Genomic DNA, 115,343 nt, shown 5'->3' on the forward strand with positions numbered 1-115,343 from the left:
AAAGTCTATAATTTACTGCAACTTTTAACCGCTGGTGGAATTTAGTCTTGCACTGGAATTTACTTTTTCAAGTCAGCTCTGCCTGCTACCCCTGCTTTTATATATTCCGATCCGTTTAACCGGAATCAAAACTCGATATAGGGTACACTGGAATGAAAACGGACGTCCGGCTTCCCGCCGGTCGTCCGTTATGTTAAATATTCATCTAAAAAAATGTATACTTTACAGCATCCCTTAATACATGCCCTTACGGGCGGGGTCGCAGCTTTCGCTGCTCTAAAAGGTATAAAATTCATGTCCACCGTAAGCCTGCAGCCATTGCAGATTATTGTCAAACCAGCTCATATTGGTGGGATCCGCAAAGGATCTCGCTGAAAAAAACAATGCGCCCTGCGAATAATCCTCTCCCTCCAAAGCTCTGTTCACAGCCTCAATCGTACTTTCTGTGACCGTCACTTTGGCAAGCCTTCCATCAATCGTGGGTGAGAATTGAGCCGTTCTTCCATTCTTCTGGAACACGACTTCGGTTACCGTATCCGGGAACCTGGGATGATTCACCCGGTTGATAATGACATCTGCCACCAGGATCTTTCCTTTGATATCTGAACCTGTTGCTTCCGCCTCTACGATTTTAAGTAAGTTCTCGTAATCGTCGCCGTTAAGTGGGATGACCTTCCGGCTCTTAGCTGCCTCCTCGGCAGTCTGCGTAACTACGTCTGCTGCTGATCTGGGTACTACCTGTGCGGTCTGTGAAGCCGCCGTATTACTCCCTGATTCCTCATCTTGTGGTGTCTCTATTAAAACCTGCGCTTTTGCTTCCGTAACACTTTCTTCTTCCAGCCCTTCCTCCAAAGAGGTATCCGCCTCGGCAATTCCTGTCGTAATAGCTTTGTTTTTACCGGCTGCGGCAAAGCTGCCAGAGTGGAATGCGACCATAGCCAAAATGATGGTACCTGCGGTAATTATAGCGCAGGTACGGTAGCATTTCTTGGGTATTCCCTTTAAGAATCCCCAGACTCTGTGAAGAAACGAGTGTAAAGTCCGCATTTTTACGCCCCCTTCTATTCAATTTCTCATTCTGAAGCTTTCCTCCTTATCTCCCTCAAAAACCAGATTTGCGTCACGACATGTTTTGAATTATAAAAAATACACGTTTTAATGTCAATAATAATTTCCAAAATTTGGTAATTACGTCCAGAAAGTAATTTTGGTCTATTTATTTCATGTAATTCCTTATAAATAATTACATTAATTTTTTTAAATTTTTATAAAACATAACTGTAATATTCCCAGCACATTATTAAGATCCTGTAAACTATTTTTCACACATTTTTAATATTTTATTCAATTTTTCAAAAAAAGCTACTGGGAATTATAGAAAAACTGTTTTATTTGCTTTCATTCGCATGCCTGTATTCCAGATAATCCAAAAAGCGGCTGACCGCTTGCGGCACAGATTTCTTATCTCTCATGGCAAGTCCGACCTTACGATAGGCCGGTATTTCCAATTCTTTAGCAATAATATGGTAAGGATTCCTGTGTAATATTAATTCCGGCAAAATACTGATCCCGAGACCGGATTCCACCATAGACATAATGGCATAGTCATCCCATGTGGTAAAATATACATTGGGTTTGATGCCGCACTGTTCAAAAATTTCAGATATTTCGGCCTTTCCGCCTTTTTCCAAAAGCAGAAAGGGGTACTCACACAGCGACTGGACAGGAAAATGTTCCGCTTCCGCCAGCGGGTGGTCCTGGGGTAATATAACCAGTAACCGATCCTGTTCCAAAAAGATCGTATCCAGATCCAATTGCGTGGGAAGCCGCAAAAAACCGCAATCCACACGCCCTTGTATAATCCAGTTTTCAATTTCCGAATAATCCCCCAGCAGGAGCTCGTAGTCAATATTGGGATAACATTTTTGAAACTCCCCTATTATATTAGGAAGCCAGTGGGTGGCCACACTGGAAAATGTTCCGATTCTTATGATTCCGGATTGGAGTCCATGCAGCTCGTCAATCTGTGTCCGCAGCCTGTAATATTCATTGCAGATGCTTTGCGCGTATGGAAGGAGTGTAAGACCGCCGGAGGTAAGATGAACCCCGGATCGTCCCCGTTCCAGCAATAAAATGTTCCATTCCCTCTCCAGATCATTTACCATACGGCTTATGCCGGATTGTGAATAATTCAGCACTTCGGCCGCTTTTGTAAAACTCCCGTACTCATATGTTTTCACAAAGGCCAAGTATTTCTGTATATTCATATCCATAATTTTTGTTTTCTCCCCTATCCATCTGCTTTTCTCATGATAATTATGCCAAACATGCGTTTTTGTAATTATAGAGAATATGTTACACTACTAGCAGGTGATTTTCAATACAAAGAAAATTTTACCAAAGAGAGGAAGCGCAAGAAGGCATGTACGATGAACCGGTATGGATTTTAGAAAGAATGGGGATGGAATAAGATGGGATTATATAAAAACAGGATTGTAGTCAAAGTAGGGACATCGACGTTAACAAATGAAATGGGGAAAAGTGATTTTCGTTCCTTTGACCGGCTGGCCTGTGTGTTATCAGATATCCAAAATCTAGGCTATGAGGTGATTCTCGTTTCCTCAGGGGCCATCGCCGTGGGTACCAGTAAATTACAAATGAAAAAAAGGCCTGACAGTATGCGTTTAAAGCAGGCTGCTGCCGCCGTAGGCCAGTGCAGCATATGTTTTCTGTATGACAAATTTTTCAACGATTATGACAAAACCATCGCGCAGATATTGTTGAACGCCGAGGATATGGAACATGAGGAAAAGAAAGAAAATCTGATCAATACGTTTAATGCACTGCTGGAAATGGATATCATTCCCATCGTAAATGAAAATGATTCTGTCAGTTACACGGAGATCGAATCAAAGGACCGGCTGTTCGGCGATAACGATATGCTCTCCGCTGTGGTGGCCGTGCTGTGTAAAGCGCATAAACTGATCATTTTATCCGACATAGACGGCTTCTACGACAGTGACCCCCGGCTTCATCCGAACGCCCGATTGATCGAAAAAATAGAACAGATCGATGAGAGCGTCCAATCACTGGCCGGAGGTGCCGGGTCCAGGCGCGGAACAGGCGGTATGAAAACAAAACTGCAGGCGGCCAAACTTGCCACATCACAGGGAATTGATACCATCATAACAAATGGGAAAAATCCGGCTGCCTTGTATGATATTGTAAAAGGTGAAAAGGCAGGCACGCTTTTCACCGGAAAACGGTAAATTATATCTGTTTACTCCTACGGTATATGTATTTCTTCCTATTTATAAGGAAACCGTAATCGACAAAATCCCTCTTTCCGGCAAATGGCCGGAAAAAGGGATTCTATCATTATAACACCTTTGCTATTTAAAGCTCGTCCACCAGATAACCGGCGATATTATTCGCATGGTCTGAGATCCGTTCCAGATTGCTGATAATATCCAGGAATACCACTCCTGATTTTGCCTGACATTCTCCGGTTGAGAGACGCTCGATGTGCTTGCTGCGCAGCTCCTCTTCCAGATCATCGACATCTTCTTCATATTGAACGACTTTACGGACATATTCCATGCTCTCTTCGCTCCGCGCCTTAAGCGCGCTGGCCAAACTGTCCAGCACGATTTTCATCAGGTCCTTCATCTCTGTCTGCGCGGTATCTGAGAACAGGATATCATTATCCTTCTTAAAACCAGCCAACTCGGCAATATTTTCCGCGTGGTCACCCACCCGTTCCATATCGCTGATCGTATAAAACAAATCATTGACCACCTGATGCTGGTCCTCAGTCAAAGACAGATTGCTGATTTTCACCAGATATTCCGTAATGATTTTTTCCATATTATTGATGGATGCCTCTGTCTTAAACACCTGCTGCGCCTTCTCCGTATCGTTATTCAAAGCGGAGTCAAAGGCCAGGTTTACATTTTCATAAACCACATCACCCATGTGGATGACCTCAGCCAGCACATTTTCAACCGCAAAAGACGGTGTTTCGAAAATACGGGGATCCAGATGACGGAGCACGGCCTCGTCTTCCCCCTCTGTTACCGCAAGGGCGTCTGTCTTTTCCTTGATGATTAAACCTGAAAGCTTGACCAGATAATTCGCAAACGGGAACAGCAGTACCGTGTTCGTCACATTGAATACAGTATGGAATATCGATATCTGCACACTGTTAATCGTTCCCGCTGCAAAGCTCGGCCTCAGGGAAAACAGTGTGAACATAATAATGCCGAACAGCACGGCTCCGATCACATTAAACAGCAGATGGATAACGGCCGCCCGCTTAGCTGTCTTATTCGCACCGGCACTGGAGAGCAGTGCCGTAACGCAGGTACCGATGTTCTGTCCCAGCGTAATGTAAACCGCAGAATTCCAGGTAACCACACCGTTCAGCGCCAATGTCTGAAGAATACCGACCGATGCGGAAGAACTCTGAATAATCGCGGTTACCAGCGCGCCGGCCAAAATACCAAATACCGGATTGCTGCCCAATGTCTTGAATATCGTGGCGAAAATCGGCGCATCCTTGTACGGCGTGATCGCGCCCGACATAAAACTCAGGCCAATAAATAAAACTCCAAAACCGACAGCGATCTCTCCGATCTCCCTTTTTTTCTCCCCTTTTGTGAATATCATCATAAAAGCCCCGATACCGATGATCAACGGAGCTATGAATTCAGGCTTAAAGAATGCTCCCCACTCACTCATGGATACGATCCAGGCCGTAACCGTGGTACCGATATTCGCGCCCATGATAACGCCGACTGCCTGCGTCAGATTCAAAATACTGGCGTTTACAAAACCAACCACCATAACCGTCGTGGCGGAACTGCTCTGGATGATGGCCGTTACCAAAGCACCCACTATTACAGCCAAAATACGGTTGTTAGTCAGGAAACCCATCAACTGTTTCATTTTGTTACCGGCAGACTTCTGGAGACCGTCGGCCATAACATTCATACCATACAGGAACATACCTAAACCGCCGACAAACCGAAACAGCATCTCTATGTCTTCAAACGACATATTCCCTGATCCCTCCTATTTTTATAATATGCACATACATTTTAATTTTACTAAAGATGAATGTTATACGCAAGGCTAACTTTTTAAAATTACAAATTTTTGTCAAAGGATGAAAAAAATACTAGTGTAATGACGAAATTTCTCCATATACTATTCTCGTAACAAACAACACAAAAAACAGATCACCAACAAAACTAAATTGAAGATCTGTAATTCAAGGAGGAATTTATTATGTCAAATCGTTCTTCTAATCATGCAGTAGTACCGGAAGCTAAAGGAGCTTTAGACAGATTCAAATACGAAGTAGCCAGCGAACTTGGTGTTCCTTTGACTGATGGTTATAATGGTAACCTGACTTCCAAACAGAACGGTAGTGTCGGCGGTTATATGGTAAAGAAAATGATCGAGGCACAGGAAAGACAGATGGCAGGGAAATAAATCGTCGCCTGAAGTCAATCTCTGAAATGAAAATCTGACTTAGAGGGTTTGCTGTATGCGTTACGCTGCGGTAGGCCCTCTATTATCATTTTTGGATAAGTTTATTTACGAAAGGCGTGGAGGGGACTTCTTGGGTCTTTACATGGATATCTTCCCGGTGCCCCGATTTATGTATTGAGTCAGGCGTCTCTGAAGTGGAGCGTGTTCCGGAGCGGACAGGGATTCATCTTCTTCGATCAGCGCGGCAACGGCTTCGTTGGCTTGCTGGAGCACATTCACGTCGGTGAAGACGTCTCCGATGCGGAATTCCAGGAGGCCGCTTTGGCGGATGCCGAAGAGGTCGCCGGGGCCTCTTAGTTTCAGGTCTTCGCTGGCGATATGGAAGCCGTCGTTGGACTGATTTAGTATGTTTAAGCGTTTCATCGTCTGGGGCTGGTCGTTACCGCTGACGAAGATACAGTAGGACTGATGGGCGCCCCTGCCTACTCTGCCCCGGAGCTGATGCAGCTGGGCCAGGCCGAAGCGCTCGGCGTTTTCTACCATCATGACTGTGGCGTTTGGAACGTTAACCCCTACTTCTACTACGGTAGTGGAGACCAGGACCTGGATCTCACCGGTTGCAAAGCGCTCCATGATGCTGTTTTTCTCGGCAGCCTTCATTTTTCCGTGGAGATATTCAATCGCGATGTCCGGGAGGAAATCACGGAGACGGCGGGTGTAATCGATGACATTTTCCGCTTCGATGGATTCGCTCTCTTCCACCATGGGACAGATAATGTAAGCCTGCCTGCCTGCCCTGATTTCCCGGGATATGAAATCATAGGCTTTGGGACGGTAGCCGGTACCCACGACACAGTTCTTGATGGGGCGTCGGGCAGCCGGAAGCTCATTGATCACGGAGATGTCCAGATCTCCGTAAATGATGAGAGCCAGGGTCCGGGGAATCGGGGTAGCGCTCATGACCAGGACATGAGGCTCTCTTCCCTTGTTTGAGAGAGTCTCTCTTTGCCGGACACCAAAACGGTGCTGTTCATCTGTGACTACCAGGGCCAGATCCCGGTAATTAACTTTTTCCTGTATGAGAGCGTGGGTTCCGATGATGATGTCTGCTTCTCCGCTTTCGATCTGGCTGTAGACTTCCCTCTTTTCTTTTGCCGTCATGGAACCGGTCAGGAGAACCGGACGGTAGGACAGCTGGTTGTCTGCGAAAAGACTGTTAATAGATTCATAGTGCTGGCGGGCCAAAACCTCCGTGGGTACCATCAGCGCTCCCTGATAACCGTTACCAGCCGCCAGCATCAGAGCCAGGACAGCGATGATGGTTTTACCGGAGCCTACATCTCCCTGAATCAGGCGGCCCATTACTTTATGGCCTGTCATGTCGCTCTCTATCTCCTGCCAGACTTTTTTCTGTGCTCCGGTAAGGGCGTATGGCAGGCCGGTAATGAGCTGTTCGGTCTGGGATATTCGTTTTATATCAAAAGCGTTGACGGATTCAACCGCCTCCTCCCTCATCCTGCGAAGGGCTAATATAAATAGAAAGAATTCTTCAAACACCAGCCGGTGTCTGGCCTGAACCAGAGTTTCCTGATCGGTTGGAAAATGGATGTTCTGAATGGAATAATTATATTCTGCCAGATTAAATTCCCTTCGGATAGTTGCCGGCAGGAATTCGGCGTAGACGATCCCTGACTTAAGCGCCTGATTTACCGCGCGCACGATGGCCGAATTGCTAAGGCCTGCTGTCAGGGCATACTGGGGCCGCATCGTACCTGCGATCTCCATATAGGCGGCTACGGTGAACAGCTCCGGCTGATCCATGGTCAGATGGCCCTCTTTGCTGACGACACGGCCCCGCAGGATGTATCTGGAACCCTGCAGAAGCTGTCTGCTTAAAAAAGGCATATTGAACCAGGTTACCTGCAAGACGCCGCTGGGGTCAGTGACCCGCACGGTTAATATCTGAAGATTTTTGACTTTTTTCTGCTGTACTCTGCCGTTTATGGCTACGGATACTGCCTGTACCTTTTCAGGGACCAGCGAAGCGACCGGAACAGGCTCCTCATAGATATCATAGGCTCTCGGGTAGTATTCCAGCAGATCTCCCACGGATAGTACGTCTATTTTCCTGAATAACTGGGCAGTTTTGGGCCCAACGCCTTTTAATTCCTCTACACTGCTTTCTCTTTCCATTTAAATTCTCCAGGTGGATGCTTTTTGTTATGATTTTCACATGTTTTTTTTATGTTTTACTTATAATTTTGTTATGCTTCTTATATATAAATATATATAAAACAGGGGCGAACAGATGCTTTTTCTCTCATCTTTTACGCCCCTGTACATTTATTATTATATATCCATACACAACCTGACATATTTTAATATCTGATCTATTAAATGCCACAGCTGCCATCTGCTGCTTCATCCGGCTGCCCGGATCGTTATGACAGCCTCTCCAGCAGATTATTCTACGGATATTACATAGTAATAGATCGGCTGGCCGCCGGAATGCACTTCGATATCGTAATCCGGATACGCATCTTCCAGCTGGGCCGCCAGAGCCTCTGCTGTCTCCTCACTGATGTCCTCGCCATAGTATACGCTGATCAGTTCTGTATCTTCATCGGTCAGTTTTGAGATCATATCAATGGTAACATCCTGAATATCTTTCCCTACAGACAGGATCTCGTGATCTCCGATTCCCATAATGTCGCCTTCACTTATCTCTTTTTCATCGATATGGGTGTCACGGACCGCATAGGTTACCTGACCAGTTTTTACTTTTTTGATCTCTTCCAGCATCTGGGCTTCATTGTCCGCAGGGGATTTCTCCGGTACCATGTTGATGACCGCGGTGATTCCCTGGGGAATAGTCTTGGTCGGAACGACAATGATATCTTTGTCCTTGCATAGGGCCTTGGCCTGATTGGCTGCCAGAATGATGTTTTTATTGTTCGGAAGAATGAAGATATGTTCTGCGTTTACCTTATCGATAGCCTGCAGCATATCCTCGGTGCTGGGATTCATCGTCTGACCGCCTTCGATCAGATAGTCCACACCCAGTTCCCTGAATATCTCTCCGATGCCGTCTCCAATCGAAACAGATATAAATCCGATCTCTTTCTTCGGCATCTCCTTCTCTTGTTCTTCTTTTTGCCGGGCCGCCACTTTTTCCGCATCTTTGATGAGTTTTTCCTGGTGCTCTTCCCGCATATTGTCTATCTTCATACTCGTGAGAGAACCGTACGTCAACGCCTTCTGGATCGCCAGACCCGGATCATTGGTATGTACGTGAACCTTCACGATACCATCATCCGACACGGCGACTATGGAATCCCCGATCGATTCCAGATAGGATTTGAATTCCCTCTCCGTCTCATGATCATAATGTTTTTCCAACATGATGATAAATTCAGTACAGTAACCGAATTTGATATCCGCTTCCGCCTGGGATGTAATCTTAGTCAAACCTTTGGATCCGGCTGCGGCATCTATGGTGTAATCGATCTCCTTGCCCAGGAAGCCGTCAAATGCACCTTTTAACACCTCGACCAGTCCCTGGCCGCCGGAATCCACCACACCGGCCTCTTTCAGGACAGGCAGCATATCCGGTGTCCTGGATAACACATAATCAGCGTGTTTGATAATTTCTTCAAAAAAGACACTCAGATCGTCCGTGGTACCAACCAATTCGGTCGCTTTATCCGCGGCGCCCTTGGCTACCGTAAGGATCGTTCCCTCCTTGGGCTTCATAACCGCCTTATATGCCGTTTCTACGGCTTTTTGCATGGCATTGGCCAGAATCATCATATCCAGCGTTTCGTAGTCTCGGATCCCCTTAGTAAATCCTCTGAACAGCTGGGACAGGATAACCCCGGAATTCCCCCGGGCTCCGCGCAGGGATCCGGAAGAGATCGCCTTCGCCACGGCACTCATGTTACAGGTATCCAGATTCGAGACCTCTCGCGCGGCCGACATGATCGTCAGCGTCATATTCGTACCTGTGTCACCGTCCGGTACCGGAAAGACATTCAATTCATTAATCCATTCTTTTTTCGCTTCCAGATTCTTTGCGCCGGCCAGAAACATCCGGGCCAGTATCTTCGCATCTATCGTATTTGTAACCACAACAAGTTCCTCCTTAAATTAATCTATCACTCGTACGCCTTCTACGAAGATATTGATTTTTTCGATTTCCAGGCCGGTGAATTCTTCTACTTTGTATTTCACCGTGCTGATCAGATTATCCGCCACCGCGGAAATACTGACCCCGTAAGAGACAATGACATGGAAGTCCAGGGTGATTTTATTATCGTTCATTACTACATTTATGCCATGGGTCAGACTCTCTCTTTTCAACAGACGAACCAGGCCATCTTTCATATTCACAGCGGCCATACCGACAATGCCGAAGCATTCTATGGCATTGGCACCCGCATATTTGGCAATGACATCCGTATCAATAATTACTTCGCCCAATTGCGTATTCATATATCCTTTCATAGTAGTACCTCCACACTTATTTTCTGGCAGCCAGACACACTTCTCTAGCTTATCGTTCATATTATACCCTGTTTCTATGAAAAAAGAAATCCCAATCTACTTATTTTTCATACTTTTTTTATTTTTCGCTTGCCAAACACGACTCTATCTGTTAAACTTATTAATGTTGCAAGTCGAAGTTTGACTTATTTTTCGGTGTTAGGAGGTGCAATTATGGCAAAATGCGATATCTGTGAAAAAGGCGCTCACTTCGGGCACAATGTGAGTCATTCCAATAGAAAAACGAACAAAATGTGGAAATCCAACGTGAAACGCGTGAAAGTAAACGTAAACGGAGCAGCAAGAAAAATGTATGTGTGTACTTCTTGCCTGAAATCCGGACGAGTAGAAAGAGCTTAAGATTGTAATGAAGGGCCGCTTGATGAGCGGTCTTTTTTTTGCTTTACTATTATTTAAGCTGCTCAGCTGCAGAAGAGGTTATAGCCCAGGATCAGAAACAGGGCTACCAGGAGAAGCCCTAACAGTCTGCTGGCTAACAGGAGCATGACAAGCATGCCGATTCCCATCCAAAATAATATGAAACCGATCATTCTTCTCATATCCCACCAACTTCTCTCCTGCATTTGCTTTATTATATGCAGAAGCCACTCATTTCACCACTCACTCTCCGGATAAACATGAGAAAACACCGCTGCTTCAGGGAAATTTTCCTCTTGGAAAGGGATATCATCGACGGCGGTGTTTTTTCATTTATTATATTTTTATGTGTAAAGATATTTTTTTGCTTAATCCATCTCTGTGTAAGCGGAGATGTCTTCGTCGTCTAAGGAATCCGAGCCGGACTCGTCAGAGGAATCCTTGCCGGAGGTAAATTTGTTGACAAAATCGGGTACCATATCCAGGATCTTGGTCAGGCTGTCCTGGTTTTTTACGTTTACTAACTTTGTGGTTCCGTTGGAAATGACGAGAACCGCACTGGGTGCAATCTTACCACCCATTCCGCCTCCGCCGTTGTTCTTTTTGTCCTCCGCGAATGCTCCGGCCGCTACACCGAAGGTCACGTCTACCAGGGGGAGTATGATGGTGTCGCCTACGTGGATCGCGTCACCTACCACCGTTTTTGTTGTGATAAAATTGTCCATTCCTTTAAAAAGTGACTCCATTGTGCTGTTGAAACTATTGTCTGCCATTTTTTTATACCTCCTTTGATCTGAATCGAGTAATGGTCATACGGATATTTTTATCCCGGTAAAGCCTGAATACAGACAGCAGCAGGACAATCATCCGCACTCTGCCTTTCAGATAAAGCTCTCCTTCCAGAACCGCCTGCTCAAAGTCCGGAAGTATCTTTATATTATCCCGGTACAGGCTGTAAAAAATACTGATTGCACCTAACGCAATACCGGTGTTCGCCGGATCCCCCAGGCCAAAATGTAGATAGCCTTTCATTTTCTGCGGCCGGATGTGCTTTAGGATTTTCCACAGTTCTCCTTTTCCGGCGGTTAATGCTGCTTTTGTCTCTTCCTCTTTTAATACTTTTCTGTAGTAACCGATATTCTCTTTTACGTTCCTAATTTTACCACAGATTTCCAGGATTGTATATTTGATCTTTCGGAACAGGGCCTTTAGGTTTGGAACGATATTCTTTATTGTCTGGATCAGACGTTTGAACCAATTCCTTTTCTTTTTTCTGGTCCGCTTTGGATTCCCGGAAGGCTCCTGTATCTGCCCGGTATTGTCTCCCTCTGATTCTCCCAGTTTCTCTGATTCTTTTTCGATTCTATGCGGCACATGTTCATCTCCAGGCGCTCCGGAATCAAACGGCAGTCCTGGAACATCTGAACGCTTCGCCTGGGTATCCTGAATATCCGGTAACGCGGTGCCGGTTTCTTGCCTTTTGTCCTTCTGCTTCCTGGCCTTTTTCTTTCTGGTCTTTTTCTTTCTTGGCGGCTTGTCCTCTTTTGCTTCCAGACGAATCGGAATGCCAAAGATCCGGACCTTAATGGCCGCTTCACCGTCCTCATAGAGAATCTTACCGCTGACCACATGCAGGAACCAGTGGATATGGCCCATTGCCGTTATTTCCCCATTTTTTTCCACCCTGCCGCGGTACCGCACGGGGACCAGCAGAACCGAAAGCGCAAGCAGCAGGAGAAGTCCAACAATGCAAGCCAGCAGAATACCTATAATTTTAAGTATTACCAAAATAATATGTAGCATAACCTCACACCTGCCACTTTGTCATCTCTTTATTTTTTGTCTCCGTTGTATATAATCCCGGACTTTAAAGTCCCCTGTTTCCTGGTATACCTGGAGCAATATGCGGGCGGCGGTCTCCACCGCCTCCTCATATCCCCTGGCTATCCCTACGATAAAGGGCCTCTGCTTTCGGAAAGCCGGCTGCAGCATCAGGGAACTGTGAAAAATATCCAGCAAATCCACCCCATTGGAAGCCAGCGTGATCAGATAGATATCCGTCATTCCAGCACCGTGTTTAATTTTCCAGATGATTCTGTTTTTCTTTTTTTCCGCCAGTTCTCCTACGTAGAGATCTCTGTACCAAATCATACATTATCCTTTCCGTATCTGTTGCTGCTATTTTAAACGCTTTTCCAAAGCATCTACCACTTCTTTTAGCACCTTTACCCTGGCATAGTATTTGTCATTGCCTTCCACGATAATCCAGGGCGCGTAGGTTGTGGATGTCCGGATCAGCATCTCGTCCACCGCTTTTTCATAGAGATCCCATTTTTCCCGGTTTCTCCAGTCCTCTTCCGTGATCTTCCACTGCTTGGCAGGATTCCCCTGCCGTTCCTTGAACCTGCGTTCCTGCTCATCCTTATCAATATGCATCCAGAATTTCAGTACAATGGCTCCGGCGTTATACAGGTTCTCTTCGAACTGATTGATTTCTTTGTATGCTCTCTGCCATTCTTCCGTCGTACAGAAGCCTTCAATTCTCTCAACCATCACCCGGCCGTACCAGGTTCTGTCATAGATGGCGATATGTCCGGCCTTGGGCACGGACTGCCAGAACCTCCACAGATAATGATGGGCGTTTTCGATATCATTGGGCGCTGCTGTCGGATTCACCATATAACCGCGGGGATCCATATGACTGGTCAGGCGTTTGATCGCCCCGCCTTTTCCACCGGCATCCCAGCCTTCAAATGCCAGCACGACCGGAATTCTTTTTTTATAAAGAGCGCTGTGTAACAGACCGATCTTTTTCTGCAGCGCATCCAGTTTTTCCTTGTACTCCTCTTTACTATAAGAAAGGGAAAGATCCACCTGGCTTAACATGGAGGATTTCAGGATCGCCGCCGGTTTTCCATTGACCGACGCAGTTTCTGTCAGTCCGGCATCCTTGTCCGGCATCTGATCCGCCCTTTTTTTATTCTCCAGCGCTTCTTTTAGACATTCTACCACAACAGTTATAATTTTAACAGTGGCAAATTCCCGGTCCATAGCTTCGATGATATTCCACGGCGCATAGTCGGTATCTGTTTTCTGCAGCATTTCTTCATTCATCTGCAGATATTTTTTATAATGTTTGTTTCTCTTTAAATCCCCCTTGGACACTCTCCAGGCAGTCTCCTTGGAATCCAGCAGCCGTTCAAACCGTTTCTTTTGCTCTTTTTGCGTAATATACAGGAAGAATTTCAGGATCGCGGTACCGCCTTCGCTTAACATCTCCTCAAAATTATTAATTTCCTGGTAGGCCTTCTCCAGTTCCTCTTCGGGAGTAATACCATCAAACCGGTCAATCAGAACCTTCCGGTACCAGCTTCTGTCAAAAATGGCAATTCTGCCTTTCTCGGGAGTCTTTGTCCAGAATCGCCACAGAAACGGCCTTAGTTTTTCTTCCTCCGATTCCCCATTTATCGCATACACATGGAATCCCCTGGGATCCAGGCTCTGTATCAGCTGATTGATCAACGTCCCCTTGCCGGCCGCGCCCAGCCCCTCAAACACAATCATAACCGGGATTTTTTCATTTTTACACTCCCGCTGAAGTTCGGAGAGTTCCGCGGTTAACCCCTCCATCGCTTCCTTATACTCTTTTTTTCCCATCTTTTTCGTCAAATCAATCTTCTCCAACATAGGCCCTTCTCCTTTTCTCATCTATGATTATGACCACTATATCTATTATTTTACCAAAATAAACCAAATAATCATAGAACTTCATAAATAATTAATGGTTTTAAGGGTGAATTCCTGCTGGTTTGGGTATCAGAGTTTCTAAGTGCCGGTTTGGAAAGGCCCTCTAACCAGCCAAGCCGGGAGCAGCCGGATTCTGTGTAAGTGCATATCGCCATGCGTTTACACAGAATCCGGCTGCTCCCGGCTTGGCTGGCTGGATAACCGTTCCAAACCAGAGAAGACGTTCTGGGCCAGGTTCTCCCCATGATCAGGGTCACCTTGCCCCACAACCCTATCTATTACATAATCTCAATCAACTCTCTGCGGCAGTCCGAAAAAGATTCAGCTCCGTCCCGGGTTACCAGGAAGCCGTCCTCAAAACGGACTCCCATTTTGTTCTCATCGTCGCCTAAATAGACGCAGGTACAAAAGGTCATACCTTCCTCCAGCAGAAAATCGGAGTTGGACTCGATCCAGGGATATTCCCCTTCCATTAATCCGGTTCCATGACAGGGACCGTACAGAATATGCTGCTCCTGGCCCAACTCTTTGATGGCCTCGTAATGGGCGTCGTTCACCGCTTTCGCATTGATTCCCGCGCGGACTGTGGAAAGAATCGCCTTTTGACCGGCCAGACTGGCTTCTATCAGCTGTTTTTGGGCTTCGGTGGCTTTTCCCATAACTACAGCTCTGCCTATCGTCGACGCGTACCCCTGATAGCGGGCTCCGATCTGGATGTGGACCAGATCACCGGGCTTAATGATTCTGCCCCGGCAGCGGCCGATCGCCAGATTTGAGCCTTCACCGGCCAGAACCCAGCAGGGATAGGCTTCTCCTTCCGCGCCTTCTTCGAACATGACGCTTACCGCGATTCCGCGCACCTGCTCCTCCGTCATTCCAACGCGGATGCTGTCCAGTACCTTTATCATGGCACACTGCGTAATCCGGTAGGCCTCTTTCATACAGGCTATCTCTGCCGGAGATTTGACCGCGCGCAGCTTGGATACCAGAAGGTCTGCCTTGACCAGTTCGGGATTTTCCATCTGTTGTAAAGCTTCATAAAGCGCCAGATATACTACATGGGAGATCAGGCAGCCGCCTACGATACCGATCCGTTTCGGGTTTTTCCCATCCATGGCTTCCTTCATTACCTCTGTCATCGTACACAAGACAGCTCCCGGGTATTCCGGTTCCGACGATTCCCGAAAAGCCAGCACTTTTCTGATCTTTGCGATATGTGAAACCGATCCTGCGAAGGTCTCACTCTCCGGGCCGATAATCAGAATCGCTTCCCCCTCTGCCGGAATCAATACACCTGCAACTTCAAAGCTGGGCCAATAATTGCTATAATACCGGATATACTGAGGCTCCGCTTCGTTTCCATAAGCGAATATCAGATCCAGTCCTTCCTCCGCCATGGCTAATTGTGTCTTCTTAATGCGTTCTTCAAATTCCTGATGATCAATTGTGGGTTTCATTTTTTCCTCCATTACGCGTATGTTTACTTCCATCTTAAGCGGCCTCCATATGATATGGGATGTTACGCACACTCTTATTTCACATCCGGTTATCCGCATACGCTTCCCTTGAAAAAGAGAATCCAGTTAATAGTAAAAAATTATGTACTCGAGTATATATCCATCATAATATACTCGAGTACATTTTTCAATACATATTCTCAAAAAATTCTAAAATTTATACTGATTATCCTCATTAGAATCTATTTTAGAATCTCTCTTTCAGATATTTACACGATCTTAGCCTCTAAAACCTTATTTCCAACTGTTTTACCCTGAATACGGTTCAGAAGCATCCGAAACGAAAGTTCCGCCATATCCGGAGGTGGTATCACATTGATAATCTTCTCCCCCATAAACGAAGAACCATTGAACGAATAGAATCCACCATAGCCAATATTTCGGAAATCATCCCCCATCGCCTTCATAACACCGAATAGAATTTCATTTGTAGTGGAGACAATGGAATCAAACCGGATCCTTCCGTCCCTGCGAATTCTGCTGATCCATTCATAAGCGTCCATTTCATTATACCAGTCATAAAACACATTATCCTGGATAAAAACCAGTCCATGATCCTTAAGAGCCCTCTGAAATCCTTCCAATCGGCACTGAACCGTATAATCCTGCTCCGATGTCCCCACGAACAGAGGTGAAACAAAGCCTTTCTCCAGGATTCGGCCCGTCAGATCATAAGAAACCTTCATGTCATCCACAGTCACTGTGGGAAACTGGGCATTTTTAACGATCCGGTCAAAGGCCACCACCTTGTAGGCATTTTCATCGATAACCGAATCCGTATAGGACACGCAGGCAATGATCACTCCGTCCACGCGACGGCTTTTCAGCATTTCCAGTATCCTGCGTTCCTTATCTACCCGCTCCTCCGTCACGCAGACGATCAGACCATAATTACTTTCAAAAGCCAGCCGTTCAATTTTCCTAATTATCTCAATATAAAAAGTACTGGAAATGTCAGGGATAACCAGCGCAATCATATGGGCAGTTCCTGTTTTCAGTGACTGTGCCAGATTATTCACCACATATCCCATTTCCTCCGCCTTATTCCGAACCAGTTCGATCGTTTCCTTCCGATAGCTGTACTGGTCCAGTTTATTATTCAGAATATTAGATACCGTACACCTGGACAGGTTCAGTTCCCTGGCAATGTCCTTCATCGATACCATAAGCACCCTCCCTGATAAAGACCTTATCTTACGAATTTATCATCAATCTTCTGCTTTCCATATTAACATAAATTCAAACGGAGTGCATAGTTCTTTTGAGTTTAATCAGCCGGAACCTTTTCCGCTGTTTGTGGGAATAGGCCCGAAAAGCGGTTGTAAAGCAGGCGGAAGAACCGAAAAGGGCCCGGAACACTGTCCAGACCCGCTTTTCGGCTTTGCATTCTCAGCCGGGATATCCCAAAGTAGCCATGTAAGCCATATTATCCTGATTAATATCAAGACGGCCGTACTGCACAACCACATCCACATCACTTCTGATATTCAGCGAATACTGCCTGCCGATTCCCAGTTCCAGTTCCCCGAACACCGTCTGATCATTCGTGCGGAATGCTTTCACCCGTCTGCCCGGCACCACAAAAGGAATCCCCAGCACCGGATCCCGGTCGGAAAAATATACATCGATCTCCACATGCGCTTCCTCATCATTGCAATTCAAAACCATAATACATTCGTGTCCCTCATAATCATCCGCTCCGCCTTTTTCAACGGGAGGTCTGTATCCATCTACAATAAACCATGATTTATTACCGTTCATATTCATTTCCTCTCTTACGGTATATTTATTTTGTTTATACTTAATCGCTTACAAAACGAAGCTCAGACTTTCTTATAACTTCCACCGCGCCATGCGTCGATCAGCACAGCCGCCAGCAGAATCGTCCCTTTAATAATCTGCTGCCAGAAGCTGGAAATACTCAGCATGGTCAGTCCATTGGAGATTGTTGTGAGCAGCAGCACCCCGACCAGGGTACCCCAGACATTACCTTTACCACCATTGATAGAAGTCCCGCCAAGTACACAGGCAGAAATTATGGTCATCTCATAGGTATCACCCGCGGTGGGAAGTCCGGCGCCGGACTGGGCCGCCATCAGGATTCCAGACAGGCCGGCGAATACCCCGTTCAGGACATAGACGCTTAAGATGGTCCGGTCTGTATTGATTCCGGCCAGGTAACCGGCTCTCTGGTTAGATCCTGTCGCGTACAATTTTCTTCCGTAAGCTGTATATTTCGACAGATAAAACATGCCCAGGTAAACGATAGCCATGATGATCAGGATAAATGGGACCGGCCCCACATAGCCTCTGCCCAGCCAGTTGAATTTGGCATTGCTGACCACGATGGATATTCCGTTGTTGGTCAGATACGCGATACCGCGGATAATGGACATGGTCGCCATGGTCGCGATCATCGGCACGATTTTTCCTTTGGATACCAGCAGGCCGTTGATCGTGCCTACCGCCGCTCCTGCCAGCAGTGCGATCAATACCGCAACCACGATCGGGACACCCGCTTTTAATAACAGAGCGCTGATCATTCCCGTCAGTCCCATAACCGCGCCGACTGAAATATCAATACAACCGCAAATCAAAACCAGCGTGGTGGCAGCTGCGGTAATTCCCATGATTGCTGAGTAAATACCTATATTAATAAAGTTTTTTCCCGAGAAAAAATTGGGTGACAGAATGGAAAAGATAATACACAGTCCGATATATGCGATACAGATCGTGATTTCGCTTCCCCCGCCTTTTTTGATTCGTTCTCTGATCGTTAAGCTCTTCTCCATCTTAGATTCCTCCCACTGCCAGTTTCATCAGATTTTCCTGCGTTGCTTCTTCTCTGGGTACTTCTCCCGTCACTTTTCCCTCACTCATGACCAGGATCCTGTCCGCCATGGACAGAGTCTCCTGCAGTTCGGAGGAAATCATGATTATCCCGATTCCCTGCCGGCACAGATCTTCCATGAGGCTGTAGATCTCCGCCTTCGCTCCCACATCGATACCACGGGTCGGATCGTTGAGGATCAGGATATCCGGAGCGGTCTGGAGCCATCGGGCGATCACTACCTTCTGTTGGTTCCCGCCGCTTAAATTATCCACCCGCGTTTCCGGGGAAGGAGTCCGGATTCCCAGTTTTTCTACCCAGGTATCCGCCATATTTTTTTCCGCTTTTTGGTCTACTTTAAAATGTTTTTGCAGGCTGTTTATCACCGCTATGCTGATGTTAAACCGCACGGAGTCGGACAGCATAAGCCCTTCCACCTTCCGTTCATTAGGGACATAGGCAATCTTATTATGAATAGCGTCTTTGGGTGACCGGTTTTTAATAGAATTTCCCAGGATTTCAATGGAACCATTTCTTAAGTAAAGGTCCCCGAACAGTCCTCTCACGACACTGGTCCTTCCTGCTCCCATCAATCCGAATAAACCCAGGATTTCTCCACGGTGCAGGTTGAAACTGACATCTTTTGCTTTTCCACAAGTCAGGTGATCCACTTTCAGAATGCATTCCCCAGGACTTTGCTTCACATGCGGATACATGCTGTCAAGGGTACGCCCCACCATTTCCCTTACGATAGTCTCTTCATCGGTCTTAGCGGTCACAAAATCAGACACGCTCTTTCCGTCCCTCATCACCTGAATCCGGTCCGACAGGGCGAAGATTTCATCCATCCGGTGGGAAATATAGATGATACTGATCCCCTTTTTCGCCAGGTTCTGTACGATCTTTAGCAGCTGTTCTGTCTCTACCCGGTTTAAGGCGGACGTCGGTTCATCCATAACCAGAACCTTCATGTTCCGGCTCATCGCTTTTGCGATCTCCACCAGCTGCTGCTGCGCTGCGGTCAGCGTGCTGATTTTGGCTGTCACATCGATCTCATCGGTAATCTGGCGGATGACTTCATCTGCTTTTTTGTATGCTTCTTTCCAGTCGATCGGACTGTACTTTCCCTTTTTCTTCGGCATGGCATTTACCAGGATATTTTCCGCCACTGATAAAGTCCCGTAATTGTCCAGTTCCTGGTAGATGATACTGATCCCCATATCAATGGCTTCATTTGGGGTATATCCTTCGATCACTTTTCCGTCGTACTCGATTACACCTTCATCCTTGGTATACGCACCCGACAGAATTTTCAGCAGGGTGGATTTACCTGCGCCGTTCTCCCCGACCAGGGCCAGCACTTCCCCTCTTTTCAGGGAAATCGTAACCTGGTCCAGGGCCAGCACACCGGGAAAGCGTTTCGTGATGCCCTGCATTTTCAGGATGGTTTCACTCATGTTTTATGCTTCCCCCTTTTATCTGTCCAGCCATCTGGCCGGATTATGAATTAACATCTGGTCAATCTGCGCTCTTGTCACTCCTACCTCATCCAGCATGGGAATGATGTGCTGCAGGATATGGTCATAGCCCCAGCCGCCGTATCTGTGAAGAAGGGATTTCAGACACAGATCCGTGGACAAGAGCATCTGTTTTTCATAGCCCCGGTCCATGATCTTTTTCACCAGAAGCGCACGCTCCCAGTCATTGACGAAGCGGCCTGACCCGGGTTTTACATCCCACCGGTCCGTGAACATTTCTTTTCCCCAGTTGTCGAACTCAATATAAACTCCCATATCCAATAATTGGAATATGTAATCTTCCCGGTTCTCCACATCACTGTGGCAGATAACGATGTTCTCCGGATCGATCCCATGCTCCTTCACGATATCCATGGCCGCAATTCCCTGGGTCGACCAGGGATTAATGTGGATCATCAGAGGAGCACCTGTTCTCACCTGGGCGCGGCACGCCCCGATCAGGGATTTCTCCTCAAAAGGAAACAGTATATGACTAACCCCGATCTCTCCGATAAAACCGGCCCGTATTCCGCTGTGGCCGATCTCCACTTCAATCTCCCGTACAATCTGTTCTTCGATCTGCTCAATACTCATGGCAAGTGTCTCTTCCTGCTGCGCACCTTCCACATAAAAACCGGCTCCTGCTATCACATTCAGACCGGTTTTTGCGGCTGCCCTGGCCAGAAGCTGCGGATCACGGCCCAATCCCACCGTACTGGCATCCACAATGGTCTGCCCTCCGGCACTTTTAAACGCCAGGATCTCTTCCAGCTGGGTTTCCTCATCCATCATACGGACATTGTCCAGCACGGCGAAGGGATTTCTCTTCAAAACCCCGAGGGATTCCATCGTCACCGGCTTATAAGCCAGGTTTTTCATTCCGATCTCTTCGGGCGGTACAAAAAACACACTCATGTCTATATAGATATGTTCATGGGGCGCGCAGATCCCCAGCTCGCCTGCCTCTTTTTTTCCTAAAACGGTCATTACTGCCATGTTCTTTCCCCCGTTCTTTTATGAATCAGAGCGGGCACCCGATGCAGCCATCTTTTCTGCGACCGGGTGCCCGGCTGTCTACGATGTCATTACTGTTTTTTAGCTATGAGCGCTTAGCGGCTGCTTTTTGGCAGCTGTCACTGAGCCCATTCTGCCTGGGGATACCATTCCTCGATATTGTTCATGTCAATGTAGAGATGATCCATCAGCAGGCTTTCCGGTGCGGGTGTTTTTCCCTGAACCAGTTCGATACAGCCCGGTACGATATATTCGCCGTATCTCTCAAGGAAGTAGGAAACTCCGCCTCTCCAGCAGTTGGGTTTTCCGGCGTTTTCCTGGGCATAGATATTTTCACGGGTGGAAACCGACACACCATGGTTTACGATAAATACATCATCTTCCCTGCCCGCTGCCTGCACGGCGGCAAACGCTCCCTGTGCACCAATATCATTGATGGAGCCGATTACGATATGGGTCTTGTCCGGATTTGCCGTCAGGAAATCCGCGCACAGCTGCTGTGCCAGGATCGCGTCGTCTTTCATGGATACGGTTGTAGTCATAGCTTTGAGATCATCTACCGAATAATCGGTCTTGTTAGCGATACCATCCAGGATGCTGTCCATTCTGGTCTGAACCACTTCACCAGCCTCAGGAGTGTGCTCAAATAATACAGCATCTACTTTACCCTCCCAGTTCTTGTTGACCAGATCACCCAGTGCTTCTCCACACAACTGACCAGCCATTACGTTGTTCGCTCCCATATAAGGGGCGTCGCCTACCGGAATATCAACTGCCATGACCGGAATCCCCGCGTTCTGGCATTTTTCATAAATGGTATCATTCACGGCTGCATCAAGATTAAACTCTACAAGTACATCGATTCCCTGAAGAATCAGGTTATCCACATTCTCAACTGCTTTCGCGCCGTCTCCCGCGTTATCCACGCGGATCACTTTGATCGTGATTCCAAGTTCTTCCCCTTTTTCCTTGGCAACCTTCTCGATATTATCCCCTACCGGAATCAAATGTTCCTGTGATTCATCCAGTCCGGCATAACCGATGGTAAAATCTTTTAACTCACCGGATGCAGCGCCGGAATCGGTAGCGGCAGGCGCTTCCGCCGGTTTCTGCGTCTCCTGAGCGGACGCATCCGGTGTGGCCGTATCCCCGCCGGACGGTTCTGCTGCCTTCTCCTGGCATCCTGCACACATAGTCAACACCAACATGATCGACAATAAAACACTCACTACTTTTTTCATACCTATTTCCTCCTTTAAAATTAGATGTACGTGTTGCCATTTCCAATTGCCAATACTTGTATCTGGTGATGCCGGACCCTCTTACCTCCTTTCCCGAGAATCCCCCTCTGATAATTATATATCTTTATGTACTCGAGTATATATTACATTATAATATACTCGAGTACATTTTTCAATAGAATCCCTCTTTTTCTGCAAATAAATTTTATTTTTATGTCGTTTCTCCGATCCAAAAACTTGGAGGCAAAACTACTTTCGCATTTTTTTGTTTTTTTTCAATCGCGTCGATCAGAATTGCCGCGGACATTTTCCCCATCAGATATCTGGGCTGGGCCACCGTTGTGAGATACGGATGTACCATTCTGCACAAATCCAGACCGTCATGTCCCACTACCGCCATATCGTCCGGTATACGCATTCCCCTCTCCTGCAGCTCATTGATGATGGAAAGCGCCATAATATCATTTTCGCAGTAAAGGGCGGTTGGCGGTTCAGGGGCCGACAGGATCTTATCCATAGTCTTTTTCGCAAACCAGGGAACCAGGTTCGACAGTCCGTTTCCCTGGTATTGATACCGTTCAGACAGACCTGCCTCCTTCATTGCTTCCCGAAATCCCTGCGTGCGCTGCTTCCATATATTATATTGGAAGGTGTCCTCGTAGGCGATCTTCTCCGTTTTCGGATATCTCAGGGTTCCGTGCATACAGCCGATGCGGGTATGCCCCTTCTTTATCAGGTGCTCTGCCGCCAGACGCGCGCCCTGCACATTGTCCGTATTGACGCAGTTCACCTCCGGCAGTTCCACCTCATTATCCAGCAGAACGCAGTGTACTCCTGACGCCTCCAGTTCCTGCACCTGCTTTTTCGTAATATTCAGATGATGCAGCACCACACCGTCAATGCACCGCTCCTGCAGCATATTGATATAATCGGATACCCGGCTGGCAGAATGAGCGTCGCACATCAGCGTCGTATATCCATTTTCAAATGCCACCGCTTCAAATCCCTTATTGACCAGATTATGGAATGGGTCCGAGATATTGACCATCACATAAGCGATCGTGCGGCTTTTTCTGGTCACCAGGCTTTTGGCGATCATATTGGGTTTAAACTTCAGCTCGTCGATTGCCATATTTATGCGCAGCCTGGTCTCTTCCTTCACATACCCGCTGTTATTGATCACTCGTGATACGGTCATACGGGATACTTTCGCCTTCTTAGCGACATCATCAATGGTTGCCATATGGGAATTACACCTCTTATCAGATATCTGTTATTTTCCGCTGTTTTTCAGCCACTCTTCGTAATACACACGCATGGATGGGAACAGGGATTCCGCACCGTCTCCGGTAATGACAAAGCCCTCCTCGATCCGGTTCGAACCTCCGGGAAGGCCAAAGAGACTGATGTCCGTGTTCACCGTCATTCCCTCCCTGAAAACATCCTCTGTTTTTTCATCCGGATAGGGACTTTCCGCTTCCGCGCACCCGATGCCATGCAGCGGAGGATACACATCATATTCGGACAATCCGGCGTCCCGGAAATAATTCCGCACCGCGCAGACAAAATCTTTCATCGGCACCCCGGCTTTCAGATAAGGCAGTCCGGCCGCGGCCGCATGAATCAGGACATCCAGCACATATCTGGTCTCTTCGCTATAGTTTCCAACCGCGAAAGGCAGTTCACAGGTAGCCACATAGCCCTCATACTGAACGGCCATTGCGCACATCAGCATATCTCCGTCCTCGATCACCTTATTCTCCGCCCGTCCCACGATTCTGGCGGACCGTTCACCGGAACCGAACACGGTAAAGATAATCGCTTCCGCCCCTTCTTTTCTGGCTGTCCCTTCCGCGATACCGGCCGCATACCGTTCTGTCTTGCCGACCAGATCAGCATCCATCATTGCCCGGAAACCTGCTTCCGCGATTCTGGCAGCCTCCCGCAGGCAGGCGATCTCATTCTCTGATTTCGTCTTCCTCAGATCAAACAGAATCTCATTGCTGTCCACAACCTGGCAGCCAAATGCCTCTCTGATATTATGTAAAAGTGCTTCCGACATCGCGTCCATACCCGCGATTCCAAGTCTCGAAAGACCGGTTCTGCTTCTGAGCTCCGCGGCCAGGCTCTTAAAGCTCGTAAACTTCGCCAGTGGATATTCAATCTCATCCGGCACCGTGACACACAGAAAATCCGGTACCAGCCTCACATCCGGCCATACGCTCATCTCCCTGGCCACCTGCTCCCCTTCCGGAGCGCACAGGACAATCGGTTCTCCTTCTATAGTAATCAGGAGCGCACCCCGTTCAAAGATCGGCCAGTAATTAGAAACATAGCGAAGATTTTCTTTTCGATATTCATCTCCATATACTAATATAACATCCAGCTTCTCTTTTGTCATATACTCTTTTATCTGGTCAATACGTTGCTGAAACTCCTCTTTCGGTATACAAATTTTCTGCATTTTCGCTCTCCTTTTCAGTCTGTTCTTCTAGCACCCACACCCAAATCCTCTATTCGAAAACGCCCTCTCCTCCCTTCCTCAATTCCTATTCAAAAACAGGATGTTTTTACTATGTTACCGCTAACACATTTTCTCAAAAAACACTCCCCAAGGAGTCCTCTGTATACATTATTTAAGCCACATGTTACCGCTAACATATTATAAAACAATAATATCCTATTTAAAAAATGATGTCAAGTCTAACTTACTATCATTTTGCCTATCATTTTATTAATATGAATTCTAAAACCTCATGGACTTATATCCCCGCGTTCCTTAGTTATATCAAAGAAATCCGGCCAGGGAGCTTCCGCTCCCGGCCGGATGAATAAACAACGCACTAGAAATACTTTCTGCTGCCCCAGAGGTTGCTTTTCTTCAAATCCAGATATTCATTATACGCCTTTTCCAGAATTTGCTTCTCATTTGTGAACTTCAGCAGATGATAGGCCTCGTGGAATTTATAATAGCCCGAATCTACGAAGTATTCCTCCCGCTGCGGCTTGCTGTAATAGCTGTCCGCCATCATCAGATACCAGTGAACATCTTTTTCCACCGTATCCTCCGGAACGCTAAAGGAATATTGACTTTTACCTATATACTTGATGATCTGCGCATTGACCCCTGTTTCTTCAAGCACTTCCCTTGCGGCTGTATCCTTGAATTCTTCACCCTGTTCAACCGTTCCTTTTGGTAAAACCCAGCCTTCGTATTTATTCTTATAATTCTTATATAAGACTAAAATCTTTCCCCGAAATATAACCACACCGCCGCAGCTTGTTGCTTCAATCATTGCAATTCCTCCTGCCCGTAAGGTGTGTCAAACTGACTGTTTTTTAGTATACCTCTTTTACGGTTTATTTGCAACCCATTGTTGTAAATTGGAGGATGAGGCGCTAGACGTCAGGCACCAGGCGCCAGACTGTCCTCATATGGGTATATCAGACTCGGCAGGAATTTATTTATGCCTGCGTTACAAGGCCCCTCCCTCAAAAAAAACTAATCCCTAAACTTGATCTGCTTGGACACAGCCAGAGCCAGTCCCATCTCAGCCATAAGGAACAAGATCGAAGTCCCCCCATAGCTGATAAACGGCAGGGAAATCCCTGTAGTGGGAATCAGGTTGATCACGACCGCGATATTTAACACCACCTGGATCGCGATATGGGAAAATATGCCGGTCACCAGAAGAGAACCGTACAGATCCGGCGCGTTTCTGGCTATGAAGAGCAGGCGGTACAGGAGCAGAATAAATAACAGGGTTACAAGCGCCGCTCCAAAAATCCCCAGTTCCTCACAGATAATAGAAAAAATCATATCGTTCTGAACTTCCGGTATGTAAAATTTCTGGGCGGAATTACCCAGGCCTTTTCCGAAAAAACCCCCGTTCCCGATGGCGTACAGTCCCTGCATCGTCTGATATGCCCAGTCATTGGCATGGGTTTCCGGATCCAGCCAGGCCAGGATACGTTTGATACGAAACGGTGTGGAATCATCCATATAGGCGGAAAAATCAATGTGCTGCTTCAGATAGTTGATTCCGAATACAATGCCGCCAAACCCCAGTATTCCAAGACCCACGAAAGGAATCGTCCTGGGGTGGACGATGAATAACAGGATTGCCGTGATTCCTATGACAATGATCGCGGAGCTTAAATTATCTGTCAAAACATAGAGCATTAAAGCTGCCAGTACGCCTACCCCCATGATCAGAATGGAACCCTTGATTTTCTTGACTCCGTTTCCGATCTTCACAATCAGGTAGGGAATAAAAAGGATAATAGCGATCTTCACAACCTCCGCCGGCTGTAAACGAAGATTCCCGCGGCCAATCCAGCGGGTCGCTCCCTTTGCCTCGATCCCTAACGGTGTCAGGACCAGAAGTACCATAATCAATGAGACGATATATCCAAAAAAAGCGAATTTGATCCAAATATGATAGTCGATGTTGGCAATGATCAACATGACAACAAGGCTTGCGAGGCTGATCAGACCCTGCTTGCGAAACCAATACATTCCATCCCCATACTGAAGCTGCGCCGCATAGGAACTGGCGGAATACAGCATAATCAGACCAAAGCACACAAGGAATATGACCACCGCGAGCAGATTATAATCGAAATACCTTTCCCGGTTATTCTTAAAACCATATTTTCTAGCCATTCAAATTCTCCATTTCGTTATCCTTGGTACAAGCTCTAATAAATTATTATTATAGACTAACGAAGAGCAATTTTCAACAGCTCGACAAAAGTATCTGTATTTTCCTGGGCCAGTACTTCCCGGACCAGAGTCGTCCGGTCTGTGATGATATTATCCACCCCTATACTATTCATACGCATCATATTTCCCTCGGCGTTTACGGTCCAGGCATGCACCTGTTTTCCGGCCTCATGAGCGCTTCTCACCATGGATTCCGTCACATAAATATACTTCACGCTGAGCAGATCCGCGTATTCCAGCCTGGATACATCCCCATAGGCCACGGACATGATATAGCCTGTGGTTATTCCCGGATTCAGCTCCTTTACCTGTCTCAGGAAATGATAATCCATGGAGGTGACGATACACTGATCTTCCATATGATATTCCCCGATTAACCCGATTACCTTGGGTACGATATCCTCGTTATGGCCATTGGATTTGATCTCAATATTCAGGTTCAGCTTTCCCTTGCAGTAATCCAGCACTTCCCTCAGCGTGGGGATCGGCTCACCTGAGAATTCTTTTCGAAACCAGCCGCCGGCGTCCAGATTCCGGATCTCATCATAGTTCACTTCCCAGATCTTTTTATTTAACCCGGCCGTTCGCTTCAGGCTGCTGTCATGCAGAAGGATCAGCTGCCCGTCTTTCGTCTCCTGGATATCGATCTCCGCATAATCCGCCAGTTCTTCCACCGCGTTCATAAGGGCGGACATCGTATTTTCAGGAGCCGTCCTGGCCCCTCCCCGGTGTGCGGTCACCTGGGTGGATACGAAGATATCATCGGCCAGCACCACCCGCTGGCTGATCAGATACCATCCGTAGACCAACTCCAGAGCTGCGACGCACATACCAATCAACATGGCCACTCTCTTTCGGCCAAATTTCCGGAACAGCCTGCTCTTCCCATAGTCCGGCAATCGATCCGGCAGACTGCCGCGCTCCCGCGTGGTCTCCCGGTACATCGTGTAGATCAATACCAGATTACACACGGTGCCCACCACACCTGCCACATATCCCATACCAACCTGGATCCAATCCTCGATCTTCAACAGGACACCCAGTGCTATAGCTGCATCCTTAGTGAAATGCACAAAAACAGCCGCCAGAAAAGTAAACAGAAAATAGAACGCAGATAGGACCACAATCAAAGCAATATTCCAGACCAGCAAACTGCCCAAAAACCTTCCGTAATGCCGTCCCGTAATGCTCCGGCTTTCCCGGAACCCGTCCTTCACCCGTCCCCGTTTCATGACAGCCGCCGGCACCGCCAGAAAAAGCTTCGTACACAGCAGCAATAAGGCCACAAACAAGATGATCCAAACGGCAGGATATTTAAATTCACTGATCAGTATCTGAATAGCATAATTCAATATCTTTATATTGAAAAACTGTCTTACCAGATAATGCATAGTCAGAAACGGCATAAGCGTCAGAATACCCGGCAGCCACATCAGGGGATTCCTCCCGATAAAGATCTCCATCTGACGGCTTCCAATCAAAATAATATCCGTAACCGTGGCCTTGACCTTTCTCTCCGAATAATGGAAACAGCCCAGCAATACCGACACCTCAAACAGAAGCAGAAATAACATCACAATCACATAGACGCTGAACAGCAGAATAGTGAGCGGATTCTTAATAAAGTCCAGAAAATTCTCCGCTGTCAGATAACTATACCCTTGTCTTTCCAGCGAAAGCAAAATCCCCTGTCGCAGCAGATAGAGCAGAGTTGCCGAAATAGCTATATGCAGACCCACTTCAAACAACAGCAGGCTTTTCATATTAAAATTCAGAATCTCTCTTGCTTTTTTAAAACAGGTCCGCATGGCAGTAACCTCTTATTTCGCATATTATGATATAGGATTCCCGGAGAACCGGGATGTATTAGTGTTTTTTTATGAAAGGCCGGGGCGGCCTGGTGCAAGGATATGCAAACAGAGGAGAGGAAAGCGGCAGGCCCCTGCCGTTTTCCTCTCCTCCCGGCCCCACTATAATATCACTTTTATGTTCCTAACACTTCAACTCTGAGCTATGCCTCGGCATTTTTTTTGCCTACCTTTATATATAGCACAATCATTACGGCGAACAGGGCAGCCATTGCGCTGAGCAACCCGATCCATCCGTTCTGGGTAAAGCCGGCAAACAGGAAGCCTAACAGACAGCAGGCAGCAACTGTAAGCGCGTACGGAATCTGCGTGGATACGTGGTCGATATGTTTACACTGGGCACCCGCAGATGCCAGGATCGTCGTATCGGAGATCGGGGAGATATGGTCGCCGCATACTGCACCGGAAAGTACCGCCGCTACACTGACTACCAGCATGGAACTCTCACTTCCGAAGATCGCCACTGCGATAGGGATCAGGATACCAAAGGTTCCCCATGAGGTTCCGGTTGCGAAGGCAAGTCCCAGTGCAATCAGGAAGAACGCTGCCGGAAGAATCATTCCGATCATTGCGCTGCCGCCTACTACACTGCTGACATAGCCGCCGATGTTCAGATAGTCCTCACTGCATATCCCGGATAAGGACCATGCCAGACACAGGATCATAACCGCCGGTGTCATGGCCTTGAAGCCCTGTACAAAACTGTCGCAGAACTCCCGGAAGTTGATGATTTTCCGGGGCAGATATAAGAGAAAGGTAAAGATCAGTGCGAAGAAAGAACCGATAACAAGGCTCTGCGCGGAAGAACAGTTCGCAAACGCATCGATGAGCCCGGCGCCTTCAAAGAAACCGCCTGTATAGATCATCGCTGTGATGCAGGCCACGATCAGGACCGCGATCGGCAGGATCAGGTCCAGAACCTTTCCTTTGCCGACGATCTCCAGATCTTCCTGTGCTCCTTCTTCGGCATCCAGCTTACCATCTAACGCTTTTTCATAGGAAGCCATTTTACCGAAATCCATCTTTGTAAAGATAATGAAAAGCATGAACGCGATCGTTAAAAGCGCATACAGGTTATACGGAATCGTTTTGATAAACAAAGAAAAACCGTCGATGTTACTGCCCTCGGGGAGGGATGATCCCACTGCCGCCGCCCAACTGGAAATGGGTGCGATGATACAGATCGGCGCCGCCGTCGCATCGATGATATAGGCAAGCTTGGCCCGGGTGATTTTGTATTTGTCGGTCACCGGACGCATAACCGTTCCTACGGTCAGGCAGTTAAAATAATCGTCTACAAAGATCAGCGCTCCAAGAACTGTGGTGGCCAGCAGCGCGCCCTTCTTGGTTTTGATTGATTTGATCGCCCAGTTCCCGTAGGATCTGGACGCCCCTGATTTGGTAATCAGCGCTACCAGGATTCCCAGCAGAACCAGGAAGATTAGAATGTAGGCGTTTCCACCGATCTTATCGGACATGACCACAAATGTGGTCTCCACCGCTTTCACCGGATTTCCTCCTGCGAAGAGCAGGGCGCCGGATAAAATACCCAGCATTAAAGACATGTAAACCTCTTTTGTGATCAAAGCCAGAACGATGGCAATAATTGGCGGGAGCAAAGCCCAGAATGTAGCTGACATAACACTATCCCCTATCTCATGTATTTTTTTCTCCTTGATTGCGGATAAACCCGAAGGCATAGCCGCCTGCGGGTTTATCAACAATATTCGAGTTTGTTACTTTATCAGTTTACATTGAAATAGCAGTTTACGCAACTGTATTGTCGTCTTTACTCGAAAATTGTACATTTTGCACAAAATATTTTTTTAAATCGTTGGGGCCGTCCAGAACTTCCCGCCCTACATAGAGGGATCGGTCCTGCCTTGTTTTTACGGACCATTTCACCAGCGAGATTTTTCCTCCTGTCAGCTCCAGCGCCGTGATGCATCTGGGGTGTACACAGCTTCCGTCGTTAAAATACAGGGGTTCCCCGAATTTTGGCAGCACCGGACGGTGGGTATGGCCGGCCACCAGCATATTCCCGCTTTTCTGCGTCCAGTGTACGAGTCTGCGCTCGGTCTTATTCTTTTTCCTGTAGTTTTTGGCAGCGCTGGTAGGATCGTTGACTCCAGCTGTTTCCACCGGTTTCCAGACATAGCGTACCAAGAATCTGGCCGCCTTCCACAGGACATCATTCAGCCAGTCTCCCTGATGACCGTGAGCAAGCAGAATTTTATCCTTTGTGGGCTCATATTGGAGTACCAGCCCCTCCATTACCTGAATGTCCGGGAATAGCGGCGCCAGGCACTGCTGGTCAGTACACCGGTACTGGGAGCAGGTCCGGCCCACATACCGGGGAGACTGTTTGACCCGGTCGTGGTTCCCGTACAGCATAAAAAAACGGTGTTCATAGTAAAATTTTGACATCAGCCAGAATACATTGCTGTGAATATCGATGATCTGTGTCAAATCACGGCATTCCCACAGTTCATCCCCGTCTCCCAGTTCAATATAAATATATCCCTGCTCATAATAGTAGCGCAGGGCTGCGAAATACAAATTTTGGTTTTTCAGGAAATTATCCCCCCAATTGCCTATCCCCCTGTGACAATCACTCATCAGCACTATTCTTGAATGGTCATCAAAAGGAAGGACCGGAGATTTTTCCCAAAGTCTTGACAATTTTGTTGCTGTGGACATTTTTGTTCACTCCTGTCCGTTCCGTTATGGTCCTCCGTCTGTCATGGTGCTCTTTGTTCTATCTATTCACCGTTCTGATAAAACCGGATGTTAGCGAACTCCCGGTAGCGCTCTCTGCTCTGTCCCAGCCGGATCACCGTGCGGAATACATTCGGCAGGAATTCTCTTAGATAGCACAATTTATCTGGCGTCCAGCCAAAGTTTCTGGTGAGATACCGGTATATCCGGACATACAGACGGTTATGCCGCTGTGTGATATGGGCTCCCTCCACCGTCCTGGTCACAGGCTGGCGTGTATGGGGCTGACGGAATTTGACAAACATGGTCCGGTATCCGGCCACGATCTCCGATTGCGTATAACCGGCCTCAAAAAGCGCTTCCTGGAACGCTTCGCACATTCCGGCATCCGGAAATGTGATCTTGATATCCATAGTCAATTCCGAGGGTTCCGAGAACATCCCCAGTTTAAACGCGGACAGCCACCAGTGCAGCCCTTTCCGATAGCAGAGTACCTCCCCCCTACGTTTCAGGTAATAGGCGATATACAGCCGGTCTTCATCGGATACGCTTTTGTAAAAGGTCCCCTGGAATTCTCCCGGTACAAAGACATCATCCTCCTGTGTACAGAAAATTCCCACTTCCGCTCCGGTGCACATGCCGTACTGGCCCTTCCAGAATTCGATCAGCCACCGTTTATCCCCATATGTAAACGTGATAGGCTCGCAGTCATATTCCATTCCTGCCATGTAAGCAGCTTCGTCGTAGATCTTACAGTACCCCGCTTCCCGCTGCCACGCATCCATCCTCCCGTAGAAGATATCCTGGTTATAGTCGTAGGCAAAACCCGCTCCCAGAAGCTCCCTGTCTAATTCTCTTAGTTTCTCATCTGATCCCCGCTCTCTGATCTTCCTGAGAAGCTTTCGCCTGCGGACCACACAGAGCATCCACAGAGCCGCAAGAACCACCAGTCCCCCAAACACGTACCAAAATTCTCTCGGCATATTTTCACCCTTTTCATACACTCACTTCTTATTATCATATGATAAAAACCGTATTTTGCTACCCGCTCCTGCCATCTCCTCTAAAAAATAACAAAGATGTCCCAAAAACACAGTCTGTTCTTACGGCCCGATCCGGTTTCACAGCAGGGACGGAAGCTGCTAAGCCGGAATTCATAAGAGCAGTCTGTGCTTTTGGGACACCTTTCCCATCACCACAAACCTAATTCATTTCTATTCTGTTATTTTATGTCCACAATCACTTTTTTCCTATACTCCTTCGGACTCATGCCGGTGGAAGCTTTGAATACCCTGCTGAAATAATGCTGATCCGTATATCCGACCATATTACAGACATGGTTGACACTGAGATTCGGTTTTTCCTTCATGATCTTCTGCGCGGCGCCAATCCGCTTCTCCGTCAGATATTTTATCATGGAGACTCCTTTCATTTCCCGGAACAGCCTGGAGACATAGGTATAGTTATAATTAAATTTCTCCGCCACTTCCTCCACACTGTTAATGACCATGAAATTCTTATCCACATATTCCATGACCTCCTCCCTGGCTTTCTGGGACGTACTCCTATCCAGTCTGTCCTGAAGATAAAACGTGACGCTCTCTGAAAATGCGTTCTGTATCTCCCGTGACTCGCCTGCGATGCTTAATGTGGTATAAAATTTTTCCTTCACTTTTGCGGCGGCAGCCTGGTCCTCCACATGCAGACTGCTCTCCAGCATTTTATAAATATCATGAACGATCTTTACCAGCTGCTTTTGTGTACAGCCGCATTCCAATACATAGGACATAATATTCATCAGTTCTTCCAGAAGGATGTTATAATTGTCCATCTTAAACAGAACTTTTATATTATTCTGGAGGCGGAGGCTGGCAGCGTCATATAATTCCATCTCTGCTGGCACGGATTCCATATTTTCCAGAACAAAGACCTGTTCCTCGGCAGGCACTACCCAGGTTTCCAGAAGATTTCTGATCCGGTGGGTATAATTCCAGATATCCTCCCGCTTTACTTGTTTTTCGCGATAACACAGATTAAACTTCATTCCGGGATGCCGGGTATGGATTCTCGCGCTCAGAACGGAAACGATTTCCTCCATATCCAATTGCTGCCCAATGGGAGTGGTCAGGACTATATTTTTAAAATTGCAGGGATTCCCGTCTGCGATCATCCACTCCGGCGACTCTGACGGAAGGTCTTCCAGAATCTCTTCCCACTTCACTCCGCCCCCGCCGTCCAGGGATGCCGTATAAAACTCGCCCAGCGATTCGCTGGCTCCGGAACAACACAGATTGTAAAAGCAGATTCCCAGAACATAATACCCATTTTTGCCGGCTGTCGGTTCCTGTGCTGCTGTCTGCATGGAGTTACGCCCTGACATCCGCACCTGGGGAAAGGATCTCCTTCTGGATTCCTCTAATTTTGCCCGGATCTCCTCTATTACTTCCAAAAGGTCCTCCTCAACCAGCGGCTTGACAAGATAATAGGAAACGCCATAGCGCATGGCCTGCCTTGCAAAAGAAAAATCGCTGTACCCGCTCAGCAGCACGACATGGATGTCAGGAGCTTTTTTCCGCAGTTCCCGCGCCAATTCGATCCCGTCCATTTTTGGCATCTTGATATCACTGAATATCACATGGGGATGGTACTTTTCTACCAGCTCCAGTGCTTTTTCTCCATCATTGGCTGTCGCTATGACCTCACAGTCCTCTACCGTTCTCTCAATCTTCGAAACGATACTGGATAGAATCCTCTGCTCGTCCTCCGCAACGACAATTCTAAGTCTTGCCATGTCAGCTTCATCCCCCTGCCTTTTTCTGGCTGCATTCCTTTATAGACTTTCACTATTACATACCGTCCAGGCCGCTTAATCTGCCCCCGCACTCGATCCGGCCCCCGATTACAATCCGGCTGCCTTCCTCCCCATCAGACCGGTTCCCGATCCAAAACAGCATGTCATCACCGTAGAACATATAAAGTCTGGCATATATATTCGCAAGACCCATGCCGTCAATCTGCATCGTGGAGAATTCATGATGCTCCACCAGTTCCCGGCAGTGATCCATGATTTCCCGGATCCTGTCCTCCGAAAAGCCTACCCCGTTGTCCTCAATGCTAATCCGGAACCGGTTATCTTCGATCTCACCCGAGATCTGGATCGCGCAGTCCAGCCGGTCGCTGTATTTCAAACTGTTTTCCACCAGGGGCTGAACCACCAGCTTCGGGACGATAATCTGCATCATAGGCAATGGAATATCATAATGCACCACGGTCTCCGGAAACCGCTCTTTCATAATGTCCACGTAATCCCGGACGTGTCTGAATTCCTTTGAGAGCTTCACCCCATGCGCATCCTCACTGGAAATATAACGCAGCATATGCATCAAATGGCCGCATACCGTCGCCACTTCATAGTCCTGCTTTTCCTCAGCCATGGCCGATATGGTCATCAGGGTATTATATAGAAAATGGGGCTGCATCTGCGCCTGCAGCGCCAGCATGGTTGACTGTAATTCATAGGCCCGCAGGCTGATGGCCTCATCCATAGAGGTCCGTAATTTCTTCTGCATCAGGACGATCGTATCGGATAATATATTCAGCTCTTTTATATCGGTTTTCACCGGCTCATAGGTAATCCAGTGATCCCCGTCAAAATCCACTTTTTCAATTTTACCGCTCATAATCTTCACCGGATCGGTAATACGAACAGATATCCGGTATGTAATCATCAGGGAGCCAAACAGCAGCAGCAGAAAACCGATAAATACGATGATCAGATAGCTGATGACAGGCCGGTAAACTTTTGCTGTGCTGATACTTCCCACAATATATACACTGGAATTCATCACTGGCTGAATCTGTACCTCTATTCCGTTTTTCTTATATTTTTCTTTTACGACCAGCCCATTTTCCCTCCGGACTTTAATATCGGTCTGGTCCTCCCCGTATAAAACACTGCCGTCTGCTGTGTAAACCGTGATATTCATATCCTCGCTGCGAACGATATTATCCATCATATCCTTAAAACGGGTATACGGCACTTCGATATCCAGGATGGCGCTGGGAGCATAACTGGGCATGTTTTTGTTCATATCCCTCTGCAGGGATATCACGGGGACCAGGTCATTTTTATAATAGGGATTCTGCGTATTGATCTCTTTTAATATATCACTTTCATTCATTTTACAGATTTTAAGGTTTCCCAGCCCGATCGGCGTGAACTCGTGCATGTCCCGATTCTCCCGCTCACTGATAAAATAATTGCTGCCCATCCAGATATATTTATTATCTTTCATCTGAACCGCGACCCGGTAATCTTTCACGATCATTTTATAGCCAAGGAGATAGAGCTTGGTAAAGTAATCATTCACCGGTTCTCCCGCATTATAAGCATTGGGCAGATCTTCGGTTACTATCTTTTTAAATTCCTCCGAATTGCACAAATTGTTGGAAAAGGTGCGCATCTGCTCAAAAAAACTGTCGACTTCCTTAACAACCGTGTCATAAGCTGTCCTTTGTGCCAATTCTACTTTATCATTTACGTCTTTACCTATGTATATCATCAGGCTGATTATAACCAGCGAGAAAAAAAGGCTGATCATAACTGCAAAGGAACGAAATAATCTTGAAGAAATGGAAGAACCGTTCATAACTTTATCTCCTGGTTAAATGTATCCGTTTCCTATATGATACATTAATCTATACGCATTTACCAGTCACTTAAAATAGCAGTACTTTATTATCCTCTAATCAGCCCTTCACAGCTCCTGCGACCATTCCGGATATAATATATTTCTGGCCGCATATATAAACTGCCAGTACCGGCACGATCGCATACAGGATTGTCACACTGACCAGATTCCAGCTGGCCGTGAAAGTCCCGTAGAAATTATAGACCTGCTGCACCACAACTGCCTTGTCCGGATCCGGCAGCATATACAGCGGGATCGTGAATTCATTCCAGCAGTTCAGAAAGTTAATCATAATTACCGTGACCGTAACCGGTTTCAGCATCGGGAAGATCACCTGGAAAAAGATCCGAAGCGCGCCGGCGCCGTCCACGATGGCAGCCTCATCCAGCTCTTTCGGGATAGAATTTAAAAATCCATAAAACAGGAACACACTTAACGGCAAAATCAAGGCAGTGTATACAAGAACCACACCCAGCTGCGTGTTATATATGCCTAAAATCCGGGTTACCTTTACCACGGTTACCATGCTGATCGGAAACATCAGGCCCAGGGCAAAATAGGTATAGATCGCCAGATTCCCTTTTGTTTTCCTGCGGGCCAGTACATAGGCGCACATGGATGCGCACAGAACGCTGATCAGCACAGGGAATACACTTACAATCAGGCTGTTGACGTAAGAGCGCAGGATATTCCCCACCCTCCACACCTCACCGAAATTCTCCCAGTGAAATTCCGACGGCGGCGCAATACTCATATTGATCGCCTCGCTGCTTGTTTTCAGGGCGTTAAACAGGATTACAACAATCGGTATCAGGATCAGGAGAGACAAAACCCAAGCGAATATTTCCTTGCCGATATTCCAGATCGTGCGTTTATTTGTCACCATAAGTCTTCCCTCCTCTAAGAATCAAAATCTTTGTTGGTCAGCTTCAGCGCGATCAGGCCGAATGCCGCCGTAATGATAAACATCACCACACCGTAGGCAGATGACATGCCGTACATCCTCTTGCCGAACTCCTTGAATACCATCGTGTTGATCAATTCCGTGGAGCCGTTGGGGCCGCCGCCGGTCAGCACATAGACGATGTCGAAGGCTTTCAGTCCCTGGGAAAGATTCAGCAGCAGGTTAATGGAAATCGAGGGGAGCATCCGCGGCAGGGTAATAAAGCGAAGTTTCTGGTAAGCGGTGGCGCCGTCTATGGAAGCCGCCTCGTAGAAGGACTGGTCGATCAGCTGCAGCCCCGCCAGATAGATCACCATGTTAAAACCGGTCTGCCGCCATACTTCCACGAACATGACGGAGCCGAATGCAGACCCGGCGGTTGTAAGCCACGGCTTAACCAGGTTCTCAAGCCCGACGGCACCCAGAAGCTGGTTGAAAAATCCGCTGGTCATTAACAGGGAGCCGAAGATCAGTCCGATGATCAGCGGGGAGAGCATACTGGGCATAAAGTATACCGCCCTCAGCGCATGGCGGCTCTTCAATCCTTCATTAAACAACAGGGCCAGCGTAAAACCGATCACATTTTTAAGTACCGTTGTGACCAGCCCGAATTCTATGGTCCGCGTGATCACAGAGGTCAGCTCGGGATTGGAAAATATTTTTTTAAAATTATCGAGCCCGATAAAATGTGCCACTTCCCCGGTGATCTTAATCGCATTCCAGTCCGTCAGGGAATAATAAAAGTTCAGCGCCACCGGAAAGATAAACAACAGGGAATATAGGACAATGGCCGGAATACTGAATCCCCAGTGATATATTTTTTTATTTATCAAGGTAATCACTCCATAATCAGGAGAGGCGGCAGGTTCTTACACTTGCCGCCCCAACACTGCTATTTTTAGTTTGTTGCGGCCGCGTCAAACATGGTAGCGCGGTATGTATCCATATTTTCCAGGAACTGATCCGGGGTCGTTGTTCCGGCTGCAAAGCCCTGGAAATATTTGTAAAGATCGGGATCCCAGTACAGCATGTCGTTCATAATTCTTACCGCAGGTTCTTCCTTGCTTCTCTCCAGCGCTTCGTTAGTCGCATTGGTGGGTTTTACTGTGGTTACGCCCTTGAACGCGGCGGTTACGAGATCGGTACGGGCCGCATAGTAGGTATCCAGGTTTTCAGGCTTTGCCAGGAATTCCAGATAAGCCTTGCACGCGTCTACGTTCTGGCTGTATTTGTTGACGTATTTGGAGATACCGCCGCCGTTTGCGTTTATCGAATCCGTTCCGGCTACCGGCAGAGGGAACATGCCCCAATCGTCTTTACAGCCATTGGCAGCCAGTTCCGCGGGATATGCAGTATAAGTTACCATCATAACCGTGTCACGGTTCTGCAGTGAAGTATAGCTGCCGAACCAGTCTTCCGACTGACCGTCGTTGGTATAATATTTCGGTTTTCCGTCCGTGCCCTTTGCGCTCAGGAAGTCCGCGATCTGGGTTAAGCCTTCTTTCGCTGATTTCAGGGAAGCGATCTTATTGTCCTTGGACTCGTTCAGCCATTCCGACGCACTCGGAGATACTTCGCGGTTAAACACATTTGTCATGGAATAGAACCAAGACTGGGTATGCCATACACCGTTGATGGGTTCGTATAGCGGGGTCTTTCCCAAATCCTTGATCGAATCACACAGCGCTACGAATTCATCCCAGGTCTCTGCAGGTTTCAGATTGTTTTCATCAAAAAACGTCTTATTGTAGAGAACGCCTTCATAGTCTACTCCCCAGGTGCTGAACCCGTACAGCTTGTCTTCATAGGTATTCGCTGTCACGGCCCAGTCCTCCATGTTGGCCGCCCAGGGCTCATTGGATAGATCCAGTGCCATATCGGGAACTCCTAAAGATACCATGGGCTTCCCAGCATCATACATAAAGATATCCACCACATCGCTGCCATCCGCCAGGGAGGTTCCCAGCAGAGTGCTATATCCGTTATCAGGGGTCACCAGAAGTTTTACTTCGATACCGGTTTCCTCCTTGAACTTTTCGATCAGTTCACGGTCAATATCCTTGATCCAGTTTTGAGAAGCCATCATTGTGATGGTGCTGCCTGCAGCGGCTCCTTTTGAATCCTCCTGCCTGTCGGCAGGTTTTGCTGTGGCTTCGGGTGCGGATGACTCTGCCGGTGCGGCTGCCGGAGCCTCTGCCTCTTTGCTTCCATTGCCGCAGCCGGCGGTTCCCATAATCATCGCCGCGGAGAGCGCAACAGATACCATTTTTACAAACCTTTTTTTCATTGAATTACCTCCTGTTATTTTAGATATTTCTTATAGAAAACTAGCTTTCTTTATCTATAATTATACTCAAATAGCACAAAAACTCCATGGATAGATTCTACGCAGTTTGTGTACTTTTTTTACATTCCATAATCATTATCATTATCTTAATCATGTGAGGATTAAGAGGACGGCCGTGAAAACGGCGTGGCCAAAGCCACGCCGTTCACTCATACAACCTATACAGTATTTAGGAGCCGCCGTCTGATGAATAATTTCATGATCCGACAACGATAGAGCATTTTTAATGTACCACTCGGTCAGCTGTTTCAAGCATACGCTTTCAGCATTTTCTTCTCCTCCGGTACAGAATCTGGGCCGAAACTGCCCCGATCGCCAGCAGTACCAGCAGTATCCACACAAAGGTGTTCGCGCTGTCTCCCGTGGATGCACCTTTTGCGGTACTCGCAGAATCATCGGAACTCTGTCCGCCGCCGCCCGAACCGTTGGAATCATCGGACGGGTTGGACGTCTTGTCCTTGAGCCCCCGGATGGCTGTTTCAAGTGTAGCTTTCGCAGCATCCACCTCCTGCCGTGTGGCCTCTGTCTTATTAAGGACAGCCAGCGCAGCGTCACGGGCGGTTACAAACTGGTTCCAGCTCTCCTCCGTATAGTTCCCCTGCTTTTTATCTTTATGCTGGTCATAGAGAGCTTTTAATAGTGTTTTGTCCACAGCGGTCTGTGCGATCTGGAGCTTGTCGATGGCTTCTGAGAGTGCTTTGTGCGCATCGTCCACGCTCTTCTGGGTCGCCTTCTTATCGTTCAGTACCAAGAGTGCTTTTTCAAGCTTATCCCGGAACAGATTCCAGCTCTCTCCGGTATAGGAACCCTGCTTTTTGTCCTTATTATCATCATAAAGCTTCTGAAGTTTCGATTTATCTACGACAGCGGGTTCTTCCTTTTCTGTCAGTGCGTCGATCGCGGCCTGCAGCCTGCCCACTTCCACATTGAGCTCATCAGCCGTGGTAATCCGGTCTACTGCCTCTTCCGCCTGCCTGATGGCTGCCTGCAGCGCGTTGTAGGTGTCATCCGTATGATTGCCTTTTTGGATGGCTTTCGCCTGGGCGATCAAGTCGGTCAGTGCGGATTTATCAAATTCAGCCGGTTTGTTTTTCTCATAGAGTTCTTTCACTTTTTGGTCAGATATGGAGGTACTGTAGAACAGGATCTCATCCATCATGCCCTTGAAGCTGTTCATGGCCTCACCGCCTGCATTATTCCGGCATCCGCCGATCCACATCATATAAGGGCTCTGACTCTGGTCCACACCCGCTTTGGTATCAAACGCAACTGGTTCGCCGTTTAAGTACAGGACGAATTTATCTCCATCTCTGACGACAGCAAAGTGGTTCCACTGATTCGCAGTGACTTTCTTATCACCACTCGCTAATTCCACGACGATCTCCGTCTCAGAGTCATGGCCGGGATAGGACCCATCCCCATTGTTCGCGGCGAATTTAAGCTCTCCTTTTTCCACCGTGAGATTATAGCGCCAGCCGTCATAGGTATCCCGCATCTGAGAGACCAGGGACTGAATCCGGTTCGTATCTTCCGGCTTAAACCAGCCGCTGATGGAATATTTGTTCAGATCTTTGACAATCTCACCCACATCCACATAGTTGTTCCTACCGTCGAAGCACAGACCATTTCCGGATACGCCGGGCTTGCGTTCCACGGTGTCACCGGCGATAGCTCCGTTTACTCCATAGATGGAATCCACAGCGGTCTTTCCGCTCTCTTCTTCAAACTTAAATTCTCTTAAAGGTCCATAAGTTACTTTCGTCTGTGCAGGGGTAATGACATTGCCTGACAGATCTTTTACATTTTTAATAGTAATCACGGTTTCCACAAACGGTTCCAGTGGATTCGCAAGGGTCAGCATGACGGTCCGGTTGTCATTGAGCAGTTCAGCTTTGGCCACGGTATTCGCGGATGCGTTTGTCCTGCCGGCAGCACTGGTGATGGTATAGTTATTGCCATCATTTGCCGTTTCCCTGGTCACGGATTCGTTAAATTCCACCTGCACCTGGGTGCTGGAAACAGGTATGGAATTCTGGATGACCGGGCCTGCCGTATCCGGTACCGTGCTCACCTTCACAGCCGATTTCTCCCCGTTCACGGTGTTATGCACGGCGGCGACCTCAAAGTCATAATCTTTTTCGGATTCCAGCGTTTTGTCTGTATACTGATTCGTAAAGGTCTTACCGATGTATTCCCCGTTCCGGTAAATATGATATTCTTTTACATTCATTCCGTCCATCTGTACCGCGTCCCAGGTCAGCGTAACCTCACTGGAAGAGATGGCACTGATCGCCAGATTCTTTGGTGCCGGGATCGATACATCAGCCACATCAGACGGCACCTGTTCCGGATCATAGATCGTAAGCCAGGTGTAAGTACTGGGTTCCATGGTCAATTCAATCTCGATATCGCCGTTGGAGTCAATGGTGTATTCTTTCCCGTTCATATCACCGATGCACACAAAGGCTTTTTTATCCGTTGGAACCGCATTTACCTCGGGAATCTCAGGTACCGAAGGTGTCTTGTCCTGATAATTGGCCCCCATATGTCCGATGGGGCCGGAGGTGCGTGTCGGAGGTGTCAGCCGGTAATGGGAGCCTTCCATGGGCGCAGGCGCGGATGTGCGGTCGGTAAGTCCCGTAAAGTACAGCGGAATCTTGACCTTCTGCGTCACGGTCCCGCCGGTCTGGTTAAAGAAAGCTGCCAGTCCCTTCTGCTCATACTCCGGGGACGCATGGACAAAGCCGTCGATCGCCGTGGTGTTCATACTCTCGATGTCGACCGGTACAGGCGGCGCGATATGTATGATATCAGCCCCTAGGATATCGCGGTACTTGTTGTAGAATCTCCCCCAGGTTTCGATCACATTTTCCGACGGACTGAACTTACCGTCATCTTCCTGATACAGCCCGTTTCCTCCGCGGTAGGAACCTATGACACCGCTCATCATGTTCATGCCCACCATAAAGTCGTAGGATTCTATTCGTTCGTTATAAGGCCAGAAGGAGGAATCACCGCCGCCCCCATAAGGTGAGAGAGGTACCAGAGTCCAGCCCATGGCCGGTGTCTTTTCAAAGGTCCCGTAATAGGACATCTGTCTGCCATAGATCAGCTGCGCCGCATGCGGAACGTTAAAGCCCGGCTCAGCATATCCCATAACCGCCATATTGGCACCCGCCAGGAAATTCCAGTCGGGGGAATTGATGTATACGTTGCGCGCCCGAAGCTCCCGGTAGAAGTCACGGATCGCGTATTCCCACTGTTTGACTACGGAGTCCTCCGCGCCCTCATGGCCGGAATGATCCGAATGGGTACAGATCGCGCCGGGGAACGGCCCATCCACTTCCAGACAGTCAAAATCAGTAGCGTCAATAAATTTCAGTGTGTTTTCCAGTGTATTGTGAGCTTCCGGCCCGTTCATACACCGCATGGTACCCCAGGTGCCGTCCTCATTGGATTCGCTTTGATCCCCTCTGGCCGCCTGCATGACATAGGCCCCCAGAAGAATATTCTTTGAGTGGGCATATTCTGTCAGCGCTTTGAATTTATCGATATTTCCCTGGGAGATATCTTCCACGTTGGCTCCGGATCCAAAGGACATCAGAACCATGTTGAAGCCCGCATTGGCCGCCTGGTCAATGCCCCATCTCACCGTATCCGGGTTGGAGCTGATCAGATGATAGATGAGCGGTGCGTCCAGCGTCTGCGGGAACAGGACGCGGTACATTTTTTTGACCTCCAGAGTCTGCCACTCGAAATAACTGCTGCTGTGGAACAGTTCATACAGCTGATGGGATTCGAAGGTCTCCCCGTTTTTCAAGCGGTAATTCGGCCCGAAGTTTTCAAAGTCGTATTTTCCCATCTTGGCACTGTTGTTCTCAGCATCCACCGCATAGCTGCTGATAATCAGACCATTGGCATCATCCACATCTTCCCACTGTTTGAAGATATACTGTCCGTTGTTTCTGTCATGGTTGTCATTGCCCATGTTCATGTTGGAGTCCATATAGAGGGCATCCTGCAGGCTTCTGGGCGCAGGCAGCACCTCTGTGGACATGCGGTGAACCACCACATCATTTTCTCCGGTGTTGGTCACATTGACAACCTTGCTCATGGCCGGAAGTCCGTCATAGATCTCATAGCGGACCTGCACCTTCACACCCGCAAACTTCGCATCTGCAGTGTCGGGCGCCGTGAAATTGACGACGAGAGCCTTGCCCTTGGCCGGCCACGGCGTGTTTTTCATGGACGGAGGCGAGATTCTTTCGTCGAATTCCCAATGGAATGGTTCTTTCGTACTGTCTTCGATCTGATAATTCTCGTATTGGAACGTGGGGATGGTTTCATCTGTACCGCCCACATCGAACAGGGTATCGGACGCCGTATCCTTATCCACATACTGATCATTCAGCGCCATCCGGATGTCTGCCTGGAGATTTCCTTTGTCCAGCATGCTGATACCGGTATAAAGGTTCTGATAGTCAACAGTCAGAAAGTTTTGGTTTATGTCAAACACTCGTTTTACAAGTCCGTTGGATATCGTAACCTTTCCATCCTGCTCCTGAATGTCGGACGGGGTGCTGACTTTACCCGCCGCCCAGTATTCCATGCCGCTCTCCGAAGCTCCGCCTTCCAGGTCCTGGGCCACCGAATAGGTGTATTCCGCTGCCAGGTTTGCAATTCCTTTTTCATTGACAACAGCACCGGCCAGAATTTTATAGGTGTAGGAACCGCCCGGAACCAGTTTTTCCGTGGATTTTACCACCAGCGTTTCCATCCCGTCGACCGTGTCATCCTGTTCCTCCAAAGCCGACTCTGCAGCCACAGGGTTTCCTTCCCCATCATAGATCTGAACCGGCTCCGTTCCCGTGGACAGTCCCATATTATAAGAGATCTGTATCCTTCCTTCCGGGCTGATCAAAGAGCCTTCCTTCGGGTTGACTGCACTCACTTCCGGCGGAAGCTTATCCTTAATGCCCACGGTGGCCTCTTCCACCTGCTCCTGCGTCAGGGCTTTATCGTAGATCCTGACGTCATCCAATCTTCCCTTAAATGCGTGTCCGTTGAATATCCCGGTGCCATCCGCATTATAACCGCATCCAATCAGCATATTTACCGGATTCGTACTCAGGTCTGTGGTGGCGCCTCCTCCTGTGCTGATCAGCTGGCCGTTAATGTAAAGGCAGGTCTTCTGTTTGTTGCCGGTAACCGTAATATTTGTCCAGTCACCAAAAGTAAATGTGCCTGCTGGAGCCCCTACACCGGCGCCGTCCAGTGAGCAGTCTATGGTTCCCTCCCTGCCGCTGTCTCCTCTTATCGCAATGTAGAAGGAATGCTCTCCAACCGTTGTCCGGTCCCGTCCAAATATCTTATTCAGATTATTCGCCGCGCCTTTTTCCAGGAAAGCCCAAGCAGAAAAGGTGTACTCTGTAGTGACCGCCGGATTGCCCACGTCTGCATAAGCGGTCTGGCCGTCAAACCGGATGGATTTGTCAAAGATACCGAAATCATCTACCTCGCAGGTACCATAGATCGGATATTCCGCGTTATCCATGTCATTGATAATGACTTTTTTTCCGCTGTTTTCACCGCTGCCGTCAATTATTTCATCCATGGCGAACTTGTACAGGGGATCCGGCAATGTGACATCGCCTCCGCCTCCCTCTCCTGTGCCGGATACATCAGCCAAATCTTTGATTTCATCCGCGGAAAGGGATCGGTTATAGAGTTTCAGGTCATCCATCAGCCCCTTGAACATATGCGGCTGGAACGGTCCGTCTCCCTGCTCATTCCAGCAGGTGCCGACCAGAAGCCCCAGATCCCATTCATCCACAGGACCGGGTGTCTGTGTGACTGCCGCGGCTTCCCCGTTGATATACAGCGTCTGTGCCGTTCCATCATTGGTCACAGCCACGTGCTGCCAGGAACCAAGTGCGACAGTCCCGGCACCGGTCTCGGTGTAACCGGGGCATTCGGCTTCCAGCTTTCCATTGTTCCGGATGCGCAGGCCCAGCTCTTTCTCATCCGGTACTGCGGTGCGTGCCCTTCCGGTGATCCGGCTGAGTCCATTGGGACTGGAATCAATATTTACCCATGCGGCGACCGTGAGCTGTCCGGTGGTAAACTGGTAATCCTGCCCCAGATTGATGTAATTTGTACTTCCGTCAAGCCTTAAGGCCTGTCCGTGTCCCTCTTTGCCTTCCTCCAGCACGGCAGGGTTCCCCTCCACCTGATATGCCTGATTATCCGCTTTGTTGATAATGGCTCCATCATTCATGGAATCCATATCCAGATCAACTAATGGGCCGTCATTCAGACTGGCTGGGGCGATTCCTCCCGGATCAGCCGGTGATTCTTCTGCTGCCGCCGACATGGACATACCGCTGCATGATATACAGACAGCCAGCAGAACTGCTAACAACTTTCTACACTTCTTCAACACAAATGCCCTCCTCTTTTTATTTTCTCCATTATAGCAAGTACATCCTCTAAAATATTTAGACTAATTTTTCACATTTTGTGGATAATTTTTACAGGGCAGAGGGGGAAGCTTGAGAATATTAGAAATTTTGTACAGCAACAGCTCAAAAATGGTTATTGAAGCAATAAAAGCACCAAAAAAGCAGCAACGCCGAATATTCTTCAGCGCCGCTGCTTTTCATCTCTTATTATTTGCAGCAATTCATATTGTCAAATGCTGGGTTAACCGCATAGAAATTCTTGGAGTCCAGATGCTCCTGCACGATTCTCAGGGATTCACCGAATCTCTGGAAATGTACAATTTCCCGCTCTCTCAGGAAGCGGATGGGTTCCACAATTTCCGGATCTTTGATCAGGCGAAGAATGTTATCATAGGTGGTTCGGGCTTTCTGCTCTGGCACGACCTTGTAAGTACAACATATACAAAAATATAGAGGGTAAAGCAGATATTCCGCCTTTCCAGTGTATCAATTCAGACGTTCAGAAATGAGCGTCTATTTTTTTACCCTAAAACCAGAAAGGACGTGATACCACGAAGAAATCACCACCGCCGGAGCGTTCCCCTCCGCTTCCAGACCAGAACCCAAAAACAACTATCAAACACAACATTCAGAAAGGACAGGTACATCTATATGGAATTAAAATTCGTTATCCCCAACATGGAAAAAACATTCGGCAACTTGGAGTTTGCCGGAGAAGACAAAACAGAACAGAGAAGAATCAACGGACGCATGGCGGTACTCTCTCGCAGCTTCAACCTTTATTCAGACGTACAGAGGGCGGATGATATTGTGGTTATCCTCCCTGCCGAAGCCGGAGAGAAACATTTTGACTTTGAAGAACGTGTAAAGCTCGTCAATCCCCGTATCACCGCAGAGGGCTATAAAATCGGCACAAGGGGCTTTACCAACTACATTTTGCACGCTGACGATATGGTAAAAGCATAAGGAAAAGGAGGACATCAGACTATGAGATTAGCAAACGGAATCGTGATTGACAAGGAAGCAACATTCGGGGCATTGAAATATTCTGCCCTCCGCCGTGAGGTTCACCTCCAGAATGAAGACGGCTCGGTATCAGAAGAAATCAAGGAGCGTACCTATGACTTAAAATCCAGAGGACAGGGGCGTATGATTCAGGTTTCTATCCCTGCCAGCGTGCCATTAAAGGAGTTCGATTACAACGCAGAGGTGGAACTTATCAATCCAGTGGCAGATACCGTGGCAACGGCTACCTTTCAGGGAGCAGAGGTGGACTGGTACATCAAGGCTGATGATATTGTTCTGAAAAAAGGTGCTGCCATGAATCCGCAATCACCAAAGAAAGAACCGCCAACAGAAAAATAAGTATGGACGCAATTACTGGATATGAAGAATACGAACAGGACTTCCGGCTGGTTTCTCTGCCGGAATACTGCTGGATGGCAGGTCAGCTTCTTATCGAAGCCCTAGAAGATTATCAGCCGCCGGAAAATCTGGCAGTTTATATGCCGGAATGTCTGTGCAGGGAGTTGTCCGGCTATACTTTTTTATTTCAAGCCCATATGGAAGACAACAAGAAAGGATATTCGCTGCTTTATATGGGCTATTTTTAATCACGGAAAGGAGGATTGTTCCCATGAAACAGCTTTTCCCCCGTGGAAAACGTATCCGCCCCACGGATAAAGACCTTGTGTTCCATACTGCCCTTGCCGCCCTGTTCCCTGTCTTCCTGCTGGTTGTCCTGCTGTTTCATATCCGGCAGATTGCCGGAACCAACTGGCAGGAAGTGTCCCTTTCCCAGATAGCACAGGACATAAATATCCCTTACCTGTTATTCAGCATGGGCGTGGCAGGGCTGGTGTGTCTTACAGCAGTTCTTCTGTTCTGGCGATACCGCAGGGACGAAGTAAAGCAGCTCATCCACCGCCAAAAGCTGGCAAGGATGGTGTTGGAAAACAAGTGGTATGAATCGGAGCAGAGAAAGGAAGACGCTTTTTTCAAGGACTTGTCTTCCAGCCGTTCCAAAGAAACCATCACTTATTTTCCCAAAATCTACTACCGGATGAAACAGGGCTTGCTCCATATCCGTGTGGAAATCACCTTGGGGAAATATCAGGAGCAGCTCTTACACTTGGAGAAAAAGCTGGAAAGCGGCTTGTACTGTGAGCTGACGGATAAGGAATTAAAGGATTCCTATGTGGAGTACACCCTGCTTTATGATACCATTGCCAACCGTATTTCCATTGAGGATGTACAGGCAAAGGACGGCAGGCTCCGGCTTATGGAAAATGTCTGGTGGGAGTATGACAAGCTCCCCCATATGCTCATTGCCGGAGGAACCGGCGGCGGAAAGACCTACTTTATCCTGACCCTCATTGAAGCCCTGCTCCGCACCAACGCCGTCCTGTTCGTATTAGACCCGAAGAACGCCGACCTTGCAGATTTACAGGCGGTTATGCCGGATGTGTACTACAAAAAGGAAGATATGCTCGCCTGCATTGACCGTTTCTATGAAGAAATGATGAAACGCAGCGAAGACATGAAGCTCATGGAGAATTACCGGACAGGGGAAAACTACGCTTACTTGGGGCTTCCGGCAAATTTCCTTATCTTTGATGAATATGTGGCATTTATGGAAATGCTCGGCACAAAAGAAAATGCCGCTGTCCTCAACAAATTAAAACAAATCGTTATGCTTGGGCGGCAGGCTGGCTTCTTCCTGATTCTCGCCTGCCAGCGTCCGGACGCAAAGTATCTGGGGGACGGAATCCGTGACCAGTTCAATTTCCGTGTGGCTCTGGGGCGGATGTCGGAAATGGGCTATGGAATGATGTTCGGGGAAACCACAAAGGATTTCTTCCTAAAGCAGATAAAAGGGCGTGGCTATGTGGATGTGGGAACCAGTGTTATCTCAGAGTTTTACACGCCCCTTGTGCCAAAAGGACACGATTTCCTCAAAGAAATAAAAAAGCTCATAGACAGCAGGCAGGGAGTGCAGGCGGCGTGCGAAGCGAAAGCCGCAGAAACGGACTGACCTGCTGTGGCTGGTGTGCCGCAAGGCACGCCAGCATGAACCCCTCGTATCTAACAGAGGGGTACAAATCGACAGGCAATAACCAAACAACAGGGCAGAATCCCACGGTACACAAGGGATTTTCCCATATCCGGCGTATGTCAACAAGGCTCTGAAAGTTGACATACGCTTTTTTAGACAGGAGGGATTTTCACTGAATGAAGAAACATGGGTACGGAACATCAAAGAGAAACGGGAAAGTTACGGTATCTCACAACAGAAACTTGCCCTAGCTGCCGGAATCACCCGTCCGTACCTGAGCGATATTGAAACGGGCAAGGCTCACCCATCCGAAGCATTACAGGAAGCCATCACGGAAGCTCTGGAACGCTTTAACCCAGACGCTCCCCTTGAAATGCTCTTTGACTATGTGCGGATTCGCTTTCCCACTACAGATGTGAAGCATATCGTGGAAGACGTGCTGCGGCTAAAGCTGCCTTACTTTATCCATGAAGACTACGGCTTCTACTCTTACACGGAGCATTACTATCTTGGGGATATTTTCGTTTTGGTATCGCCGGAACTGGAAAAAGGGGTGCTGCTGGAACTGAAAGGGCGTGGCTGCCGCCAGTTTGAAAGCTATCTGCTGGCACAGGAACGGAGCTGGTATGAATTTTTCATGGACGTTCTCATGGAGGACGGCGTGATGAAGCGGCTTGACCTCGCTATCAATGACAAAACGGGAATCCTGAACATTCCCCATCTGACAGAGAAGTGCCGGAATGAGGAATGTATCTCGGTCTTCCGCAGCTTCAAAAGCTACCGCAGCGGCGAACTGGTACGGCGTGAGGAAAAAGAATGTATGGGGAACACCCTGTATATCGGTTCCCTCCAAAGTGAGGTGTACTTCTGCATTTACGAAAAGGACTATGAGCAGTACAAAAAGCATGATATTCCCATTGCGGACGCAGAGGTAAAGAACCGCTTTGAAATCCGGCTGAAAAATGAGCGTGCCTTTTACGCCATCCGTGACCTGTTAGAACATGACAATCCAGAACGGACAGCTTTTCAAATCATCAACCGCTATATCCGGTTCGTGGACAGGGACGATACGAAGCCCCGTTCTGACTGGCGTATCAATGAGGAATGGGCGTGGTTTATGGGGGAACACAGGGGAAGTCTGAAACTGACAACGAAACCGGAACCCTATTCCTTTGAACGCACCCTGCACTGGCTCTCCCATCAGGTAGCCCCCACGTTAAAGCTGGCTCTCCGTCTGGATAAGATGAACCACACCCAGATTGTCCATGACATCATCACCCATGCAAAGCTGACGGAGAAGCACGAAAAAATCCTGAAGCAGCAAGCCGCCGCTGCAAAGGAGGTGGTGCTTTAACGGTGGCAATTTTGGAACCTAAGAACTCTTACAGGAAAGAAAGGAGCTTTTATGAATTTCGGACAGAATCTTTACAACTGGTTTTTATCCAACGCCCAGTCCCTTGTGCTGCTGGCAATCGTGGTGATTGGACTGTACCTCGGATTTAAGAGGGAATTTTCCAAACTTATCGGCTTTTTAGTAGTGTCCCTTGTAGCGGTTGGTCTGGTCTTCAATGCGGACGGTGTAAAGGACATCTTACTGGAACTGTTTAATAAGATTATCGGTGCATAGGAAAAAACATATTACACTTCCGTTATGGAGCAAGCTCTGATTGCTTCATGGCGGAAGTCCACTAGGGGCTTGGGGAGCGTAACTCCCCAAACAACCTGACAGAGAAAGGACGTGATACTGATTGAGGAAATGAAAATCTACATCCTGAACACCACAAGGTTTTACCATGAGGATTTTGAGGAATATCCGGGGGCATGGTTTTCCTGCCCCGTGGATTTTGAAGAAATCAGGGAACGTCTTGGGGTTCAGAGTGAGGAAGAAATCGAAATTGAAGACTATGAGCTGCCGTTTCCATTGGAGGGCAACACAAGGCTCTGGGAAATCAACGCCCTTTGCCGGATGGTACAGGAAATGCAGGGAACGCCTCTCTATTATGAAATGGATGTGGTACAAAAGCGGTGGTTTTCCAGCTTTACGGAATTTATCGACCACAAAGACCAGATACGCTGCTATCCGGTGCAGGACGGAGAATCCCTCGCCCATTATCTGGTGCAGGAGATTCAGGTATTCGGAGAAATACACCCAGACTTAATGAACCATATCGACTACGCTGCCATTGGTCGGGAGCTGGAAACCAGCGAAAACTACCTGTTTACGGACAATGGTATCTTTTATTACCGCTAAAAGGAGGTGAAGGAACTTGGAAGAAATGCGGATTTACATTGCCAACTTAGGAAAATACAATGAGGGCGAACTGGTAGGGGCATGGTTCACGCCGCCTGTGGATTTTGAGGAAGTCACGGAACGTATCGGCTTGAATGATGAATATGAGGAATATGCCATCCATGATTATGAGCTGCCCTTTGCGATTGACGAATATACCCCCATTGAGGAAGTCAACCGCCTGTGTGAAATGGTGGAGGACTTACCGGAATATATTCAGGAGGAACTATCAGAGCTGCAATCCTACTTTGGCAGTATCGAAGAACTCTGTGAGCATGAAGACGATATTATCTGCCATTCCGGCTGTGACGATATGGCGGATGTGGCTCGCTACTATCTGGAAGAAACCGGACAGCTTGGGGAACTTCCGGCACACTTACAAAACTATATCGACTATGCCGCCTATGGGCGTGACATGGAATTGGAGGGAACCTTTGTTGTCACGAACCACGGCGTATATGAAATCTTACGGTAGACCCGTCTGTATCTCCTTTGGGAAATGCAGGCGGATTTTTTATTCAGGGGCGGCTTTGGCTGCCCCCATCTTTTAGAAAGGACGGACAACATGAAAAAAATACGAAGCTATACCAGTATCTGGTCGGTGGAAAAGGTACTCTATTCCATCAATGATTTTAAGCTGCCATTCCCCATCACGTTCACACAGATGGCGTGGTTCGTGGTATCGGTGTTTGCAGTTATGCTCTTGGGGAACCTCCCTCCCCTTTCGTTCATTGACGGGGCATTTTTAAAATACTTCGGCGTACCCTTTGCCCTCACTTGGTTCATGTGCCAGAAGACCTTTGACGGGAAGAAGCCTTACGGCTTCCTGAAATCCGTACTGGCATATCTGGTACGCCCGAAACTGACCTATGCAGGAAAGCCCGTGAAGCTGGAAAAGGAATATCCGGCACAGCCCATCACGGCAGTAAGGAGTGATATTTATGGCATATCCGATTAAATATATCGAAAATAACCTTGTGTTCAACCATGACGGGGAGTGCTTCGCTTACTATGAGCTGCTTCCCTACAACTATTCCTTTTTAAGCCCTGAACAGAAATATCAGGTACACGATTCGTTCCGGCAGCTTATCGCCCAGAACAGGGACGGAAAGATTCATGCCCTGCAAATCAGCACCGAATCCAGCATACGGGCGGCACAGGAACGCTCCAAACAGGAAGTGACGGGCAAGTTAAAGGATGTTGCCTGTGCAAAGATTGACGCACAGACCGAAGCCCTGATTTCCATGATAGGGGAAAATCAGGTAGACTATCGCTTTTTTATCGGCTTCAAGCTGCTTGTCAATGAGCAGGAAGTCACCATGAAACAGTTCCGCAGGGAAGCAAAGACCGCCGTTTCCAATTTCCTCCATGAAGTCAACCACAAACTCATGGGGGATTTTGTTTCCATGAGCAATGAAGAAATCTGGCGGTTTCAGAAGATGGAAAAGCTGCTGGAAAGTAAAATCTCACGCCGCTTCAAAGTCCGGCGGCTTAACAAGGACGATTTTGGCTATCTGATTGAGCATTTATACGGGCAGACCGGAACCGCCTACGAAGATTATGAGTATTATCTTCCGAAGAAACGGTTTCAGGAGGAAACGCTGGTGAAATACTATGACCTCATCAAACCCACCCGTTGTCTGATAGAGGAAAACCAGCGGTATCTGAAAATCGAACAGGAAGACGGGACAGTTTATGCCGCCTACTTTACCATCAACAGCATTGTAGGGGAACTGGACTTCCCATCCTCGGAAATCTTTTACTATCAGCAGCAGCAATTCACTTTTCCCATTGATACCTCTATGAATGTGGAGATTGTGACAAACCGGAAAGCCCTCTCCACGGTGCGGAACAAGAAAAAAGAGCTGAAAGATTTGGACAACCACGCATGGCAGAATGACAGTGAAACCAGTACAAACGTGGTGGACGCTTTAGACAGCGTAAATGAGCTGGAATCCACCTTAGACCAGAGCAAGGAATCCATGTATAAGCTGTCCTATGTGGTGCGTGTGACAGCTCCCGACTTGGAAGAACTGAAACGCCGCTGCAATGAGGTGAAAGATTTTTATGACGATTTGAACGTGAAGCTGGTTCGCCCCTTTGGGGATATGCTGGGGCTGCATGGGGAATTTCTCCCTGCCAGCAAACGGTATCTGAACGATTACATCCAGTATGTCACCAGTGACTTCCTCGCTGGTCTTGGTTTCGGAGCAACCCAGATGTTGGGGGAACCAGAGGGTATTTATATCGGGTACAGCCTTGATACAGGAAGAAATGTGTACTTAAAACCTGCCCTTGCCAGTCAAGGGGTAAAAGGCTCTGTTACCAACGCCCTTGCTGCCGCTTTTGTCGGCTCCCTCGGCGGTGGAAAATCATTCAGCAACAACATGATTGTCTATTATTCCGTACTATTTGGGGCACAGGCTCTCATTGTTGACCCGAAAGCGGAACGGGGACGCTGGAAAGAAACCCTGCCGGAAATCGCCCATGAAATCAATATCGTAAACCTGACCTCAGAGGAACAGAACAGGGGCTTACTTGACCCCTATGTGATTATGGAGAACCCAAAGGATTCCGAATCACTGGCAATCGACATCCTGACCTTTTTAACCGGCATTTCCAGCCGTGACGGGGAAAAGTTCCCTGTTCTTCGGAAAGCCATCCGTGCAGTGACAAACAGTGAGGAACGGGGACTTTTCAAAGTGATTGAGGAACTTCGGGCGGAGGGAACCACCATCAGCACCAGCATAGCCGACCATATCGAATCCTTTACGGACTATGACTTTGCACACCTGCTCTTTTCGGATGGGGATGTCACACAGTCCATCAGCCTTGAAAAGCAGCTCAATATCATTCAGGTGGCGGATTTGGTGCTGCCGGATAAAGAAACCTCGTTTGAAGAATACACCACAATGGAGCTGCTTTCCGTGGCAATGCTCATTGTAATCAGCACCTTTGCCCTCGACTTTATCCACACCGACCGCAGCGTGTTTAAGATTGTGGATTTGGATGAAGCATGGAGCTTCTTACAGGTGGCACAGGGCAAGACCCTCTCTATGAAGCTGGTTCGTGCCGGACGTGCCATGAACGCAGGCGTTTACTTTGTCACCCAGAACACGGACGATTTGCTGGATGAAAAGCTGAAAAACAATCTGGGCTTGAAGTTTGCGTTCCGTTCCACAGACATCAACGAAATCAAGAAGACCCTCGCCTTTTTTGGGGTGGATTCCGAAGATGAAAACAACCAGAAGCGGCTCCGTGACTTGGAAAACGGGCAGTGCCTTATCAGTGATTTGTACGGGCGTGTGGGAGTGATACAGTTCCATCCTATCTTTGAAGACCTGTTCCATGCCTTTGATACCAGACCGCCCATGAGAAAAGAGGTGGATTGATGGTGATACATAGAACTTCCAACGGGCAGCAACTCCCTGTTCCCTATTCAGCAAAAAAGGGCTTGTCTTGGAAAATAGCAGGAAAATTGATTGGCAGGGTGCTTCTGGCACTCCTGCTCATCCTCCTGTTGCTTGCAGTCTTCGGCACAGCCGCCCACGCTGCCGGACTGGTGGATGATACGGTGGACGCTGCCAACGAATACAGCAAATACCCTCTGGACAACTACCAGCTTGATTTTTATGTGGACAGCGGATGGGACTGGCTCCCGTGGAACTGGCTGGACGGTATCGGAAAACAGGTGATGTACGGGCTGTATGCCATCACAAATTTTATCTGGACAATCAGCCTGTACCTTTCCAACGCCACAGGGTATCTGATTCAGGAAGCCTACTCGTTGGACTTCATTTCCTCTACGGCGGATTCCATTGGGAAAAATATGCAGACCTTGGCAGGCGTTACCACAGGCGGCTTGTCCTCGGAGGGATTTTATATCGGGTTCCTGCTGATTCTCATTCTGGTGGTGGGGATTTACGTTGCCTACACAGGGCTTATCAAACGGGAAACCACAAAAGCCATCCATGCCGTTGTGAATTTCGTGGTGGTGTTCGTGCTGTCCGCTGCCTTTATCGCCTATGCTCCTGATTATATCGGGAAAATCAATGAATTTTCCGCAGACATCAGCAATGCCAGCCTGACCCTTGGCACAAAGATTGTGCTGCCAAACTCGGAAAGCCAGGGAAAAGACAGTGTGGATTTGATACGGGACAGCCTGTTTTCCATTCAGGTCAAACAGCCGTGGCTCCTGCTGCAATACGGCAACTCGGATGTGGAAAGTATTGGGGCTGACCGTGTGGAACACCTGCTCTCAACCAGTCCAGACGAAAACAACGGGCAGGACAGGGAAGAAATCGTGGTGGAGGAAATCGAAGACAGGGAAAATACCAACCTTACCATCACAAAGACCATCAACCGCTTGGGAACCGTCTTCTTCCTGTTCATGTTCAATATCGGTATCTCCGTTTTTGTATTCCTGCTCACGGGGATAATGATTTTTTCACAGGTGCTTTTTATCATCTACGCCATGTTCCTGCCTGTGAGCTTCCTCCTTAGCATGGTTCCCTCTTTTGAGGGGATGTCCAAACGTGCCATTACAAAACTGTTCAATACCATCCTTACCAGAGCCGGAATCACCCTGATTATCACGGTAGCGTTCAGCATTTCCACCATGCTCTACAACCTGTCTGGGGAATATCCGTTCTTCCTGACGGCGTTCTTGCAGATAGTGACCTTTGCCGGAATTTATTTTAAGCTGGGGGATTTGATGGGGATGTTCTCCTTACAGAGCGGCGATTCCCAAAGTATGGGGAGCCGTATCATGCGAAGACCCCGTATGCTCATGCACGCCCATATGCACCGTTTACAGCATAAGTTAGGGCGTTCTGTGGCAGCTCTTGGGGCTGGAACGGCTGCATACCACGCAGGGAAACAAGCTAGCCCAGACCAGAGAAATGCTTCCAACTTCGGTACTTCCAAAAATACACAGGCAGACCACACCCGACCAAACGGACGGGCAGCACCAGAAAAGGAATCTGCATGGAAACGGGCTGGCTCTGCTGTGGGTGCGGTGGCAGATACCAAAGATAAGATAGCCGATACTGCCGGACAGCTTCGGGAGCAGGCAAAGGATTTGCCTGTCAATGCAAAGTACGCCCTTTACCACGGGAAAACACAGGTATCAGAGGGAGTACGGGATTTTACTTCCAGCGTGACCCAGACCCGAACTGCCAGAGCCGAACAGCGGAACGCACAGGCAGAAAGCCGCAGACAGACCATTGCAGAACGCAGGGCGGAACTGGAACAGGCAAAACAGCCGCAACAGACAGCTTCCGAATCCCCCAAAGGGGCGGCTCCCGTCCATGAACGCCCTGTTACTGCAAAGCAGCCGGAAGATTTCCGACATCATGCAGATACCACTCATACAGGAAAACCAGCCATGCAGCCGGTTTCCCCATCCATCAGGGAACGGGGACAGGTTCCTTATGGGGGAACTGTGGCAGAACGGGCTTCGGTTCCGGTAGTAAAGGCAGCTTCCATCCACCATGAACAGATACCGTCTGCAAGGACAGAACGCCAGATACTCCCTCCGGCTTCCCCAGACAAACCAGAGGAAAGACAAAAGGCAAATACGGCTCCTGTGATACCGGAAAGAAAACGGGCTGCCCCTGCGGTAAAAGAATCGAACTTTACCATCCGGCGTACCACCGCCAGAAAGGAGTGGACAAAAACGGTAACAGCGGCTGCCAAACAAAAGAAAGGGGAGAAACCATGAAGTTAAGACACCTTTTCTTTGCCTGTTCCGGCGTGTTCGTGATGATGTTCTCCCTGCTCCTTTTGGTGGTGATTGTCTTCTCGGATGAGGAAGACGGCGGAAGCGGCGGAAACCTTATCTATGGGGGCGTGAGCGTATCACAGGAAGTCCTCGCCCATAAGCCTATGCTGGAAAAGTATGCAAGGGAATATGGCATAGAGGAATACTTAAATGTGCTGCTCGCCATCATTCAGGTGGAATCCGGCGGCACGCTGGAAGACGTTATGCAGTCCTCGGAATCTCTGGGGCTTCCCCCGAACTCCCTTAGTACAGAGGAATCCATCAAACAGGGCTGCAAGTATTTCTCGGAACTGCTCGCAGCGGCAGAAACAAAGGGCTGTGACTTAAACAGCGTGATTCAATCCTATAATTACGGCGGCGGTTTCCTAGACTATGTGGCAGGACACGGAAAAAAATACACCTTTGAACTGGCAGAAAGCTTCGCAAGGGACAAATCCGGCGGAAAGAAAGTCACCTACACCAACCCTGTTGCGGTAGAGAAAAACGGGGGCTGGCGGTATTCCTATGGAAATATGTTCTATGTCCTCTTGGTATCGCAATACCTGACCGTGGCACAGTTTGATGATGAAACGGTACAGGCTATCATGGAGGAAGCCTTAAAGTATGAGGGATGGACATATGTGTATGGGGGCGATTCCCCCTCCACTTCCTTTGACTGTTCGGGACTGGTGCAGTGGTGCTATGGCAAGGCAGGAATCGCCCTGCCACGGACAGCACAGGAACAGTACAATGTGACGCAGCACATCCCCCTGTCCGAAGCAAAAGCAGGGGATTTGGTCTTTTTCCACTCCACCTACAACGCCGGAACCTACATCACCCATGTGGGGCTGTATGTGGGAAATAACCGGATGTACCATGCCGGAAATCCCATTGGTTACGCAGACCTGACAGGCTCCTACTGGCAACAGCACCTTGCCGGAGCCGGACGAATCAAACAATAAGAAAGGATGAACCGATATGATTCAGATTAGAAAAGAGGATAACCAGAAAAAGCAGAAAGAAAAGAAACTGAAAGTTTACAAAGTCAATACCCACAAAAAAACCGTGATTGCCCTGTGGGTGCTGCTGGCAATGAGCTTCCTGTTTGCCGTCTATAAGAATTTCACGGCGATAGACATTCATACTGTCCATGAAACCAAAGTGATTGAGGAAACCATCCTCGACACTCACAAGATAGAAAACTTTGTGGAGAATTTCGCAGAAGTCTACTATTCATGGGAACAGTCTGCCGCTTCCATTGATAACCGGACAAACGCTTTAAAAGGGTATCTCACCGGAGAACTGCAAGCCGTGAATGTAGATACTGTCCGAAAGGACATCCCCGTATCGTCTGCCCTCACCGACTTCCAGATATGGGAAATCACAGAAGAAAAGGAGCAGCATTATCAAGTAACCTATACGGTGGAACAGCGTATCACAGAGGGAGAATCCAGTAAAACCGTCCGTTCCGCCTATCAGGTGACCGTCTATGTGGACAGTTCTGGGAACCTGACGATTATCCAGAACCCAACCATTACCAGCGTTCCCGTAAAATCCGGCTACACTCCAAAAGCGGTACAAAGTGACGGTACGGTGGATTCCATCACCACGGAGGAAATCAACGAATTTCTCACTACCTTTTTCAAGCTGTACCCTACGGCAACCGCAAAGGAGCTGACCTATTATGTGAATGAGGGCGTGCTGAACCCTGTGGGGAAAGAATATATCTTCTCGGAACTGGTAAATCCTGTCTACAACCGAAACGGAAATCAGGTGACAGCTTCCCTTGCAGTAAAATATCTGGATAACCAGACCATGACAACACAGGTATCGCAGTTTTACCTTGTGCTGGAAAAGAACGGGGAAAACTGGAAAATTGTGAAATAGTTATAGAGAAACGTGCATTTCTCATTTGGAGATTTGCACGTTTCTCTTACAAAGTATTTAAAAGAAATTTTCGTTTAATCTTTATATTTTTGATTAGCTCCCAGCAGTAGTGTATCAATTGCTTCGGATAATTCTTTTCTTACTTTATCAGGATTTGAAAAGGCATATCTTAATTGTAATGTTGTATAACCATGAAGCATACCTGTTACCATGCTCAAAATTTCAGTGGTCTTATCTGGATTAAAGCCACATGAGCAAATAAGTGTTTTAAGTAAAGATAGATAATCATTAAAAATGATTGCTGTTTCCTCTGTTCCATTCCAACTAGCCCATTGAATTATTTCATACACACCGGGATGTTCAATCATATAATTAAGATATTCAACTGCCACTAATTTTAACGCTGAATCCCCTGTCTTACCGATTGCTGCACGAATCATTTTTTCATTCATAGTACGCATACCACTATGTGCTATCTCCCTAAGAAGTTCATCCAAACTTCCTATATGATTATATAAGGAGGGGGTACGAATCCCTAAATTTTCAGCAATAGCTTTCAAAGAAACATTATGAAGTCCATTTCTATCAGCCATATCAGACGCTGTTTTTATAACTTCGGCTCTTGTAACTCGCATATTCATTTTCCTCTTTCTTCACATCATTTACCTCATTTTAAGTAATTAAATTAGCGAAGTCAATAATTAGGTTAGAAAAAAAGAACTTTTATATTGACAAATTGTCTTATAATATTTAATATTACTAATATAATTAGTTTTAATACTACTATAATTAGTTTATGAAAGGAACTACAAATATGTGTACAAGATTTGTGTATAATGGGAAAGAAACCATTGTTGGGTTCAATTTTGATATTGACCTTTCTGAATGGGAACATACCGTAATTGCTGAAAAAGACCGTTTTTTTTTAGGGATAAAAATGTCCGATAATAAGTATCACTCTTTTCACGGAATCAATAGAAATGGGAATGTTGGCACATTGTTGTATGTACATGGAAATGACAATGCACAATTTTGCGGTAATGAATCATGCTATACAATAGCTGATTTGACAGAAAATTTTATAAAAGGCAACCTCTCTTTTGATGATTCATTGGAAATAGTGAAAAAAAAGAAAATTACTTATGCTCCTGACACTACTATGCAGGCTATGTTTTCAGATAGAACTGGGCGTGTTCTCATTATTGAACCGGGGATTGGGTATCGTTTGGAAAAAGAAAAATATTCCTTAATAACAAATTACTCCATTTTAAAACCAGAATTGACTAATCCATATGTTTTATCTGGGGATAACAGATATGAAAAGGCAAAGGATTTACTGCAAGGATATGGAGAAAACTTCTCTATTTCCAACGCCTTTGATGTACTTAGGTCAGTACGTCAGGAAGGACTTTGGGCAACCAGAGTTTCTTTTGTATATTCCGTTACTAAAAATAAGGTATATTATGTGTTGAACAATGATTTCAAAAATATTGCAGAGTATCAATTCTAATATCACTGCAATTATAAGCAAAAGTGGAGGATTTACATTTCCCACACTTCCTTAGATTTGACAATACCATCTGCCTATTGCAATTTTTATTTACTTTTCCATCAATATTTCAAACAACAATTTCTACTTCGACAATCAAGTTAATTTATGTTGTTTAACCTCTATTTCCTTTGTCTACTAAGACATTTAATTATTTACCATACATCTGTGATAATTTTTAATTTGCCTATTGACTTTAACGTTACGTCATAGTATATGATAAAACCAAAAGGAGGAACTAGAATTATGAAAATATCCGCTATCCGTTCTGACAAAGTTTATTCAAAAATTATGAATGCACCGTTAGACAAAAAAAATGACATTTATAGATATGAACTTATGAAGCCTTTTGAAAAAAAGTGGGCTTGTTATAGTGTTCCTATGAAAGCTCTAACGCCTAATGGATATGATGTAATTATGGCAAGCGAAATGCTTGGACATATCGCCCCAACCGCTGTTGACCAAAAGCAACAAAATAATATTAAGCTAATTTCTGATAATACACTCTGGGAAAAATGTGAGTTATCCATTCAGCAGTCGTTGAATTGCTTTGTTGAACACGGTGTTAATCTACCCATTAAAGAATATGCGTTTACAATTTTACTTGCAAATGCTAAAAATCCTTACATTATTTTAAATGATGGTTACTGTGGTGATGGTGGTATTCCAGGATATATTTTTTCTTGGTTACTACCTAATGAATACACTTTATCACATCTTCATGTAGCATTAGCACATGAAACTAATCACAACGTACGATTTCAATTTATTAAATGGAAGAATGACATCACTCTTGGTGAAATGATAGTCAATGAGGGATTGGCAGAAAACTTTGCAACATTTCTGTATGGTGAAGATAAAGCAGGTCCTTGGGTAACAAAAACTGATATAGAAACCTTAAATGAATATATTAAGCCTATTATTCGGGACGGTTTAAATGTTCAAGGATTAGAAAATCTGAATGCATACCTTTATGGTGATGAAATGGCAGCATTACAAAACTATCCTCAGGTCGGATTACCCTATTGTTCCGGATATGCGTGTGGCTATCACTTGATTAAACACTACTTGCAAAAGACTGGAAAAAACATTGTCGAAGCAACTCTATTACCTGCAAAAGAAATTTTAAATGCTACGGAGGATTTTTGGAATGAATGAAAAAGCTAAAACAGTCCATGAAGTTGCTAAATTAACAGGTATTACTGCTCGAACACTACATTATTATGATGAAATTGGTTTATTAAAACCATCTATTATAACCGAAGCAAAATACCGTCAGTATACAGACGACGATTTAACTAGGCTTCAGGAAATTTTGTTTTTTAGAGAAGTTGGATTCGCCCTAAAAGAAATTAAGGAACTGCTGGATTCACCTCATTATGTTCGTTCAGAAGCATTAGAGCGTCATGTACTGATTTTGGAAGCTCAGAAAGAACGAATAGAAGCTTTGATTTCACTTGTAAAAGACACAATCAACGGAAATAAAGAAATTAAATTTTCTGCATTTTCAAATGCAAAAATACTTGAGTTACAATCGCAATTTCAAGAAGAAGTATTAGAACAATGGGGAAATACTGAAAGTTTCAGAGAATACAAGACTATGTTTTCTTCCCATTCAAAGCAAATACAAGAGAAAGAAATAGAATCTTTTTATTCAATGGCTCGCAATATTTTTGAAAAACTAGCTATGTATGAAAATAGTCCTGCGGAAAGTTCAGAAGTACAAGCAATAGTACATGAATGGCAACAATATATTTCTGAACACTTTTATGAATGTAATAAACAAATTTTATCTAATTTGGGAGTTCTCTATATTACAGATGAAAGATTTACCACTTTTATAAATAGATTTAGTAGTGGAAATCTTGCAGCTTTTTTTAATGAAGCAATACAAATTTTTTGCAGAGGTTCAGAATGAATATGATGGAGTGGGTTATTTGTCCTATATGCAACAATAAAACAAGGATTAAAATACGAAAAGATACACAGCTAAAAAACTTTCCGTTGTATTGTCCAAAATGTAAAAAAGAAAGTTTGATATGCGTAAATAACTTCAAAATAGAAATTATCAAAGAGCCAGACGCCTAGACGCAGAGCCGATAATTTATAAGCTATATAGCTTATAGACTATCGGCTCATTTTAATTTCAATCTTATTCTTGCAGGCAATAGAAGTTATTTATCTTCCATTTCCTTGTATTTGACAATACCATCTGCAACGCTTTCCATGATAACAAGGTCTGCGTCTGTAAAATTGTCAATTTTGCTTTCAAGCTGTCTTCGTCTGCTGCTTTTTGCCAGACTATCAGAGGATAAAAAGAACTCATCCACTGATACATTCAGCAGAGATACAAGGTCGTACAGCACCTGTAAACTTGGGTGCTGCCCTTTATTCTCAATATTGGTTAAATAGCGTGGGTCAATTTCAATCATTGCTCCCACCTGTTCACGGGTCAAACCCTGTTTTTTGCGGGCTTCTTTTATGGCAAGCCCAAACGCCCTGAAATCATATTTATCTTCTTTTTTACGCATAATACACCACCTCTGTACATTTTACTGTTCCTGTTGTAATAGCGACAGGTATAGAAAAACGTATTACATAGTTGTACAGTTCCTATTATGCGTATCAAAGATAAAACTATGCTGCCGAAACGGAAATAAAAAAAACCGTTATTTGGCAGCATACTTTCCCTGCGTCAAAATCACATCATCTTTTCCAGACGACGGTTTAACAAAAGCCGCCGTCTTTTTTTGCATGAAATATAGATGATTTTTAAAGTCTACTACTTTATACAGACAGCGGCTTACAGGAGGAAGCCGCTATGCAAAATATTTTCTTAAATATATCTACATTCGGTAAACCGTTAAAAAAAGCCATCCACCTACGCTAGAAAAGTCTGACCTGCAATATGGTTTTTTACAATACATAGTAAGAACTATCGAAGCACACAAGCAGAAATATCGTCTGTTTGCGTGCTTTTTTAGTTGGAAGAAAAAGTTTTTAAATTTTTCTTCTCAAAACGCAACTGCACCCCCTGTCCTGTCGGGACTAAGAGCGAAAAGGGGGAAAGAAGCAGAAATTCCTATCAACTCGCTCCCTTTCAAGGCTGGAAAGGGGGTGAGCAATGATGAAGCCATCTGAATTTCAGACAACCATAGAGAACCAGTTTGATTATATCTGTAAAGTCGCTATGGAGGATGAACGCAAAGACTATCTCAAAGCGTTGTCCAGACAGTGTAAACGGGAAACCCTGTTCTGTGATATGGACGATTACACCGTCAATCTGTTTTCTTCCGAAGACACCTATCCCTCCCATTTCCATACTTTTGAAATGGATGGATTTACTGTCCGCATTGAAAACAGCCTATTAGCAGAAGCATTAGAAAATCTGGATGGAAAGAAACGTGACGTTATCCTGAGATATTATTTCCTCGGATTTGACGATACGGAAATTTCAAAAATTCTGGAAGTCAACCGTTCTACCATCCAGAGAAGAAGACACGCCGGACTGGAATTTATCAAAAAATTTATGGAGGAAGAAGCATGACAGCAAAGCACCCTATGATTCCGTTTCCTGTGATTGTCAGGGCTGCGGACGGCGATATTGAAGCAGTCAACCAGATTGTACGCCATTACAGCGGTTTTATTGCCAGCCGTTCCATGCGTCCCATGAAAGACGAATATGGCAATACCCACATGGTTGTAGATGAAACCCTACGCCGCCGGATGGAAACACGTCTGATTGCAAAGATTTTATCTTTTGAAATCAGGGAACCAAAGTAAAAATAACGCTCTCCTGTGGAAGCATGGACAAGCCCATGCTTCCCAGACAGAGCTTGCCAGTCTATTAAAGTGCATTATCACCAGTGCATTTTAACAGGCTGACAAAGCCAGATTGTTCCTTGAAAAAGAAAGCGTCTAATCAACGCAGCATAAAGCAGCCGAATACGTTTCGATAGAAAGAGAGCCGTTGGGCTGGCACGCCGTAACCCACCAAAGGAGGGATGAAACCGGATAGCGATTCCTGCCAGCGTTCCATAAGCAGCTTACCGCAATAGCTGCCGCCATGACCTTTCTATCGTGATAATGATACTTCCGTACAGCCTTAGTCCGTGTGATGATGTAGCACCGCTGGCAAAGGGTACGGCTGGATGAGAACCATGCAGGGGTGAGATTCCCATGAGCTTTAGCGGAAGCTGTTCGGTTTGCTAAGGATGATTCTTTCATAATGAACAAGCATTTTTGCATAGTCTGTAAACATAGTAAAGACTGTGAGGTGGAATTATGCCAAAAGAAGCAGAAATTTCCTGCAAAAATGTATTTAAGTGTGAAGATAAGTCGGCATTAAAAAAAGAGTTCAATCAGAAATGGATAGAACTCATCAATCAATTAGAAAAATCCAAAGGACAGGTATTACCTGTAAAATGATAGACAAACATTTCTCAACACGGTATAATAAGTGTAGGTGGAATGTTTGTTTTATCTTCTCTTTAAGGGAGATAAAATATGATGAACACAAAGTCAAAAGTTGCTATTTATTGCCGCTTATCAGAAGAAGATAGAAACAAACAACATGAAACTGATGATAGTAACAGTATTCAAAATCAAAAATCCATGCTGATTCAATATGTATTGGAACAAGGTTGGGAAGTCTACAATATATACAGTGATGACGATTATACTGGTTCAGATAGACGAAGACCAGAATTTAACAAACTGTTAAATGACGCTGAACACCGAAAATTTGATATTATCCTCTGTAAAACACAATCCAGATTTACCAGAGAGTTAGAGTTGGTGGAAAAATACATACATGGATTGTTTCCTATTTGGGGGATTCGTTTTATCAGTATTGTAGATAATGCAGATACCGCTAATAAAGGAAACAAAAAATCAAGACAAATCAATGGTCTGGTTAATGAGTGGTATTTAGAGGATATGTCAGAAAACATCCGCAGCGTATTGACTGACCGCCGGAAGAATGGATTTCATATTGGTGCATTTGCTCTTTATGGTTATAAAAAAGACCCCGAACAAAAGGGACACCTGATTATTGACGAAGAAGCTGCTGCTGTTGTCAGAGAAGTTTTTACTTTATTTTCACAGGGATATGGCAAAACAGCGATTGCCCGTATGCTGAATGACCGTGGGATTCCAAACCCTACGGAATATAAACGGCTTCATGGTTTACGCTATAAGCAGCCTACCAGAAAAAATAGTACCTTATGGAAATATTTTGCTATTTCCGATATGCTGACAAATGAAATTTATATCGGAAATATGGTTCAAGGAAAATACGGCAGTGTTTCGTATAAGACAAAACAAAATAAGCCCAGACCTAAAGAGGAATGGTACAGAGTAGAGGGAACACACGAACCGATTATTGACCGTGAACTTTGGGATAGAGTACAATCTATGGTAGCTGAAAAAGCAAAACCATTTACAGTAGGAACCATAGGGCTGTTTGCCAGAAAAGCTCGCTGCATGAACTGTGGCTATACCATGCGTTCTAATAAGCAGACAGATGGAAGACATTATTTACAATGTTCAAATCGCCATGTTGCAAAGGACGCTTGCATAGGCTCATTTATTTCTGTGAAGAAGTTGGAGCAGGCAGTTATTTCTGAACTGAACAAGTTATCACAAGAATATCTTGATAAAGATGAATTGGAACAGAACGTGGAATTTCACTCCAACGTAAAGGAGAAAAAAACTGCTTTAGAAACACAACTTGCTACTTATCAAAAAAAGATTGAAGAAGACGCAAAGGTAATCAGAGAACTTTATCTTGATAAAGTAAAAGGGATTCTTTCCGAAAATGATTTCCTGAATTTGTCAAAAGACTTCACAAATGACAGAGAACGGCTTGAAAAGCTGGTGATTGAAACGCAAAAACAGCTTGATGTAATTGAGAGAAAAATCCAGACAGGCGATAATCGCCGCCAGCTTATTGAGCAATACACAAATCTTGAACATTTAGACAGAGAAACCGTTGAAACTCTAATTGATTATATATTAGTAGGAAAACGGATTCCAGGGACAAGAAATGTCCCGATTGAAATACATTGGAATTTCTAAGTTCTGTAAAATCTGGTGTCTGGCACACCAGATTATATAGAACTTCTACTTAACACTTCTATGTTGCACTTATGCAGTTGCACCATCTGCCGCCATGTCTTCGAACAGATCGGTGATCGGATCCCCTTTGGATTGGAACACTTCGGCGGTAAAGGGTACGCCGCCTGCCGACTGAGGCCACAGGCCTAATGTGTGGTCCACATAATATTTATCAAAACCGGAAGCTTTGATTTCTTCTATAGATAGATTTCTGGTCAGCTGGTAGACGATCGCACTGATCATCTCCATATGGGCCAGCTCTTCCGTCCCGATATCCGTCAGCACGCCGGTCACTTCTTTATAAGGCATCGTGTACCGTTGGGACAGATAGCGCATGGATGCGGCCAGCTCTCCATCCGGGCCGCCGAACTGGCTGATAATCACCTGAGCCATCTGAGGATTCGTCTGGGTGATTTTTACAGGGTGCTGCAATCTCTTCTCATATCTCCACATTTAGTAGCATCCTCCTTCCTGCCAGGGCCACGGCTGATTGATCCATTCCCAGGACCTGCTGCATCCGGTCGCGGTATCTACTGTCAACGGTCCGTATAACCGGGCATATTCTTCCAGCGCGTCATTTCTCATCCTGCTGTAATCGTTAAAATATGCCAGCGCATCCTGATCACAGGGATGGGTGTCCAGATAAAGCAGGACATCGTCCACGGCAAAGCTTACCATATCTATATAATGTAAGAGTTTCTCACGGCTTTGTACGTTCGTATTCATCCTCTGCCACCTCTCATTCCACACCAGGGTTTGTCTAGCGACGGGAATATGGTCCCGGTCATCAATGCTTTGTGTACGTCATAGGTCTCTTCCCATCTGGTCCAGGGCACGTAGGCCATCCCGACAGGATATTTGTCATTTTTGTCCATGCCGCAGTCAGGGCGGTGCACCGGCTGCATGGGCATCTGATATCTCGAACGTTCCCGATTATTTGAAACAGGAACGGCAGCTCTAGCGGTAACGCAATCCGGCTGTCTGCAATCTGCCATTTTATAGCTCCTCTCTAAATATTATTTCCATTATTATGGTATGAAAATATTTAGGAATTGCCACTTATAATTCATTTCTTATTTTCAATCACCAGGACTTCGGATGAGTCCGCCACGATGATCCGGGAACAGACAGCCGGAAAATATCCCGTCTCCACCACGCCCGGATAACTGTGCAGCAGATCGGACAGCTTCCGGTAACCGGCCGGGGACGGACTGTGGATATCCAGAATATAATTCCCGTTGTCCGTACGGAATGTCTGCCCGTTTTCAACGCGAAGAATCGGTGCGTAACCAAGCCCATGGATTTTCTCAGACAACAGGTGCCACCCAAATGGCAGGACTTCCACCGGCAGCGGAAACGCTCCAAGTCGTGAGACCTGCTTTCTGTGATCCATGATCCAGATCACCTGCTCCGAATAGTATGCCGTGATCTTTTCACGGGTTAATGCCCCGCCGCCTCCTTTTACCGCTTCAAAATTTGGATCGATCTCATCCACTCCGTCAATGGTCAGATCTACACGGGAAACCTCATTGATATCTGCCAGAGGAATTCCGAATTCTTCCGCCAGCTTCTCCGAAGACCGGGAGGTGGCTACCGCCTGTAACCGCATACCCGCCTTGACCAGTTCCCCTGCCCGTCTGATCAGGTAATATGCGGTGGACCCGGTTCCCAGGCCCAGGACCATATTGTCCCGGATGTACTCTGCCGCTTTCAGGGCGGCAGCCTGCTTTTGTTCCTGTTGAATGCGCATTATAGTTCCTCCACGATCCATTGATGTCCTTCCGCTTCCAGAAGCCCATCCGAGGCTTCCGGGCCATTGGTGCCGGACGGATAGGTATAGATTGGCTGTCCCGTCTGCCGGTACGCACTGCGCAGCTGATCGATATAATTCCAGCTGGTCTCGATCTGGTCCCACTGGGAAAACCAGGAGCGCTCGCCTCTTAAGCAGGCACCCAGCAGCCGTTCGTAGGCCTCCGGAGTATTGATCCTGTTTTCCAGCGAACAGCTTTGGCAGAAATCCATTTTGGCCTGGGAGATCTCATCGGTGTCTCCGGGTTTTTTGATATTGAACTGAAGATGTACCCCTTCCTCCGGCTGGATTTTCACTGCCAGAATATCCGGTTCAATGCCGGGCTCCGGCCGTTTAAATACGACCGTCACTTCCATCTCTCTACGCCCCAGTTTCTTACCTGTCCGGATGTAAAACGGTGTCCCTTTCCAACGGTCATTGTCGATGAACACTTTCAGGGCCGCATAAGTCTCCGTAATCGATTCTGGCGACACACCGGGTTCCTGCAGGTACCCCTCATATTGGGCCAGCACCAGCTGCCGGCCGATCTGATCCGCGCTGACCGGACGCAGAGCTTTTAGCACCCGGATCTGCTCTTCATGCATCCCCTCGGGGGACAGATCCTTGGGCCGCTCCATGGCGACAATAGAAAGGATCTGGAAGAGATGGTTCTGCATCATATCCTTCATAGCTCCGCTGGTATCATAGTAGCCGGCTCTGGTCTCCACTCCTACGTTTTCCATAGCTGAGATCTGAATATTATCAATATATTCTGCATTCCATATATTCTTGAAGATCGGATTCGTGAACCGGATCGTCTGGATATTCCGAATCATTTCCTTGCCCAGATAATGGTCGATCCGATAGATATGATCCGGTTCGAAGAATGCTTCCAGCTTATCATTTAACTCTTCCGCCGCTTTCAGGCTCTCCCCGAACGGTTTTTCCAGAATCACCTTCCCTTTTTCCGCCCCCGTCACACGTCCCAGGCCTTGGGCGATCACCGGAAAAAACCTGGGCGCCACGGCAAAATAGAATATATGCGAATCGATCCGGATTTCCCGATAAAAAGCATCCAACGCATCATAGGCAGCCTCCTGCGTGAAATCCATCTGATAATAGCGGATTCCCAGGATAAACTGCCGGAACGCCTCCTCCCGGAATACAATTCTGGAAAAACGGCGAACCCACTCTCTGGCTGCTTCACAGTATGTCTGGGTGGTATAATCCCTGCGGCCGATAATAATAATCCGCTCTGCCGGCAGTCTGCCGGAGGCGCTCATGTTATACAGGGCAGGCAGCAGCTTCCGAAACGTCAGATCACCGGTGCCTCCAAAGATAGTCAGCGCTTGTTTCATAATTTCCTCCAATCGTGCATGTTTTCAGCACATATAGGTATGGGTGAACATTCTTTTCGTTCAACCGTTCCTCCAATCGTGCATGTTTTCAGCACATATAGGTATGGGTGAACGTTCTTTTCGTTCAACCGTTCCGCAATCCTCTTCCTATTTTCCCCAGTCATGGTGGAAACTGCCCTCCTGATCGGTACGCAGATAGGTGTGCGCGCCGAAGCAGTCTCTCTGGGCCTGAATCAGGTTCGCCCCCACGTGTGCCCCCCGGAACGCGTCCAGATACGCCAGCGCATTGGTCATAGCCGGCAGCGGCAGACCGGCTTTGATTCCCTGCGTTACGATTTCGCGCAGGCTGTTTTGATTTTTCTCAATTCCCTTCCGGAAAAACTCATTGAACAAAAGGTTCTCAAGGTTCGGATTCTCCTGAAACGCAGCTGTTATATCATTCAGAAACACTGCCTGGATGATACAGCCGGCACGGAAGATAGACGCGATCCTGCCAAGTTCCAGGTTCCACTCATACTGGTTCGAAGCATCTTTCAGAAGTGAAAAGCCCTGGGCATAGGCAATGATTTTAGCGGCATAGAGTCCCTCCCGCACCATCCGGATAAATTCCAGAGGATCGCCCGCGGCTTTGATATCCGGCCCCTTCAGCAGCCGAAGCGCTTTTTCCCGTTCCTGAAGCCGATTGGACATCACTCTGGCGTTACAGGCAGCTGTGATCATCGATACGTCGATCCCCTGCTTCAGGGATTCGATACTGGTCCACCGGCCGGTGCCTTTCTGCGCTGCGCTGTCCAGAATATAATCCACCAGTTCACCGGTGGTACAGTCGTCGGGCTCCTTTAAGATATCAGCCGTAATACCGATTAGATAGCTCTTCAGCTCGCCCGACTGCCACTCCCCGAAAATCTCGGACAGCCGCAGATTGTCAAATCCCCCGATATATTTTAACAGCAGATAGGCTTCGGCGATTAACTGCATATCGGCATATTCAATTCCATTGTGGACCATTTTCACATAATGACCGGCACCATCCGGTCCGATATAGGTACAGCAGGGTTCTCCTTCCGCCTTTGCCGAGATGTCGCTTAAAACCGGCCCAATCTCGCTGTACACGTTTGCATCACCTCCAGGCATAATGGACGGTCCAAATCTGGCCCCTTCCTCTCCGCCTGAGATGCCAACCCCAAAATAACAGATTCCCTGTTTCTTAAGCAGTTCAAAGCGTCTTCTGGTATCCTCGAAAAAAGAATTCCCGCCGTCCATCAGGATATCCCCCTCCTGAAGCAGAGGCGCCAGATTCCCAATCACTGCGTCCACAGGAGCTCCCGCTTTGATCATCATGATGATTTTCCGGGGTCTGCTAAGTGCACCTGCCAGTTCTTCCAGGCTGTAAAATGCCCGGATCCCCTCATGGGGATATTCCTTAATCATCGCGTCGGTTAACTCTTTTGACCGGTTATACACGGCTACCCGGTATCCATGATCCGCCATGTTCAGCGCCAGGCTCCTTCCCATCACAGAAAGTCCGATTACCGCAATATCATATTTATCCATCTATCTTCCTCCATGTTATCCGTCTATTTTCCTTCATATGATTCCTCTGCTTTCCTGCTTTCAGGATCAAATACAATGCTGACAGCCTCATCAAGCGTCACTGCATCACAGATTTCCTTAATCCTTCCAGTCCGGCCACCCAGCCTGAAACAGATCAGGTTGTTAGAGAACCGATTTGCCACCAGAAGGAACTTTCCTCCCGGTACAATCGCAAAATCTCTGGGATGCCTGCCGCCGCAGGACACAAACTGAACCGCTTCCGGGAGTTCATCTTCCAGCGAGAACACGCTTAATAGATCCGAACCGCGGGTAGAAACATACAGGAAACGCTCATCCGGTGATATCCGAAGCGCTGCCGTATCATCTTCCCTGGTCCCCTTTTCCGGCAGAACCGAACGGGAATCCAGCTGATAAAATCCTGCGTTTTCATCCACACGGAACGTATACAATTCGTTGCTTCGTTCTGTCACCAGATAAAACCTGGTGTGGTCCCGGTTAAAGATCCCGTGTCTTGGTCCGCTTCCGGCTGGAAAACTTATTTCTCCCGCCGGCTCATAATTCCGGGAGCCATCAAAGATCCGTATCTTATCAAGCTCCAGACAGGGCACCAGCAAATACTGGCCGTGCAGGATAACCTGGTGGCAGCCGGCAGCCGGCGCGATCCGGATTCTTTTGAGCAGACGAAGGCCTTTACCGGACTTATCCTGCTCTTTACCGGGCTTATCCTGCGCTTCATAAACCATAACCGTACCCTCATGGTAATTAGCCGTATAAATCCGTGGTCCGTCCTGTATCACATAACATGCCGTCTGCTCTTCACAAAATACCTCCGCTGCCGGATCCTTTGCTGACAGATCTACCAGGCAGATCCCTGCCCGCTTATGGCGTTCCACCGGTGCGGCGATTTTCCCCTTCTGCAAAGATACATATTTGGCATTCGGAGCAGGATAATACAGTTTTGGTTCTGTCAATGCTCCCGTCTCCCCATCAATAGTAAATCGGTAGATACCGAAACTCTGTGCAGATTCATAAGTTCCAGCGTATCCCGTTAAAATACCCATATTACTCTTTCCTCCATTGTGCGTTTTCCGCACCTATCGCTATGGTGAACCTCAGACTGTTTCACCGTCCTCTTTCGTAACAAAACCACATTGCAATTCTTGTTCATTACCTGGCTTAAATGTAATTATATCAATTACAGTTTGTATTTGCAATAAGTATTTCTAATATTTTATTGCATTCCGTTTAAAATATTCACAGATCTGGTTCCCGCAGCAAAAAGACAGGACCGTCAGAGGATAATCGCCGTACTTTCACCGGTATACTACCGGTGAAGGTGCTTATCCTCTGACAATCCTGTCCGTCTGGCTGAAAACGCCCGCTATTTATTCACATTTAAATTTGTAAACCGTAGTGGTGTGGTAGCATTCCCCAGCCTTCACCACCGGCGAAGGAAACTCCGGCTTATTCACGGCATCCGGGTAATATTGGGTTTCAAAGCAGACACCGGCACGTCTTGCATAAGAGCAGCCGCCTTTCCCAATCTCTCCCTTCAGGAAATTCCCGCTGTAAAACTGGACACCAGGCAGATCGGTATACATTTCCATCACGATCCCGCTCTTCTCGGATTTTAATACTGCGAACGGCCGTCCGCTGCCAGGATGGGCCAGCACCCAGTTGTGATCATAACCGCCGGCCATCGTCAGCTGTTCAAAGTCGCTGTCGATCTCGTCCCGAATCCGCTTAGCCACACGGAAATCCATGGGAGTAAGGTCCACCGGCGCGATCTCCCCGGTAGGTATCAGCTCTGCGTCCGCTGGTGTATATGCATCCGCATCCATCCAGAGAATCTGATCCACAGCGTCTCCTGAATCATGGCCGTTCAGATTAAAATAGCTGTGATTCGTCATATTGAAAATGGTATCTTTATCCGAAACCGCATGATAAGATATTTTCACCTCATTGTCAGCGGTCAGCGTATAGGTCACCGTAACATCCGCTGTTCCGGGAAATCCCTGATCCCCATCCGGGCTGTGCAGGCTAAAGATAACAGCTGGTTCTGCATCGGTACCGCTCATCTTCGCATCCCACATCCGCTCATAGTAGCGGTTGAATCCGCTGTGTAAATTATTTCCATTATCATTTTGCTCTAATTTCCAGACAATCCCGTTCAGTTCAAAAGCCGCTTTCCCGATCCGGTTGGCATTTCTTCCAACGACAGCTCCCAGTCCCGGATCGTTGTGCCGATATCCTTCCGGCCCCTCATACCCCAGCACCACATCCAACATCTTTCCATCCCGATCCGGCATCAAAAGTGAATACAAAACCGCACCATAATCACATACGGTCAATTTACATCCGTTACTGTTCTCCATCGTATAAAGTGTCGCTTCCGAATCCTGAAATTTACTAGTCGTTATCCCCATAACTGCATGCTCTCCTTTTGTAAAATTATTTCGTCTTTCATCGTACTATGAAACTCTCCAAAAATCAATGGGCACATAAAAAGCACATAGGAAGAGTTCTGGCTGAGGGGATACTTAGATTAGGGTCGGGAGGAGAGGGGGGCGGCCAAACCTGGGGGCACGGGCAGCAAATCTCGCGGGGCCATATCGCTTCGACCGGATCTAAGAACGGGTAACTCCGATGAAGGGAGAACCTCTTATTGGCAGGGCCCGGAACAAACTCGCCAAAAGACGGCTCGGACAGTGTTCCAGGCCCTGCGAAGTTCTCCCATCATCTGCGTAACCCGTTCTAAGATCCGGTCTCAAGCGATATGGCCCCGCGAGATTTGCTGCCCGTGCCCCCAGGTTTGGCCGCCCCCCTCTCCTCCCTGCACTATATATGCCTTTTCCCATGGTCAGATAGGCCGGGGTACCTGTAATTTTTTCTTTCATTTACTAAAGCGGAATTCGGACAGGATTTGAACGGGTGCATACAGCGTAAGATCGCCCCAGAGGTGCCTCTGGTCTTTCCAGGCGGAATTAGAGCAGGCGCGGACTGGTGCGAGGACAGACACTGGGGGAGGGGCCAAACCAGGATGCACCCCACCAGGTGTCCGCTCGGTACGAACTTGCCCTATGGGGCCCGGCAGGGGAGCGGTGTCTGTGATCTCCTATCTCACATAAGGCGCCCATGTGAAATCTTAATGAAATCGGATCGGCAGATTTGTGGCGAAAGACTGCGTTCCGTGCAGACTTTCGGTGGCTGCTGAACCGCGAATGCATCAAGCATTCACGGTGAATCGGCCACGTACCGCAAACTTGCTGATCCGATTTCATTTAGATTTCACCGGGTAACAGCCTTAAGTGAGATAGGAGATCACAGACACCGCTCTCCTGCCGGGCCCCATAGGGCAAGTTCGTACCGAGCGGTCACCTGGAGGGGTGCATCCTGGTTTGGCCCCTCCCCCAGTGTCTGTCCTCGCACCAGTCCGCGCCGTCCCTCAGTAAACCTATTTTCCCTGAATATACCCCTGAGCCTTCAGCAGCTCCGCGCAAAGTACCGCACCGCCTGCTGCACCGCGGACCGTGTTATGGGAAAGGCCCACGAACTTGTAATCATAGACGGTGTCTTCGCGCAGGCGCCCTACGGAGATACCCATGCCGTTCTCGAAGTTGACATCCATCTTAACCTGAGGGCGGTTATCTTCTTCAAGGTACTGTATGAACTGCTTCGGCGCACTGGGCAGGTTCAGTTCCTGAGGAAGACCCTTGAAGTTTACTAAACGGTCGATCAGTTCTTCTTTTGCCGGTTTCTTGTCAAAGGATACGAATACAGCAGCGGTGTGTCCGTCCAGTACAGGCACACGGATACACTGGCAGGTGATGACGGGACTCTGTGCTTTGACGATCTCTCCATCCTCGATGCTGCCCCACAGACGTAAGGGTTCCTGCTCGCTCTTTTCTTCTTCCCCTCCAATATAGGGGATAATATTTTCAATCATTTCCGGCCAGTCTTTGAAGGTCTTGCCGGCGCCGGAGATTGCCTGATAGGTGGTGGCTACCACGATGGTGGGAACGAATTCTCTCCATGCTGTCAATACGGGAGCATAGCTCTGGATGGAGCAGTTTGGTTTTACCGCCACAAATCCTCTCTTGGTGCCCAGACGCTGTCTCTGGAACTTGATTACCTCAAAGTGTTCCGGATTGATTTCCGGTATTACCATAGGTACGTCCGGAGTCCACCGGTGCGCGCTGTTATTGGACACCACCGGAGTCTCTGTTTTCGCATACGCTTCCTCGATGGCTTTTATTTCCTCTTTCGTCATATCGACAGCGCTGAATACAAAGTCAACGCCGGCTGCCACTTTTTCAACCTCATTGACATTCATAACCACCAGATTCTTAACCGCTTCCGGCATCGGTGTCTGCATCTTCCAACGGTCACCTACCGCATCCTCATATGTCTTTCCTGCGGACCGGGGGCTTGCGGCGATCGTAACCACTTCAAACCACGGATGATTTTCCAATAATGATATAAATCGCTGTCCTACCATACCGGTACCGCCCAGGATACCTACTCTTAATTTCTGACTCATCTTCTCATTCTCCTCATTATATCTTTTTATATGTAAGAGTTCCGCTGTGGGAACTCTTCATCTGCGGCTCTTTGTTTTTGTACCGCGTACATTTGTCTTTATTGGAAATATACTACTCCAATTCCGTAAAAAAAGCAACTGAATTCCCTAATTTCAGCATTTTTCCGGGAAAGGATTCCATTCCTTGCTGAGGTATTGTTTATTTTGTTCAATCACCTGCTCCATTACGCTTTTTCCCGGCGCTCCCAGCGTGGTCCGCTTATTCACACAGGTTTCCAGGCTGATGGCGTCATAAATATCTTCTTCAAACACCGGACTGATCGTCTTGAATTCCTCCAGTGTCATGTCATCCAGGGCTTTGTTCTGTTCGATACAATACAGCACCAGGCGTCCCACGATCCCGTGGGCGTCACGGAACGGCACGCCGTGATTTACCAGATAATCCGCGGCGTCTGTGGCGTTAGTGAAACCATTTTTTGCGCTGTTTTCCATCACGTCTTTCCGGAACTTCATGGTAGACAGCATACCGGTAAACAGCCGGATACATTTTTTAACCGTGTCCAGGGCATCAAAGGTCCATTCCTTGTCCTCCTGCATGTCCTTGTTGTAAGCTAACGGCAGGCCTTTCATGGTCGTAAGTAACGCCATCAGCGCGCCATAGACCCTGCCTGTCTTACCGCGGACCAGTTCCGCGATATCCGGGTTCTTCTTCTGGGGCATGATACTGCTACCCGTGCTGAACGCGTCATCGATCTCCACGAACTGATACTCATTGGAATTCCAGATAATAATTTCTTCGGAGAAGCGGCTCAGATGCATCATAATAATCGAGCAGGCGGACAATAGTTCCAGTACATAATCCCGATCCGAGACAGAATCCATGCTGTTTTGCGTCGGTCCATAAAATCCCATCAGCTCCGCCGTCCTGTTCCGGTCCAGCGGATAGGTAGTCCCTGCCAGTGCGCCGGCGCCCAGCGGGCAGTAATTCATGCGCTTGAACACATCCTGCAGACGCTCCCGGTCTCTCTTAAACATCTCGAGATATGCTCCCAGGTGATGCGAAAGCGTTACCGGTTGTGCCTTTTGCAGATGCGTGAATCCCGGCATATAGGTCTCGGTATTTTCTTCCATAATATGGAGCAGAACCTCTAATAACTCCTTGACCAGGGATTCTATTTCCAGCACACCCACACGGACATACAGTTTCATGTCCAATGCGACCTGATCGTTACGGCTGCGGCCTGTATGAAGTTTCTTTCCCACCTGGCCGATCCGGTCGATCAGATTCGCCTCCACAAAACTATGGATATCCTCGTATTCTTCGGTTATCAGAAGTTTTCCGGATTCCACGTCTTCCCGGATTCCTTTCAGCCCCTCCACGATCTGCTTCATTTCTTCTTCCGTCAGCATTCCCTGCTGCGCCATCATGATCACATGGGCGACGCTGCCCTCTATATCCTGCTTATAAAAGCGCTGGTCAAAGGTAATGGATGCATTGAAATCATAAACCAACTGGTCCGTCTGCTTCGTGAAACGGCCTCCCCATAACTGTGCCATAATATTCTCTTTCCTTTCGTATCTTTGCTAATTTTATTTATCATTTATTTAAATATAACTTATCCTTTTGGCCGTCCATAATTGTTTCACGCCAATATTCACGGGCGTCATCCGATTATCTCGTTCAGGAACGAAGAACCGTCTATTTTCTGTGGTACTCCGAAATAGTCCACTACCGTAGCTCCGATGTCCGCGAAAGTGGCCCTCGTTCCCAGATCCGCTCCTTTTCTGATCCGTGTTCCAGCAATTACAAGCGGCGTATACTCTCTGGAGTGATCGGTAGATGGCGTGGAGGGGTCACAGCCATGGTCAGCCGTGATCATTAAGATGTCTTCCTCTCTTAACCTCTCCAGCAGTTCGGGCAGCCTCTTATCGAAATAGGTAAGGGCTTTCGCGTAGCCATCCACGTCATTTCTATGGCCGTAGAGCATATCGTAATCCACCAGATTCGTGAAGCACAATCCCTCAAAATCCCGATCCATATAATCCAATGTCTTATCGATTCCATCCTCATTGCTGACCGTCCTCACAAAATCCGTCACCCCATCCGATGCGAAAATATCCACGATCTTGCCCACGCTTAACACATCAAAGCCAGCTTCAGACAGTTGAGTAAGCATCGTAGCCTTGGGAGGGAGCAGTGAGAAGTCATGGCGGTTGCTGGTACGCTTAAAATCCGGGAATGCCCCAACGAAAGGCCTGGCGATCACCCGGCCGACTCCATGTTCACCCACCAGGAGCTCCCTGGCTATCTCACAGTCCCGGTACAGCTCTTCGATGGGCACTACTTCCTCATGCGCCGCCACCTGGAATACGCTGTCCGCCGAGGTATAAACGATCAAATCACCCGTTTTCACATGCTGCTCCCCATAATCCCGAATGACATCCGTACCGGAATACGGTTTGTTACAGAGCCAGCCCCGTCCTGTCCGGCGGGAGAATTCATCCAGCAGTTCTTTCGGGAATCCATCTGGATAGGTGGGCATCGGTTTGTCCGATATCAGGCCCGCGATCTCCCAATGGCCGATGGTGGTGTCCTTACCCTTGGAGGCTTCCGATAGTCTGCACCAGGCGCCTTCCGGATGCTCTTCCCTCGGTCCGCAGTCCACATGATCAATGTTAAACAGACCTAATTTTGCCATATTCGGCATATCAAAATACGAGCTTGTGGAGCACGCCTTCAGCGTGTTACTGCCCTTATCGCCGTACTCCGCGGCATCCGGCAGTTCACCGATTCCTACACTATCCAGTACAATCAGAAATACTCTTTTCATCTTCATTCTCCATTCTTTTATTGAATTAGGGACATGTCCATTTCGGTTTGGGACATGTCCATTTCGGTTTAAGCATCCCTTTACCAAGAGGTGATATGCATCTTACTTACACGCGAATATTGCAATTACATCTTACCTGTCTGACAGATCGTTCTGCGCTTTGACTATCAATATAATAAACAGCCCTGCGGTAATTCCTTATAAGAAACTAGTATAAGACCCCCTAAATCTTATATGAATTATATCTATCAGCATCACCAAAATTGCTGTTATTCATTATAGCACAGATGATTCACTGACAAAAGTAGTAAAAACATATATAAAGTCAGATGCATGATCAGTCCCACGATATATTAACTTATTACTGTGCAGTATCCTGACTTGTCTCACAGCTTCTATATCCAATAAAATCGATATGGACATGTCCCAAACTGAAATGGACATGTCCCTCTTAAATAGAAATCAAACGGGTCCGGGGAGCTTTTGGCCCCTCAGACCCTGATCGATAATGACGTATCGAAAAAAAATTTTATTCATGAAGAGGAATTCTAAGAGAATGTATGTATTCCTGTTATTCCGTGGCATTCATGGTAGTAATGACTATATTTTCAGCGGGAACATCCGTCTTTCTTTTCACGATGTCTTCGATCTGTGCTCTTTGGGCATCGGAGACCTCAGCCGCATTCACGATGACATCTGCCCCGTTCTCCGTAACGCTGACTACCACATCCGTGAAGCCCTTGGCTTCCAAAAGCATCTCTGCCGAAGTTTCTTTTTCTGCGATGTCGGTCATAGCGATCATGTTATCAATGGCCGTCTGCTTCTGCTCTTCCGTGATATTCGTGTTGTTGATGACTTCCAACAAGGTTTCTTTGTTTTTTGCCCGAAGCTGTTCTTTATCCAGCTTGGCCTGAGCCGCGAAACCTACGTTAGAGGAGTTGGCAAGCACCGCTTCGCCGGGAGTCTCGCTGCCGGTGCTGGCGACCTCATCAGAGGAAACAGCGGCGCCGTTGTCCAGATCCACATCCAGGCTCTCGATATCGCCGGATGAAGCCTGCTCTGCAGGCTGTGTCCCATCCGTGCTGGCCTGGGAGAGAATATCCTCGTCGGAAATGTCCGACAGTTCGTTTTCGGCCACATTGGTACTGCTGGTGGCCTCTGCGTCTTCCTTGCCCAGCTTGTTTCCCGAATAATTCAGATAGCCTGCGATCGCTATCATGATCGCCAATGCCGTTATAATCACCGAATTCTTTTTAAATATATTTTTCACTTTTCTGCCTCCATTCTTGTTATTTTTTAAGCTTTCATTTTTTCCTCCATTCGTGCGGTCGCCACACGCACAAACAGGTAGATGTGAAAATTTATTTTCACACTTATTCATGGCTATCCCGTCATTTCATTTTCATTACTTTAATTTTATGTGCCTCTACATGAAATAATGCCTCAACTGCATCGGTTATGTTCTGAACAACTCTCGCATCTCCCCCGCCTTCCGCTATAATTATGACCCCCTCAATTTCCGGACCCAGTTCTTTTATAACATAAGGTGTCTGGGTGCCGCTGCCCTCCTGCGCGTATATTGTCGTTTCCTGCGTGTTCGTCTCCTTGGTTTCCCGGGTTCCTCCTTCGCTGTCTGTCTCCGTCACCACATTACCGGTGGTATTCTGGTCTTTCTCAATGATCTTTTCCCCTTTTGACTTGAGGGTGATCATCACATCCACCTTACCAACGCCCTCCACCTGGCCCAGCGCCTTTTTGAGTTTCTGCTCCAGCTCTGTCTCATCGGAATTCGAGGAAACCGCTGCGGCCTGCTGGACCGACGGCTGTTCTTTTTCTTCCTGCGTCTTGCTTTTCTTATCCGTGGGAAGTGCGATAATCACCAGAAGCACTCCTACCAGTAAAATGATCAGCAGCTGATCCTTTTTTAAATTTTTGATATTCAGCTTTCCCATTTTCATAGGCTACCTCTGTATACTAATATTTATATTACTAGCGGAAATATTATAGAAGCGTTCCAAATCATTTTTTATGTTAATTTCTTCCATACTTTCGGGCTGATAATCTTCCTTTTTCTCTGTTCCGATACGGACAGGTTCGATATAAATCCCCTCCGCCTGTTTTTGGGAATATGCAGCCGTAATATGGATCTGACGGATACTGCCGTAATCCTCACTGCTCTCATCCTCCTCCATCACGACCTGAACGTCCACCGGATACAATCCGTCCTGTTCCACCACTTCCCCGATTTCTTTCGCCACCTCCTCCTCATATCCGGAAAACAGCCTGCTTTTCTGCGCATATTCGAAAGTTTCCGCCTGATCGTCCAGCTCATTTAATTCCTGCTCAAAGCTGCTGGTCAAAAATGTAAAATCCATCGTGCGGTTTAATTTTAACAGGCTGGTGATCGGTGAAAGAACCAGTAATACCAGTACCATACCGGTGAAAAGCTTCACATATTTTTTATAATTATTGTTGGGAAGTACATTCATAACCGCGGTGATCAGGATCAGATAGAACGCGATATTTTTTACCCACTGATAAATCTGTTCGATCAACATTTCCTCCAATCGTGCGTTTTCTCGCACATATAGGTATGGGTGAATTTTTTTGTTCACCCGGTCTTTCTTTTTCAACCGGTCAGGCTGGAAGCGCTCACCACCGCGATCGTAACCATAAACAGAACTGCCGCGGTAAATATCGCCTTCATGGACAGCTTGGCTCCCTCCCCTACACAGCTGATACAGCCCAGCATCCGTTTGTCCGACACCGGCTGGACTACCGCCGCCACCAGTTTATAGAGAAATGTGTAAATAGCCAGCTTCAGCACCGGGACCAGGCAGATCAGCAGCAGAATAATCATGGCCGCCACCCCGATACTGTTCTTAATCAATACGGAGGACCCGATGATCACTTCGGTTACCGCGTTGATCGTCCCTCCCACCCCCGGGATAATACCCGCCGTCTTATTCAGCACCGATACCCGGAAAGCATCCACCGCAGGGGCGATCAGGCTTTGAATGACCGAAAACCCGATCACCAGCGCCAACAGTGATTTTAATATCCATTCCACCACACTGCGGATCAAAGAAGCCAGTCTGGAGAGAAAGTCTTCTTTCGATAGGTTATTGACCAGGACCAGGATGACATAGATGTGGATCATAGGCAGGATAATATTTAGCAGGATCCAGTTTACCAGATACACCAGACCCAGGGTAAATCCATAGAATGCGGTAGCCGTGGTTCCCCCGCTGGCAACAGCCACGGTCAGAAAATACGCGGGGATCAGCGCCCTCATAAAATCCAGAATTCCTCCGATCGCGCCTGTGGTCAGTTTCGTGATCGTCTCAAAGGAGGTGATCAGGATGGCCAGGAGCAGCAGATATATAATGTAAAAACTGACCTCTGCAATCTGTTGATTTTCGAATACATTGGCAAAATTCATGAATATGGCGGATGCGGTCACCAGAATCAGAATCTGCACCAGCATCCTGCGGTTATTGCCAAATTCCTGCTCGATTCTGCCAAAGACCAGATCCTTGACCAGATCCAGACTGAATTTTGCGTCTCCATCCAGTACCTTCCGGACGGTTCCCTCAAAATCCACATCGGAATCCCCCAGTACCTCATCCAGCGTCTGCTGGATATCCCCGAACTCTACCTCATCTAACAGGGAAGTATCCATCTGTTGGGAATCGGCCTGTAACGAATCTGTCTGGGAGGCTTCCGTCTGGGAGGCATAGGCACAGATACCGCCGGAGAAGAAGGCCAGGAAAAAGGCTGTCCAAAAAATAATTCTGCTTATTTTCACTCTTCCCATCCTTTCAGGCTGCCAGGAAGCCGTTAATGGTCTCCAGAAGAGCCAGAAGGATCGGCATGCTGACCGCCAGGATCGCCAGTTTACTGAACACCTCGATCTGGCTGGCTATGGTAGCATGACCAGCATCCTTGCAGATCGCGGAAGAGAATTCAGAGATATAGGTAATTCCGATAATTTTCACCAGCGTACTGATATAAGCGCTGTGGACGGAAATAAAACTCTGTATGGTCTGTATTGCCTGAATAATGATCTCCAGACGTCTGGCCGCGTAGAAGAAGATGACCAGGCTGGTAGCTATACTTATGTAAACGGAATACTCCGGCTTTGTCCCCTTTAACTGAACCGCCAATAAAATCCCCACAATACCAAGAATACCGATTCTCAGCATATCCATACGCTCTCACCGCCTTTACAACATGAATAAGTCCTTAATCGTCTGAAACAAATCAAAAATATATGGCAGGATCCAGAATAATACAAGAATCAGTCCCGCCAGGCTGGTCAGGAAAGCATGCTCCTCCCGTCCGCTGTGTTTTAACACCTGGCTTAATACGGAAACCAGTATTCCTACCGCCGCTATTTTAAATATGAGATTAACGCTCATGCTTACCTCCAGCGGCGCATTTACTGCGCCTTTTATTCAGGGATGCGTGAACCGCTTTTCGTTCACACTTACCTCCAGCGGCGCATTTACTGCGCCTTTTTTTGTTCACGCTTGCCTTCTCACACTTTTACAGGATCAGGATTGCGATAAAAATGCCGCCCATGACGCCCAGACAATGATATATTCTGGATTTTGACCCGAAAACTTTTTCTGCCGCATGAATTTCATTTTCCAGCTGTTCGGTATATAAGCCCAGCGTACCCAGCTGCATCTCATGATCCAGATATCCGATATTTTCCCCCATATGCCGCAGGCTCTCCAGATCCGCCTTGGTCAGGCGGGTCTCCTTTAAGTCCTCCCGGATGCGCCTGTCCCATATCTCCTGAAATGTCTCTCCCTCGCAGTGATCCATATCCTGTGCCACTCCGGCGAAGAAATCCTGAAAGGGTTCCCGGATCCGCCTGCCGATACTGGCAAATGCCTCCGGCAGCGGAGCCTTTACATATTTGATCTCCCCCTGCAGCATCAGCATCAGCTTCCTCAAATAATGCAGCTGGTCGATCCGAAGCTTCAGATCACGGCTCACGGAAAATCCTAGGCCCGTGGAGGCCGTCACCACCAGCAGAACACCGATCATCTTTAACATCCCGCACACCCCTTCCTCAAAAGGCTGTCGCCCTTCGCATCAAAGATGTCCTGTACCGTCCCTACCTTTTTCCCGTTACACAATATGATATAGCGGTCAAAGGTGTGTTCCGCCACCAGCTTTTCCAGCAGCGGCTTCTGCAGAATATCCTGAAGGGAACTGCCGTGGACTGTGGCGATCAGCTTACATCCGCAGTGGATCACAGACTCAATGGCGTGGGCATCCTGGTAATCCCCGATCTCATCCACCGCGATCACCTGGGGGGCCATGGAGCGGATCAGCATCATCATGCCCTCCGCTTTCGGGCAGCAGTCCATTACGTCAGTGCGGATCCCCAGATCATTGCCGGGAACGCCCAAATACGAGCCCCCGATCTCAGATCTCTCATCCACCACTCCGACGGTTTGTCCTGCAAATGAGCCTTGTCCGTCGGAAATCTGCCGGATCATATCCCGCAGCAGGGTTGTCTTGCCGCACCTGGGCGGCGAGATGATCAGGGTGTGGCAGATCTGATTACCGTTCCTTATATAAGGAAGAACCGGATCGGCGCATCCTTTTATCTGATGGGAGACCCGGATATTGAGAAATGATATGTATTTCAGGCTTTTCACCCTGTCCCCCTCCACGATGGTCTTTCCTGCGATTCCCACCCGGTGGCCGCCCTGGATCGTGATAAACCCCTGTTTCACCTCATCTTCGAAGGCATACAGGGAATAGTTGCCCACATATTCCAGGGTCTCCTGCACGTCCTGTTTGTCCACAATTACGGCCTGCACTTTGTCACTGCCAAGCGAGGGGGTCTCACTCACGAAATATTCGCGGCCTCTGTAGATGATCAAGAGGGGACCGTTGACGCGCAGCCTGATCTCCTGGAGGTCCTCGAAATTAAGGGGAAGCTGTTCCAGAAGGATCCGTATTCTCTTTGCCAATACTTTCATCAGTTCGCTTTTCTTGTCCATCTCTTCACCTCTTAGAACAATATATGTGGGATGTCCAAAAAAATGCACGGATTTGAAAAATTTCTTTTTGGAACACGAGGGAGAAAAAACCGGGAAGGCCGCATTTTTTTTAAGACTGCGTTCCCATAATAGCATCTACCGCTAAACCCTCTGCCGCTTCTTTTCCCGTCATCGTTTGTTTCATCTGTACCTTCCAGGTTTCCTATCCATGCATATCTTCTGGACGGTTACCGCCCTCCATAAACTTCCAAAATATAACATACAAAGCCATATCTTCCGTAAAAAAGAAAAACCTGAAAAAGCTCAATACTACGCTTTTTCAGGTTTCCTATTATACCCGGAATTCACTCATACTATAAATTATAAACTACTTATAATAAATAATGGCTGCCGCCACTTACAGGGTTCCAGTCTTATTCCAAAAATGTCCGGACAACAAAAATTGTTTATATCCCTGACGCAAAATCTGTATACCACCGCTTGCGGTGGAAGTGTTCCCCTTCGTATTTACGAAGTCCAAAGCTGAATTTGAGGCTTTCGGTTCTTCGAAGAAGTTTCAGAACGATTTCATTTTCCCCTTTGGCCAGGCGTATGATCTCGTAGTTATTGGTGGGGGTCCACAGGCGCGTCTCGTCTTGCTCCATGACCAGTTCCTGGTTGATCCACAGGCGGTATCCGTCATTGTTGCCGATCACTACCCACAGCTCCCGGTCCTCGGGTGATATAAGGGTCTGTCTTAAATAGACCGCCCCCTGTCCCTGGAAGGTAAAGGTCTCATCCAGGGGGAGCAGATCCTCATAAGCGTTGATCCACACCGTGTCTTCTTCTTGGAATGCTTTCCTGAAGTTTTGTTCATCCACATAAGCTTTGTCCAGATAGGCCGCGTTGTTAACCATGCACTCTAATGTCGGCAGGTTACAGCCTTCTCCGTGGGGGGAGGGCTGTCCCGGCCGGTCCTGCTTTTCCAAAGCCTCGAAATATGGCCCAACAGCCTGCCATACCATGGCTCCTGCGATCCCGAACTCGTTTACGGTTTCCGCGTATTCGATCTGCAGCAGGTTTTTATTGTTGATCTGTTTTACCCGACCGGTGGTCTTTATCTGGATCGGGACGCTTTTGCTTTCCCCAGCATTCAGGGATACCGGCTGCCGGTTGCCCGAGATTTCCCAATTCTCAGGTAATCCGCTGACTGTGACAGTACCATTGACGCTATGATCGCACGGATTGTGCAGGGTAATATCGCATGTGCACTGATCCATCCGTCCGATCGCCGGCTGGGATGTATAGTTTACTTCGATCTGAATCCCCGGGTTATCTCCTCTGCCCGTCGGTTCCGGTATGTTCACATCATCAGGAATGCCGGAAATATCAGCGGCTTTGGCCAGGATTCCAACGGCACAGGTCTCTTTCGCCAGCGCAGCGATGGAATTGTTATCCCGTTCTACGGCGATCCCGATCACGAAATTGTCCGTCGCCATGGCTTTGAGTGCCGGATCGATGCCGGCGGCACCAACGGTAATGCCCAACAGGGCCGCCGCGGTGGCGCAGGTACAGTCGGTGTCATAGCCGCAGCGGAACGCAATATTTACGGTCGCGTCCATATCTCCTTCCCCGTATAGCAGCGCGATGATCACGATTCCCAGATTTGTCACCGCATTGGTAAAGTCGAAGTGGGCATATTTACGCATCATCCGGGTCCTGGCGGTCTGCCAGTCCCGGCAGCCGGCTTCATAGTCCCTCCGGACATCCTCCACACAATTCCTGGGGCGGGACCCCTCCGGAAGATACCGCAGCTGGCTGTCGATCAGCTTTTGGATATCCGGCTCCGCAAAGGCCGCTGCCTCCATGGCCGCGTAGTATTCTTCGATCCATACCGCTGCCCCTGCATGGTCCAGGCAGCCGTCCATCCGGGCGTACAAAGCGGCTTTCTCCGGATTCCCGGGAAAGATCATTCCCCAGATCTCCGAGCGGATCGGACATCCCTCTCCCTCCTGAAAGACGGGGTTATTGAAAGATCCGCTGTAGGGCGGCATGATCCCCCGCTCATAATTTTTCAGAAACAATCCGTATTCGCTGAACGGGTACCAGCACTGCAGATTCCAGGCGTCCGCCAGATCCCTGGATGTGATGGACAGCCCTTTCTTCTGCAGCACTTCCAGCCACAATAGCTGAAGATCAAGATCATCGTTGGGCAGGTCCGGCCGGATTACTTCCCGGTAATGCTCATACGGGATCACTTTCTTGATCCCCTCCACCGGGGCGCCTGCGGCGCCGCCCAGGCATTTACCGATCCAGCCGCCGTGAACTTTGTCGAGATATTCCTGATATGTTATCTGCATGGCAGTTCTCCTTTTTCTACTCAGTTCTCTTTTTTCTATTTTAATATCGCACCGGCAGAGAAGGTTTTTTCCACCTGATTGCTGAAAAATACAAACAGCAGTACCGGCAGAATACTGGTGATTACCATCGCTGCGAACATACCGCCGTAATCCGTCCCGTATTTTCCGGAAGAATAGTTCATCAGCGCGATCGGCAGAGTCCGGTATTTTTCTCCGTTAATCAGCACCAGCGCATAGATGAATTCGTTCCAGCTGTTGATAAATGTATTGATGCACATCGTGGCCACCGCCGGTTTGATAATCGGCGTGATAATTTTAAACAGAATCGTAAAGATCCCGGCTCCGTCCATCACAGCCGCCTCTTCCATTTCCATCGGAATGCCCTTCATAAAACTGCAGGCCATCAGTGTAGCCATCGCAATATTAAAAGCGGATATAGTCAGAATCAAAGACATTGGATTGTTGACCAGATGCATTTCCCGCAGCATCACGAAGATCGGCACAATAACGATCTGTGACGGAAGCAGGATGCCAAGGGTCACCACTTTATTTAGCTTCCCTGCTCCTTTCCATCTCATTCTGGTCAGCGCATAAGCCAGCATGGTGGCGGAAACCACAGTCAGCACCAGGGTAGCGCCGGTCACAATCACACTGTTCAAAAAGAACTTCAGTATATCCCGGTTAAACAGCGCATCCGTATAATTCTCAAATTTCCAGAACGACGGCAGTCCAAAAGAGCTCCCCGTCATAATCTCCGATGTATCCTTAAAAGAGTTCAGCAGCATCCAGAACAGAGGATATACGGAAGAAAACGCACAGATACCGAAAACCACCGTCAGTGCAACCCGGATCCATTTATGTTGTATTCTCATTTCTTTTCCCTCCTACTCCGCACTACTGCCCTTTTTAAACAGCCAGTTAATCACAGCCAGCACCACACAGGTTTCCAATATCACCACCAGGCCCACCGCAGCGGCCAGGCCATATCTCTGATTCGAAAAAGCCTGCTTATACATATACATCATCACCGTAGTGGTCAGATCCCCCGGCCCTCCGCCTGTCATGATATAGACCTGCGGAAAAGTAAACAGACCGCCGATGGCAGATATGGTCACGCACATCTTCGCCACATCCTTAAGTAACGGCAGCGTAATATGTCTTACTGTCTGCCAGAAGCCCGCCCCGTCCAGCTGAGCCGCTTCAAAATAGCTCTCCGGGATCGCCTTGATCCCCGAGTATGACATCAAAAGGTCCATACCAAACATCCACCACATACCCACAATGGCGATACAGATCATGGCCGTTTTCGGATTAATCAGCCATTCATTCTGCAGAAATCCCAGTCCGATCTTATCCAGTATGGTATTTAAAAGTCCCCAGTCCGCATGGTAAATGGTCAGCCACAACTGGGAGATAACTGAAATCGACAGCACCAGCGGTATGATAAATGCAGTACGCAGAATTTTCTGTGTCTTAGGTCCCAGCGTACACAGCAGAATCGACACCGCGATCGCCAGTATCGCATTACAAAGCACAGCCAGCAGGCACAGGCCCAGAGACGCCAGATTGGCCCTCATAAATCCATCATCTGTAAACAGCTGGACAAAATTCTTAAGTCCGATAAACTTAGCCGGTGTCAGACCATCCGTTTTCTGGAGGGACATGACCACTATATTCAAGATGGGATACAGCACAAAGGCAATCAGCAACAGCATGGCCGGAGCGCACAGCAAAAAGATATACCATTTGTTCCCTAACACTTTCTTCATATCTCATAGTTCCTTTCCTTAATATTGCCCGTTTTTATGGGCATATAGGTATACCCGTAGGGTGTTTCCATAATATTGCCCGTTTTTATGGGCAGCCGGGTATACCTGGGGCCGGGGCGGGATGGCGCAGGGGCAGCCTGTGGGGGCGGGGTGAATAAGTAACGGGCGCCAAATCGCTTCGGCCGTGCCTAAGAACGGGTAACTCCGAAGAGGGTGAAACCTCTTATTAGCAGGACCCGCGGCAAACTCGCCAAAGAACGGCTCAGACAGTGCCCCGGGTCCAGCGAGGTTTCGCCCTCTTCTGCGTAACCCGTTCTAAGGCACGGCCTCAAGCGATTTGGCGCCCGTTACTTATTCACCCCGCCCCCACAGGCCGCCCCTGCGCCATCCCGCCCCTACTTTGGTGATACCTTAGATTCACATTCTAACTTCACTATACATGAACTGTTACCATATAAACATTATGGTTTTTTCAATTTATGGTTTTCCTATAGTTATGTTTTCCTATAGTTATGTTTACCTTTAGTTACGTTTTTCTGCAGTTGCATTTTCGCATAACTACATTTTTCTATCGTTGCATTTTTGTATAGCTACATTTTCTATAACTACAATTCCTAAAGCTACGTTATTTATAACTACGTTTTCCTTTAGATACGTTTACTATAGCTGCGTTTCTTATAACTGCGTTTCTTATAACTGCGTTTCTTATAACTACGTTTCTTTTAGCTGTGTTTCTTATAATTACAATTCTTTTAACTACGTTTTTCTATGATTTCAATTGTTCCATTTGTCTTTTAATAATTTACTAATTAACTATCTGGAATTTTTCAATAAATAACCTAAAAATTGACTCTTCCTGACAAATATTCCAAGATACAAACTGTCCTTTATCACCTTAAAAGGGCAAGCGACACTTATTGATCTTCTATCCATGAAAATATAATATATATAGTCAAACCAGTCGCAATATGGCTATAATTGATATACCTAAAATCTTCTTCTCCAGAACCTAATATCCGTCCGAATAGTCGTACATCAGTAGAAATACACCTGAAAATCAGCCTGTTATAATGTAGGGATAAGAGGGAAGCGGCGGGGCCTTGCGGGGAGGGACGGAAAATCCCGTGGGGCCACATCGCTTGAGGCTGGTCTTAGAACGGGTTACGCAGATGATGGGAGAACCTCGCAGGGCCTGGAACACTGTCCGAGCCGCATTTTGGCGAGTTTGTTCCAGGCCCTGCCAATAAGAGGTTCTCCCATTATCGGAGTTACCCGGTCTTAGGCCGACCGAAGCGATTTGGCCCCACGGGATTTTCCGTCCCTCCCCGCAAGGCCCTGCCGCTTCCCTCTCATCCCGGCCCCAGAAACCTCCCCCCTCAGTCAGCTATCCTTATTCTTCCAATGCCGCTTTATCCATATCAGCCAGATAATCTTCCACTCCGTAATCTGCAGTATTGGTCATAAACTTACTGGTTGCCTGCATTACTCCTGAGGATGCGGCTGCCGTAGGCATCACGTCCTGTACCAGGCCATAGACAAATCCAAAGTTCTGCATGTCGGCCGCCAGCTGTGCTACCGGTTCCGCAAAGTCTTTGTCGTATTTCCAGCCCATTACGTCCGCTTTGTAGACGGTGAAAGGGTTTCCTTTTTCTTCGTATACATATTTGCAGCGAAGCTCGGCAACTGCCTGGCACAGGGCGACTGCCTCGTCGGGGTGTTCGGTTCCAGCATATACCATCATGCCGGAGTTTTGTTTTACACCGCCTGCACAGTTTTTGCCGTATTTATCCACGTCTGCGTCATTAACTACCGGATAGTAGAAATATCCGAAATCCTCACCCATTTTATCGGCGCAGGATGCCACTGCCCAGGAACCGTTGGCCATCATGGCAGCTTTACCGGTCTCGAATAACGGCAGGGCTTCATCAATACCGGTCAGCGCCACGTTCTTGGAGAATGCGCCCATGTCCATGAGTTCTTTCATTACTTCTGCGCCCTTGGTGTAGGGTTCGTCAGAGAATTTCGCCTGGCCGTCCACGATCTTTTTAGTGATTTCAGGATCGATCGAGTATGCGAAGCCTTCCACCATCATGGCAGCACACCAGCCGTCTTTGGCTCCTACGGAGATTGGAACGGTTTCCGTTTTCGCCAGAGTCTCTACTACTTTCTTTAACTCTGTTGCGGTCTTGGGTACTTCCAGATTGTTGTCCGCAAAGATTTTCTTATTGTACAGCATGATTTCATAGGAGATATCTTCAAAGGGGATACCATATGTATGTCCGTCGGCTGCCGGCAGTTTCGCGGAAGGAATTACTTTGTCCCAGTAACCGCTGGCTTCCAGATAATCATCCAGAGGTAACGCGCTCTTGGACTCCAGGATCGGAGTCGCCCAGCTTCCGCCTCTCTCCCACCATACGTCCAGGCCTTCTCCGCCTGCCGCGATCATGGTTCTGACCTTGGTCTCATAGGTCTGGGCATCCCCAGGGCTCATTTCCAGCTCTACTTCCACATTGGGCAGAACTTCCGGTAAATGTTCCATTACATATTTCATTTCCGCCTGAACGTTTTCATCGGTATCATTAAATAACATGTTCAATTTTACTTTTTCACCGGAAGCCGCTGTATCTTTCGGCGCCTCCGCAGCATCCGCTGGTTTTTCCGTCTGGGTCTGCGCAGGCTCCTGGGCCGCTGCGTCCTTTTCTCCGCCGGAGCCGCCGCAGGCGGTCAGCGTACCGATCATAGCTGTTGCCAGTACCAGTGACATCCATTTCTTCCATTTACACATATTATTTCCTCCCTTTTTCGCTGCCGTTTGATCAACCACGCATTTCCCGGCTTATTCTCAATCCTATTCACGGTTCCTCCTGCGGGCTGATCAGGCATCTTTGATGTCTTTATCCTAAATCATTTTCTTTTCTGAGAGAATGGAATTTTACGACCTCACATGGAAAAAACGAATCGCTTCGCGGAAACCGCTGTCCATTTTCATTTCTCTATTATATAATAAGAATGTTCTATTGGATACTATCGATAGCTGCCGGCCATCACGAATATCCATACAAGGTAAGGAGTAATGCGATGAAAATTTCAACCATCTGGAAACAGTTAAATTTAAAGAAAAAGGTACTTCTTCTCTTTTTACCGCTCAATGTGATATCGATCCTGATGATTCTAGTCCTCTCCATTTCCCTGCTGGTACACAATGGAAAGAAGGAGATGATGCAGAACTCCATGGATAAACTGATACTTGTCTGCGATCAGGCGGACCGGATTGTCTCTAATGTGAAATATAATATTAAGGCATTTTCCACCAGTTCCGCCCTTCAGACGGCTATCTGTACCTCTTATCCGGATAATACATACGGTAGTTATATGTTTTCCACCGCCATGCACTCTTCTGTATACAATATTATGGACATCGGCAGCCTGGTTTACGATGGCTATGTACAGACCTTTGACGGCAGGGTATTTGATATCAAAACGGATGAGATCAGTGAGCCTACGCCGGAAATGCAGCAGCTCTATAAGGAGATTACCGCGAAAGGCGGACAGATGATTTTCGGGCCTCCCAGGGAAAAAAGCGGGCAGAGTGCCTTTAATATTTCCAAATCTCTGATCGATATTGATACCGGTGTGTGTCTGGGGATCCTGTCGTTTGACGTCAAAGAGGATTTGTTTTATGAGACTTATCGGAATGTATCGGATGAAAATGATGAGATGTTCTTTATCACGGATACGGAAGGTACGATCGTTTCCTCGCAGAACAGGGCGCTTCTGCAGACACCTGTGCCGGACGAGGCATATAGTCTGACCGTGGATCAGACTAAGAATTCTAAGGTCCTATCCTGGGACCAGCGCCGCAGCCTGATGCTGACATCTCCGACCCAGTCCGGGAACTTCCATGTCTTTTACACGATGAGTTATTACAGGGTTTACAGGGAAGCTCTGAGCCTGACCCTGTTGTTGTCGGTAATAGGTTTACTGGTGCTGGTCATTACGATCCTGCTGTCCCAGATATTGGCCAAAAGCCTGGTCCGCCCGATCCGTCAGCTGGCGGATTACGCTGATGAAGCCGGAAAGGGTAATTTCGGCGCGCCGGTTCCGGTCAAATCAAGTGATGAGATCGGATTCCTGGCCGACCGCTTCCAGCATATGAGCAATAATATCCGGGAATTGACCACCCGCATCTATAATGAACAGAATCAGCGGCGGGAGTATGAGTTGAAGTTAATGCAGGCGCAGATCAATCCTCATTTTCTCTATAATTGTCTGGATAATATCAGCAGCTTGGTAACCGATGAAAAAAAGGATACCGCCACATCCATGATTTATCATCTGGGGCGTTATTACCGTGGGATCTTAAGCAAAGGGCGTAACCTGATCACCATTCGGGAAGAACTTCATATGATCCGGGATTATCTGGAAATCCAGTTAATTCGGACCCCTGGCCTTTTTACCTATCAGATCGAAGCGGATGAGGATCTGAAAGAACTGAAAATTCTGAAGATGCTGCTGCAGCCTCTGGTGGAAAATACAGTCCTCCACGGCTTCGCGGGATACCGGGAAAACGGGCACATCCACATCCGGGTAACCTCCGACAGTGAGCAGATTATCTGCATCACAGTCTCTGATGACGGCCGGGGCATTTCGGAAGAAACACTGCAATCCCTGTTCGTCCCTACGGCGATCTCCATGCCGAAGCATTTCGGGATTCAGAACGTACAGGAGCGGATCCATTTGAAATATGGCAATTCTTACGGGCTCACGATCCATTCCGTTCCGGGTGTTGAAACGAACATCACCATGCGTTTTCCAAAAACCTACTAACTGCCAGGAGGATATGTCATGTATAAAATATTATTCGTAGATGATGACCCGCTGATCCTGCGCAGACTCCATCAGATTCTGGACTGGTCCTCCATGGGCTTTAAGATCCTGTCGGATGCCGCCGACGGGCTGGCTGCACTGGAAATTATGAAAAATGAAGTTCCGGATGTGATGATCTGTGATATTAATATGCCCAATATGGATGGCCTGCAGCTGGCACAACAGGTACGGGACACTCATCCGAACGTCCAGTGTGTGATGCTGACCGTGAATGACAGCTTCGGCTGCGCCCAGCAGGCGCTGAATATCGGCGTGTACCATTATCTTCTGAAACCTATCGAACCCAAAAAACTGGAAACTCTGATGCTAAAAGTGCTGGACCAGCTCAATTCATCCAGGCAGCAGGACCAGTATGTCTCTCATCTGTACAGCAAAGCTATGGTCAGCGAAAAGATGATCCGGGACAAATTCCTGAACTGGGTCGTGTCCGGCCGGCAGCCCTTAAGCGAGCAGCAATTGATCGATAAGTTCCGCTTTTACCAGCTTCCCATCGATGCCAGAGAATTCGAGATCATATCGCTCCACATCAACGCGTTTGAAAAACATCTGCTGGATGAGACGGATATCGACGATCTGCTGGGCACTGTTGCCAAATGTGTGGAGGATACTCTCTGTGATTATCAGAACTGTGTGGTGTTCAGTGATTCTTTTTATCATCTGAATATTCTTCTGGGCTCCAATCCGCGGGACTTAAGTTTCTCTCAGAACGTCCGTCTGATCTGTCAGAGTCTCCGGGAAGGGCTGCTGTTTAATCTGAACCTGCCGGTTACGATATTCTACAGCAGGCGCTATCAGGGGTACCAGAACATCTACCGCTGTTACTATGACACCAAATTTTTGTCAAAGTATACCCAGGCGGTCATGGATATGGGGATCATTTCTTTTGATGATTATATGCACGCGTCTATGAGGAATCCGATTGATTTTGACAGCATCCGCTCCTGCGTGCTCAAACAGCTTCGCACCGGTAATGCCGGGGATCTGGCTGCTTATGTTGAACAGACGTTTATGGGGCAGGGGATACATACGAAATCGCTGCCTTCCGGTATTCATCAGGCTTTTACTATGGATTTTGAAAGTTTTAACATGCTGCGGATCGATTTTATCATGACTGGTATGATGTTTTTACAGGAAAATAAGACTGCTCTGGCAGATGTCTTTGATAAATACTATGACCCCCTGACTGAGGTCATGGACCGGGATCAACCGGCGGACTGTATCGAATTTATCTGTGATTTTTACCGCCAGATACTGGTTTTTGTCCGCGCCGGCAAAGTTACCTCCGGTAGAAGGCTGGCTGAAAAGTGTGTGGAATTAATCGAACAGAATATTTCCAATCCGGATCTGAATGTCAAATGGCTGGCTTCTCAGCTGTACGTCAATGAAAATTATCTGAGCCGTCAGTTCCATAAGGAGTTCGCGGCCCCTTTGATTAAGTATATTGGCCAGCAAAAGTTGGAGACCGCTAAGAATTATCTGGACAAAGGATATACGAACCTTCAGCAGGTGGCCCAGATGGTTGGTTTTACGGATCCTCTGTATTTCAGTAAGTGTTTTAAAAAGCAGTTTGGGGTGGCGCCTTCGAAGTATCGGTAGGGTCGTTTACCATGGTATTTAAACATGCATACAAGTTGATACACATATCATTACCACTTTCAAATCCGCTGTCATCAATCGAGAAATAGAAATCATATCCATCATTTTATAGACTATTATATCTTCTTAATGATATTTTGAAAATACGGTAGATGATTAGTAACCATCTACCGTATTCTTCGTTCATAAAACTACTTATGAAAACTATTCAGTTGATATACTGCCGCAACACCAATGTTTCATTCACCGATATCTAAAACACCTATCACGCGGTTTTCCACGCAACACGCATTACAGCATACCTATCTTTATTCCGTTTCCTTATTTTTATATCTATCTACATCTTTCAAACTAAAACTGATTCTGCCCATCTTGTCTTTCCCAAGGCATGCCACTTCGATCACATCACCCAGAGTCAGAACATCTTCTACCGTCTTTACCCTGTCTTTTGCCAGCTTAGAGATGTGGACCATACCTTCTTTTCCGGGAGCGAACTCAAGGAATGCGCCAAAATCTTTAATGCTGACCACTTTACCTGTGTAGAGTTTACCTTCCTCAAAGTCCGTAACAATCGTGTGAATCAGAGCAGAAGCTTTGTCCATGCCCTCTTTTTCTACGCCGCAAATGGACACCAGGCCATCATCATTGATGTCGATGGATACACCGGTCTGATCGATAATCGCGTTGATCGTCTTACCGCGCTGTCCTACCACATCACCGATCTGGGAAGGATCGATCTGTACCGTGATAATCTTAGGCGCATACTTTCCAACTTCTTTTCTGGGCTCTGCAATGACAGGTGTCATGACCTCGTCCAGAATATAAGTTCTCGCTTCTTTGGTCTTTACAAATGCCTCTTCGATAATGGAGCGTGTCAGGCCGTGGATCTTGATGTCCATCTGAATCGCCGTGATCCCTTTATGGGTACCGGCTACTTTGAAGTCCATGTCGCCGAAGAAATCTTCCAGCCCCTGGATATCCGTCAGCACCAGATAATCGTCATCAGAATCTCCTGTTACCAGACCTACGGAAATACCGGCGACAGCTCTCTTGATCGGCACTCCGGCTGCCATCAGGGACAGGGAGGAAGCGCACACACTGGCCTGGGAGGTGGAACCGTTGGATTCCATTGTCTCAGATACCGTACGGATGGCATAAGGGAACTCTTCTTCGCTGGGAAGTACCGGAACTAAGGCACGTTCTGCCAGCGCGCCGTGTCCGATCTCACGTCTTCCAGGCCCTCTGGAAGGCTTTGTCTCCCCTACCGAGTAGGACGGGAAGTTGTAGTGGTGCATATATCTCTTACCAGTCTCCGCCTCATCCAGTCCGTCTAATCTCTGGGCTTCGGATAAGGGAGCTAAGGTGGTTACATTTAAGATCTGGGTCTGTCCACGGGTAAACATACCGGAACCATGCACTCTGGGCAGAAGGTCGATCTCTGCGGCCAGCGGGCGGATCTGGGTAATCGCACGGCCGTCGGGACGCTTGTGGTCTTTTAAGATCATCTTTCTGACAGTCTTTTTCTGATACTGGTATACGGCTTCGCCGATCAGAGGCAGCCAGTCCGGATGTTCCTCTTCGAAGGCTTCCGCCAGCTTATCTTCAATCTCTCTGATATTTCCTTCTCTGACCTGTTTTACATCGCTGAATACAGCTGCTTCCATCTGCTCCGGAGTCACGATCGCTCTGATCGCTTCATTCAGTTCTTCCGGAATCGCGCAGCTCTCATAGCCGTGTTTTTCCTTACCGAACTCTTCAACGATTTTCTCAATAAATGTGATTACCTGGACGTTTACTTCATGGGCTTTGTAGATGGCCTCGATCATGATATCTTCCGACACTTCATTGGCGCCGGCTTCGATCATAATCACTTTCTCCTTCGTGGACGCCACGGTCAGAGCCATGTCGGATGCGGCCTTCTGCTCCGCGGTCGGGTTGACCACCAATTCGCCGTTTACCAGGCCGATCTGCGTACCGGAAATCGGTCCGTCAAAAGGAATATCGGAAATCGAGGTTGCTATGGAAGCTCCGATCATTGCGATGATCTCAGGACTGCAGTCCTGATCAACGGACATAACCAGATTGTTTAAGGTCACATCATTGCGGTAATCCTTCGGGAACAACGGACGCATGGGACGGTCAATTACACGGGACGTCAGAATCGCATGCTCGCTAGCCTTTCCCTCTCTTTTGTTGAAGCCTCCGGGAATCTTCCCTACTGCGTATAATTTCTCTTCATATTCTACGCTCAGCGGGAAGAAGTCTATCCCATCTCTGGGCTTATCGGATGCGGTGGCCGTACACAGCACGGTCGTATCCCCATAGTGCATAAAAGCCGCACCATTTGCCTGCGCCGCTACTCTTCCGATATCAACGGACATCGTTCTGCCGGCCAGTTCCATTGTGAAAGTCTTGTACATATTTCCTAATCTCCTTTAAACTTGTTATATTCAGAAAGCGGGAGATTCCGAAACTACTGAAAAATCCACCCGCCGCGGCACGGATATTCTTTTCAGTGGTCTCGGCTCTTACTGCCCGCAATCCATCACTGGTTAACTACTGCATCGCACAGGTTTCGGCTGCTGTCGGTTTCAGGCTGTATTCTGTAAAATTCTGTACGATAAAATGGGGCGGTTACGAGAACCGCCCTCAAAGTTTCTTACTTTCTAAGTCCTAAACGCTCAATCAGAGTACGGTATCTTTCAATATCCATGTCTTTCAGATAAGAAAGCAAGCCTCTTCTCTGACCAACCATTTTGAGAAGACCTCTTCTGGAATGATGATCCTTCGGGTGCTCCTGTAAATGCTCGGTTAACTCCTGAATCCTCGCGGTCAGGATGGCTACCTGTACTTCCGGTGAACCGGTGTCGCCTGGTGTTCTTGCATAGTCGGCAATAATTGCCTGTTTCTTTTCTTTCGAAATCATTGTTCTTCCTCCTGTTATTTTAACCGCCTGATACTAAGAAAAAGGTCGGAGTGTCCAATTTCCGAATACCGGCTGATTTCTCATACTCGGATAGTATATCATATCTTTCCCATATCCGCAAGCTTAAAATAAAGCCGAATCCCTAATTGGGGACATGTCCATTCCAGTTTGGGACATGTCCATTTTGCCCGATACTTATTCACTTAATAAAATGATCGAAATGGACATGTCCCAAACTGGAATGGACATGTCCCCAATTGTCAATCGTCAGCAAAACTTTACAAAATTATAAACATTAATTCCAATAATCACCATCATCAGCATCACAAACAAAACCTTCTCCGCCCGCTCCGATACCACCCGGTGCGCCTTGCTTCCCAGCAATCCCCCAAGCACGCCGCCAATTACCATCACGGCCAGAAATACTCCGGGCACTTCCGGAACATTTCCTCCAGTCAGCGTGTGCAGAAGGCTCGTCGCCTGTGAGAACATAATCATATACAGCGAATTCACCGCCGCCGTCTTTACGGACATGGAAAAGAAATAATAGAGCACTACCAGATTAATCGGCCCGCCGCCGATTCCGAGAAATGAGGACAGTACCCCCAGCACCAGTCCGATCCCCAGACATACCGCCGTATTCCTGACATGCAGAGTCCGGATCCGGGTACTGCACAATGTATAAATCAAAGTCCCCACTGTCAGAACGATCAGCACCATCGCCTGGATAGCCCCAACCTGGTTCTGATCCCCGAAAAAGCCAATCACATATTGAAACCCGCTCTTTCCGATGATCCCTCCAGCTGCCGCTCCCACAGCCAGCGGTGTGGATGTTTTCCAGTCGATCTTCCCGCTTCCCTGCCGCATCTGCCGGAATACAGATACCACGCTCATGGACAGGACCGTACAGCCCGACAGGAAGCTGATGGCGGCAACTCCCATAATATCTGCTGCATCCAGCACCGGCTTAATGATCACTCCGCCGCCGATCCCGCAGATCGCTCCCACGACCGACGACAGAAAACTGATGAAAAATATAAGTATTTCCATAGATTCTTCCTTCTTTTATCCGGCTGTTATATGCGATGCGATTTCCATCAATCCTGGCAGCGCATGTGCAAAGAACATTTTATAACTCTCACAAAAATAATTCCCACCATATTTTCCGGACGGCAGAAGCAGCCGGTTTCGTTTGCAGCCGCCGCGGCAGATCCGGAAATAACCACACGCAGCGCATAATTTCTGCGCTTCCTGAGATTCTTTTACAAATCCTAACACACGGCGGTGTTCTTCGATTTCTTCAAAAGAGCATTCCTTAAGATTCCCAAGCTTAAAGGCACTCATGGCGTAAAAATCACAGGGATAGACGGTCCCGTCCGCCTCGATCACATTCTGCCTCCCGCATACACCGTTCATATCGCAACACTCCGCCGGGTTTCCAAGCAGCAATGCCAGGTAATTCTCAAACTGGCGGATATAGGGCTGCTCCCCCCTCAACACATCGGCGTACCACAGATCGAACAGCCGGATCAGGAACCCGCCGTACTCTGCCGGACTCAGGGAGTATTCTTCCATTCCCTTTTCCCTGCCAAAAGGGTCCAGACAGGGAATGAATTGAAGATACTGGAATTGTTCCCGTTTAAAGAACTGATAGATCCGTCTGACTAAGACCGCACTGTCTCTGGTCACCACGGTGAGAATGTTAAATGGCACTCCATAACGCCTGCACAGCCGGATCGTATCCATGACGCCGTCGAAGGTTTCCCGCCCCTGCTGTGTCTTTCGATACCGGTCGTGCAATTCTCTGGTACCGTCCAGGGATATCCCCACCAAAAATCCTTTTTCAGCCAGGAATGGAAACCACTCCCTATCCAGCCGGTAGCCATTCGTCTGTATCGTATTGTGAATAACTAGATTTCTGGTGTTATACTGTTCCTGAAGCCTAACCGCGTCCCGATAAAAATCCAGGCCCGCCAGTGTCGGTTCACCTCCCTGATAGCCGATCACACATTCGTCCTGCGCATAGTCCATGGCCTTTTTCATGATCTGCTCCAGGGTGTCCATCTTCATAAGACGTTCGCTCCCCGGATCTCTGGCTTGATAAAGCTCCCTGTAAAAACAGTATTCACATCGCAGGTTACAACTGCCGGAGGCCGGTTTTATCAACAAGTTCAGAGCTGGCATTTTCTCTCCCTCCATCCAGTGAATTTCCCGTTTTATCGCTATGAACACTTCGTGTCCTGCTACAGATAATTCCTCATGCCCTTTTGGATCAGATCCTGATAGAATCTCTCCCCGATCCTGCCATCCCTGTCATAGACCCCATAGTAGGGAGCCAGATCCCAGGACATCCCGCCTGACACATCCTTTTCCAGACCGGTGCAGGGGATCGTCGGATTCGCCGTCTTGATTCTTGTGGTCCGGACCAGCCAGCAGTAGAGCTTATATCTGAGTTCCTGCACCACTTCCTGGTACGCAGGATCAAAATACAGATTTTGTAATTCATAAGGATCATTTTCCATATCAAAGAGTTCTCCGAAGTCTTCTCCCTGGAATTCCGGAAGATATTGGGTCAGCTTATACCGTTTTGTATGAATCGTTTTCGTATTCGGGTTCTCCGTAACCGCGATATCCCGGATACTGGTGTCATCGCGAAGTACCGGTACCACGCTTTTCCCATCCGCCCAGTCCGGACGCTTAAGCCCTGCCAGCTCGCACACCGTAGGCAGAATATCGATGGATTCCACCAGAGCATCCCGCACCTCGCCCGCCTTCATTTTTCCTTTCCAGGAAAAGATCATGGGTATCCTGGTGACACAGCCAAAGCCGATCCCAGGTGCTTTCTCGATCATTCCGTGTTCCCCTGCAAACTCACCGTGATCTGTCGTGTAGACGATGATTGTATCTTCCCTGATTCCCAATTCATCCAGTTTATCCAGTACCTGGCCCATGGCGTCATCCATCTGGGAAACACAGGCATAGTAGCCTCTTAGCACGCGCTTTCTCGCCTCATCGAAATCCCGGGGTTCGAACAGCATCCAGTCTCCGTTTTTTTGGAAATTCTCCTGGGTGGACCGGGCCGCTGCCGACCGGTCATGCATGTCATTTCCCGCGTTTGGCGGCAGTTCCAGATCCACGCCCTCGTACAAATCCCAGAATTCTTTGCACGGCGCATAGGTTTGATGCGGCCTGGGAACGGTCATCCAGTAACAGAAGGGTTTCTCCTCTTTTACACACTCCTCAATAAATTGATTGGTACACTTGGCCGTCCAGGCCTCCATGGAATGCTCCTTCGGTATCCTGGAAAATCGGGAATCCACGCACTGTCCTTTCCTGTGCTCATTTTGCTGAAACCATTCCTGCAGGATCTTGTCATCCCGCTTCTCATATAACCCATGTTCGGCCAGATAGACCGAGTAGTCATCACCCTTTAATCCCTGGCAGCCCTCTTCCATCCTGCGGTTCCAGGGTCTGACCGGATGCTCGAAGCCGTATCCGTCTCCCACGTAATCACAGGCGTCCGACACCCAGCCGGCCGGCGTATGTAATTTTCCCGCCGCTCCGGTCCGGTAGCCCTGCTCTCTGAAATATTCAAAAATATTCGGCAGGTGTTCCGGTTTTTCCCCCATCAGTCCGTAGTAACCAATGTTGTGGGCGTACTGCCCGCTTAACATGCACATCCTGGACGGGGTGCAGATGGGGTTCTGCGTAAATGCATGATCTATTTTGATACCGTCTCCGGCCAAACGGTCCAGATTCGGCGTGATTACCTGTTTATTGCCGTAACAACCCAAGGCCCTGGCGCTGTGCTGGTCGCTGTGCAGAATCAGGACATTCGGCATACGTTGTTTTTCGTTCTTCACATTTACCTCCTACTGCATCCTCTCGAATACAGATTCTATATACTTCCCTGCCACCATTTAACCGATAAGCATGCGGCTTAGCATCCTGTATGTTTACCACCACTTGATCAGATCGGTTACCTGATTTCTTAATCTTACAAATTCTTCACTGGCAATATCCCGGGGCCTCGGCAGCGGGTTATCCAGGAAGGTTTTAACCGTCGTCGGCTTATTCGTCAGAATCAGAATCTTACGCCCCAGATAGACGGCTTCCTCAATATTATGCGTGATAAACATTACGGTAGTTCCGGTCGCTTCCCAGAGCTTGATCAGCTCGTCTTCCAACTTGTACCTCAATTCGATGTCCAGCTGGGCATAAGGTTCATCCATCAGCAGCAGATTCGGCTTCGTGGCAAATGCCCTGGCAATCGATACCCTCTGCAGCATACTGGCCGAGAGTTGTCTGGGAAAAAATTTACGATACGGAGTCAGGCCTACGATCTCCATGAATTCCTCCACCCGCTCCTTTTTCTCCTGTTCACCGACCTTTTTGATGTCCAGGCCGAACCGTATATTCTCTTCCACAGTCAGCCACGGCATCGTAGAATTCTCCTGAAAAATATAGGATACATTATGTTTCTTCAGATCCACCGGTTCGTCATCGATCAGGATCTGGCCTGAGGTGATCTGATACAGGTTCGTCAGGCTGTTTAGGAAGGTGGTCTTCCCGCATCCGGTGGGCCCTACCACACACAGCAGCTCGCCTGCCTCCACCTCAAAGTTCATATTATCCAATACAAGGAGATCTCCGAATTTCTTCGTTAAATTTACCGCCTTTATATTCGCTCCACGACTCATTTGCTCTCCTCCTATTTCGTAATATCCACGATGCTGGTGATTTCCTTGCGCAGCCGCAGGAATTCGGGATCCACATAGCTTCGGGGCCTGGGCAGATCAATCTTATATTCCGCCTTGATGGTCGCCGGGCAGTTACTTAACACGACAATTCGGTCCGCCAGATACAGAGCTTCTTCTATATTATTCGTGACAAAGATAACCGTCCGTTTTTCCTTCTGCCAGATCTTTTCGATCTCTTCCTGCATCATATAGCGTGTCTGAGCATCCAGCGCGCCGAAAGGTTCGTCCATCAGCAGCACATCCGGCTCGTTGCAGTAGGCTCTGGCGATTCCCACACGCTGCTTCATGCCGCCGGATAACTTTACCGGATAGGCTTTCTCAAATCCCTGCAGGCCCACCAGATCAATGTAATACTGGGCCTTCTTCTGCCGTTCTTCTTTCCCAACACCCCGGATCTTCGGGCCGTATTCCACATTTCCCATGGTAGTCAGCCACGGAAACAGATTGATGGTCTGATAGACAACCCCTCTGTCGGCGCCGGGCCCTGTGACTGTCTTGCCGTTGACCGTAATCTCACCGGAAGTGGCAGGCAAAAGCCCGGAGATCAGATTGATCATCGTGGTCTTTCCGCACTGCCCGGGTCCGAACAGAACCAGGAACTCGTTTTTTTTCACCTGAAGATCGATGTCGCCGATCACCACGTGCTCTTCTCCTGCCAGGTTCAGGAACTTCTTATGGACAGCCTTGCATTCGATTACCGGAGCATCTATTTTCCTCTCACGTTCCACTGACATAATTTGCCTTCCACTCCTCTCATAATGGTTGCTAACAGGAAGCCGACGATACCGATCGCCAGGATTCCCACAAAGATCTGAGAAATATTGTTGATATCCATACCGCTGACAATCAGGAATCCCAGGCCTTTGGAAGAACGGACCATTTCCGCCGCCACCACAGCCGCCCAGCTGGATGAGATACCGATCTGCATCCCCGCGAAGATATAAGGGATCGTAGCCGGAATGACCACAGTGCGGAACACCTGGGCTTCATTGGCCCCCAGCATCTTCGCGCAGCCGACCAGCTCCTGATTGATGGATTTGGTTCCCATGAACACATTAATCGTAATGTTGTTAAACGCGGACAGGAAAATGATAAAGTACGCCATGGTCTCACCCAGGCCGAACCACAGAATCGCCAGGGAGATCCAGGCAATGGGGGGAATCGGACGGATCATTTCATAGAATGGACGGAAAATGGCTTCCGCCAGTCTGTATCTTCCCATCAAAAGCCCCAGGCTGATACCCAGGATACAGGCCACGGAATATCCCACCAGAACCCGGCTGAGGCTCCAGAACGTATGCCCGAATATAGTGTAACCGGCCGTCTTCTGGGTGAATGCCTCGAAGAAGCTTTTCAAAATGACGACGGGACCCGGCATAATCTCTCCCAGCCTGGTTCCGTTGGTTCCGAAATGCCAGATCAGAAGGAATCCCAGAATCGCTATGATCCCGCAGATCAGCCGCCAAAAATCATCTCTGTCTTTGAACAGTTTTTTCGTCATTACCATCTGCCTCCCCTCAGTACCAGTTTTTCCAGCAGATTCAGCAGGACGCCTAAGAGTGCCCCCACGATACCGATCATCGCCATACCTGCTATGATAATGTCAACCCGCATAAGTCCCCGGCTCTGCTGGATCATAAAGCCCAGGCCTTTTGTGGATGCCAGGAGCTCCGCCGCGATCAATGCGCCCCAGGAAGTCCCAAGCGCCGCTTTCATCCCGGTCATGATCATAGGAAGCGCGGTGGGAATTGCGATCTTGAAAAGCTGTGTCGCGTTGCTGGCCCCGTAGATCTGGCCAACCCACAGATGGACGCTTTCCGTCTGCTTGATACCGGAATAGGAATTGATGACGCAGGCGGTAAAGGATGAGATAAAGATAACCATAGATTTTGACAGCAGACCGATTCCGAACAGAATAATCATCAGCGGTATCCAGGCGATGCCCGGAACCGGACGGATCAGATCAAACAGAGGTCTTGCGAACCAATCGAATTTCTTATACCAGGCCATGCAGATTCCAAGCGGAATACCGACCAGCAGGCCGATCAGGTAACCCGACAGCGCCACCTTTAAGGAAGCTGCCAGATGTACAAGCATCGTGGCTCCATCCGGGTTTTTATCTGTAAATTTCAGGAAGAAAGCTTTCACTACCGCCACCGGTGTGGGTAGCATCCCGCCCGGATTCATAGCCGCGCAGATCTGCCAGATAATCAGGAAAATGGCCACGGCCGCAATAGAGATCAGCGTATATTTTTTCTCTTTCATGGAGTTCCTCCTTCTTTTGAGGGAGCTGCCGCCTCAGTCCTATATAGATCGAAGCGCAGCCCCGCAAAAGTCTGTCATTATTTTGTTTCCGGTTTAATGTCGATGCCCAGCGCCTTGTTCAGATAACTGGGATCCAATGAGGAATACAGGTTCGGGATCTGGTCTTCTGTGATTTTACCATTCTCCACATAGAACTCTCCCTGATCGGTGAAGCATTTTCCAAAGGAGTAGGTGCCGTCTGTAAAGTCATCCTTACCCATATATTTTCTTACAGCGATCTCATCCGCCATATCCTGCTCGGAGTATTCTCTTCCGTTATCTTTAAAGAACTTCATGGAGTATTCGCTTCGAAGCGCATCATCCTTTAATTCCTCGTCGGCTTTGATTACGCATTTTATAAACTTCTCAACATCTTCCGGGCGCTCCTTGATCACTTCCGATCTGCCGAACAGCGCGTCGATGATGCTGAACCCGGTGGCTTCCTCGAAAGTTGTGATCTGTACCATGCCTTCGTTCTGCGCATTGAAGGAATAAGGCGGATAAGCTGCCAGCGCGTCCCCTTCTCCTGCCACAAAAGCCTGGAAAGCGGGGCCTGCGTCCATATGTACCATGGTGTAATCGTCACTGGTCAATCCGAATTTGTCCATGTATTTGGAAACATTCAACTGCGCCGAGGTGCCGAGCTGCCCCAGAACCGTTTTGCCCTTCAGTACATCCGCAGAACCATATACATCGGGGGTATCGGTAAGTTCACCCTGGACACTCAGGATATCGGAATCCGGTCTCACATAGATGCCCATTCCGCCGGAGGTACATAGCTCAGCCAGCAGCGTACAGTTACCGGATGCCAGTGAGAAGATCGTAGCAGCCCCGGAAGCGGCCAGGTCAATCTGCTTCGCAGCGATCGCCTCGTTAATCGGAGCACCTGTCTGGAAAATCGAAAGTTCTACCTTCAGGCCTTCCTCTTCAAAATATCCCTTGTCATACGCATACTGAACGGGAACTCCTACGGATGCCGGCATAATTCCGACTTTTAATGGCTCCCCTTCTTTTTTTCCTCCGCATCCCGCTAAAGAAGCGGCCGCCATTACGGTTATAAGTCCCGCACAAATAATTTTTTTCATTCTTCCTTTCATTCGTCTCTCTCCTTTAATGTGTACGTTAACAGTTCCATTTCATTATAATCAAACATGCAAAATATGTCAATTTTTATTTGATATTGTTGGTATTTTTGTGATATATTAACCATTTTTTATATATCATTTTATGCATATTTCACATTTATTTTTGTTTTTCTCACATCCTTCATTTCGAATTTCATTTCTTTTCCGTTACCGTGCACACAAGGATGTAATTCTCTTCTGTTTTACATATAGTTGTGAATAAATTCCAGATTTTACCGCTGTGCGGTTCCGGGAGGGGGATTACGTATAACCGGACGCAAAAAAACTGTTATAACAGAACAGCCTCCCCTCTCAGACAGTTCTTATTATAACAGTAATTCTTCAATCATTATCTTGGCATATTTTCCCTGATCACGATCTCCGACTCGATCGTATGTGTAAATTCCGTGAGTTCCCCCGTCAGCAGATAATTAAATATCATTTTAATCGTCTCGTATCCCTGCTTATATGGTTTCTGATTGATCGTCGCATAAATATATCCCTCTTCCAGCCCTTCCCTCGTAAAGTTCTGAAGATCAATACAGATAATTTTAATTTTATATAGCAGATTCAATTCCTTTAATGCCACGATCCCTCCATTACTCAGGGAGGTCGCATACCAGAGAGAAGTGATCTCCTGATGTTCCTGAAAAAAATATTTTACTGTTTTATAGATCTCTATATCATTCAATGGTATCTCACAGACACCCGCCATCGTAATCTTAGGATACCATTTCTTAAGTGTATCCTTGAGGCCTTCGATTCTCTGTACATGCCCCAGCATTTTCATTCCCGGAGAAACAATAGCCAGTTTCTCCTCACCACTGGAAATCATATGAAAAAGCCCGGCCGTAATCCCACCAGTCTGATAAGCATCGATACCGATAAAGATATGCGGATTCCTGGTCTTGATATCATTAATAAAGCAAAATACAGGAAATTTCTGATCAATCAGCTCATCGATCCGATCGATCACAGGCTGCTCATTAATCGGTGTGATCGCCAGGGCTGATACCCCCTCCTCCAGCAGCCGGTCAATCAGCGCCAGCTGATCATCCACGTCAAAATTCCTGCTGTAATAACTGATCACTGTAATTCCGTAATCCACCAGTTCTTCGGTAGCCGCCTGAACCCCCAGTTTCACCTGCTCGATAAAAAAATTATTCTTCACATGGAATACAACGCCGATTTTAGGAGCTTTCTTTCTCAAAGCCAACGACTTCGCCATCAGGTTCGGTTTATAATTCAGTTCCTTCGCAATCTGCCGGACTCTGGCCTCAATATCCTTTGACACATTCCCACGGTTATTCAGTACGCGGTCCACCGTCCCCTTGGATACCCCGGCAAGCTCCGCTATCTGATTGATGGTTACAGGCACATTAACACCTCATCCCTTAAACTTTCTATTTTTAATACCCCTTCACTTATTTTTTAAATTATATTGAGTTTCCTTGCCTGTGTCAAGCAATATCAGGTTTGGGACATGTCCATTTCGGTTTGGGACATGTCCATTCCGGTTGGACATGTCCCATATCGCCCAAATGGCCAATCGCTGTCCCTGATCAGCTATCCGCGCCTGCTCTTCAGATTATGGGATCCGTATTGTTTTTCCGGGTTCCGCCTCCACTATATTTCCCCGGTTCTCTACCACCACCGTTTGTGCGGAAGGATTGTACAGCATATCCGAATCCGCCGACAGCACGAGATTCCTTACCGCCGCTATGTACTCTTTGATTTCTATATTGGTGGCATACCAGACATCCGCGTGCCCTGAGAGCTTTTCGCATATTTCTTCAAAATGCTTCCAAGTCTGTTCTCTCTCAAATTCAAAGCTGTGCCCCCATATATAAAACAAAAGAGTTTTTTCGTAATCAGGCGGATTCAAAAAATGCCCGACCAATTCGTCCGATACTTGATTGTGATGGCAAGTGGGATCCCATCGCAAAAAGTCGTGGGGCCATCCGAATTGATATGTCGGCCGGACAGTTCTGGAGTATTCAAGCCCTGCCCGTTTCAGGCATTCTGCCGCCTCCTCCCCAAACTCCCCAAACGGATAGGAAAATCCCCTGACAGTCCTCCCCGTTATCCGTTCGAGGTTTCTTTTGTCTTCCCAGATTTCTCTCATAGCCAGATGGCGAGGTATTCTATCCAAATATGCATGGGTAACGCTGTGGCCTGCCACTTCCATCCCCCGGTACAGTTCCGGCACTGCCTGCGCTCGGATATATCCCTCATCGCCAAGCGTTCCCGAATTCAGATGAAAAGTTCCTTTTAAAGAGTACCTGTGAAACAGCTCAATCAAACGGGCATCAAACATCTGTCCATCATCGTAACTGAATGTAAGAGCTTTTTTCGCACCTCCCGGAAATAAAAATTCCAAATTCCGCTCCCTCCTTTACCGCTCCAATGCCCCATATACAATCTGCCGCATTTTTCTGCGCAGTGTATAATCCGCCCCTTCCGCGATCTGCTGCATGAAAATAAAGCCAACCCCTTCTTCTATGCTTACAAAAAAGTCATTGCCCAAAAGCCCGTCCCAGCCGAACTCCCCGGCCGTTCCTATACCGCCCGACACTGGAACCGACGTCAGATGCCGCATAAGATTTCCATAGCTGTAGCCTTCTAGGCCGTCAAAATATATACTCTTTCGTTGTTCTTCCCTGAGGGCGGCCGATGCCATACCCATTATACTGCTTTTACCCAGAACTCTTCTACCCTTATACTCCCCTTTTCCCAACAGCATCCGCACAAACTGCGCATAATCGGACAAAGTAGAGTACAGCCCGCTTCCTCCTGCGAGAAACGGCGGCCTTTTGCAGGGATCCCGCAGTTTAAGCTTCCTTTCCAGGTCCCGGTCGATCTTTTCCAGCGCACCTGTGTTCCTTGTATAGATATCTGCCAGATTCGGCCTGCTGTCCTTTGCGACCCAGAAACCGCTATTCTTCATGTTCAACGGCTCCAACAGTTCTCTTCCGAAAAATTCAGCCAGATCCATCCGGGACACTTTTTCGATAACCGACCCTAAAATGTCCGCCGACGCCCCATAATGCCACTGTTCACCCGGCTGGAAGATAAGAGGCGTGTCGGCAAATGCGCGGAGCACACTCTCCGAATCCACCTCATTTCCTCCCTCATAGGCCTGCGTCAAAGCGCTTATTTTCTTCTGCATATATTCTCCTGAATATGTACCATCCCCCGGATAAGCGATTCCTGAAACCATATGCATCAGATCCATGAGCCGCACTTCCCTGTGCGCCGGGCATATCTTATGATCCGTCCACACTGTTGGATTCCTGAAAAATGGATAGAACTCGCTGAGTTTTTGCGTCAGAGCGATTTCTCCACGTTCCAGCAGCAGATAGATTCCGGCGGCAACGAAGGGTTTCGTCATGGAAAAAATCCGGTATATGGTGCTTCTCTGCGCCTTTCCCAGATAAAACTCATACTCGGTCCCCGCTTTCGTGACCACCGCGCACGCAGCGTCCCTGAGCCTGCCTATTTTTGCCTCGTTTTCCAGAAGTATCTCCAGATATTTCAAATGCTCTATTCGTATCAATTCTTTCGCCTGCAATCCCTTCTATATCAAATTTCTTATCCAATTCTTTCGGCACCAGCCAATTCCTCAGGTATCAAATCAACAACATTCCATCTCCGCCTGCATCACCCCGCTCTTTGACAGCAGGCAGCTCCTATGATCCGGCTGATGGAAGCCCACATAGAACCGGAAGCGCTTCCCATCCCGGAATCGCCTTCCTTCCTCGTCCACCACCGTGAATTCCCTCTCTTCCACGCAGATGTCCAGCTCCGCTTCCTGCCCCGGCTCCGTGGCGATCCGTCTGAAGCCGCACAGATGATAATTTTCATCTGCGTAAGCGGAATCCAGATTCCGGATATATACCTGCAGCACCTCTTCTGTTTTCACGTTCCCCGTATTTTTGATCCTGATCTTCAGGGATGCCCCCGCCTTCGCTTTCTCAGCCGTCACCCGGAGCACTTCCACCGTTCCATAGGTGAGCCCGTACCCGAACGGGTACAATGCTTCTGTCCTCATATAGCGGTAGGTGCGGTTTTTCATCGAATAATCCTCAAAGGGCGGCAGTTCATCCAGATTTTTATAAAAGGTAACCGGCAGCTTTCCCGAGGGAGAACATCTTCCAAACAGGATATCCGCGGCGCTCTTACCTCCCCTGGCCCCGGGATACCACAGCTGCAGCACCGCGGCGCAGTGCTCCTGGGCGTAGCTTAAGTCCAGCGCGCTTCCTGATGACACGCACAGGATGACAGGCTTTCCGATGCGGGTGATTTCTTCCAGCAGCTCTCTTTGGACCAGCGGGAGCTGAAGGTCTTGTTTATCACCGGAATCATATTCATTTCCCGTGTCCCCCTCTTCCCCTTCCAGGAACTCGTTCAGGCCCAGATTCATAATCACCACGTCGCTTAACTTCGCCACTGTCCTGGCCTCCGATAATCGGTCCTGCCTCCAGGCCAGCCGCTCGCACCGGTCCTTTTCGATGTGGCAGCCCACCGAGTAAAGGACCCTGACCTCATCCCCCGCTTCAGCCAGAATCCCCCGCAGCAGCGTTATGTACTCCGTAGCAGTACCGTGATAATTGCCGACCAGCGCGGTTCGGCTGTCCGCGTTCGGACCAATGACGCCAATGGTTTTCAGCTGGGATTTGTCCAGGGGGAGAACTCCGTCATTTTTCAGAAGTACGATTCCCTTCCTGGCCATCTCCTCAGAGGTACTCAGATGTTCCGGGCACTCTACTTTCTCATATGGGATGTGATCATACTCATTATCCGTACTGTGCATACCCAGCAGAATCCGGGTAGTCATCAGCCTTTCCGCGGAGCAGGTGATATCCTCTTCCGTCACAAGCCCTTTGTAATAAGCCTGCAGAACCCGCAGATAGGTATTGCCGCAGTTCAGGTCACAGCCCGCTTTTAGCGCCATGGCCGCCGACTGCTCCGGCGTGCTCGTAACCTTATGGTGCTCGTGGATATCCCGGATTGCCCAGCAGTCGGAGACGTAATGGCCCTGGAATCCCCATTTATTCCTTAAGATCTCCTGAATTAAGGTTTTACTTGCGCAGCAGGGTTCTCCGTTCGTCCGGTTATAGGCCCCCATCACAGCTTCCACACCTGCTTCCTTCACCAGGGCTTCAAAGGCCGGAAGATAGGTTTCCTCCATATCCTTCGCAGACGCCCTGGCGTCAAATTCATGCCGCTGTGCCTCCGGTCCGGAGTGGACGGCAAAATGCTTGGCGCATGCGGCTGTTTTCAGATATCTGCCGTCCCCCTGCAGACCTTTTACAAAGGCAACGCCCAGCTTCTTCGTCAGGTAGGGATCCTCTCCGTAAGTCTCCTGCCCCCGCCCCCACCTAGGATCTCTGAAAATATTCACATTAGGACTCCACAAGGTCAGGCCTTTATATATGCCGCAGTCCCCTTCTTTGGTAAACGCGTTGTATTTGGCTCTGCATTCAGTGGCGATCTGATCCGCTGCCTGCCGTAACAGATCTGCGTCAAAAGCGGCCGCCATCGCGATGGCCTGTGGGTAGATCGTGGCGCATCCCGCTCTGGCCACGCCATGAAGTCCTTCATTCCACCAATTATACGCCGGTATGTCCAGACGTTTTACTGCCGGCGCGTCATACTTCAGCTGGGCTGCCTTTTCTTCCACTGTCATCCGCCCAATCAGTTCTTTTGCACGGCGTCTGGCTTCTTCTCTTTGCATCTGTAAGCTCCTCTTCTTTCTCATGATTCCTGTTATTTATCCTGCATCCTTACCTTATCTTTTCTGTTTAGCTGGAACACATCCACGCCTATTGTGGCCAGCATGATAACCCCTTTGGCGATGAACTGATAATATACATCCATTCCTGCAAGCTGCATTCCATTGGACAGGATCGCCAGAATCAGAACACCGGCCACGACTCCCGACATCCTTCCTTCACCGCCCCGCACGCTCACACCCCCCAGCAGGACAGCCGTAATGATGGTGAATTCGAGCCCTGCACCGGTATTCGCCTGGATGGCTCCCAGCCTCGTGCACAGGAAAGTAGCCGCCAGCCCTACCATTCCTCCGGCGATTCCCGCGATCATCATTTTCATCCGAAAGACGCTGATTCCCGCCAGCCTTGCCGCTTCCGCATTTCCGCCGATCGCAAATACATAGCGTCCCATGTAGGTCTTATTCAGCACAAAGCTTGCCAGAATGAATAAAATCACCATCACTATTACAGGGATCGGAATACTTCCCAGATACCCCTGTCCGATGATTTTGTAGCTTTCCGGCAGGCCGCTGATCGTCTTGGACTGTGTCAGGACAAAGGAGATGCCCTGAAAAATAGTCATGGTTCCGATCGTTACCATCATCAGCTGCAGCCTGAAATAATGTGCGATCAGCATGGTCATACATTCCAGCAGAATCGCGATCAGGATTCCCGCGGCCAGGATAACCGGCGCCGGAAGATGCAGGTCCACCGCCATCATCGCGCACAGAACGGATGTAAGGGAAATGGTATAGCCGACCGCGATATCGATCTCCCCGGCCATCATTATGAAAGCAATCCCCAGAGCGGAGATGATAATATACGAATTTTGATTCAATATATTAATGATATTTCGAAACGAAAAAAAATTCGGGGATAAAAAAGAAAAAATGATGGAAATGACAATGAGCAGTACCCATGTCATATTATCGCGTAAAAACTTATTTATATGATTTGTTTTCATGTATATCAATATTCCTTTCTATAATCCTGAGGCCATTTCCAATATTCTGGCCTGAACAAAATCCGGCTTATCCAGCTCCCCGCTGATCCTGCCTTCATACATAACCAGAATCCGGTCGCTCATCCCCATCAATTCTTCCATCTCAGAGGAAATCATGATGATGGAAACCCCCTGCACGACCAACTCATTCATCAGCTGGTAGATCTCCTGCTTCGCGCCTACATCGATCCCCCTGGTAGGCTCATCAAAAATGATAATGTCCGTATTAGCCGCCAATGTCTTCGCCACAACCACCTTCTGCTGGTTGCCGCCGCTTAAGTTTTTTACGTACTGCTCCAGCGTAGGGGTTTTGATACTGAGTTTTTCCGCGAATTCCCTGCTGACCCGCTCTATCTCCGCCTTGCGCATTACAGTTGCTTTTGACAGTTTCCGCAGGTTCACCAGGCTGATATTCCATGCGATCGGGAAATTCAAAAAGCAGCCTTCGTTCTTCCTGTCTTCCGGAATGTATCCGATTCCCCGCTCGATGGCATGGCGCGGATTACTGATATGGACTTTTTCACCTTTTACCCATATTTCTCCCGATCTGATCTTCGCTGCGCCATAGATAACCTTGGCCAGCTCCGTCCTTCCGGCTCCCACCAGTCCGGCCAGTCCCAGGATCTCACCCCGCCTCAGCCGGAAGCTGATATTGCGGTCGCCGTTACCCGTCAGGTTTTTGACTTCCAGCACCGGTTCGCCGATTTTTACGTCCCTGGCCGGATAACTTTCATTTAATTCCCGCCCGACCATCATGCTGATCAAGCTTTTCCGGTCCGCTCCAACGATTTCTTTCGTCCCTATATAACAGCCGTCCCGCAGGATAGACACCCGGTCCGACAGCTCGAACACTTCTTCCATCCGGTGAGAGATATAGATAATGGTGACATTTTTCTTTTTTAATTTTTCTATAATGGAAAATAATGTTTTCACGTCCGCCACTGAAATGGATGCCGAAGGTTCGTCCATAATCATGATTTTTACATTTTTCGTCAATGCTTTCGCGATTTCCACCAGCTGCTGTTTTCCGGGAGTCAGTTCCCGGACCAGGACATCCAGGTCAATCTCCACGCCGAATTCTTCAAAGATTTCTTTCGCTTTCTTCCGCATTGCGTTAAAATCAGGAATGATTCTGCCCCCCACCTTTTCTCCTAGGAAGATGTTCTCCACAACAGACATGGTGGGAACCAGCGTAAATTCCTGGTAAATTACACTGATCCCCTTCTCCCTGGCCGCGGCCGGAGTCATATGCCTGACCGTATCGCCGTCCACTTCCATAGACCCGCCGTTGGCGTCCGGTTGTATGGCTCCGCTTATGATTTTTATCATCGTGGACTTTCCTGCCCCGTTTTCACCCATAATGGAGTGGATTTCACCTTCGCAAAATTCGATGGACAGATCCTTAAGCGCCTGAACGCCGGGATAGGTCTTGCTGATATTTGTTAGTTTTAATATTGGTTTCATCTGTTTCCTCCATGCGTCTTGCCTGCGCATATAGATATCCGTTCGATTGATGTATCGGTGCACCCTCTTGCGATTTCCGATCTGCTCCGTGTTAAGATATCATGATTGCACGCAATCATGATACCTCCGGGGATGCACACTCCGCGCTAAGGAAAGCGCTCCGGCGCAGATATAATGTCTATCGACATTATATCATGATTGCACGCAATCATGATCCCTTCCGGGGGATGCACACTCCGCGCCAGGGAAAGCGCTCCGGCGCAGATATAATGTCTGTCGACATTATATCATGATTGCACGCAATCATGATCCCTTCCGGGGGATGCACACTCCGCGCTAAGGAAAGCGCTCCGGCGCAGATATAATGTCTGTCGACATTATATCATATTTCCATATGCTCGATCGGTATCATATCGGGAGCAAGCAAAATTATGACAAGAAAAGAGGAAAAGCACCCGCCCCGGAAAGCCGGTCCATTCGAGTCAGCCTTCGGGAAAGGGCGCCTTCCTTTTTTCATTCCCTGAAAATGGGATACCGTACACAAGAGCCGTTCTTCATACTTGAAAGCCGGTAAGTCCCTTTATTTCAAATATTGATCCACGTT

99 protein-coding genes and 2 pseudogenes (1 of these 101 running past the window's edge) are annotated in these 115,343 nt (G+C 47.8%); 26 read left to right on the forward strand and 75 right to left on the reverse strand.

The features are described 5' to 3' along the window. Window positions 1–276: 276 nt before the first annotated feature. Complete coding sequence (locus KTH90_RS11510) at window positions 277–1,047, reverse strand: cell wall hydrolase (protein WP_158352773.1); 771 nt, start codon at window positions 1,045–1,047, stop codon at window positions 277–279. Between the two features lie 341 nt (window positions 1,048–1,388). Beyond that, window positions 1,389–2,273 carry a LysR family transcriptional regulator gene (locus KTH90_RS11515; RefSeq protein WP_158352774.1) on the reverse strand — a complete coding sequence of 295 codons (885 nt, stop codon included), beginning with the start codon at window positions 2,271–2,273 and terminating at the stop codon, window positions 1,389–1,391. Window positions 2,274–2,471: 198 nt separating this feature from the next. Here KTH90_RS11515 and proB point away from each other — a divergent pair, with 198 nt between their 5' ends. Continuing rightward, window positions 2,472–3,269 (forward strand): glutamate 5-kinase, encoded by a 798-nt coding sequence (proB, locus tag KTH90_RS11520; protein ID WP_158352775.1) that lies wholly within the window; start codon window positions 2,472–2,474, stop codon window positions 3,267–3,269. A gap of 127 nt (window positions 3,270–3,396) precedes the next feature. Here the strand turns inward: proB and KTH90_RS11525 are convergent, their stop codons facing one another. After that, complete coding sequence (locus tag KTH90_RS11525) at window positions 3,397–5,058, reverse strand: Na/Pi cotransporter family protein (RefSeq protein WP_158352776.1); 1,662 nt, start codon at window positions 5,056–5,058, stop codon at window positions 3,397–3,399. A gap of 231 nt (window positions 5,059–5,289) precedes the next feature. Here KTH90_RS11525 and KTH90_RS11530 point away from each other — a divergent pair, with 231 nt between their 5' ends. Continuing rightward, window positions 5,290–5,496 carry an alpha/beta-type small acid-soluble spore protein gene (locus tag KTH90_RS11530; protein ID WP_158352777.1) on the forward strand — a complete coding sequence of 69 codons (207 nt, stop codon included), beginning with the start codon at window positions 5,290–5,292 and terminating at the stop codon, window positions 5,494–5,496. Window positions 5,497–5,634: 138 nt separating this feature from the next. On the opposite strand, the gene recG is transcribed toward KTH90_RS11530, so the two are convergent. The 3 genes from recG to KTH90_RS11545 all read right to left on the reverse strand — a co-directional run bounded on the left by recG (window position 5,635) and on the right by KTH90_RS11545 (window position 9,999). Beyond that, window positions 5,635–7,689: an ATP-dependent DNA helicase RecG gene (recG, locus tag KTH90_RS11535; protein WP_238726839.1), complete on the reverse strand. Its 2,055-nt coding sequence runs from the start codon at window positions 7,687–7,689 to the stop codon at window positions 5,635–5,637. Between the two features lie 270 nt (window positions 7,690–7,959). Next, window positions 7,960–9,624, reverse strand: coding sequence for a DAK2 domain-containing protein (locus KTH90_RS11540; protein WP_158352779.1), 1,665 nt, complete (start codon window positions 9,622–9,624; stop codon window positions 7,960–7,962). A gap of 18 nt (window positions 9,625–9,642) precedes the next feature. Further along, a complete protein-coding gene (locus KTH90_RS11545) occupies window positions 9,643–9,999 on the reverse strand; it encodes an Asp23/Gls24 family envelope stress response protein (protein ID WP_158352780.1) in 357 nt (118 codons plus the stop codon). Window positions 10,000–10,212: 213 nt separating this feature from the next. Between KTH90_RS11545 and rpmB the strand changes: the two genes are divergently transcribed. After that, window positions 10,213–10,398 carry a 50S ribosomal protein L28 gene (rpmB, locus tag KTH90_RS11550; protein WP_158344159.1) on the forward strand — a complete coding sequence of 62 codons (186 nt, stop codon included), beginning with the start codon at window positions 10,213–10,215 and terminating at the stop codon, window positions 10,396–10,398. Between the two features lie 62 nt (window positions 10,399–10,460). Here rpmB and KTH90_RS11555 read toward each other — a convergent pair whose 3' ends face one another. The 27 genes and pseudogenes from KTH90_RS11555 to KTH90_RS25315 all read right to left on the reverse strand — a co-directional run. Beyond that, window positions 10,461–10,598 carry a hypothetical protein gene (locus KTH90_RS11555; RefSeq protein WP_238723255.1) on the reverse strand — a complete coding sequence of 46 codons (138 nt, stop codon included), beginning with the start codon at window positions 10,596–10,598 and terminating at the stop codon, window positions 10,461–10,463. Window positions 10,599–10,784: 186 nt separating this feature from the next. Next, the gene (locus tag KTH90_RS11560; RefSeq protein ID WP_158352781.1) at window positions 10,785–11,189 is read right to left on the reverse strand and encodes a GerW family sporulation protein; all 405 of its coding nucleotides are present in this window, start codon (window positions 11,187–11,189) and stop codon (window positions 10,785–10,787) included. Between the two features lie 4 nt (window positions 11,190–11,193). Further along, on the reverse strand, window positions 11,194–12,219 hold the full coding sequence (locus tag KTH90_RS11565; RefSeq protein ID WP_158352782.1) for a DUF2953 domain-containing protein: 1,026 nt from the start codon (window positions 12,217–12,219) through the stop codon (window positions 11,194–11,196). A gap of 21 nt (window positions 12,220–12,240) precedes the next feature. Beyond that, window positions 12,241–12,567, reverse strand: coding sequence for a hypothetical protein (locus KTH90_RS11570; RefSeq protein ID WP_158352783.1), 327 nt, complete (start codon window positions 12,565–12,567; stop codon window positions 12,241–12,243). Window positions 12,568–12,594: 27 nt separating this feature from the next. Continuing rightward, window positions 12,595–14,103 carry a phosphate--AMP phosphotransferase gene (locus tag KTH90_RS11575; protein ID WP_238726840.1) on the reverse strand — a complete coding sequence of 503 codons (1,509 nt, stop codon included), beginning with the start codon at window positions 14,101–14,103 and terminating at the stop codon, window positions 12,595–12,597. Window positions 14,104–14,441: 338 nt separating this feature from the next. Further along, window positions 14,442–15,620 (reverse strand): M24 family metallopeptidase, encoded by a 1,179-nt coding sequence (locus KTH90_RS11580; RefSeq protein WP_238726841.1) that lies wholly within the window; start codon window positions 15,618–15,620, stop codon window positions 14,442–14,444. A 269-nt stretch (window positions 15,621–15,889) separates the two neighbouring features. Then, window positions 15,890–16,846 (reverse strand): LacI family DNA-binding transcriptional regulator, encoded by a 957-nt coding sequence (locus KTH90_RS11585; protein ID WP_158352786.1) that lies wholly within the window; start codon window positions 16,844–16,846, stop codon window positions 15,890–15,892. 223 nt (window positions 16,847–17,069) lie between these two features. Next, complete coding sequence (locus KTH90_RS11590; RefSeq protein ID WP_238726842.1) at window positions 17,070–17,441, reverse strand: sensory rhodopsin transducer; 372 nt, start codon at window positions 17,439–17,441, stop codon at window positions 17,070–17,072. A 62-nt stretch (window positions 17,442–17,503) separates the two neighbouring features. Then, entirely contained in the window at window positions 17,504–18,472 is a 969-nt protein-coding gene (locus KTH90_RS11595; RefSeq protein ID WP_158352788.1) for an ABC transporter permease, read from the reverse strand. 1 nt (window position 18,473) lies between these two features. Next, entirely contained in the window at window positions 18,474–19,967 is a 1,494-nt protein-coding gene (locus tag KTH90_RS11600; protein WP_158352789.1) for a sugar ABC transporter ATP-binding protein, read from the reverse strand. 18 nt (window positions 19,968–19,985) lie between these two features. Further along, window positions 19,986–21,023, reverse strand: coding sequence for a phosphotriesterase family protein (locus tag KTH90_RS11605; protein WP_158352790.1), 1,038 nt, complete (start codon window positions 21,021–21,023; stop codon window positions 19,986–19,988). 137 nt (window positions 21,024–21,160) lie between these two features. Further along, the gene (locus KTH90_RS11610) at window positions 21,161–22,282 is read right to left on the reverse strand and encodes a sugar ABC transporter substrate-binding protein (RefSeq protein ID WP_158352791.1); all 1,122 of its coding nucleotides are present in this window, start codon (window positions 22,280–22,282) and stop codon (window positions 21,161–21,163) included. Window positions 22,283–22,493: 211 nt separating this feature from the next. Continuing rightward, window positions 22,494–23,525: a LacI family DNA-binding transcriptional regulator gene (locus tag KTH90_RS11615; RefSeq protein WP_158352792.1), complete on the reverse strand. Its 1,032-nt coding sequence runs from the start codon at window positions 23,523–23,525 to the stop codon at window positions 22,494–22,496. Between the two features lie 30 nt (window positions 23,526–23,555). Continuing rightward, entirely contained in the window at window positions 23,556–24,746 is a 1,191-nt protein-coding gene (locus tag KTH90_RS11620) for a M24 family metallopeptidase (protein ID WP_158352793.1), read from the reverse strand. A gap of 379 nt (window positions 24,747–25,125) precedes the next feature. Continuing rightward, window positions 25,126–25,578, reverse strand: coding sequence for an NUDIX hydrolase (locus tag KTH90_RS11625; RefSeq protein WP_158344145.1), 453 nt, complete (start codon window positions 25,576–25,578; stop codon window positions 25,126–25,128). Window positions 25,579–25,784: 206 nt separating this feature from the next. Continuing rightward, a complete protein-coding gene (locus KTH90_RS11630) occupies window positions 25,785–26,948 on the reverse strand; it encodes an FtsW/RodA/SpoVE family cell cycle protein (protein ID WP_238726843.1) in 1,164 nt (387 codons plus the stop codon). 56 nt (window positions 26,949–27,004) lie between these two features. After that, complete coding sequence (locus tag KTH90_RS11635) at window positions 27,005–28,816, reverse strand: glycerophosphodiester phosphodiesterase (RefSeq protein WP_238726844.1); 1,812 nt, start codon at window positions 28,814–28,816, stop codon at window positions 27,005–27,007. 203 nt (window positions 28,817–29,019) lie between these two features. Further along, entirely contained in the window at window positions 29,020–30,516 is a 1,497-nt protein-coding gene (locus tag KTH90_RS11640; protein WP_158352796.1) for a Na+/H+ antiporter NhaC family protein, read from the reverse strand. Window positions 30,517–30,643: 127 nt separating this feature from the next. Further along, the gene (locus KTH90_RS11645; protein WP_158352797.1) at window positions 30,644–31,576 is read right to left on the reverse strand and encodes a metallophosphoesterase; all 933 of its coding nucleotides are present in this window, start codon (window positions 31,574–31,576) and stop codon (window positions 30,644–30,646) included. A 62-nt stretch (window positions 31,577–31,638) separates the two neighbouring features. Next, a complete protein-coding gene (locus KTH90_RS11650; RefSeq protein WP_238726845.1) occupies window positions 31,639–32,577 on the reverse strand; it encodes a DUF4474 domain-containing protein in 939 nt (312 codons plus the stop codon). Window positions 32,578–32,816: 239 nt separating this feature from the next. Further along, on the reverse strand, window positions 32,817–34,385 hold the full coding sequence (locus KTH90_RS11655; RefSeq protein ID WP_238726846.1) for a response regulator transcription factor: 1,569 nt from the start codon (window positions 34,383–34,385) through the stop codon (window positions 32,817–32,819). A gap of 55 nt (window positions 34,386–34,440) precedes the next feature. Continuing rightward, window positions 34,441–36,243, reverse strand: coding sequence for a sensor histidine kinase (locus tag KTH90_RS11660; RefSeq protein ID WP_158352800.1), 1,803 nt, complete (start codon window positions 36,241–36,243; stop codon window positions 34,441–34,443). Window positions 36,244–36,343: 100 nt separating this feature from the next. Next, window positions 36,344–37,171, reverse strand: coding sequence for a carbohydrate ABC transporter permease (locus KTH90_RS11665; RefSeq protein ID WP_158352801.1), 828 nt, complete (start codon window positions 37,169–37,171; stop codon window positions 36,344–36,346). A gap of 14 nt (window positions 37,172–37,185) precedes the next feature. Further along, window positions 37,186–38,061, reverse strand: a complete 876-nt coding sequence (locus KTH90_RS11670) for a carbohydrate ABC transporter permease (protein WP_158352802.1) — start codon at window positions 38,059–38,061, stop codon at window positions 37,186–37,188. Between the two features lie 65 nt (window positions 38,062–38,126). Beyond that, window positions 38,127–39,515, reverse strand: a complete 1,389-nt coding sequence (locus KTH90_RS11675; protein ID WP_158352803.1) for an ABC transporter substrate-binding protein — start codon at window positions 39,513–39,515, stop codon at window positions 38,127–38,129. Between the two features lie 322 nt (window positions 39,516–39,837). Then, window positions 39,838–46,017, reverse strand: coding sequence for a LamG-like jellyroll fold domain-containing protein (locus KTH90_RS11680; RefSeq protein ID WP_238726847.1), 6,180 nt, complete (start codon window positions 46,015–46,017; stop codon window positions 39,838–39,840). Window positions 46,018–46,243: 226 nt separating this feature from the next. Next, a pseudogene (locus KTH90_RS25315) lies at window positions 46,244–46,450 on the reverse strand (manganese catalase family protein); the annotation flags it as partial. Window positions 46,451–46,687: 237 nt separating this feature from the next. On the opposite strand from KTH90_RS25315, the gene KTH90_RS11690 reads away from it, so the two are divergent. The 13 genes from KTH90_RS11690 to KTH90_RS11750 all read left to right on the forward strand — a co-directional run bounded on the left by KTH90_RS11690 (window position 46,688) and on the right by KTH90_RS11750 (window position 59,029). After that, window positions 46,688–47,002, forward strand: coding sequence for a YdcP family protein (locus tag KTH90_RS11690; RefSeq protein WP_002578441.1), 315 nt, complete (start codon window positions 46,688–46,690; stop codon window positions 47,000–47,002). 21 nt (window positions 47,003–47,023) lie between these two features. After that, window positions 47,024–47,401: a YdcP family protein gene (locus tag KTH90_RS11695; RefSeq protein WP_118263303.1), complete on the forward strand. Its 378-nt coding sequence runs from the start codon at window positions 47,024–47,026 to the stop codon at window positions 47,399–47,401. Between the two features lie 2 nt (window positions 47,402–47,403). Then, window positions 47,404–47,649 (forward strand): hypothetical protein, encoded by a 246-nt coding sequence (locus KTH90_RS11700; protein WP_103900071.1) that lies wholly within the window; start codon window positions 47,404–47,406, stop codon window positions 47,647–47,649. 23 nt (window positions 47,650–47,672) lie between these two features. Beyond that, window positions 47,673–49,070: an FtsK/SpoIIIE domain-containing protein gene (locus KTH90_RS11705; protein WP_103900072.1), complete on the forward strand. Its 1,398-nt coding sequence runs from the start codon at window positions 47,673–47,675 to the stop codon at window positions 49,068–49,070. Window positions 49,071–49,221: 151 nt separating this feature from the next. Then, window positions 49,222–50,445 (forward strand): MobT family relaxase, encoded by a 1,224-nt coding sequence (gene mobT / locus KTH90_RS11710; RefSeq protein WP_103900074.1) that lies wholly within the window; start codon window positions 49,222–49,224, stop codon window positions 50,443–50,445. 51 nt (window positions 50,446–50,496) lie between these two features. After that, complete coding sequence (locus KTH90_RS11715) at window positions 50,497–50,718, forward strand: hypothetical protein (RefSeq protein ID WP_002570387.1); 222 nt, start codon at window positions 50,497–50,499, stop codon at window positions 50,716–50,718. A gap of 129 nt (window positions 50,719–50,847) precedes the next feature. After that, complete coding sequence (locus KTH90_RS11720) at window positions 50,848–51,342, forward strand: antirestriction protein ArdA (protein ID WP_103900082.1); 495 nt, start codon at window positions 50,848–50,850, stop codon at window positions 51,340–51,342. 25 nt (window positions 51,343–51,367) lie between these two features. Then, complete coding sequence (locus tag KTH90_RS11725) at window positions 51,368–51,856, forward strand: antirestriction protein ArdA (protein WP_370764339.1); 489 nt, start codon at window positions 51,368–51,370, stop codon at window positions 51,854–51,856. A gap of 90 nt (window positions 51,857–51,946) precedes the next feature. Further along, on the forward strand, window positions 51,947–52,339 hold the full coding sequence (locus KTH90_RS11730) for a conjugal transfer protein (protein WP_005427021.1): 393 nt from the start codon (window positions 51,947–51,949) through the stop codon (window positions 52,337–52,339). After that, window positions 52,323–54,773 carry a conjugal transfer ATPase TcpF gene (tcpF, locus tag KTH90_RS11735; protein WP_118263305.1) on the forward strand — a complete coding sequence of 817 codons (2,451 nt, stop codon included), beginning with the start codon at window positions 52,323–52,325 and terminating at the stop codon, window positions 54,771–54,773. The genes KTH90_RS11730 and tcpF overlap by 17 nt, the downstream gene beginning before the upstream one ends. After that, entirely contained in the window at window positions 54,773–57,103 is a 2,331-nt protein-coding gene (locus KTH90_RS11740) for a CD3337/EF1877 family mobilome membrane protein (RefSeq protein ID WP_238726849.1), read from the forward strand. Before tcpF ends, KTH90_RS11740 begins: the two co-directional genes overlap by 1 nt. After that, window positions 57,100–58,104: a bifunctional lytic transglycosylase/C40 family peptidase gene (locus KTH90_RS11745; protein WP_011861916.1), complete on the forward strand. Its 1,005-nt coding sequence runs from the start codon at window positions 57,100–57,102 to the stop codon at window positions 58,102–58,104. The genes KTH90_RS11740 and KTH90_RS11745 overlap by 4 nt, the downstream gene beginning before the upstream one ends. A 16-nt stretch (window positions 58,105–58,120) precedes the next feature. Further along, complete coding sequence (locus KTH90_RS11750; RefSeq protein ID WP_103900078.1) at window positions 58,121–59,029, forward strand: conjugal transfer protein; 909 nt, start codon at window positions 58,121–58,123, stop codon at window positions 59,027–59,029. Window positions 59,030–59,103: 74 nt separating this feature from the next. On the opposite strand, the gene KTH90_RS11755 is transcribed toward KTH90_RS11750, so the two are convergent. Beyond that, window positions 59,104–59,664 carry a TetR/AcrR family transcriptional regulator gene (locus tag KTH90_RS11755; RefSeq protein WP_103900079.1) on the reverse strand — a complete coding sequence of 187 codons (561 nt, stop codon included), beginning with the start codon at window positions 59,662–59,664 and terminating at the stop codon, window positions 59,104–59,106. A 179-nt stretch (window positions 59,665–59,843) separates the two neighbouring features. Here KTH90_RS11755 and KTH90_RS11760 point away from each other — a divergent pair, with 179 nt between their 5' ends. The 4 genes from KTH90_RS11760 (at window position 59,844) to KTH90_RS11775 (ending at window position 62,666) form a co-directional block, all read left to right on the forward strand. Beyond that, the gene (locus KTH90_RS11760; RefSeq protein ID WP_118263308.1) at window positions 59,844–60,539 is read left to right on the forward strand and encodes an Ntn hydrolase family protein; all 696 of its coding nucleotides are present in this window, start codon (window positions 59,844–59,846) and stop codon (window positions 60,537–60,539) included. A 285-nt stretch (window positions 60,540–60,824) separates the two neighbouring features. Next, entirely contained in the window at window positions 60,825–61,736 is a 912-nt protein-coding gene (locus KTH90_RS11765; protein WP_074133956.1) for a DUF2268 domain-containing protein, read from the forward strand. Further along, entirely contained in the window at window positions 61,729–62,496 is a 768-nt protein-coding gene (locus tag KTH90_RS11770) for a MerR family transcriptional regulator (protein ID WP_055058896.1), read from the forward strand. The genes KTH90_RS11765 and KTH90_RS11770 overlap by 8 nt, the downstream gene beginning before the upstream one ends. A gap of 5 nt (window positions 62,497–62,501) precedes the next feature. Continuing rightward, window positions 62,502–62,666: a cysteine-rich KTR domain-containing protein gene (locus KTH90_RS11775; protein WP_308464100.1), complete on the forward strand. Its 165-nt coding sequence runs from the start codon at window positions 62,502–62,504 to the stop codon at window positions 62,664–62,666. 86 nt (window positions 62,667–62,752) lie between these two features. Here the strand turns inward: KTH90_RS11775 and KTH90_RS11780 are convergent, their stop codons facing one another. Next, entirely contained in the window at window positions 62,753–63,109 is a 357-nt protein-coding gene (locus KTH90_RS11780; RefSeq protein WP_103900081.1) for a helix-turn-helix domain-containing protein, read from the reverse strand. 593 nt (window positions 63,110–63,702) lie between these two features. On the opposite strand from KTH90_RS11780, the gene KTH90_RS11785 reads away from it, so the two are divergent. The 4 genes from KTH90_RS11785 (at window position 63,703) to KTH90_RS11800 (ending at window position 66,656) form a co-directional block, all read left to right on the forward strand. Then, the gene (locus KTH90_RS11785) at window positions 63,703–64,125 is read left to right on the forward strand and encodes an RNA polymerase sigma factor (RefSeq protein ID WP_022615780.1); all 423 of its coding nucleotides are present in this window, start codon (window positions 63,703–63,705) and stop codon (window positions 64,123–64,125) included. After that, on the forward strand, window positions 64,122–64,361 hold the full coding sequence (locus KTH90_RS11790) for a helix-turn-helix domain-containing protein (protein WP_009255079.1): 240 nt from the start codon (window positions 64,122–64,124) through the stop codon (window positions 64,359–64,361). Before KTH90_RS11785 ends, KTH90_RS11790 begins: the two co-directional genes overlap by 4 nt. 501 nt (window positions 64,362–64,862) lie before the next feature. Further along, entirely contained in the window at window positions 64,863–65,006 is a 144-nt protein-coding gene (locus KTH90_RS11795; RefSeq protein WP_005427045.1) for a hypothetical protein, read from the forward strand. 78 nt (window positions 65,007–65,084) lie between these two features. Further along, window positions 65,085–66,656, forward strand: a complete 1,572-nt coding sequence (locus tag KTH90_RS11800) for a recombinase family protein (protein WP_055058898.1) — start codon at window positions 65,085–65,087, stop codon at window positions 66,654–66,656. 84 nt (window positions 66,657–66,740) lie between these two features. On the opposite strand, the pseudogene KTH90_RS11805 reads toward KTH90_RS11800, so the two are convergent. From KTH90_RS11805 to KTH90_RS11915, 23 genes and pseudogenes are all read right to left on the reverse strand, one after another. Next, a pseudogene (locus KTH90_RS11805) lies at window positions 66,741–67,148 on the reverse strand (manganese catalase family protein); the annotation flags it as partial. After that, window positions 67,149–67,421 (reverse strand): spore coat protein CotJB, encoded by a 273-nt coding sequence (locus KTH90_RS11810; RefSeq protein ID WP_158352806.1) that lies wholly within the window; start codon window positions 67,419–67,421, stop codon window positions 67,149–67,151. Continuing rightward, window positions 67,418–67,690 carry a spore coat associated protein CotJA gene (locus tag KTH90_RS11815; RefSeq protein WP_238726850.1) on the reverse strand — a complete coding sequence of 91 codons (273 nt, stop codon included), beginning with the start codon at window positions 67,688–67,690 and terminating at the stop codon, window positions 67,418–67,420. The genes KTH90_RS11810 and KTH90_RS11815 overlap by 4 nt, the downstream gene beginning before the upstream one ends. A gap of 71 nt (window positions 67,691–67,761) precedes the next feature. Beyond that, window positions 67,762–68,445, reverse strand: a complete 684-nt coding sequence (gene rpiA / locus KTH90_RS11820; protein WP_238726851.1) for a ribose-5-phosphate isomerase RpiA — start codon at window positions 68,443–68,445, stop codon at window positions 67,762–67,764. Continuing rightward, window positions 68,445–69,842, reverse strand: a complete 1,398-nt coding sequence (gene zwf / locus KTH90_RS11825) for a glucose-6-phosphate dehydrogenase (protein ID WP_158352808.1) — start codon at window positions 69,840–69,842, stop codon at window positions 68,445–68,447. The genes rpiA and zwf overlap by 1 nt, the downstream gene beginning before the upstream one ends. A 147-nt stretch (window positions 69,843–69,989) precedes the next feature. Next, entirely contained in the window at window positions 69,990–71,396 is a 1,407-nt protein-coding gene (gene gndA, locus KTH90_RS11830; protein WP_158352809.1) for an NADP-dependent phosphogluconate dehydrogenase, read from the reverse strand. Window positions 71,397–71,419: 23 nt separating this feature from the next. After that, complete coding sequence (locus KTH90_RS11835) at window positions 71,420–72,457, reverse strand: lactonase family protein (protein WP_158352810.1); 1,038 nt, start codon at window positions 72,455–72,457, stop codon at window positions 71,420–71,422. Window positions 72,458–72,781: 324 nt separating this feature from the next. Further along, on the reverse strand, window positions 72,782–73,822 hold the full coding sequence (locus KTH90_RS11840) for an aldose epimerase family protein (RefSeq protein WP_158352811.1): 1,041 nt from the start codon (window positions 73,820–73,822) through the stop codon (window positions 72,782–72,784). Between the two features lie 1,028 nt (window positions 73,823–74,850). Next, the gene (asd, locus tag KTH90_RS11845) at window positions 74,851–75,936 is read right to left on the reverse strand and encodes an aspartate-semialdehyde dehydrogenase (protein WP_158352812.1); all 1,086 of its coding nucleotides are present in this window, start codon (window positions 75,934–75,936) and stop codon (window positions 74,851–74,853) included. A gap of 153 nt (window positions 75,937–76,089) precedes the next feature. Next, a complete protein-coding gene (argH, locus tag KTH90_RS11850; protein ID WP_158352813.1) occupies window positions 76,090–77,493 on the reverse strand; it encodes an argininosuccinate lyase in 1,404 nt (467 codons plus the stop codon). A 107-nt stretch (window positions 77,494–77,600) separates the two neighbouring features. Continuing rightward, a complete protein-coding gene (locus tag KTH90_RS11855) occupies window positions 77,601–78,767 on the reverse strand; it encodes a phosphopentomutase (RefSeq protein WP_158352814.1) in 1,167 nt (388 codons plus the stop codon). A gap of 571 nt (window positions 78,768–79,338) precedes the next feature. Further along, entirely contained in the window at window positions 79,339–80,037 is a 699-nt protein-coding gene (locus KTH90_RS11860) for a SpoIIIAH-like family protein (protein ID WP_158352815.1), read from the reverse strand. Window positions 80,038–80,158: 121 nt separating this feature from the next. Continuing rightward, window positions 80,159–80,725, reverse strand: coding sequence for a stage III sporulation protein AG (locus KTH90_RS11865; RefSeq protein WP_158352816.1), 567 nt, complete (start codon window positions 80,723–80,725; stop codon window positions 80,159–80,161). Between the two features lie 3 nt (window positions 80,726–80,728). Next, window positions 80,729–81,325 (reverse strand): stage III sporulation protein AF, encoded by a 597-nt coding sequence (gene spoIIIAF / locus KTH90_RS11870; protein ID WP_158352817.1) that lies wholly within the window; start codon window positions 81,323–81,325, stop codon window positions 80,729–80,731. Between the two features lie 71 nt (window positions 81,326–81,396). After that, window positions 81,397–82,575 (reverse strand): stage III sporulation protein AE, encoded by a 1,179-nt coding sequence (locus KTH90_RS11875; protein WP_238726852.1) that lies wholly within the window; start codon window positions 82,573–82,575, stop codon window positions 81,397–81,399. Between the two features lie 13 nt (window positions 82,576–82,588). Next, window positions 82,589–82,978 (reverse strand): SpoIIIAC/SpoIIIAD family protein, encoded by a 390-nt coding sequence (locus KTH90_RS11880; protein WP_158352819.1) that lies wholly within the window; start codon window positions 82,976–82,978, stop codon window positions 82,589–82,591. A gap of 15 nt (window positions 82,979–82,993) precedes the next feature. Continuing rightward, window positions 82,994–83,188: a stage III sporulation protein AC gene (gene spoIIIAC, locus KTH90_RS11885; RefSeq protein WP_158344120.1), complete on the reverse strand. Its 195-nt coding sequence runs from the start codon at window positions 83,186–83,188 to the stop codon at window positions 82,994–82,996. A 127-nt stretch (window positions 83,189–83,315) separates the two neighbouring features. Continuing rightward, window positions 83,316–83,834 (reverse strand): stage III sporulation protein AB, encoded by a 519-nt coding sequence (locus tag KTH90_RS11890; protein ID WP_158352820.1) that lies wholly within the window; start codon window positions 83,832–83,834, stop codon window positions 83,316–83,318. Then, a complete protein-coding gene (gene spoIIIAA, locus KTH90_RS11895; RefSeq protein ID WP_158352821.1) occupies window positions 83,828–84,793 on the reverse strand; it encodes a stage III sporulation protein AA in 966 nt (321 codons plus the stop codon). Before spoIIIAA ends, KTH90_RS11890 begins: the two co-directional genes overlap by 7 nt. A gap of 446 nt (window positions 84,794–85,239) precedes the next feature. Next, window positions 85,240–87,132, reverse strand: coding sequence for an ADP-ribosylglycohydrolase family protein (locus tag KTH90_RS11900; RefSeq protein WP_158352822.1), 1,893 nt, complete (start codon window positions 87,130–87,132; stop codon window positions 85,240–85,242). Window positions 87,133–87,167: 35 nt separating this feature from the next. Then, a complete protein-coding gene (locus tag KTH90_RS11905; RefSeq protein ID WP_158352823.1) occupies window positions 87,168–88,004 on the reverse strand; it encodes a carbohydrate ABC transporter permease in 837 nt (278 codons plus the stop codon). Window positions 88,005–88,016: 12 nt separating this feature from the next. After that, complete coding sequence (locus KTH90_RS11910; RefSeq protein WP_158352824.1) at window positions 88,017–88,901, reverse strand: carbohydrate ABC transporter permease; 885 nt, start codon at window positions 88,899–88,901, stop codon at window positions 88,017–88,019. A 1,390-nt stretch (window positions 88,902–90,291) separates the two neighbouring features. Then, on the reverse strand, window positions 90,292–91,686 hold the full coding sequence (locus KTH90_RS11915; RefSeq protein WP_158352825.1) for an ABC transporter substrate-binding protein: 1,395 nt from the start codon (window positions 91,684–91,686) through the stop codon (window positions 90,292–90,294). Between the two features lie 293 nt (window positions 91,687–91,979). Between KTH90_RS11915 and KTH90_RS11920 the strand changes: the two genes are divergently transcribed. Together KTH90_RS11920 and KTH90_RS11925 are read left to right on the forward strand one after the other, a co-directional pair. Continuing rightward, window positions 91,980–93,728: a cache domain-containing sensor histidine kinase gene (locus KTH90_RS11920; protein WP_158352826.1), complete on the forward strand. Its 1,749-nt coding sequence runs from the start codon at window positions 91,980–91,982 to the stop codon at window positions 93,726–93,728. 18 nt (window positions 93,729–93,746) lie between these two features. Continuing rightward, window positions 93,747–95,384 carry a response regulator transcription factor gene (locus KTH90_RS11925; RefSeq protein WP_158352827.1) on the forward strand — a complete coding sequence of 546 codons (1,638 nt, stop codon included), beginning with the start codon at window positions 93,747–93,749 and terminating at the stop codon, window positions 95,382–95,384. A 308-nt stretch (window positions 95,385–95,692) separates the two neighbouring features. On the opposite strand, the gene KTH90_RS11930 is transcribed toward KTH90_RS11925, so the two are convergent. The 17 genes from KTH90_RS11930 to KTH90_RS12010 all read right to left on the reverse strand — a co-directional run. Then, window positions 95,693–97,804 carry a polyribonucleotide nucleotidyltransferase gene (locus KTH90_RS11930; protein WP_158352828.1) on the reverse strand — a complete coding sequence of 704 codons (2,112 nt, stop codon included), beginning with the start codon at window positions 97,802–97,804 and terminating at the stop codon, window positions 95,693–95,695. Window positions 97,805–98,043: 239 nt separating this feature from the next. Further along, window positions 98,044–98,310: a 30S ribosomal protein S15 gene (gene rpsO, locus KTH90_RS11935; protein WP_158344110.1), complete on the reverse strand. Its 267-nt coding sequence runs from the start codon at window positions 98,308–98,310 to the stop codon at window positions 98,044–98,046. Between the two features lie 267 nt (window positions 98,311–98,577). Next, window positions 98,578–99,360, reverse strand: a complete 783-nt coding sequence (locus KTH90_RS11940; RefSeq protein WP_158352829.1) for a sulfite exporter TauE/SafE family protein — start codon at window positions 99,358–99,360, stop codon at window positions 98,578–98,580. Window positions 99,361–99,375: 15 nt separating this feature from the next. Then, window positions 99,376–100,509 (reverse strand): anaerobic sulfatase maturase, encoded by a 1,134-nt coding sequence (locus KTH90_RS11945; protein ID WP_330655993.1) that lies wholly within the window; start codon window positions 100,507–100,509, stop codon window positions 99,376–99,378. 44 nt (window positions 100,510–100,553) lie between these two features. Beyond that, the gene (locus tag KTH90_RS11950; RefSeq protein ID WP_158352831.1) at window positions 100,554–102,173 is read right to left on the reverse strand and encodes a sulfatase family protein; all 1,620 of its coding nucleotides are present in this window, start codon (window positions 102,171–102,173) and stop codon (window positions 100,554–100,556) included. A 93-nt stretch (window positions 102,174–102,266) separates the two neighbouring features. After that, on the reverse strand, window positions 102,267–103,010 hold the full coding sequence (locus KTH90_RS11955; RefSeq protein WP_158352832.1) for an ABC transporter ATP-binding protein: 744 nt from the start codon (window positions 103,008–103,010) through the stop codon (window positions 102,267–102,269). Between the two features lie 11 nt (window positions 103,011–103,021). Beyond that, window positions 103,022–103,798, reverse strand: a complete 777-nt coding sequence (locus KTH90_RS11960) for an ABC transporter ATP-binding protein (RefSeq protein WP_158352951.1) — start codon at window positions 103,796–103,798, stop codon at window positions 103,022–103,024. Next, window positions 103,777–104,571 carry an ABC transporter permease gene (locus KTH90_RS11965; protein ID WP_158352833.1) on the reverse strand — a complete coding sequence of 265 codons (795 nt, stop codon included), beginning with the start codon at window positions 104,569–104,571 and terminating at the stop codon, window positions 103,777–103,779. The genes KTH90_RS11960 and KTH90_RS11965 overlap by 22 nt, the downstream gene beginning before the upstream one ends. Further along, window positions 104,571–105,335, reverse strand: a complete 765-nt coding sequence (locus tag KTH90_RS11970) for an ABC transporter permease (RefSeq protein WP_158352834.1) — start codon at window positions 105,333–105,335, stop codon at window positions 104,571–104,573. Before KTH90_RS11970 ends, KTH90_RS11965 begins: the two co-directional genes overlap by 1 nt. 77 nt (window positions 105,336–105,412) lie before the next feature. Continuing rightward, a complete protein-coding gene (locus tag KTH90_RS11975) occupies window positions 105,413–106,471 on the reverse strand; it encodes an ABC transporter substrate-binding protein (RefSeq protein ID WP_158352835.1) in 1,059 nt (352 codons plus the stop codon). A 376-nt stretch (window positions 106,472–106,847) separates the two neighbouring features. Further along, complete coding sequence (locus KTH90_RS11980; RefSeq protein ID WP_158352836.1) at window positions 106,848–107,876, reverse strand: LacI family DNA-binding transcriptional regulator; 1,029 nt, start codon at window positions 107,874–107,876, stop codon at window positions 106,848–106,850. 210 nt (window positions 107,877–108,086) lie between these two features. Further along, window positions 108,087–108,878 (reverse strand): polysaccharide deacetylase family protein, encoded by a 792-nt coding sequence (locus KTH90_RS11985; protein WP_238726853.1) that lies wholly within the window; start codon window positions 108,876–108,878, stop codon window positions 108,087–108,089. 15 nt (window positions 108,879–108,893) lie between these two features. Further along, a complete protein-coding gene (locus KTH90_RS11990) occupies window positions 108,894–110,054 on the reverse strand; it encodes a serine hydrolase domain-containing protein (RefSeq protein ID WP_238726854.1) in 1,161 nt (386 codons plus the stop codon). Window positions 110,055–110,132: 78 nt separating this feature from the next. After that, window positions 110,133–112,235 (reverse strand): glycoside hydrolase family 3 C-terminal domain-containing protein, encoded by a 2,103-nt coding sequence (locus tag KTH90_RS11995; RefSeq protein WP_158352838.1) that lies wholly within the window; start codon window positions 112,233–112,235, stop codon window positions 110,133–110,135. Window positions 112,236–112,267: 32 nt separating this feature from the next. Further along, complete coding sequence (locus tag KTH90_RS12000) at window positions 112,268–113,236, reverse strand: ABC transporter permease (protein ID WP_158352839.1); 969 nt, start codon at window positions 113,234–113,236, stop codon at window positions 112,268–112,270. An 18-nt stretch (window positions 113,237–113,254) separates the two neighbouring features. After that, on the reverse strand, window positions 113,255–114,739 hold the full coding sequence (locus tag KTH90_RS12005; protein ID WP_158352840.1) for a sugar ABC transporter ATP-binding protein: 1,485 nt from the start codon (window positions 114,737–114,739) through the stop codon (window positions 113,255–113,257). A gap of 580 nt (window positions 114,740–115,319) precedes the next feature. After that, window positions 115,320–115,343, reverse strand: partial view of a sugar ABC transporter substrate-binding protein gene (locus KTH90_RS12010; RefSeq protein WP_158352841.1) — the end only. It continues 1,017 nt past the right edge of the window; the window shows 24 of its 1,041 coding nt (coding positions 1,018–1,041); its start codon lies beyond the right edge, outside the window — the gene reads right to left on this strand; the stop codon is at window positions 115,320–115,322.

This window comes from Diplocloster modestus (assembly GCF_019042245.1).
In the GTDB taxonomy this organism is placed as follows: Bacteria; Bacillota; Clostridia; order Lachnospirales; family Lachnospiraceae; genus Diplocloster; species Diplocloster modestus.

Excerpts from the sequence above, each read along its gene's own strand:
- KTH90_RS11925 (WP_158352827.1), top strand. The coding sequence starts at position 93,747 with ATGTATAAAATATTATTCGTAGATGATGACCCGCTGATCCTGCGCAGA.
- KTH90_RS11975 (WP_158352835.1), bottom strand. The coding sequence starts at position 106,471 with ATGAAAGGAAGAATGAAAAAAATTATTTGTGCGGGACTTATAACCGTA.
- spoIIIAC (WP_158344120.1), bottom strand. The coding sequence starts at position 83,188 with ATGAGCGTTAATCTCATATTTAAAATAGCGGCGGTAGGAATACTGGTT.
- KTH90_RS11620 (WP_158352793.1), bottom strand. The coding sequence starts at position 24,746 with ATGCAGAAAATTTGTATACCGAAAGAGGAGTTTCAGCAACGTATTGAC.
- KTH90_RS11545 (WP_158352780.1), bottom strand. The coding sequence starts at position 9,999 with ATGAAAGGATATATGAATACGCAATTGGGCGAAGTAATTATTGATACG.
- KTH90_RS11660 (WP_158352800.1), bottom strand. The coding sequence starts at position 36,243 with ATGAACGGTTCTTCCATTTCTTCAAGATTATTTCGTTCCTTTGCAGTT.
- KTH90_RS11970 (WP_158352834.1), bottom strand. The coding sequence starts at position 105,335 with ATGAAAGAGAAAAAATATACGCTGATCTCTATTGCGGCCGTGGCCATT.
- spoIIIAF (WP_158352817.1), bottom strand. The coding sequence starts at position 81,325 with ATGTTGATCGAACAGATTTATCAGTGGGTAAAAAATATCGCGTTCTAT.
- KTH90_RS11525 (WP_158352776.1), bottom strand. The coding sequence starts at position 5,058 with ATGTCGTTTGAAGACATAGAGATGCTGTTTCGGTTTGTCGGCGGTTTA.
- KTH90_RS11905 (WP_158352823.1), bottom strand. The coding sequence starts at position 88,004 with ATGAGAATACAACATAAATGGATCCGGGTTGCACTGACGGTGGTTTTC.
- KTH90_RS11575 (WP_238726840.1), bottom strand. The coding sequence starts at position 14,103 with ATGTTGGAGAAGATTGATTTGACGAAAAAGATGGGAAAAAAAGAGTAT.
- KTH90_RS11580 (WP_238726841.1), bottom strand. The coding sequence starts at position 15,620 with ATGAAACCCACAATTGATCATCAGGAATTTGAAGAACGCATTAAGAAG.
- KTH90_RS11640 (WP_158352796.1), bottom strand. The coding sequence starts at position 30,516 with ATGTCAGCTACATTCTGGGCTTTGCTCCCGCCAATTATTGCCATCGTT.
- KTH90_RS11955 (WP_158352832.1), bottom strand. The coding sequence starts at position 103,010 with ATGAGTCGTGGAGCGAATATAAAGGCGGTAAATTTAACGAAGAAATTC.
- KTH90_RS11790 (WP_009255079.1), top strand. The coding sequence starts at position 64,122 with ATGACAGCAAAGCACCCTATGATTCCGTTTCCTGTGATTGTCAGGGCT.
- KTH90_RS11725 (WP_370764339.1), top strand. The coding sequence starts at position 51,368 with ATGCGGATTTACATTGCCAACTTAGGAAAATACAATGAGGGCGAACTG.
- KTH90_RS11705 (WP_103900072.1), top strand. The coding sequence starts at position 47,673 with ATGAAACAGCTTTTCCCCCGTGGAAAACGTATCCGCCCCACGGATAAA.
- KTH90_RS12005 (WP_158352840.1), bottom strand. The coding sequence starts at position 114,739 with ATGAAACCAATATTAAAACTAACAAATATCAGCAAGACCTATCCCGGC.
- KTH90_RS11700 (WP_103900071.1), top strand. The coding sequence starts at position 47,404 with ATGGACGCAATTACTGGATATGAAGAATACGAACAGGACTTCCGGCTG.
- KTH90_RS11965 (WP_158352833.1), bottom strand. The coding sequence starts at position 104,571 with ATGACGAAAAAACTGTTCAAAGACAGAGATGATTTTTGGCGGCTGATC.
- KTH90_RS11810 (WP_158352806.1), bottom strand. The coding sequence starts at position 67,421 with ATGAATACGAACGTACAAAGCCGTGAGAAACTCTTACATTATATAGAT.
- recG (WP_238726839.1), bottom strand. The coding sequence starts at position 7,689 with ATGGAAAGAGAAAGCAGTGTAGAGGAATTAAAAGGCGTTGGGCCCAAA.
- KTH90_RS11615 (WP_158352792.1), bottom strand. The coding sequence starts at position 23,525 with ATGGCAACCATTGATGATGTCGCTAAGAAGGCGAAAGTATCCCGTATG.
- KTH90_RS11750 (WP_103900078.1), top strand. The coding sequence starts at position 58,121 with ATGATTCAGATTAGAAAAGAGGATAACCAGAAAAAGCAGAAAGAAAAG.
- KTH90_RS11590 (WP_238726842.1), bottom strand. The coding sequence starts at position 17,441 with ATGAACGGTAATAAATCATGGTTTATTGTAGATGGATACAGACCTCCC.
- gndA (WP_158352809.1), bottom strand. The coding sequence starts at position 71,396 with ATGGATAAATATGATATTGCGGTAATCGGACTTTCTGTGATGGGAAGG.
- KTH90_RS11865 (WP_158352816.1), bottom strand. The coding sequence starts at position 80,725 with ATGAAAATGGGAAAGCTGAATATCAAAAATTTAAAAAAGGATCAGCTG.
- KTH90_RS11585 (WP_158352786.1), bottom strand. The coding sequence starts at position 16,846 with ATGGTATCGATGAAGGACATTGCCAGGGAACTGAACCTGTCCAGGTGT.
- KTH90_RS11920 (WP_158352826.1), top strand. The coding sequence starts at position 91,980 with ATGAAAATTTCAACCATCTGGAAACAGTTAAATTTAAAGAAAAAGGTA.
- KTH90_RS11780 (WP_103900081.1), bottom strand. The coding sequence starts at position 63,109 with ATGCGTAAAAAAGAAGATAAATATGATTTCAGGGCGTTTGGGCTTGCC.
- proB (WP_158352775.1), top strand. The coding sequence starts at position 2,472 with ATGGGATTATATAAAAACAGGATTGTAGTCAAAGTAGGGACATCGACG.
- KTH90_RS11760 (WP_118263308.1), top strand. The coding sequence starts at position 59,844 with ATGTGTACAAGATTTGTGTATAATGGGAAAGAAACCATTGTTGGGTTC.
- rpmB (WP_158344159.1), top strand. The coding sequence starts at position 10,213 with ATGGCAAAATGCGATATCTGTGAAAAAGGCGCTCACTTCGGGCACAAT.
- KTH90_RS11570 (WP_158352783.1), bottom strand. The coding sequence starts at position 12,567 with ATGATTTGGTACAGAGATCTCTACGTAGGAGAACTGGCGGAAAAAAAG.
- KTH90_RS11770 (WP_055058896.1), top strand. The coding sequence starts at position 61,729 with ATGAATGAAAAAGCTAAAACAGTCCATGAAGTTGCTAAATTAACAGGT.
- KTH90_RS11560 (WP_158352781.1), bottom strand. The coding sequence starts at position 11,189 with ATGGCAGACAATAGTTTCAACAGCACAATGGAGTCACTTTTTAAAGGA.
- KTH90_RS11785 (WP_022615780.1), top strand. The coding sequence starts at position 63,703 with ATGATGAAGCCATCTGAATTTCAGACAACCATAGAGAACCAGTTTGAT.
- KTH90_RS11565 (WP_158352782.1), bottom strand. The coding sequence starts at position 12,219 with ATGCTACATATTATTTTGGTAATACTTAAAATTATAGGTATTCTGCTG.
- KTH90_RS11995 (WP_158352838.1), bottom strand. The coding sequence starts at position 112,235 with ATGCAAAGAGAAGAAGCCAGACGCCGTGCAAAAGAACTGATTGGGCGG.
- asd (WP_158352812.1), bottom strand. The coding sequence starts at position 75,936 with ATGAGTCAGAAATTAAGAGTAGGTATCCTGGGCGGTACCGGTATGGTA.
- KTH90_RS11940 (WP_158352829.1), bottom strand. The coding sequence starts at position 99,360 with ATGGAAATACTTATATTTTTCATCAGTTTTCTGTCGTCGGTCGTGGGA.
- KTH90_RS11605 (WP_158352790.1), bottom strand. The coding sequence starts at position 21,023 with ATGGCAGTAATGACCGTTTTAGGAAAAAAAGAGGCAGGCGAGCTGGGG.
- KTH90_RS11765 (WP_074133956.1), top strand. The coding sequence starts at position 60,825 with ATGAAAATATCCGCTATCCGTTCTGACAAAGTTTATTCAAAAATTATG.
- KTH90_RS11530 (WP_158352777.1), top strand. The coding sequence starts at position 5,290 with ATGTCAAATCGTTCTTCTAATCATGCAGTAGTACCGGAAGCTAAAGGA.
- KTH90_RS11595 (WP_158352788.1), bottom strand. The coding sequence starts at position 18,472 with ATGGAGAAGAGCTTAACGATCAGAGAACGAATCAAAAAAGGCGGGGGA.
- KTH90_RS11695 (WP_118263303.1), top strand. The coding sequence starts at position 47,024 with ATGAGATTAGCAAACGGAATCGTGATTGACAAGGAAGCAACATTCGGG.
- KTH90_RS11645 (WP_158352797.1), bottom strand. The coding sequence starts at position 31,576 with ATGTCCACAGCAACAAAATTGTCAAGACTTTGGGAAAAATCTCCGGTC.
- KTH90_RS11745 (WP_011861916.1), top strand. The coding sequence starts at position 57,100 with ATGAAGTTAAGACACCTTTTCTTTGCCTGTTCCGGCGTGTTCGTGATG.
- KTH90_RS11715 (WP_002570387.1), top strand. The coding sequence starts at position 50,497 with ATGAATTTCGGACAGAATCTTTACAACTGGTTTTTATCCAACGCCCAG.
- tcpF (WP_118263305.1), top strand. The coding sequence starts at position 52,323 with ATGGCATATCCGATTAAATATATCGAAAATAACCTTGTGTTCAACCAT.
- argH (WP_158352813.1), bottom strand. The coding sequence starts at position 77,493 with ATGGCACAGTTATGGGGAGGCCGTTTCACGAAGCAGACGGACCAGTTG.
- KTH90_RS11730 (WP_005427021.1), top strand. The coding sequence starts at position 51,947 with ATGAAAAAAATACGAAGCTATACCAGTATCTGGTCGGTGGAAAAGGTA.
- KTH90_RS12000 (WP_158352839.1), bottom strand. The coding sequence starts at position 113,236 with ATGAAAACAAATCATATAAATAAGTTTTTACGCGATAATATGACATGG.
- KTH90_RS11915 (WP_158352825.1), bottom strand. The coding sequence starts at position 91,686 with ATGTGTAAATGGAAGAAATGGATGTCACTGGTACTGGCAACAGCTATG.
- KTH90_RS11625 (WP_158344145.1), bottom strand. The coding sequence starts at position 25,578 with ATGATTGAAGCAACAAGCTGCGGCGGTGTGGTTATATTTCGGGGAAAG.
- KTH90_RS11650 (WP_238726845.1), bottom strand. The coding sequence starts at position 32,577 with ATGCCGAGAGAATTTTGGTACGTGTTTGGGGGACTGGTGGTTCTTGCG.
- KTH90_RS11635 (WP_238726844.1), bottom strand. The coding sequence starts at position 28,816 with ATGCGGACCTGTTTTAAAAAAGCAAGAGAGATTCTGAATTTTAATATG.
- KTH90_RS11690 (WP_002578441.1), top strand. The coding sequence starts at position 46,688 with ATGGAATTAAAATTCGTTATCCCCAACATGGAAAAAACATTCGGCAAC.
- KTH90_RS11945 (WP_330655993.1), bottom strand. The coding sequence starts at position 100,509 with ATGGAGGGAGAGAAAATGCCAGCTCTGAACTTGTTGATAAAACCGGCC.
- KTH90_RS11740 (WP_238726849.1), top strand. The coding sequence starts at position 54,773 with ATGGTGATACATAGAACTTCCAACGGGCAGCAACTCCCTGTTCCCTAT.
- KTH90_RS11815 (WP_238726850.1), bottom strand. The coding sequence starts at position 67,690 with ATGGCAGATTGCAGACAGCCGGATTGCGTTACCGCTAGAGCTGCCGTT.
- KTH90_RS11890 (WP_158352820.1), bottom strand. The coding sequence starts at position 83,834 with ATGTTAAAGATGATCGGTGTTCTGCTGGTGGTGACGGCCTCCACGGGC.
- KTH90_RS11900 (WP_158352822.1), bottom strand. The coding sequence starts at position 87,132 with ATGCAGATAACATATCAGGAATATCTCGACAAAGTTCACGGCGGCTGG.
- KTH90_RS11630 (WP_238726843.1), bottom strand. The coding sequence starts at position 26,948 with ATGGCTAGAAAATATGGTTTTAAGAATAACCGGGAAAGGTATTTCGAT.
- KTH90_RS11910 (WP_158352824.1), bottom strand. The coding sequence starts at position 88,901 with ATGAAGAAAGTGTTAGGGAACAAATGGTATATCTTTTTGCTGTGCGCT.
- KTH90_RS11515 (WP_158352774.1), bottom strand. The coding sequence starts at position 2,273 with ATGGATATGAATATACAGAAATACTTGGCCTTTGTGAAAACATATGAG.
- KTH90_RS11555 (WP_238723255.1), bottom strand. The coding sequence starts at position 10,598 with ATGAGAAGAATGATCGGTTTCATATTATTTTGGATGGGAATCGGCATG.
- KTH90_RS11800 (WP_055058898.1), top strand. The coding sequence starts at position 65,085 with ATGATGAACACAAAGTCAAAAGTTGCTATTTATTGCCGCTTATCAGAA.
- KTH90_RS11775 (WP_308464100.1), top strand. The coding sequence starts at position 62,502 with ATGGAGTGGGTTATTTGTCCTATATGCAACAATAAAACAAGGATTAAA.
- KTH90_RS11610 (WP_158352791.1), bottom strand. The coding sequence starts at position 22,282 with ATGAAAAAAGTAGTGAGTGTTTTATTGTCGATCATGTTGGTGTTGACT.
- rpsO (WP_158344110.1), bottom strand. The coding sequence starts at position 98,310 with ATGATTTCGAAAGAAAAGAAACAGGCAATTATTGCCGACTATGCAAGA.
- rpiA (WP_238726851.1), bottom strand. The coding sequence starts at position 68,445 with ATGCGCATTCAACAGGAACAAAAGCAGGCTGCCGCCCTGAAAGCGGCA.
- KTH90_RS11510 (WP_158352773.1), bottom strand. The coding sequence starts at position 1,047 with ATGCGGACTTTACACTCGTTTCTTCACAGAGTCTGGGGATTCTTAAAG.
- KTH90_RS11930 (WP_158352828.1), bottom strand. The coding sequence starts at position 97,804 with ATGTACAAGACTTTCACAATGGAACTGGCCGGCAGAACGATGTCCGTT.
- KTH90_RS11655 (WP_238726846.1), bottom strand. The coding sequence starts at position 34,385 with ATGGCAAGACTTAGAATTGTCGTTGCGGAGGACGAGCAGAGGATTCTA.
- KTH90_RS11880 (WP_158352819.1), bottom strand. The coding sequence starts at position 82,978 with ATGGATATGCTGAGAATCGGTATTCTTGGTATTGTGGGGATTTTATTG.
- KTH90_RS11755 (WP_103900079.1), bottom strand. The coding sequence starts at position 59,664 with ATGCGAGTTACAAGAGCCGAAGTTATAAAAACAGCGTCTGATATGGCT.
- KTH90_RS11835 (WP_158352810.1), bottom strand. The coding sequence starts at position 72,457 with ATGGGTATTTTAACGGGATACGCTGGAACTTATGAATCTGCACAGAGT.
- zwf (WP_158352808.1), bottom strand. The coding sequence starts at position 69,842 with ATGAAACAAGCGCTGACTATCTTTGGAGGCACCGGTGATCTGACGTTT.
- KTH90_RS11720 (WP_103900082.1), top strand. The coding sequence starts at position 50,848 with ATGAAAATCTACATCCTGAACACCACAAGGTTTTACCATGAGGATTTT.
- KTH90_RS11600 (WP_158352789.1), bottom strand. The coding sequence starts at position 19,967 with ATGAGTGAAACCATCCTGAAAATGCAGGGCATCACGAAACGCTTTCCC.
- KTH90_RS11795 (WP_005427045.1), top strand. The coding sequence starts at position 64,863 with ATGCCAAAAGAAGCAGAAATTTCCTGCAAAAATGTATTTAAGTGTGAA.
- KTH90_RS11855 (WP_158352814.1), bottom strand. The coding sequence starts at position 78,767 with ATGAAAAGAGTATTTCTGATTGTACTGGATAGTGTAGGAATCGGTGAA.
- KTH90_RS11675 (WP_158352803.1), bottom strand. The coding sequence starts at position 39,515 with ATGAAAAAAAGGTTTGTAAAAATGGTATCTGTTGCGCTCTCCGCGGCG.
- spoIIIAA (WP_158352821.1), bottom strand. The coding sequence starts at position 84,793 with ATGGACAAGAAAAGCGAACTGATGAAAGTATTGGCAAAGAGAATACGG.
- KTH90_RS11665 (WP_158352801.1), bottom strand. The coding sequence starts at position 37,171 with ATGGTGACAAATAAACGCACGATCTGGAATATCGGCAAGGAAATATTC.
- KTH90_RS11840 (WP_158352811.1), bottom strand. The coding sequence starts at position 73,822 with ATGGGGATAACGACTAGTAAATTTCAGGATTCGGAAGCGACACTTTAT.